Annotated in this window: 90 protein-coding genes, 3 tRNA genes, 1 other RNA gene and 1 pseudogene; 33 read left to right on the top strand and 62 right to left on the bottom strand. The window is 69.5% G+C overall.

What is annotated here, in order from left to right; translation table 11 throughout:
- The 5 genes from ABS64_RS08410 to ABS64_RS08390 all read right to left on the bottom strand — a co-directional run.
- Window positions 1-195: TCP-1/cpn60 chaperonin family protein (locus ABS64_RS08410; RefSeq protein ID WP_292682712.1), on the bottom strand; the 195-nt coding region annotated here is incomplete at its 3' end.
- Between the two features lie 133 nt (window positions 196-328).
- Window positions 329-532, bottom strand: coding sequence for a cold-shock protein (locus ABS64_RS08405; RefSeq protein ID WP_005051075.1), 204 nt, complete (start codon window positions 530-532; stop codon window positions 329-331).
- A gap of 149 nt (window positions 533-681) precedes the next feature.
- Window positions 682-1,254, bottom strand: coding sequence for a LytR C-terminal domain-containing protein (locus ABS64_RS08400; protein WP_121189368.1), 573 nt, complete (start codon window positions 1,252-1,254; stop codon window positions 682-684).
- Window positions 1,255-1,263: 9 nt separating this feature from the next.
- A complete protein-coding gene (locus tag ABS64_RS08395) occupies window positions 1,264-1,533 on the bottom strand; it encodes a DUF3263 domain-containing protein (RefSeq protein WP_292682703.1) in 270 nt (89 codons plus the stop codon).
- 9 nt (window positions 1,534-1,542) lie between these two features.
- Complete coding sequence (locus ABS64_RS08390; protein WP_292682700.1) at window positions 1,543-2,544, bottom strand: DUF2332 domain-containing protein; 1,002 nt, start codon at window positions 2,542-2,544, stop codon at window positions 1,543-1,545.
- Window positions 2,545-2,618: 74 nt separating this feature from the next.
- Between ABS64_RS08390 and msrB the strand changes: the two genes are divergently transcribed.
- Window positions 2,619-3,035, top strand: coding sequence for a peptide-methionine (R)-S-oxide reductase MsrB (gene msrB / locus ABS64_RS08385; RefSeq protein ID WP_005051085.1), 417 nt, complete (start codon window positions 2,619-2,621; stop codon window positions 3,033-3,035).
- Window positions 3,032-3,658, top strand: coding sequence for a nitroreductase family protein (locus ABS64_RS08380; RefSeq protein ID WP_292682697.1), 627 nt, complete (start codon window positions 3,032-3,034; stop codon window positions 3,656-3,658). The genes msrB and ABS64_RS08380 overlap by 4 nt, the downstream gene beginning before the upstream one ends.
- Before the next feature lie 16 nt (window positions 3,659-3,674).
- Here ABS64_RS08380 and ABS64_RS08375 read toward each other — a convergent pair whose 3' ends face one another.
- On the bottom strand, window positions 3,675-4,628 hold the full coding sequence (locus ABS64_RS08375) for a DMT family transporter (RefSeq protein WP_292682694.1): 954 nt from the start codon (window positions 4,626-4,628) through the stop codon (window positions 3,675-3,677).
- A 216-nt stretch (window positions 4,629-4,844) separates the two neighbouring features.
- Between ABS64_RS08375 and ABS64_RS08370 the strand changes: the two genes are divergently transcribed.
- Window positions 4,845-4,982: a hypothetical protein gene (locus tag ABS64_RS08370; RefSeq protein ID WP_198013032.1), complete on the top strand. Its 138-nt coding sequence runs from the start codon at window positions 4,845-4,847 to the stop codon at window positions 4,980-4,982.
- Window positions 4,983-5,018: 36 nt separating this feature from the next.
- On the opposite strand, the gene ABS64_RS08365 is transcribed toward ABS64_RS08370, so the two are convergent.
- Both ABS64_RS08365 and ABS64_RS08360 read right to left on the bottom strand, forming a co-directional pair.
- Window positions 5,019-5,091: transfer RNA gene (locus ABS64_RS08365), tRNA-Thr, on the bottom strand.
- Window positions 5,092-5,127: 36 nt separating this feature from the next.
- Window positions 5,128-6,072 carry a thioredoxin domain-containing protein gene (locus ABS64_RS08360; RefSeq protein ID WP_292682688.1) on the bottom strand — a complete coding sequence of 315 codons (945 nt, stop codon included), beginning with the start codon at window positions 6,070-6,072 and terminating at the stop codon, window positions 5,128-5,130.
- A gap of 269 nt (window positions 6,073-6,341) precedes the next feature.
- Between ABS64_RS08360 and ugpC the strand changes: the two genes are divergently transcribed.
- On the top strand, window positions 6,342-7,442 hold the full coding sequence (gene ugpC / locus ABS64_RS08355; RefSeq protein ID WP_005051102.1) for a sn-glycerol-3-phosphate ABC transporter ATP-binding protein UgpC: 1,101 nt from the start codon (window positions 6,342-6,344) through the stop codon (window positions 7,440-7,442).
- An 84-nt stretch (window positions 7,443-7,526) separates the two neighbouring features.
- Window positions 7,527-8,840 carry a DUF4032 domain-containing protein gene (locus tag ABS64_RS08350; RefSeq protein ID WP_292682682.1) on the top strand — a complete coding sequence of 438 codons (1,314 nt, stop codon included), beginning with the start codon at window positions 7,527-7,529 and terminating at the stop codon, window positions 8,838-8,840.
- An 18-nt stretch (window positions 8,841-8,858) separates the two neighbouring features.
- Here the strand turns inward: ABS64_RS08350 and ABS64_RS08345 are convergent, their stop codons facing one another.
- From ABS64_RS08345 to ABS64_RS08325, 5 genes are read right to left on the bottom strand one after another with little or no spacing between them, the layout of a single operon-like run.
- Entirely contained in the window at window positions 8,859-9,497 is a 639-nt protein-coding gene (locus tag ABS64_RS08345; RefSeq protein ID WP_292682679.1) for an NAD(P)H-binding protein, read from the bottom strand.
- A 42-nt stretch (window positions 9,498-9,539) separates the two neighbouring features.
- Window positions 9,540-10,532, bottom strand: a complete 993-nt coding sequence (rlmB, locus tag ABS64_RS08340; RefSeq protein WP_292682723.1) for a 23S rRNA (guanosine(2251)-2'-O)-methyltransferase RlmB — start codon at window positions 10,530-10,532, stop codon at window positions 9,540-9,542.
- Window positions 10,525-11,928 (bottom strand): cysteine--tRNA ligase, encoded by a 1,404-nt coding sequence (gene cysS, locus ABS64_RS08335; RefSeq protein WP_292682676.1) that lies wholly within the window; start codon window positions 11,926-11,928, stop codon window positions 10,525-10,527. Before cysS ends, rlmB begins: the two co-directional genes overlap by 8 nt.
- Window positions 11,929-11,981: 53 nt before the next feature.
- Window positions 11,982-13,169, bottom strand: coding sequence for a 2-C-methyl-D-erythritol 4-phosphate cytidylyltransferase (gene ispD / locus ABS64_RS08330; RefSeq protein ID WP_204947524.1), 1,188 nt, complete (start codon window positions 13,167-13,169; stop codon window positions 11,982-11,984).
- A gap of 49 nt (window positions 13,170-13,218) precedes the next feature.
- Window positions 13,219-13,701 carry a CarD family transcriptional regulator gene (locus tag ABS64_RS08325; RefSeq protein ID WP_005051117.1) on the bottom strand — a complete coding sequence of 161 codons (483 nt, stop codon included), beginning with the start codon at window positions 13,699-13,701 and terminating at the stop codon, window positions 13,219-13,221.
- A 144-nt stretch (window positions 13,702-13,845) separates the two neighbouring features.
- Between ABS64_RS08325 and ABS64_RS08320 the strand changes: the two genes are divergently transcribed.
- A complete protein-coding gene (locus tag ABS64_RS08320) occupies window positions 13,846-14,313 on the top strand; it encodes a DNA modification methylase (protein ID WP_204947525.1) in 468 nt (155 codons plus the stop codon).
- A gap of 75 nt (window positions 14,314-14,388) precedes the next feature.
- Here ABS64_RS08320 and ABS64_RS08315 read toward each other — a convergent pair whose 3' ends face one another.
- The gene (locus ABS64_RS08315; RefSeq protein ID WP_204947526.1) at window positions 14,389-15,072 is read right to left on the bottom strand and encodes a response regulator transcription factor; all 684 of its coding nucleotides are present in this window, start codon (window positions 15,070-15,072) and stop codon (window positions 14,389-14,391) included.
- On the bottom strand, window positions 15,069-16,265 hold the full coding sequence (locus ABS64_RS08310) for an ATP-binding protein (protein WP_233449537.1): 1,197 nt from the start codon (window positions 16,263-16,265) through the stop codon (window positions 15,069-15,071). The genes ABS64_RS08315 and ABS64_RS08310 overlap by 4 nt, the downstream gene beginning before the upstream one ends.
- A gap of 168 nt (window positions 16,266-16,433) precedes the next feature.
- On the opposite strand from ABS64_RS08310, the gene phoU reads away from it, so the two are divergent.
- A complete protein-coding gene (gene phoU / locus ABS64_RS08305) occupies window positions 16,434-17,135 on the top strand; it encodes a phosphate signaling complex protein PhoU (protein ID WP_292682670.1) in 702 nt (233 codons plus the stop codon).
- 88 nt (window positions 17,136-17,223) lie between these two features.
- Here the strand turns inward: phoU and ABS64_RS08300 are convergent, their stop codons facing one another.
- Entirely contained in the window at window positions 17,224-17,973 is a 750-nt protein-coding gene (locus ABS64_RS08300) for a phosphoglyceromutase (RefSeq protein ID WP_005051130.1), read from the bottom strand.
- A 41-nt stretch (window positions 17,974-18,014) separates the two neighbouring features.
- On the opposite strand from ABS64_RS08300, the gene ABS64_RS08295 reads away from it, so the two are divergent.
- Window positions 18,015-18,854, top strand: coding sequence for a class I SAM-dependent methyltransferase (locus ABS64_RS08295; RefSeq protein ID WP_288119403.1), 840 nt, complete (start codon window positions 18,015-18,017; stop codon window positions 18,852-18,854).
- 135 nt (window positions 18,855-18,989) lie between these two features.
- On the opposite strand, the gene ABS64_RS08290 is transcribed toward ABS64_RS08295, so the two are convergent.
- The 4 genes from ABS64_RS08290 to ABS64_RS08275 all read right to left on the bottom strand — a co-directional run bounded on the left by ABS64_RS08290 (window position 18,990) and on the right by ABS64_RS08275 (window position 22,265).
- On the bottom strand, window positions 18,990-20,123 hold the full coding sequence (locus ABS64_RS08290; protein ID WP_292682664.1) for an FUSC family protein: 1,134 nt from the start codon (window positions 20,121-20,123) through the stop codon (window positions 18,990-18,992).
- A gap of 5 nt (window positions 20,124-20,128) precedes the next feature.
- Window positions 20,129-21,235 (bottom strand): glycine cleavage T C-terminal barrel domain-containing protein, encoded by a 1,107-nt coding sequence (locus ABS64_RS08285; RefSeq protein WP_292682720.1) that lies wholly within the window; start codon window positions 21,233-21,235, stop codon window positions 20,129-20,131.
- A 2-nt stretch (window positions 21,236-21,237) separates the two neighbouring features.
- The gene (locus ABS64_RS08280) at window positions 21,238-21,843 is read right to left on the bottom strand and encodes an FABP family protein (RefSeq protein WP_292682661.1); all 606 of its coding nucleotides are present in this window, start codon (window positions 21,841-21,843) and stop codon (window positions 21,238-21,240) included.
- A gap of 134 nt (window positions 21,844-21,977) precedes the next feature.
- On the bottom strand, window positions 21,978-22,265 hold the full coding sequence (locus ABS64_RS08275) for a hypothetical protein (protein WP_005051143.1): 288 nt from the start codon (window positions 22,263-22,265) through the stop codon (window positions 21,978-21,980).
- Window positions 22,266-22,391: 126 nt separating this feature from the next.
- Between ABS64_RS08275 and ABS64_RS08270 the strand changes: the two genes are divergently transcribed.
- The 8 genes from ABS64_RS08270 to ABS64_RS08235 all read left to right on the top strand — a co-directional run bounded on the left by ABS64_RS08270 (window position 22,392) and on the right by ABS64_RS08235 (window position 31,607).
- Complete coding sequence (locus ABS64_RS08270; protein ID WP_292682658.1) at window positions 22,392-23,090, top strand: response regulator transcription factor; 699 nt, start codon at window positions 22,392-22,394, stop codon at window positions 23,088-23,090.
- Window positions 23,091-23,161: 71 nt separating this feature from the next.
- Window positions 23,162-25,330, top strand: coding sequence for an RNA degradosome polyphosphate kinase (locus ABS64_RS08265; RefSeq protein ID WP_292682656.1), 2,169 nt, complete (start codon window positions 23,162-23,164; stop codon window positions 25,328-25,330).
- Complete coding sequence (locus ABS64_RS08260; protein ID WP_292682653.1) at window positions 25,327-26,265, top strand: NUDIX domain-containing protein; 939 nt, start codon at window positions 25,327-25,329, stop codon at window positions 26,263-26,265. Before ABS64_RS08265 ends, ABS64_RS08260 begins: the two co-directional genes overlap by 4 nt.
- Window positions 26,266-26,403: 138 nt before the next feature.
- On the top strand, window positions 26,404-27,534 hold the full coding sequence (locus tag ABS64_RS08255) for a phosphate ABC transporter substrate-binding protein PstS (protein ID WP_292682651.1): 1,131 nt from the start codon (window positions 26,404-26,406) through the stop codon (window positions 27,532-27,534).
- 117 nt (window positions 27,535-27,651) lie between these two features.
- Window positions 27,652-28,656: a phosphate ABC transporter permease subunit PstC gene (pstC, locus tag ABS64_RS08250; RefSeq protein ID WP_292682649.1), complete on the top strand. Its 1,005-nt coding sequence runs from the start codon at window positions 27,652-27,654 to the stop codon at window positions 28,654-28,656.
- On the top strand, window positions 28,653-29,753 hold the full coding sequence (gene pstA, locus ABS64_RS08245) for a phosphate ABC transporter permease PstA (protein WP_005051162.1): 1,101 nt from the start codon (window positions 28,653-28,655) through the stop codon (window positions 29,751-29,753). The genes pstC and pstA overlap by 4 nt, the downstream gene beginning before the upstream one ends.
- 15 nt (window positions 29,754-29,768) lie before the next feature.
- The gene (gene pstB, locus ABS64_RS08240; RefSeq protein ID WP_005051164.1) at window positions 29,769-30,548 is read left to right on the top strand and encodes a phosphate ABC transporter ATP-binding protein PstB; all 780 of its coding nucleotides are present in this window, start codon (window positions 29,769-29,771) and stop codon (window positions 30,546-30,548) included.
- 567 nt (window positions 30,549-31,115) lie between these two features.
- Complete coding sequence (locus ABS64_RS08235; RefSeq protein WP_292682620.1) at window positions 31,116-31,607, top strand: DUF559 domain-containing protein; 492 nt, start codon at window positions 31,116-31,118, stop codon at window positions 31,605-31,607.
- Between the two features lie 183 nt (window positions 31,608-31,790).
- Here the strand turns inward: ABS64_RS08235 and ABS64_RS08230 are convergent, their stop codons facing one another.
- The 4 genes from ABS64_RS08230 to sigK form a co-directional block, all read right to left on the bottom strand.
- Window positions 31,791-32,675 (bottom strand): aminodeoxychorismate lyase, encoded by an 885-nt coding sequence (locus tag ABS64_RS08230; protein ID WP_292682618.1) that lies wholly within the window; start codon window positions 32,673-32,675, stop codon window positions 31,791-31,793.
- Between the two features lie 328 nt (window positions 32,676-33,003).
- Entirely contained in the window at window positions 33,004-33,642 is a 639-nt protein-coding gene (locus tag ABS64_RS08225; protein WP_292682616.1) for a DNA-directed RNA polymerase subunit beta, read from the bottom strand.
- Window positions 33,643-33,675: 33 nt separating this feature from the next.
- Complete coding sequence (locus ABS64_RS08220) at window positions 33,676-34,485, bottom strand: anti-sigma factor (RefSeq protein WP_005051172.1); 810 nt, start codon at window positions 34,483-34,485, stop codon at window positions 33,676-33,678.
- Entirely contained in the window at window positions 34,482-35,081 is a 600-nt protein-coding gene (gene sigK, locus ABS64_RS08215) for an ECF RNA polymerase sigma factor SigK (protein ID WP_292682613.1), read from the bottom strand. The genes ABS64_RS08220 and sigK overlap by 4 nt, the downstream gene beginning before the upstream one ends.
- A gap of 279 nt (window positions 35,082-35,360) precedes the next feature.
- On the opposite strand from sigK, the gene ABS64_RS08210 reads away from it, so the two are divergent.
- Window positions 35,361-36,023, top strand: coding sequence for a fasciclin domain-containing protein (locus ABS64_RS08210; RefSeq protein ID WP_005051175.1), 663 nt, complete (start codon window positions 35,361-35,363; stop codon window positions 36,021-36,023).
- Window positions 36,024-36,085: 62 nt separating this feature from the next.
- On the opposite strand, the gene ABS64_RS08205 is transcribed toward ABS64_RS08210, so the two are convergent.
- A complete protein-coding gene (locus tag ABS64_RS08205; RefSeq protein WP_292682611.1) occupies window positions 36,086-36,577 on the bottom strand; it encodes a hypothetical protein in 492 nt (163 codons plus the stop codon).
- A gap of 432 nt (window positions 36,578-37,009) precedes the next feature.
- On the opposite strand from ABS64_RS08205, the gene ABS64_RS08200 reads away from it, so the two are divergent.
- A complete protein-coding gene (locus ABS64_RS08200; RefSeq protein ID WP_288121334.1) occupies window positions 37,010-38,257 on the top strand; it encodes a serine/threonine-protein kinase in 1,248 nt (415 codons plus the stop codon).
- A gap of 30 nt (window positions 38,258-38,287) precedes the next feature.
- Here the strand turns inward: ABS64_RS08200 and ABS64_RS08195 are convergent, their stop codons facing one another.
- The 5 genes from ABS64_RS08195 to ABS64_RS08175 all read right to left on the bottom strand — a co-directional run bounded on the left by ABS64_RS08195 (window position 38,288) and on the right by ABS64_RS08175 (window position 42,529).
- Window positions 38,288-39,058, bottom strand: a complete 771-nt coding sequence (locus ABS64_RS08195; RefSeq protein WP_288121332.1) for a DUF2510 domain-containing protein — start codon at window positions 39,056-39,058, stop codon at window positions 38,288-38,290.
- On the bottom strand, window positions 39,055-39,639 hold the full coding sequence (locus tag ABS64_RS08190) for an isochorismatase family protein (protein WP_036286327.1): 585 nt from the start codon (window positions 39,637-39,639) through the stop codon (window positions 39,055-39,057). The genes ABS64_RS08195 and ABS64_RS08190 overlap by 4 nt, the downstream gene beginning before the upstream one ends.
- Window positions 39,640-39,686: 47 nt before the next feature.
- Window positions 39,687-41,969, bottom strand: a complete 2,283-nt coding sequence (locus ABS64_RS08185) for an MMPL family transporter (protein WP_292682608.1) — start codon at window positions 41,967-41,969, stop codon at window positions 39,687-39,689.
- A 62-nt stretch (window positions 41,970-42,031) separates the two neighbouring features.
- Window positions 42,032-42,427: a hypothetical protein gene (locus tag ABS64_RS08180; RefSeq protein WP_292682605.1), complete on the bottom strand. Its 396-nt coding sequence runs from the start codon at window positions 42,425-42,427 to the stop codon at window positions 42,032-42,034.
- A gap of 26 nt (window positions 42,428-42,453) precedes the next feature.
- A tRNA-Thr gene (locus ABS64_RS08175) sits at window positions 42,454-42,529 on the bottom strand.
- A 226-nt stretch (window positions 42,530-42,755) separates the two neighbouring features.
- Between ABS64_RS08175 and ABS64_RS08170 the strand changes: the two genes are divergently transcribed.
- The 3 genes from ABS64_RS08170 to ABS64_RS08160 all read left to right on the top strand — a co-directional run bounded on the left by ABS64_RS08170 (window position 42,756) and on the right by ABS64_RS08160 (window position 45,424).
- On the top strand, window positions 42,756-43,649 hold the full coding sequence (locus ABS64_RS08170) for a MetQ/NlpA family ABC transporter substrate-binding protein (protein WP_288121328.1): 894 nt from the start codon (window positions 42,756-42,758) through the stop codon (window positions 43,647-43,649).
- Window positions 43,650-43,731: 82 nt separating this feature from the next.
- Window positions 43,732-44,772: a methionine ABC transporter ATP-binding protein gene (locus ABS64_RS08165; RefSeq protein WP_292682602.1), complete on the top strand. Its 1,041-nt coding sequence runs from the start codon at window positions 43,732-43,734 to the stop codon at window positions 44,770-44,772.
- Window positions 44,765-45,424, top strand: a complete 660-nt coding sequence (locus ABS64_RS08160; RefSeq protein WP_016464466.1) for an ABC transporter permease subunit — start codon at window positions 44,765-44,767, stop codon at window positions 45,422-45,424. Before ABS64_RS08165 ends, ABS64_RS08160 begins: the two co-directional genes overlap by 8 nt.
- Before the next feature lie 3 nt (window positions 45,425-45,427).
- Here ABS64_RS08160 and ABS64_RS08155 read toward each other — a convergent pair whose 3' ends face one another.
- The 9 genes from ABS64_RS08155 to ABS64_RS08115 all read right to left on the bottom strand — a co-directional run bounded on the left by ABS64_RS08155 (window position 45,428) and on the right by ABS64_RS08115 (window position 54,667).
- On the bottom strand, window positions 45,428-47,008 hold the full coding sequence (locus ABS64_RS08155; RefSeq protein WP_292682598.1) for an alpha/beta hydrolase: 1,581 nt from the start codon (window positions 47,006-47,008) through the stop codon (window positions 45,428-45,430).
- Window positions 47,005-48,183 (bottom strand): DNA polymerase III subunit delta', encoded by a 1,179-nt coding sequence (locus ABS64_RS08150; RefSeq protein ID WP_292682595.1) that lies wholly within the window; start codon window positions 48,181-48,183, stop codon window positions 47,005-47,007. The genes ABS64_RS08155 and ABS64_RS08150 overlap by 4 nt, the downstream gene beginning before the upstream one ends.
- A 66-nt stretch (window positions 48,184-48,249) precedes the next feature.
- Window positions 48,250-48,873 (bottom strand): dTMP kinase, encoded by a 624-nt coding sequence (tmk, locus tag ABS64_RS08145; RefSeq protein WP_292682593.1) that lies wholly within the window; start codon window positions 48,871-48,873, stop codon window positions 48,250-48,252.
- Entirely contained in the window at window positions 48,870-51,569 is a 2,700-nt protein-coding gene (topA, locus tag ABS64_RS08140) for a type I DNA topoisomerase (protein WP_292682590.1), read from the bottom strand. The genes tmk and topA overlap by 4 nt, the downstream gene beginning before the upstream one ends.
- A gap of 67 nt (window positions 51,570-51,636) precedes the next feature.
- The gene (locus ABS64_RS08135; RefSeq protein ID WP_288121315.1) at window positions 51,637-51,963 is read right to left on the bottom strand and encodes a helicase; all 327 of its coding nucleotides are present in this window, start codon (window positions 51,961-51,963) and stop codon (window positions 51,637-51,639) included.
- Window positions 51,964-52,012: 49 nt separating this feature from the next.
- On the bottom strand, window positions 52,013-52,285 hold the full coding sequence (locus ABS64_RS08130; RefSeq protein ID WP_239498555.1) for a TadE family protein: 273 nt from the start codon (window positions 52,283-52,285) through the stop codon (window positions 52,013-52,015).
- Between the two features lie 59 nt (window positions 52,286-52,344).
- Window positions 52,345-52,581, bottom strand: a complete 237-nt coding sequence (locus tag ABS64_RS08125; protein ID WP_204947554.1) for a DUF4244 domain-containing protein — start codon at window positions 52,579-52,581, stop codon at window positions 52,345-52,347.
- Window positions 52,582-52,619: 38 nt separating this feature from the next.
- On the bottom strand, window positions 52,620-53,564 hold the full coding sequence (locus ABS64_RS08120) for a pilus assembly protein TadB (RefSeq protein ID WP_288121313.1): 945 nt from the start codon (window positions 53,562-53,564) through the stop codon (window positions 52,620-52,622).
- Window positions 53,561-54,667: a TadA family conjugal transfer-associated ATPase gene (locus ABS64_RS08115; RefSeq protein WP_292682583.1), complete on the bottom strand. Its 1,107-nt coding sequence runs from the start codon at window positions 54,665-54,667 to the stop codon at window positions 53,561-53,563. Before ABS64_RS08115 ends, ABS64_RS08120 begins: the two co-directional genes overlap by 4 nt.
- Before the next feature lie 398 nt (window positions 54,668-55,065).
- Between ABS64_RS08115 and acs the strand changes: the two genes are divergently transcribed.
- Entirely contained in the window at window positions 55,066-57,036 is a 1,971-nt protein-coding gene (gene acs / locus ABS64_RS08110) for an acetate--CoA ligase (protein WP_288121310.1), read from the top strand.
- Window positions 57,037-57,075: 39 nt separating this feature from the next.
- Here acs and ABS64_RS08105 read toward each other — a convergent pair whose 3' ends face one another.
- Genes ABS64_RS08105 through ABS64_RS08095 form a run of 3 tightly spaced genes read right to left on the bottom strand, consistent with a single transcriptional unit; the run spans window position 57,076 to window position 58,183 of the window.
- Window positions 57,076-57,447, bottom strand: coding sequence for a PLD nuclease N-terminal domain-containing protein (locus ABS64_RS08105; RefSeq protein WP_288121308.1), 372 nt, complete (start codon window positions 57,445-57,447; stop codon window positions 57,076-57,078).
- Between the two features lie 53 nt (window positions 57,448-57,500).
- A complete protein-coding gene (locus tag ABS64_RS08100; RefSeq protein ID WP_288121306.1) occupies window positions 57,501-57,968 on the bottom strand; it encodes a RidA family protein in 468 nt (155 codons plus the stop codon).
- A complete protein-coding gene (locus ABS64_RS08095) occupies window positions 57,965-58,183 on the bottom strand; it encodes a DUF4177 domain-containing protein (protein ID WP_036317087.1) in 219 nt (72 codons plus the stop codon). The genes ABS64_RS08100 and ABS64_RS08095 overlap by 4 nt, the downstream gene beginning before the upstream one ends.
- A gap of 86 nt (window positions 58,184-58,269) precedes the next feature.
- Here ABS64_RS08095 and ABS64_RS08090 point away from each other — a divergent pair, with 86 nt between their 5' ends.
- The 4 genes from ABS64_RS08090 to ABS64_RS08075 all read left to right on the top strand — a co-directional run bounded on the left by ABS64_RS08090 (window position 58,270) and on the right by ABS64_RS08075 (window position 62,799).
- Entirely contained in the window at window positions 58,270-60,849 is a 2,580-nt protein-coding gene (locus ABS64_RS08090; RefSeq protein WP_292682574.1) for a transglycosylase domain-containing protein, read from the top strand.
- A complete protein-coding gene (locus ABS64_RS08085) occupies window positions 60,846-61,841 on the top strand; it encodes a metallophosphoesterase (protein ID WP_292682571.1) in 996 nt (331 codons plus the stop codon). The genes ABS64_RS08090 and ABS64_RS08085 overlap by 4 nt, the downstream gene beginning before the upstream one ends.
- 47 nt (window positions 61,842-61,888) lie before the next feature.
- Window positions 61,889-61,962: transfer RNA gene (locus tag ABS64_RS08080), tRNA-Pro, on the top strand.
- 72 nt (window positions 61,963-62,034) lie between these two features.
- Window positions 62,035-62,799, top strand: a complete 765-nt coding sequence (locus ABS64_RS08075) for an HAD-IIB family hydrolase (protein ID WP_005051237.1) — start codon at window positions 62,035-62,037, stop codon at window positions 62,797-62,799.
- Window positions 62,800-62,801: 2 nt separating this feature from the next.
- Here ABS64_RS08075 and ABS64_RS08070 read toward each other — a convergent pair whose 3' ends face one another.
- A complete protein-coding gene (locus ABS64_RS08070) occupies window positions 62,802-63,539 on the bottom strand; it encodes a FadR/GntR family transcriptional regulator (RefSeq protein ID WP_292682567.1) in 738 nt (245 codons plus the stop codon).
- A 100-nt stretch (window positions 63,540-63,639) separates the two neighbouring features.
- On the opposite strand from ABS64_RS08070, the gene ABS64_RS08065 reads away from it, so the two are divergent.
- Complete coding sequence (locus tag ABS64_RS08065) at window positions 63,640-64,470, top strand: DUF1295 domain-containing protein (RefSeq protein WP_292682565.1); 831 nt, start codon at window positions 63,640-63,642, stop codon at window positions 64,468-64,470.
- Here the strand turns inward: ABS64_RS08065 and ABS64_RS08060 are convergent.
- The 11 genes and pseudogenes from ABS64_RS08060 to ABS64_RS08010 all read right to left on the bottom strand — a co-directional run bounded on the left by ABS64_RS08060 (window position 64,463) and on the right by ABS64_RS08010 (window position 77,040).
- A complete protein-coding gene (locus ABS64_RS08060; RefSeq protein ID WP_292682563.1) occupies window positions 64,463-65,065 on the bottom strand; it encodes a thymidine kinase in 603 nt (200 codons plus the stop codon). The genes ABS64_RS08065 and ABS64_RS08060 overlap by 8 nt on opposite strands.
- Before the next feature lie 22 nt (window positions 65,066-65,087).
- Window positions 65,088-66,563 carry a malate:quinone oxidoreductase gene (locus tag ABS64_RS08055; protein ID WP_292682560.1) on the bottom strand — a complete coding sequence of 492 codons (1,476 nt, stop codon included), beginning with the start codon at window positions 66,561-66,563 and terminating at the stop codon, window positions 65,088-65,090.
- 202 nt (window positions 66,564-66,765) lie between these two features.
- Window positions 66,766-67,839, bottom strand: a complete 1,074-nt coding sequence (locus ABS64_RS08050) for an aspartate-semialdehyde dehydrogenase (RefSeq protein WP_292682558.1) — start codon at window positions 67,837-67,839, stop codon at window positions 66,766-66,768.
- A 172-nt stretch (window positions 67,840-68,011) separates the two neighbouring features.
- The gene (locus ABS64_RS08045) at window positions 68,012-69,313 is read right to left on the bottom strand and encodes an aspartate kinase (RefSeq protein ID WP_288121293.1); all 1,302 of its coding nucleotides are present in this window, start codon (window positions 69,311-69,313) and stop codon (window positions 68,012-68,014) included.
- Between the two features lie 201 nt (window positions 69,314-69,514).
- Window positions 69,515-70,318 (bottom strand): annotated as a pseudogene (locus ABS64_RS08040) (lytic murein transglycosylase); the annotation flags it as partial.
- Window positions 70,319-70,335: 17 nt separating this feature from the next.
- Window positions 70,336-71,085: a phosphate ABC transporter ATP-binding protein gene (locus tag ABS64_RS08035; protein WP_363331274.1), complete on the bottom strand. Its 750-nt coding sequence runs from the start codon at window positions 71,083-71,085 to the stop codon at window positions 70,336-70,338.
- Window positions 71,086-71,342: 257 nt separating this feature from the next.
- Window positions 71,343-72,680 carry a sortase gene (locus ABS64_RS08030; RefSeq protein WP_292682555.1) on the bottom strand — a complete coding sequence of 446 codons (1,338 nt, stop codon included), beginning with the start codon at window positions 72,678-72,680 and terminating at the stop codon, window positions 71,343-71,345.
- On the bottom strand, window positions 72,677-73,177 hold the full coding sequence (locus ABS64_RS08025; RefSeq protein ID WP_292682552.1) for a hypothetical protein: 501 nt from the start codon (window positions 73,175-73,177) through the stop codon (window positions 72,677-72,679). The genes ABS64_RS08030 and ABS64_RS08025 overlap by 4 nt, the downstream gene beginning before the upstream one ends.
- Before the next feature lie 150 nt (window positions 73,178-73,327).
- Window positions 73,328-74,242 (bottom strand): DMT family transporter, encoded by a 915-nt coding sequence (locus tag ABS64_RS08020; RefSeq protein WP_036286254.1) that lies wholly within the window; start codon window positions 74,240-74,242, stop codon window positions 73,328-73,330.
- Window positions 74,242-74,835: a recombination mediator RecR gene (gene recR / locus ABS64_RS08015; RefSeq protein ID WP_036286253.1), complete on the bottom strand. Its 594-nt coding sequence runs from the start codon at window positions 74,833-74,835 to the stop codon at window positions 74,242-74,244. Before recR ends, ABS64_RS08020 begins: the two co-directional genes overlap by 1 nt.
- A 3-nt stretch (window positions 74,836-74,838) precedes the next feature.
- A complete protein-coding gene (locus tag ABS64_RS08010; protein ID WP_197017261.1) occupies window positions 74,839-77,040 on the bottom strand; it encodes a DNA polymerase III subunit gamma and tau in 2,202 nt (733 codons plus the stop codon).
- Window positions 77,041-77,111: 71 nt separating this feature from the next.
- Between ABS64_RS08010 and ABS64_RS08005 the strand changes: the two genes are divergently transcribed.
- Entirely contained in the window at window positions 77,112-78,263 is a 1,152-nt protein-coding gene (locus ABS64_RS08005) for an NAD(P)-binding domain-containing protein (RefSeq protein ID WP_036286251.1), read from the top strand.
- A gap of 6 nt (window positions 78,264-78,269) precedes the next feature.
- Here the strand turns inward: ABS64_RS08005 and ABS64_RS08000 are convergent, their stop codons facing one another.
- The 5 genes from ABS64_RS08000 to ffs form a co-directional block, all read right to left on the bottom strand.
- A complete protein-coding gene (locus ABS64_RS08000; protein ID WP_292682546.1) occupies window positions 78,270-80,813 on the bottom strand; it encodes a glycosyl hydrolase family 65 protein in 2,544 nt (847 codons plus the stop codon).
- 29 nt (window positions 80,814-80,842) lie between these two features.
- Window positions 80,843-81,583: an HAD-IA family hydrolase gene (locus tag ABS64_RS07995; RefSeq protein ID WP_292682544.1), complete on the bottom strand. Its 741-nt coding sequence runs from the start codon at window positions 81,581-81,583 to the stop codon at window positions 80,843-80,845.
- 34 nt (window positions 81,584-81,617) lie between these two features.
- The gene (locus tag ABS64_RS07990) at window positions 81,618-82,808 is read right to left on the bottom strand and encodes an acetate kinase (RefSeq protein WP_292682542.1); all 1,191 of its coding nucleotides are present in this window, start codon (window positions 82,806-82,808) and stop codon (window positions 81,618-81,620) included.
- Window positions 82,805-84,955 carry a phosphate acetyltransferase gene (gene pta, locus ABS64_RS07985; RefSeq protein ID WP_036286247.1) on the bottom strand — a complete coding sequence of 717 codons (2,151 nt, stop codon included), beginning with the start codon at window positions 84,953-84,955 and terminating at the stop codon, window positions 82,805-82,807. Before pta ends, ABS64_RS07990 begins: the two co-directional genes overlap by 4 nt.
- 129 nt (window positions 84,956-85,084) lie before the next feature.
- An RNA gene (gene ffs / locus ABS64_RS07980) (signal recognition particle sRNA small type) lies at window positions 85,085-85,181 on the bottom strand.
- A gap of 82 nt (window positions 85,182-85,263) precedes the next feature.
- Here ffs and ABS64_RS07975 point away from each other — a divergent pair.
- Genes ABS64_RS07975 through ABS64_RS07965 form a run of 3 tightly spaced genes read left to right on the top strand, consistent with a single transcriptional unit; the run spans window position 85,264 to window position 89,780 of the window.
- Window positions 85,264-86,244, top strand: coding sequence for a MoxR family ATPase (locus ABS64_RS07975; protein WP_292682537.1), 981 nt, complete (start codon window positions 85,264-85,266; stop codon window positions 86,242-86,244).
- Window positions 86,245-86,257: 13 nt separating this feature from the next.
- Complete coding sequence (locus ABS64_RS07970; RefSeq protein WP_292682534.1) at window positions 86,258-87,547, top strand: DUF58 domain-containing protein; 1,290 nt, start codon at window positions 86,258-86,260, stop codon at window positions 87,545-87,547.
- Entirely contained in the window at window positions 87,534-89,780 is a 2,247-nt protein-coding gene (locus ABS64_RS07965) for a DUF3488 and transglutaminase-like domain-containing protein (RefSeq protein WP_292682532.1), read from the top strand. The genes ABS64_RS07970 and ABS64_RS07965 overlap by 14 nt, the downstream gene beginning before the upstream one ends.
- A gap of 22 nt (window positions 89,781-89,802) precedes the next feature.
- Here the strand turns inward: ABS64_RS07965 and ABS64_RS07960 are convergent, their stop codons facing one another.
- The 3 genes from ABS64_RS07960 to ABS64_RS07950 form a co-directional block, all read right to left on the bottom strand.
- A complete protein-coding gene (locus ABS64_RS07960) occupies window positions 89,803-91,212 on the bottom strand; it encodes a dicarboxylate/amino acid:cation symporter (protein ID WP_292682530.1) in 1,410 nt (469 codons plus the stop codon).
- 211 nt (window positions 91,213-91,423) lie between these two features.
- Window positions 91,424-91,828: an arsenate reductase ArsC gene (locus ABS64_RS07955; protein WP_036286240.1), complete on the bottom strand. Its 405-nt coding sequence runs from the start codon at window positions 91,826-91,828 to the stop codon at window positions 91,424-91,426.
- A 19-nt stretch (window positions 91,829-91,847) separates the two neighbouring features.
- A complete protein-coding gene (locus ABS64_RS07950; protein WP_036286239.1) occupies window positions 91,848-93,170 on the bottom strand; it encodes an FAD-dependent oxidoreductase in 1,323 nt (440 codons plus the stop codon).
- Between the two features lie 88 nt (window positions 93,171-93,258).
- On the opposite strand from ABS64_RS07950, the gene ABS64_RS07945 reads away from it, so the two are divergent.
- Together ABS64_RS07945 and ABS64_RS07940 are read left to right on the top strand one after the other, a co-directional pair.
- Window positions 93,259-93,606 carry a metalloregulator ArsR/SmtB family transcription factor gene (locus ABS64_RS07945; protein WP_036286238.1) on the top strand — a complete coding sequence of 116 codons (348 nt, stop codon included), beginning with the start codon at window positions 93,259-93,261 and terminating at the stop codon, window positions 93,604-93,606.
- Window positions 93,603-93,950, top strand: a complete 348-nt coding sequence (locus tag ABS64_RS07940) for a hypothetical protein (protein ID WP_231477113.1) — start codon at window positions 93,603-93,605, stop codon at window positions 93,948-93,950. The genes ABS64_RS07945 and ABS64_RS07940 overlap by 4 nt, the downstream gene beginning before the upstream one ends.
- Window positions 93,951-94,030: the final 80 nt, after the last annotated feature.

Genomic DNA, 94,030 nt, shown 5'->3' with positions numbered 1-94,030 from the left:
GTACGGGTCGTCGAGCTCGATCTCCTTGGCGATCGAGACACCGTCGTTCGTGATCGTGGGGGCGCCCCACTTCTTCTCGAGCACGACGTTGCGACCGCGCGGGCCCAGGGTCACCTTGACGGCGTCGGCCAGGATGTTCAGGCCACGCTCGAGGCCACGGCGGGCCTCCTCGTCGAAAGCGATGATCTTTGCCATAAGTGTGTCGTCCCTCCCGGACGTGAGGATGAGTCTTTAGCACTCGCGATGATTGAGTGCTAACTCATTCTGGCACTCTGGCATGACGAGTGCAAGCCGCGCCGAGCGGGCGCGACGGGAGGGCCGAACGACGTCAGGCGACGACGCGGACCGACTCGGCCTGCGGGCCCTTCTGACCGGCGCCGACGGTGAACTCGACCGTCTGCCCCTCCTCCAGGACACGGAATCCCGACATGTCGATGTTGGAGTAGTGGACGAACACGTCCTGGCCGTCGGTCACGGTGATGAAGCCGAAACCCTTCTCGGCGTTGAACCACTTGACGGTACCTTGGGCCATGCGAATCTCCTGATGCTGCGGTGGGACGTCGCAATGCTAACCAGCGTGAGAGCGGCGAAATCGCCGTTCCGGCAAGTGTTGACACAGGCGCATCGAACTGTTCACACGCGCGAAACACGCTCCCCGCTGATACCCGCAGGGCGGGGTGGTCAGCCGGCCGGAGTGGCCCCGGCATCCGTGCGATCGGCACCGATCACGACCACGAGGAGCTTGGCGCCGTCGCCGCTCGCGAGGCCCTTGTACGCATCGCTGAGTGTCACGGCCGCCCCGCCGATCACCTGTGCGAGCCCCCGCGCCGCACCTTCTTCGGCGGGGTCGGAGTAGAAGACCGTCGTGGTCGGAAAGTCCTTGGAGCTGGCGTCGCCGGCCGTGACGCTGTCGGGCGACCAGCCGGCCCCGACGATGGTCTGCGCGAGGGAGCCGGCCAGACCAGACTGTGTCGTCGCGTTGAGAACGGTGACCGGGTACGACGTGTCGACGACCGGCTCGGCGGTCGAGATGGTCGTCGGCGTGGCGCTCGGGGTGGGAAAGAGGGTGACGCGCCCGGTGGCGATCAGCGTGCCGAAGATGCCCAGCGCGACCAGCACGACGATCGCGATGACCGACCACAGCACCACGATTCCTCCCCGCAGGCGCGGATTCTCGGCGCGATGCGCACCGATGCGTCCCCCCTCGAGGGCGAGATCATCGAAGCGGTCCTTCTGCGGGGGCGTACTCGGCACCCCAGAATGCTACCGGCCTGTTCCGGTGCGGATGGCGGGAACGGCCGCGCGTCCCGCACGCTCGCTCTCGCGCGCATCGCGGAGCCGACGGAGGCGGTGCACCAGCATGGCGTCGTGCGCCGCGGCATCCGGTTGGTCGATGATGCGAGCCAGCAGCTGGTAGTACCGGGCGGGCGCCAGGGCGAGCTCGGCACGGATGGCCTCCTCCTTGACGGCGTCGTGCACGGTCCACCGCGACTCGAAGTCGAGGAGGAGGCGATCACGCTCGGAGATGGGCACCTGCTCACGTTAACCCCGCGCAGCGCGCTCGCCGGGACGCCACTCCAGCCATCGCCCGAGTGGGTCGGCGTGGGCGAGGACGACGCCGTCGCGCGCGAGTGCGAAGCCCTCAGCGGGAGCGTTCGATGCGATCCGCCCGCCGCGCCATCCCTCGTGCAGCGAGGGCGCGTCGAGCGTGATCCACCGTCCCACGACGGATACCTGCTCGATCAGCTCGTGTCGCGCATGCCATCCGAGATGGGCCAGGACACCCGGCGTCTGAACGACGAGTGTCGTCTCCCGCGGCGCCGCCGTGACCGCGCGGGCGAGCTGGTCGACGCCGTCTCCCGCGAACATGAAGGGCGGGTCCGCCGCCGCGATGCGCAGGGCGGAACGCACCCGATCCGCGCGTCCGGTCTCGCCCGGCCAGACGAGAGCCGTCAGCCATGATTCGGTGGCCGGGTCGGTCGGATCCAGTGGCGCGAGATCGATGCCCGCCCGCCAGACGATCTCCGGATGCCGCAACGGGGGCACGTGCTGACCGCGCAGCTCGCTCTCGAGCACGACGGCCGACACCCCGTCGAGCGGATCGTGCGCGATCTCCCCCGCGACGCCGCGATAGCGGTAGGAGTATCGGTCGGGGTAGAGACACAGTCCCGCGCTCGCTCCGACCTCCAGCAGCGCGATCGGCCCGTCGATGCCGGCCAACGCGGGCAGCAGAGCGGCGCACCGCAGGGGTTCGTTCGTCTGCAGAGACCGCGCCGCGCACTCCGTGATCAGTCTGTCGCTGTGGGCGAGCACCCACTCCCGCCACTCGGGGTACCCACTCTCGCCGGATCCGAGCATCCGCGCGACGGCGAAGACGAGGGGCGGCTGACGATGCGAAGGCGAGATCCTTTCCAGCACCTCCTGCACCGCGGCATCCGCGGCGACTCCGACGGCCCACTCGCCGTACAGCGCGGAACGACCGGGAGCCTCGTCGCGGGCGAACCGGGCGTAACGCGCCGACACCGATTCTGGGAGCGAACTCATGGGTGACATTCTCGCGGGCTGAGCCGACCGCGGCCCGCGTCGGGTTGAATGGTGGGTGGAGTAAGGAGCCAGACATGACCTACCGCGTGACCAAGACCGACGACGAGTGGCGTTCGGAGCTCACCGCCGACCAGTACGCGGTGCTCCGCGAGGCGGGCACCGAGCGCGCCTGGACCGGCGAGCTGCTCGACGAGAGCCGCGCCGGCCTCTACACGTGCGCCGCCTGCGGCGCCGAACTGTTCCAGAGTGGAACGAAGTTCGACTCGCATTGCGGGTGGCCGAGCTTCTACGAGTCTGTGCGCCCCGAGGCCGTCGAGCTCATCGAAGATCGCAGCCACGGGATGGTCCGCACCGAGGTGCGGTGCGCGAACTGCGGCTCGCATCTCGGACACGTCTTCCCCGACGGGTTCGGCACCCCCACGGGCGACCGGTACTGCATGAACTCGCTGTCGCTGTCGTTCACCCCGGCCCCGGAGGCGGATGCGTCGTGATCGAGACGGTCACGGACTACCCGGCCCTGGCGGCGGTGCGAAACCGTCGCTCATGGTCGAAGGTGACGGATGCCGCGCCCACCCGCGCCGAGCTTCTCACCCTGATCGCGGCGGCGGGGCGGGTCGCCGACCACTCGTCCCTGCGACCGTGGCGCGTCATCGAGCTGCGTGGCGAGGACCGGGCGACGCTCGGGGCGGCGATCGCGAAGGCCGAGGGCGACGACAAGCCGTCGACGAAGCCGTTGCGCGCGCCACTGCTGCTCGCCGTGGTCGCCAGCTACCGCAAGAGCGAGAAGGTTCCCCGCTGGGAGCAGGAGGCGGTCGCCTCGGGTGTCGCCCACACGCTCAGCCTTCTGCTGGATGAGGCGGGATGGGGTGTCATCTGGCGCACCGGTCATTACACGCGGGCGAAGGCGGTGGCCAAGGCGCACGGACTCGCGAAGGACGAGGAGCTGCTCGGCTGGCTGTACATCGGCGGCAAGCCCACCGGTGCGCGACCCGGTCGCCGCAAGAGCGTCGATCCCCGTGCGCATCTCAGTCGAATGCCGGCCCCCGCCAAGGGCGCCGACAAGGACGGCGGGGCGACGAAGACCGGCGCGAAGAAAGACAAGAAGAAGAGCTGACACTCCCGTCGTCCGCTCAGGTTCGTCGTCGCCGCCAGGGGGCGAGGGCGACGATGACCGAGCTCGCCGCGACAGCGACCATCAACAGTTCGGTTCCCCAGCCGGGACCGGCATCCGCGGGCCAGAACGCATCCAGCGTGAACGCGGTGGCGAGCTGGCCGACCACGACGCCGAGGCCGAGCAGCAGCACCCCGGTGTGCGCGACGAGCGCCGCCGACAGGAAGATGTAGATCACGCCGACCACGCCGCCGAGGTAGAGCCACGCCTCGGTCGGCAGCGCCGGCGGCACACCGACGAACGCGACGTGGACGATGGCCGCGATGGCGAGGACCACCGTTCCCCCCAGAAAATTGACGAGGGTCGCGGTCAACGGCGTCCCGACGCGCTGGCGCAGCCGCCCGTTTGTCGCCTGCTGCCACGCGATGCCGACGCCCGCCAGAAAGGGCAGCACCAGCATCCACACCGGCACGCGCTCCACCACGCCGCCCTGCAACGAGATACCGACGGCGATGAGGGCCAGCGCGCCGCCCGCGACACGCGGCATGGTGACCGCGACGACGCCGGCCGGGCCGTACCCGATGCGGTCGAGCACCAGGCCGTTCAGTGTCTGCCCGGCCACAACCCCGACGGTGAACAGGGATACGCCGATCACAGCGACGGCGAGGCCCTGGGTCGCGACGGTGAGCGCTCCGGCCAGCCCGCCTCCCAGCATCCACCACGGGATCGTGCGTGCGCGGACGCCGCTGACCAGCGCGCCGAAGCCTCGGCGGCCCGCCGGCAGCAGCGCCGACAACACGGCCAGCACGAGCAGCCCCGACCCGAAGGAAATGACCGCCGCGACGAATCCGTCGCCGATGCGCAGACCGAGTTGCCCGTTGATGCGGGCTTGGAGCGCCGTCAGCACCCCCACCAGCACGGCACCGCCAAGAGCCACACCGGCGGGAAGCCGGGGCGTCGCCGGTGCGGTCACGACTCCTCAGCCTAGCCGTGCGCGTGGGAGAGGAGCCGATCGGTCAGTCGTAGCCCAGAATGCAGATCGCTTCGGTGACGGTGTCGGGTTCGGTACGCGGCTCGTGCTCGTCCACGGAACTCAATCTAGAGGTGCGGGCCGGCGGATGCCGAGCGCATCGCCGTGGATAACGCGCTGGAGACGCGATGGACACAGCGGACTCGCTACGATCACCGCATGGCCTTTCGCGACCTCCCCGCCCCCGAGCGCCGACTCGTCATCTGGCAGTTCGTCGGCGTCGGCACTCTGATGATCGGCGTGGGCGTTCTCGTCTGGGCAGCCGTCGCCTACTATCAGTCGGTCAGCCTCGGCTGAACGGAGGTCGCGACGGCGGGCATTGCATGAAAGCGGTGCCGGCTACAGGACTTGAACCTGCAACCCCCGTATTACAAGTACGGTGCGCTACCAATTGCGCCAAGCCGGCGAGGCGATTGCCAGTCTATCCGGGCCGGGGCCCGACTTACGGCGCGGCCGTCGGCTTCACGGTGGGCGTGGGCGTCGCGGTCTGCGACTTGTAGTACGCCCCGCTCGCGCTCGTGAGCACGAACTGCGAGAACTCCGCGGCATCCGTCATGTCGCCCACGTACTGCTGGCCGTTCACGACGACCATCGGCGTCCCCGTCAGGGTGAGCCCGTTCGTCCCGGGGATGCCGCTGATCGCGCGCTCGGTGGCACCCTTCACCCACGACGAGTACGACTCGGTCTCGATGCAGTCGCGAAGGCGCTTCGGATCGTCAGAGCCGTTCGCCTGGGCGATGTCGGCGAGTTCCTTGTCGGAGAAGCCGTCGGAGTCGACAGCCGGCTGACGGGTGAGGAGGTCGTTGTTGAAGCTGAAGAACTTCGACGGATCGAGAGTCGCGACACAAGCGGCTGCGCTCGCCGCGCGCAACGAGTACTTCGTTCCGTTCGACTTGGCGGTGAGCATCGAGACCGGGTGGTAGGTCAGGGTTGCCGCCCCGTCCGACACCCACGACGCCAGCTGCTTCGCGTTGGCGAGCTGCCACTGTCGCGCCGCCGGCGAGAGGTAATCGACGTAGACGTGGATGTCGACGACGGATGCCGAGGTGGACGGCGAGGGTGTCGCCTGCGGCTCGGCCGCAGCCGTGGGCGCCGAGCTCGCACCGTCGATCGGCGTTCCCGGCGAGACCGAAGACACCGACGTCACCCGGAAGCCGTCGGCGGTGGCGTCGGCCGGCTGCAGCTGCGGCCGGTCGCTGTTGGAGCGCACCGCCCACGACACCGCGACCGCGACCGCGACGACGGCGGCAGCGGCGACGACGGCGAGCGCCGAGCGGCGCAGCACGCGTGCCCGCGACTGCTTCGCGTGGACGAGCTGCGCCTTCTCGCGCACCGCATCGCGGCGGCCAGCAGGCGTGGGCTCGTTCGGGGCGGCGTCGTGGGACATGGGACCTTCTGTGGGAGGCAGCTCGAGGGCACATCGCGGTGCATCCCGGTCGTCACGATTCGGATCGGGTCCAGCGTCGCGGACGGAGCAGGGCGATGTGTCGATGCTAGCCAGCGAGCCTGTGAAATGCCCAGACGAGGCCTCTTCCTCGCGGAGGAGAACGTGCGATACTGAGAACGCGTCCATCGCGGGACGTGCGGGCCAAGCCCCCGCTCATTCCATCACTACGGATCGTCCGGCACGTACCTGCCGGTGAAGGAGAAGAAAACATGGCGTCCGTCACCTTTGACAACGCAACCCGTCTGTACCCGGGCGGCACCCGCCCGGCCGTCGACAAGCTCAACCTCGAGGTCGGTGACGGCGAGTTCCTCGTCCTCGTCGGCCCGTCCGGTTGTGGAAAGTCGACGTCGCTGCGCATGCTGGCCGGCCTCGAAGAGGTCAACTCCGGCCGCATCCTGATCGGCGATCGCGATGTCACCGACATCCCGCCGAAGGACCGCGACATCGCGATGGTGTTCCAGAACTACGCGCTGTACCCGCACATGACGGTCGCCGAGAACATGGGCTTCGCGCTGAAGATCGCTGGCGTCGGCAAGGAAGAGCGCGCCCAGCGCGTGCTCGAGGCGGCGAAGCTCCTCGACCTCGAGGACTACCTGACCCGCAAGCCGAAGGCCCTCTCGGGCGGTCAGCGTCAGCGTGTCGCGATGGGCCGCGCGATCGTGCGCAAGCCCCAGGTGTTCCTCATGGACGAGCCCCTGTCGAACCTCGACGCAAAGCTGCGCGTCCAGACGCGCACCCAGATCGCGTCGCTGCAGCGCAACCTCGGCGTCACCACCGTCTACGTGACCCACGACCAGACCGAGGCTCTGACCATGGGCGACCGCATCGCGGTGCTCAAGGACGGTCTGCTCCAGCAGGTCGGCACGCCGCGTGACCTGTACGAGAAGCCGAACAACGTCTTCGTCGCCGGGTTCATCGGCTCGCCCGCGATGAACCTGTTCCAGGTCGACCTTGCGAGCGCCGGCGGCATCCAGTTCGGCACCGCCGTCGTCGACGCCGACATCGACCGTCCCACCAGCGCGACGCAGGTCACCGCCGGCGTCCGCCCCGAGGACATCATCGTGAACCCGGCCGACGGCCAGGGCCTGTCGGTGACCGTCGACCTCGTCGAGGAGCTCGGCGCGGACGGCTACCTCTACGGCCACACCGAGATCGCCGGCAAGCGCACCGACATCGTCGCGCGCGTCGACGGCCGCAACCACCCGAACGCCGGCGAGACGGTCGTCCTCGCCCCCGTGCCGCACCACGTGCACGCGTTCGACATCGAGTCGGGCGAGCGCCTCACCAAGAAGGCGATCGCGTCGGCCTGATCCGACCAGACGCGGCGCGGGGGCCCGGTTCCACGGACCGGACCCCCGCGCCGCGGCGTATCCCCCACGAAAGCGAAGACCCGCGTGGCCCACTCCCTCACGATCACCGCGAGCAGTGTCGACGCCGGCTTGCTGGCGCTGCCCTGGTCCACCCCGCTGGACGAGTGGGGCAAGGACACGATCGTCTCGCTTCCGAAGGGCCTGTCACGCCACCTCGTCCGCTTCGCGGATCTGTCGGGCCGCGTGGTCGCCGTCAAAGAGACGACCGGCGAGATGGCCCGCCGCGAGTACGACATGCTGGGCTCCCTCGGCCGCCTCGACGTGCCGTGCGTGGAACGGGTCGCGGTGATCGACGGTCGTCGCACACCCAAGGGCGACCCGCTGCCGGCCGCGCTCGTGACGGCGCATCTGAAGTTCTCGCTCCCCTACCGCGCCCTGTTCACACAGGTGCTGCGACCCGACACCGCCGGCCGGCTCGTCGACGCCCTCGCCGCGCTGCTCGTGCGCCTGCATACCGTTGGCTTCTTCTGGGGTGACGTGTCGCTGTCGAACACGCTCTTCCGACGGGATGCGGGGGCCTTCGCCGCCTACCTGGTCGACGCCGAGACCGGCGAGCTGCACGAGAGCGGCCTGACGCGCGGACAGCGCGAGCACGACCTCGACGTCGCCCGCACGAACATCGCCGGCGAGATCATGGACCTCGAAGCCGGCGGCCGTCTCGAAGGAGGGGTGGATGCCGTCGCCATCGCCGACGGCATCATGTCGTCGTACCGCTCGCTCTGGGCGGCGCTGACCGACAAGGAGACCTTCGCCGCCGGTGAGGCCTGGCACATCACCGAGCGGGTCAAACGCCTGAACGATCTCGGCTTCGACATCGGCGAGATGTCGATCCGCACCACGCCGGACGGCACCACGGTGTCGATTCAGCCCAAGGTCGTCGACGCCGGCCACCACCAGCGGCGCCTTCTGCGTCTGACGGGACTGGACGTCGAGGAGAACCAGGCCCGGCGCCTGCTCAACGACATGGACGCGTTCCGTGCCCGCGTCTCACGACTCGGCTCCGACGAGGAGATGGTGGCGCACGAGTGGCTCACCCGCGTGTTCGAACCGGTCGTGAAGGCGATCCCCTGGGATCTGCGCGCCAAACTCGAACCCGCCGAGGTGTTCCACCAGGTCCTCGAACACCGCTGGTACATGTCGCAAGCGCGAGGACAGTCGGTGCCGATCGCCGAGGTCGTCTCGTCCTACATCGATGACGTGCTGCGTCACCGCCGGGACGAGGCCACGGTGATGGGTCCACCCACCGAGACGATGGCGATTCCGGTGATCACCTCGGCGATCTCGACGATCGACGACGACGACGAAGACGAGGACGTCGACTGGCGCGACCTGGTCTGACCCCGACGAGAGAGCGCGTCAGTACCCGACGGTGAAGCGCCGGCGCGAGTGCTGCGGGTTCTCGATCTCGTCGAGCACCGCCACCGCGAGATCGGCGCCGGAGATGTAGGAGTGCCCCTCGGCATCCGTGACGATGACATCGCCACCGACCCGGTAGGTGCCCGTCCGCTCGCCCGGGTTGAAGCTGCCGAAGCCGCTGGCGGGGTGGACGAAGAACCAGTCGCGACCGGTCTGTTCGGCCTGAAGGTCCTCCAGAACACCGATCATCTCCAGCGCCTCGGCCTTGAAGGCGTCGGGGAAGTCGACGTCGACGACGCGGGGGCCCTCGGGAGCGACGAGGCTCCCGCCGGCGCCGCCGATGACGCCCAGCCGCACGCTCTCGGGCAGCACGGTGTTCAGCGCCTCCAGGTTGGGCCGGACGAGGCCCTCCATCGCACCGCGCGGTGCGACGGCGCTGATGACCACGTCCGCACCCTCCAGCTGCGTCACCAGCCCGGGGATGTCCAGCAGCGTCCCCTCGACGTAGGTCGCACCGGGCACGCGGTCTGCGGCCACCGACCGCGACACCGACAGCACGGTGTGCCCGCGGTCCACAGCCTCGGAGACGATGTGGCGACCGGCGAAGCCGGTGCCTCCCAGAACGGCGATGATGGCCATCTCAGTGCTTCCTTTCGGATCGGCGTGCCGGTGGAGCGGGCGTCACTCGGACGCGGCGCGGATGGTGGAGACCTGGTAGAGCGCGACGGATGCCGCGATGCCGGCGTTGAGCGACTCTGCGGCGGAGGAGATCGGGATCGACACGACCTGGTCGCACGTCTCGGTGACCAGCCGTGACAGCCCCTTGCCCTCCGAGCCGACGACGATGACGACGGGCCGATCTGCCAGTTCGAGCTGGGGCAGCGCGACGTCGCCGCCGCCATCGAGACCGAGCACGAACACGCCCTGCTTCTTGAACTCTTTGAGCGTCGTGGTCAGATTCGGTGCCATCGCGACCGGAACCCGGGCCGCGGCGCCGGCGCTCGTCTTCCACGCGGCCGAGTTGACGCCGGCCGAACGGCGCTGGGGAATGATGAGTCCCTGACCGCCGAAGGCGGCGGTGGAGCGGATGATCGCGCCGAGGTTGCGCGGATCGGTGATGCCGTCCAACGCGACCATCAGCGGCGTCTGCCCTTTTCCGATGATCTCCTCCAGCAGGTCCTGGGGGTGCGCGTACTCGTACGGCGGCACCTTGAGCGCGACACCCTGGTGCACGCCGTCGAAGCCGGCCATACGGTCGAGCTCGGGGCGGGTGACCTCCATCACGGGGATACCGCGCTGGGTCACGATCGACAGCATCTCCTTGACGCGATCGTCCATCTCGACGCGCTGGGCGATGTAGAACGCCGTCGCCGGGATGCGTGCACGCAGAGCTTCGAGCACGGAGTTGCGCCCGGTCACGTTCTCGGTGTCGTCGCCGGCCTTGGCCTTCGGCGCGCGGGACGGCGCCGGCTTCTGACCGGGGCGCCCCTTGCCGCCGGCGGCGGCGTAGCGCTCCATGGCGGCCTTGCGCTTGCCGGCGACGTGCCAGCTGCGGTCCTCGGCCTTGGGAGTCGGCCCCTTGCCCTCGAGCGCCTTGCGTCCGTTGCCGCCCGTGCCCTTGAGTGGGCCCTTCTTCTTGCCCTTGCCCGCGGAGGGGTTGCCCGGCTTAGCCATCATTCAGACTCCAATGGGTCCCGTCGGGACCGTCCTCGAGGACGACGCCGGCCGTCGCGATCGCGTCGCGAAGACGGTCGGCGGCCGCCCAGTCCTTGTTCGCGCGCGCCTGCGCACGCTGGGTGATCATCGCTTGCAGCAGCGCGTCCAGGGCGCGCGCCTCGGCAGCACCTGCTTCGGGTCGCCATTTCGGGTCGGCCGGATTCATACCGAGAACGCCGGTCATGCGGCCCACTTCGACGAAAGCGCGGGCCGCGGCATCCCGATCGCCCGCATCCAACGCCGCGTTTCCGGCGCGCACGGTCTCGTGGACGACCGCGAGCGCCTGCGGAATGCCGAGGTCGTCGTCCATCGCGGCAGCGAACGCCTCGGGGATATCGGCGGCCACCAGCGGCACCGCAGTGCCGAGCACCCGCGCGGCCCGCTGCTGGAACGTTCGGATGCGCTCGAGGGCCGCCTCGGCCTCGTCGAAGGATGCCGCGGTGAGATCGAGCGTGGACCGGTAGTGCGCCGCGCCGAGGGCGTAGCGCACGACGAGCGGGTCGCGGTCGGCCAGCACGTCCAGCGCGAGCAGATGATTGCCGAGCGACTTCGACATCTTCTGGTCGCCGACCGTGACCAGGCCGTTGTGCACCCAGTAGCGGGCGAACGCGTCACCCGCCGCACGCGACTGCGCCAACTCGTTCTCGTGGTGCGGGAAGCGCAGGTCGATGCCGCCGCCGTGGATGTCGAAGGAGGCACCCAGGTAGCGGCGGCTCATGGCGGAGCACTCGATGTGCCAGCCGGGCCTGCCCGGCCCCCAGGGGCTCTCCCACACGGCATCCGCCGGCTCATCGCTCTTCGCGCTCTTCCAGAGGGCGAAATCCCGCGGGTCGCGCTTGCCGCGCGCGTCCGCGTCGGCCGCCGGCTCCATCGCGTCGATGCTCTGATGGGTCAACTCTCCGTAGGCGGACCACGAACGCACGTCGAAATAGACGTCACCGGCCGCGGCGTAGGCATGACCGCGTTCGATGAGGGTGGCGATCAGCTCCTGCATCTGCGGGATCGATCCGGTGGCGCGCGGCTCGTAGGTCGGCGCGAGAATGCCGATCGCGGCATACGCGTACGCGAACTCGCGCTCCACGCGATACGCCAGCGCCCACCACGGCTCATCAGCGGTGGCGTTCTGCAGGACTTTGTCGTCGATGTCGGTGACGTTGCGCACGAACGTCACGCGTCCGAAACGGCGGGTGAGCCAGCGACGCAGCAGGTCGAACGCGAGCGCCGCACGCAGATGATGGATGCCGGGACCCGACTGCACCGTCGGACCGCACACGTACATCGTGACGTTCGCCGGATCCTGCGGCGCGAAGTCGCGCAACGCCTGCACCTGGGTGTCGTAGAGCCGGACCGTCACCGCTCCAGCCTACCCGCGCGCGCGAGACGCGACAGCGGCGCGGGCGTGGGAGCTCACACGGAGTAGACGAGCGCGACGGCGAAGGCGGCGACGCCGTCGCCCGTTCCCGTATAGCCGAGCCCATCGGTCGTGGTCGCCGATACGGCGACGGGCGCACCGAGCGCCGCAGACAGGACATGTTCGGCTTCCGCGCGGCGCGCGGCAAAGCGCGGGCGGCGCGCCTGCACCTGCACCGAGACGTTGCCGATCGAGAAGCCGGCGGCCTCCACCAGCTCCCGCGTGCGGGCCAGGAACGCCTCGGCGTGGGCGCCGGCGTACTGCGGTTGATCGGTGCCGAAATGGGTGCCGATGTCGCCGAGTCCCGCGGCGGCGAGCACGGCGTCCACGATGGCGTGCGCGACGGCATCCCCGTCCGAATGACCGTGCAGCGAGGGTTCACCGGGCCAGTGCAGTCCGGCCAGCCAGAGATCGCCGCTACCGCCGACGGCATGCACGTCGGTGCCGACGCCGACGCGCGGCACCGGCGCGGTGCGCCTCACCGGCGCGACAGCCAGGAGGGCTCGCGCGCGGTCGAGATCGCCCGGAGTGGTGATCTTGAAGCTCCGCTCATCGCCGGGCACCGTCCACACCGGTGTTCCCATGCTCTGCACGAGTGCGGCGTCGTCGGTGTGCTCGGCGGATGCCGCGGCATACGCCGCGTCGAGAATCGTGCGGCGGAATCCCTGCGGGGTCTGCGCGGCCGCCAGTTCGGAACGATCGATCGGCTCGCGCACGCGATCGCCGGACACCCGTTTGACGGTGTCGACCACAGGAAGCACCGGAAGCACCGCATCTTTGCCGTCTGTGAGCGCGTCGATGACGCGCGCGAAGACCTCGGGCGGAGTCAGAGCCCGCGCGGCGTCATGGACCAGCACGCGCTCGACGTCGGGCCACACGGCCCGCAGTCCGGCAGCCACCGACTCTTGCCGGCTGAGCCCGCCGGCGACGACCGTGACCAGGTCGTGCCGTTCGCCGGCGACGGCGCGCGCCTCGGTCAGGGCATCACCGACGCGGTCTGAGGGAGCGACGATCACGACCTGCGCGGCCGGGGCGGCGAACACACCCTCCAGCGCGTGGCGCAGAACCGTGTGGGTGTCGAGACCCACGAACGCCTTCGGAACACCCGCGCCCAACCGCTGACCGGATCCAGCCGCGACGACGATTACGGCGGTGTGGGGCACGGGAACCAACGGGTCGCTCATGTACCCGACACTACCGACGTGGCGCGCCGTCTTCCGGCGGATGCCGGGATCAGCTCGCGAGAACCTCGTCGAGGACCCCCGAGGCGTGATCCTCATCGGCCTTCAGCGCCAGAGCGATCTCGGACACGAGGATCTGACGAGCTTTGGCCAGCATGCGCTTCTCGCCGGCGGACAGGCCGCGGTCCTGGTCACGACGCCACAGGTCACGGACGACCTCGCTCACCTTGATCACGTCGCCGGACGCGAGCTTCTCGAGGTTGGCCTTGTAGCGGCGCGACCAGTTGGTGGGCTCTTCGGTGAACGGTGCGCGCAGCACGTCGAACACCTTCTCGAGACCGTCCTTGCCGATCACGTCACGAACACCGACCAGGTCGACGTTGTCAGCAGGGACCTCGATGATGAGGTCTCCCTGCGTGACGTTCAGCTTCAGGTACTTCTTGGTCTCGCCCTTGATGATCCGGTCCTTGACCTCGATGATCGTCGCGGCCCCGTGGTGCGGATAGACGACCGTCTCGCCAACCTCAAAAAGCATGCAGTTATGTCCTTTCGGCAAAGTCCAGAATACCACAGGCGACATACGCTAGGGTTCGCCGGCTGAGCATCCGCGGCGGGGGCGCCGGGGTGGCGCCGCGTCGCGGCATAGAATGAGCACACACCGACTCGTCCAGGAGGATCCGTGAACACGCGCCGTCTCGCGTCCGTCGCCCTCGCCGCCGCTGTGGTCCTCTCCACCGCCGGCTGCAGCATGATCTCACCGCAGGCCACGACCATCAGCTACTCGGCCGCTGAGGGCGTCAACATCACGCACTCGGCACCCCTGAAGGTGCGCAACGCGCTCTTCGTCGCCAACGAGAAGGGCACCGAAGCCAACTTCCTCGCGGCGATCGTCAACGACACCGACACCGACGAGACGCTGCTGGTGGGCATCGAGGGCACGACGCAGCGGGTGCCGGTCGCCGCGCACTCGACCGTCAGCCTGGGCTTCGACGGCGCAGATCCGCTGCTGTTCACCGGCCTGTCGGCCAAGCCCGGCACCGACGTGCGCACCACGTTCCAGTCCGGCACCGGCGAGGCCGTGGAAGACCGCGTTCCGGTCTTGGACGGCACCCTGTCGTACCTGAAGGACTTCGTTCCCGCGAACTGATCCCGCTCACGGATATCGGCGGCGTCCCTCCTCACGAGGGGCGCCGCCGATCTTCGTGTCGCGGGGAAGGGCGCGTCAGGCTTCGAAGCGGTAGCCGAGCCCGCGCACGGTCAGGAGCATGACCGGCTCGCTCGGATTGCGTTCGATCCGTGACCGGATGCGCTTGATGTGCACGTCGAGCGTCTTGGTGTCGCCGAAGTAATCGCTCCCCCAGACCCGGTCGATCAACTGGCCGCGCGTCAGCACGCGCCCCGCGTTGCGCATGAGCACCTCGAGCAGCTCGAACTCCTTCAGCGGCATCGGGATGGTCTCACCGTCGACGGCGACGGTGTGCCGATCGATGTCCAGCACGACCCTTCCGCCGTCGACGACGCTGTCGTCGAGCCCCAGCTCGGGGCCTTCGCTGCGTCGCAGCACCGCCCGCATCCGCGCGAGCAGCTCGCGCGACGAGTAGGGCTTCGTCACGTAGTCGTCGGCGCCCAGCTCGAGACCGACGACGATATCGACCTCGGAGTCCTTCGCTGTCAGCATGATGATGGGCACTTTGGAGGTCGAGCGCACCACACGGCACACCTCGGTTCCCGGCATCCCCGGGAGCATGAGGTCGAGCAGGATGATGTCGGCGTCGCGCGAGGCGAACGCATCGAGGGCCGCGGGGCCGTCCTCGGCGATCTCGACCTCGAATCCCTCACGGCGCAGCAGATAGGCGAGCGGATCGGCCAGATCGGGCTCATCCTCGACGATCAGGACGCGGGTCATCGCTTCTTCTCTCCTTTCGCCCGCGCACCATCGCGGGCGGCCTTCTTCTTCTTGCGTTTCTTGGGAGCGGGAAGGTCGTCGGGCGCAGGGACGGCGGGCAGTCGCACGGTGAAGGTCGAGCCCCGCCCCGGACGCGACCAGACCTCGACCTCTCCCCCGTGCCGCTGCACCGCGTGCTTGACGATCGACAGCCCCAGCCCCGTGCCGCCGGTGCGGCGCGAGCGCGCCTGGTCGGCACGATAGAACCGCTCGAACACGCGTTCCTGCTCGTCCTCCGGAATGCCGATCCCCCGATCGGTGACCGCGATCTCGACGACCCCGCCGTCCCGTTTCACGCCGACGCCGACCTGTCCGCCCTGCGGCGAGTACGCGATCGCGTTGGCCACCAGGTTGGCGACGGCCTCGGTGAGCACCTGCACGTCACCGCGCACGTACGCGTGCCTCTCGCCCCCGCGGGCGACGGTGATGGCGGCCGAGTCTGCGGCGACCGACTGGGACTCGATGGCGGCGGCGACGACCTCGTCGACGGACACGTCGCGCAGTTCCGTCAGATCGTCGGCGGACTGCAGCCGCGACAGGTTCATGATGCGCGACGTGAGCTGGCTGAGCCGCGCCGCCTCGGCGCTGAGGCGACTGGCGAAATGACGCACCTGATCGGGATCGTCGGCGGCCGACTCGACCGCCTCCGCGAGCAGGCTCACCGCACCCACCGGCGTCTTCAGCTCATGGCTGGTGTTGGCGACGAAGTCGCGGCGCATCTCCTCGACGCGCTCCCGCTCCGTGATGTCACGGATGACGATGAGGATCAACCGCGGCGTGATCACGCTCGCCCGGGCCGAGACCAGCCGCGGCTCGACGCCGCGCTTGAGCCGCATCGTCTGCGTCTCCGGCGCCTCGGTACGACGGACGGTCCGGGCGAGGGCGCGCAGCTCATCGCCCGGCAGTGCGTAGTCCTCGTGCATGCCGAACAGCTCCGCGGGCGCCGAGACGGCGACGATCTGCAGCGACGTGTCGACGACCACCGCGACTTCGTCCATCCCCTGGAGCACCGCCGCCGTCCCGTCGGGCAGGGCCGTGGATGCCGCGACACGCGCGCGGTCACGCGCCCGCAGCGCGATGAGCACGAGCGTGGCCACTCCGCCGCCGAGGACGAGGCCGAGGATCAGCGCGATCGCCGGCTGCAGGGACTCCATGGCTCCCAGCGTAGGGTGGTTGGACACCGCAGATTCACGATACGGATCAACGCCGGAAACGGCGTCGGCAACGTTCATCGCTGCGGCACCGATCGTTAACCTTGGCCCGCGATGATCACCGGGTCAGGAGGCGGCACCGTGCCTGCCTGCCGGAAGAGAGGCCCTCTCATGCGCGAAGTGTTCCACCAGTCGCTCGAGGACGTGCAGTCGCGTCTCGTCGAGATCGCCGAGCTGGTCACGGAGGCGATCGACAAGGCCACCCGCGCCTTCGGTACCAGCGACGTCGCCCTTGCCGAAGAGGTCATCGAAGCCGACCAGACGATCGACGACAAGGCGGTCGCGCTCGACGAGCTGGCGATCCAGATCCTCGCTCGTCAGCAACCGGTCGCCCGCGATCTGCGCGTCGTCGTCGCGGCCCTGCGCGTCAGCGCCTCCTTGGAGCGCATGGGCGACATCGCCGAGCACATCGCTCAGCTCACCCGCATGCGCTTCCCCGAGCGCGCCATCCCGAAGGGCCTGAAGGGGACCTTCACCAAGATGGGTGAACTCGACGTCGAGGTCGCGAAGACCCTCACCGAGCTGCTGCGCACCGAAGACCTCAGCTACCTCGAAACGCTGCGCACACTCGACGACAAGGTCGATGACCACCACCTCGCCGTCTTCGAGAAGGTGCTGAGCGAGAACTGGCAGGGCGAGGCCGGAGCCACCGTCGATGCGACGCTGGCCAGCCGCTACCTCGAGCGCTTCGCCGACCACGCCGTCTCGGTGGCCAAGAAGGTGGCCTACCTCGCTACCGGCGACTGGACGCCCGACACCGACACCATCGCCGTCATCATCGCCGAGGGCGAATCGGTCGACGGCGTCGAGTGAGACGTCGCCTCCGCCGCGGCGGAGGCGGAAAACGATGAGGGGGATGCCGGTCGGCATCCCCCTCTCGCATTCGTACGGCCGCTGAGCCTCAGCCCTTGCCCTGGCTCGCGACAGCCGCGGCGCCGGCAGCGGCGGCCTCGGGGTCGAGGTACGCACCCGGCTCGAGCGGCATGAGGTCTTCACCGAGGCGGTAGACGAGCGGGATGCCGGTCGGGATGTTCAGCTCGGCGATGTCGGCGTCGCTGATGCCGTCGAGGTGCTTGACCAGGCCGCGCAGCGAGTTGCCGTGCGCGGTCACGAGAACGGTCTTGCCCGCCTTCAGGTCGGGGACGATCTCGTTCTCCCAGTACGGCAGGAGGCGGTCGATCACGATCTTCAGCGACTCGGTGCGCGGCACCTCGCCGTCGATGCCAGCGTAGCGAGGGTCGTTCACCTGGCTGTAGGGCGAGTCGTCGGGAAGGGCGGGAGGCGGCACATCGAACGAGCGGCGCCACAGCATGAACTGCTCCTCACCGAACTGCTCGAGCGTTTCTGCCTTGTCCTTGCCCTGGAGGTCGCCGTAGTGACGCTCGTTGAGGCGCCACGACCGCTTCACGGGGATCCACAGACGATCGGCCGCGTCCAGCGCGATGTTGGCCGTCTGGATCGCCCGACTGAGCAGCGACGTGTGCAGCACATCGGGCAGGATGCCGGAATCCTTCAGCAGTTCACCGCCGCGCGCGGCCTCGCCGCGACCCTGCTCGGTGAGGCGGACGTCCACCCATCCGGTGAACTGGTTGGTCTTGTTCCACTCGCTCTGCCCGTGGCGGAGGAGGATCAGCGTGTACGGCGCGGTCATGATCGTCATCCTACCGGCGCGCGCGCTGGCATCATGGGGGGATGCCGCCGGAGAAAGCCCCCGCTCGTGGGGTGGTCGGTCAGATCACGCGCGGCACGACGAACACCAACCGGCTGCGCCGCATCGACCGCTGGATCGCCCGGCATCCCGTGCTGAGGCGCGCCGACGATCCGTTCGTCATCGACCTCGGATACGGCGCGAGCGCCGTCACCGTGCTCGAGCTCGAGGAGCGGCTGCGGCGCGCCCGCCCCGGTGTCGATGTGCTCGGGCTGGAGATCGATCCGGCCCGGGTCGAGCGGGCCCGCACGCAGCTGGTCGACGTGCGCGCGGGGCGCACGGCGTTCTCGCCCGACGCTCACGTGTCCTTCGCCCGCGGCGGGTTCGAGGTGCCGACGCCGCAGGGGCGCCGACCTGCGGTGCTGCGGGCGTTCAACGTGCTGCGGCAGTACGACGAGCACGAGGTGAAGGAGGCGTGGGCGCGCATGACGCAGCGCCTGCATCCCGACGGCATCCTCGTGGAAGGCACCTGCGACGAGCTCGGCCGGATCTGCACGTGGGTCGAGATCGGCGCCGACGCCGCGCCACGAACGCTCACGCTGTCGTTGCGTCTGAGCGAGCTCGCCTCCCCGTCGATCGCCGCGGAGCGGCTGCCGAAGGCCCTCATCCACCGCAACGTGCCCGGTGAGCCGGTGCACGATTTCCTGCGCACCCTCGACGAGGAGTGGACACGCGCCGTCGGCACCGCGTCGTTCGGACCGGTGCAGCGCTGGCGCGCCGCGCTCGACGCGATGCACGCGGCGGGCTGGCCTGTGGGCGGTCGCGCGCGCTGGCGGCTGGGCGAGGTCACCGTGCCCTGGAGCCTGGTCGCTCCCGTCGTCTGACCGGCGCCCGTCGGCGAACGGCCGACCGAGCGCAGGCGATCTGCCCAGCACAGGCGGATTCTGCGCCGTTCTGCCTCTCCCCGGCAGATTGCCTGCCCTCGGCGGCGCGCCATCGGCGGTTCGGGGCGGCCTCGCTCACACGCGCGGGATCGCGGCGCGCGCCTCGTCGGCGGGCATCCCCGCCGCCGTCATGAGGTCGACGGCCAGCGGGCGCAGCGCACCGATGAGCGTCTGATCGACGGCCGAGCTGCGATCGGCGAGAACGGTGGGATCCAGACGGGCCGCCACGGCACGGACGGCTTCGCGGGCGGCCGGCTCGTAGGAGATGTCGCCGAGCGACTCCGCGATGAGGCGCGCACCGGCCGCAAGTTCGGCGAGCAGGTCGGCGGCGATCGGGCGCGGTTGCCGGTCATCGCAGAGGTAGACGACGCGGCGGGCGATCACGCGCAGATTGCGGGTGGCCAGGTCCAGGTGCAGGCGGATGCGCTCCTGCCGCTGGAACTCCGAGCGCTGGCGGCGCAGGAACGGCGAGATGCGGGCGATCTCCGAACCCGACTCGATTCCGGCGCGCCACTGGTCGACCAGCCCCTGAAGGGCGCGCGCCTTGGTGAGTCCGCGCTCTGCGCGCACCGCGTCACCGCGGCGCAGGGCCTGCACGAGGGTCGACACGGCGCCGTCGAACGCCGACAACAGCGCCGCTCCTTCCCGCGCGACCGTACGCTGTGGGCTGCGCGGCAGCAACGCCGTCACCAGCAGGGCCATGACACCCCCGACGAGACCGTCGATCATCCGGAGGAACGGCACGCTCACCGGGATGACCATCACGATCGCCGACTGCATCGCCGCGGCGATCGCGAACGCCGGCTGCGGCGAGAGGAAGCGTGCGACGATCAGCGAGGCCGTCAGCGTGATGCCCAACTGCCACCACCCGATGCCCGCGACGAACACGATCAGCTCCGCGACGAGGATTCCGACGACCATTCCGATCACCGTCTCCAGCACCCGGCGCGGTCGGGCGTCCCTGACGAGACCGAGGCTCGAGACCGTGACGGTGGCCGCCAGCAGGGGCGCCGCGTGACCGAGCACGTAATGGGCGAACGAGAACGCCGCGGTCGCTGCGATCACGATCTGCGCGATCGCAGGAGCCGACACGATGACGCGGTCGATGCCGACACGCGGATGCCAGCGGGAACGCCACCCGGTCGGGATGGCGGCGGTCTGCGCAGCCGTGTTCCCGGGGCGTTCCGAGGGCGGCGGCGCGGACGTCACCGTGCTCAGCGGCGCCGGGAGAGCCGCGGCATCCGCGGGATCGATGCGGTGCGCCCAGCGTCGGGCGGAACGATGACCTCCTGCGCCGCCGCGATGCGCCCCTCGTCCACCGCGACCGTCAGATCAGCCTCGACCGGAACCGTGCGCTTGACGTATGCGAGCGCGATCGGCCCCTCCTCGAAGTGGCGTGCGACGGAGGTCACCGCGCCGACCGCCTCGTCGCCGAGGAAGACCTCGGCTCCCCCCACCGGCAGGTCGGCGTCGCTGCCATCCAGCTGCAGGGCGACGAGCCGGCGCGGCGGATGACCGAGGTTGTGCACCTTCGCGACCGTCTCCTGACCGCGGTAGCAGCCCTTGTCCAGGTGCACCGCGGTGCGCAGCCAGTCGGCCTCGTGCGGCAGCGCCCGTCCGTCGGCCTCGGTCGCGGCGCGAGGACGCCAGGCGGCGACGCGGACGGCATCGACGGCCATCCATCCGGCGACGGGCTGATCACCGGATGCCGCGGCCTCGGCGAGGCGGGACGCCGCATCGACCGGCACGATCGCCTCCGCCCAGTCGTACGACTCCCCCGGGTGCGGGTCGGCGGGAGCGTATCCCCACCCGCCGGTGCCGACCGCAGGCCACGGGTCGTGCCAGATCGCGAGCGGGTCGAGCGCAGCAACCGCTTGCGCGGTGCCGCCGATGACGCGCACCTCCTCCGAAAGGTCCTGCGGCTCTACCCGCAACCGGAACCGCATGCGACTGAGCCACGTCACGAGCGCCGCGGAGCGGGACCGATCGACGATCAGCCACGTGCGCTCACCGTCGTCCACGACTCCCGCGGCGTGTTCGACGTGGCCCTGCGGGTCGAGCACGAGCAGCTCGGTGCTGGTGCCCGGTGCGAGCGCCGTGAGCGCCTGCGAGGTGATGGAATCCAGCCAGCTGAGGCGGTCGACACCGTCGACCGCGACCACGACCCGGTCTTCGAGGGGCGCAAGTGCCCGTCCGGCGATGAGATCGCGCTGTTCACGCGCGGGCGCGGCCACATGCACCAGCCCACGCTCGTCGATGACGGCACCGGGAACGACGGTGAACGCGCTGGCGACGGCGGCAGGACGAGGCGCCTCGGACATGCTCACTCGGCCCGCGCCAGTCGTGCCGACGCGTGCGAACCGAGCTCGCCGCCGAGCGCGGCGATGTCCCACGCCCAGAGCAGGTGGCCGTCGACGAGGCCGTACATCCGGGTCGCCGCGGTGTAGACCTTCGCGCTGGCGGGGCGCACTACGGCATCCGTCGCCAGGTCGATGCGCGGACCGCGCACCTGCCCCACGTAGAGCTCGCTGATGCCGTCGGAGTGGACGATGGCGACCTCGAGATCGAAGCCGCCCTCCGCATTGCGAAGAGCCTCGACGTCGTCGGCCGTGCGCGAGGCGTCGCGTACCGCCGACGGCGGCAGCAGTGCCGGGCCGGCGTCGGCCTGCTCGAGCGGGCGAGCGAGGCACCAGTACCCGGTCTCGGCCACGAGAGGGGTGCGGGACTCGTCATCGGCGACGAACCAGGCGTTCGCCGCGTAGTTGACGTAGTCGCCGCCGTCATGGCTGAAGCTCACCCGATGGGCGAACTCGCCGCGGAAGGCGACACCGTCGGCCTCATAGTCGATGACGCCGGTGCCTTCCCAGACGCCGAGCAGCCACGAGAGCGGAACGAGATCGGCCGGCAGGTCGGTCGGCAGGTCGATCATGCCGATCAGCGCTGGCCGCGGTAGAGGTTCTTGATCACGACACCCGACACGAAGACGATCGCGAGCGAGGCGAGCGCGAGCAACCCGACGAAGAAGAGTTCGAGCGCGAGCAGGTCCATGTCCTCACTCTACCGTCACGCGAACATGCTGGAGAGTCCGAGACCGAGCCCGATCAGGCCCATCACCACGAACGCACCGAGAGTGCTCAGCGCCACCCGACGCACGAAGCCCTGCGAGTGTCCCTGCACCAGTTGCACGACGAAGGCGAGGATGAGGCAGGCGGCCATGCCCACCGGCATCCATGCGGCGCGCCACTCGCCCGGAGCGACGACGCCGATCACGATCGCGATCACCGCGCCGGCGGCCCAGACTCCGACGATGCCGCCGTACTCGGCGCGGGGCGCCAATCCAGGAAGCGTCATCCTCCCATTGTCACCGACGCGCGCACTCCGCGCACGTCGGCCGAGCCACCCGCGCACGGCGCCCGTGCGAGCGGGTTCTAAGATGGGGGCACGGTTCGGGGGCATCCGAACCCGAAGGGACCCCCATTGGCTCAGCTTCTCGTCTTGAGTTCCGCCCCGGGCGGGGGCCCCGTCCTGCCTGCGCTCGAGCTGCTCAGCCATCGCGTCCGGCAGATTCTCGCCGAGCCGGCCCAGCTCGTGAACGCGCCGAGCTCGGATGTCATCTTCGTCGACGCCCGTGCCGACCTGGTCGGGGCGAAGTCGCTGTGCAAGATCCTCAACACGACGGGCCTGGACGCACCGCTGGTGCTCGTCGTGACCGAGGGGGGCCTCACGGCGGTGTCGACGGACTGGGGCATCGACGACGTGATCCTGGTCGGTGCCGGCCCCGCCGAGGTCGACGCGCGCATCCGGCTGGCGGTCGGACGCCAATCCGCATCACAGGTCTCCAGCCGCATCCAGACCTCTGGCATCACGATCGATGAGTCGTCCTACTCGGCCAAGGTGCACGGCAAGCCGCTGGATCTCACCTACAAGGAGTTCCAGCTGCTCCACTTCTTCGCGACGCATCCCTCGCGCGTGTTCACGCGCGAGCAGCTGCTGAGCGAGGTGTGGGGTTACGACTACTTCGGGGGCACGAGGACGGTCGACGTGCACGTACGACGCCTGCGCGCCAAACTCGGAGACCTCGAACAGCTCATCGGCACCGTGCGCAACGTGGGGTACCGGTTCAACGTGTACGAGGACGACCAGATCCCGACCTCCCGCGAGGCGAGCCAGGCGTGATGACGACTGTCGGGCCGGGCGGCGACGACGCGGTTAACGCGGCGGTCACCTGGCACTGACATGATGAGGGAATGATCGACACCGACGTTCTGGACACCGGGCTGGGCGACGAGGACGACGACGACTTCGACGAGATGGTCGAAGCCGGCGACGCCCAGCTTCCCGAGCACCGCTACATGGACCGCGAGCTCAGCTGGCTCGCGTTCAACCAGCGGGTGCTGGAGCTCGCGGAAGACCCGTCGTTGCCGGTCCTCGAGCGCGCCAACTTCCTCGCGATCTTCGCCAGCAACCTCGACGAGTTCTTCATGGTGCGCGTGGCCGGTCTGAAGCGCCGTATCGTCACCGGTCTCGCCGTGCCGACGAACGTCGGTCGCGCCCCGCAGGACGTCTTGGCCGACATTTCGGATGCCGCCCACGCACTGCAGTTGCGCCAGGCCGGAGTCTGGCTCGACGTGGTCCAGCCGGCCCTCGCCGCGGCCGGCATCGAGGTGGTCTCCTGGGACGACCTGTCGGACGAGGACCGCGAGGATCTCTACGACTACTTCCAGTCGCAGGTGTTCCCGGTGCTCATGCCCCTCGCCGTCGACCCGGCTCACCCCTTCCCCTACATCTCCGGTTTGTCGTTGAATCTCGCCATCCGCATCCGCAACGCGAAGACCGGGCGGCAGGAGTTCGCGCGCCTGAAGGTGCCGCCTATGCTCCCCCGGTTCGTCGCGCTGCCCGGCAAGCCCGGTCGGGCGCGCTACCTGCCGTTGGAGCAGCTGATCGCGAACCACCTCGGCGACCTGTTCCCGGGAATGGAGATCCTCGAGCATCACACGTTCCGCCTGACCCGCAACGAGGACGTGGTCATCGAGGAGGACGAGACCGAGAACCTGATCCAGGCGCTCGAGGCCGAGCTGCTGCGCAGGCGGTTCGGGCCGCCGATCCGGCTCGAAGTCGGCGACGACATGGACGAGGTGACCCTCGACCTGCTCATCAACGAGCTGTCGATCACCGAGCAGGAGGTCTACCGGCTTCCGGGGCTCCTCGACCTGCGCGGGCTGTTCGAGCTCAGCGCGGTCGACCGGCCCGAGCTGCGCTACGCCCCGCACGTGCCGACGACGGCCGTGGCATTCCAGCCGCTCGAGCAGAACGGCCGCGCCGACCTGTTCGCCGCGATCCGCAAGGCCGACGTTCTGGTCCACCACCCGTACGAGTCTTTCGCGACCAGCGTGCAGGCGTTCCTCGAGCAGGCCGCGCGCGACCCGCACGTGCTCGCGATCAAGCAGACGCTGTACCGCACCTCGGGTGACAGCCCGATCGTGCAGGCGCTCATCGATGCGGCCGAATCCGGCAAGCAGGTGCTCGCGCTCGTCGAGCTCAAGGCCCGCTTCGACGAGGCGGCCAATATCGTCTGGGCGCGCAAGCTCGAGAAGGCGGGCGTGCACGTCGTCTACGGGCTCGTCGGACTCAAGACCCATTGCAAGCTCGCGCTGATCATCCGCGAGGAAGACGGCGTGCTCCAGCACTACAGCCACATCGGAACGGGCAACTACAACCCGAAGACGAGCCGCATCTACGAGGACTTCGGACTCTTCACCACCGACGGACAGGTCGGAAAGGATCTGACGCGCCTGTTCAACGAACTCAGCGGCTACGCGATCGAGAAGAAGTTCAAGCGACTGCTCGTGGCCCCCCTGCATCTGCGGAAGGGGCTCCTGCGTCAGATCGACAAGGAGCGCCGCAACGCGCTGGCCGGCAGGCCCGCCGCCATCCGCATCAAGGTCAACTCCATGGTCGACGAGGAGATCATCGACTCCCTGTACCGGGCGAGCCAGGCCGGCGTGAAGGTGGACATCTGGGTGCGGGGCATCTGCTCGATCAAGCCGGGGATGCCGGGCGTGAGCGAGAACATCACCGTCCGCAGCATCCTCGGCCGATATCTCGAGCACTCCCGCATCTTCGCGTTCCACAACGACGGCGATGCCGAGATCTACATCGGCAGCGCCGACATGATGCACCGCAACCTCGACCGCCGCGTCGAAGCGCTCGTGCGCGTCGCCGCGCCCGCGCATCTGAAGGAGCTCACCGAACTGTTCGACCGCGCGATGAGCGACGACACCAGCTCGTGGTGGCTGGGTCGCGACGGCGAGTGGACGCGGCACAGCGTGGATGCCGACGGCACGCCGCTCCTGGATCTGCAGGACTACACGATGGCCAACGTTCCGCGCCGCCGGCGCGCACGGGCGGTCCGATGACCGACAACGCTGTCTACGCGGCGGGCGGAGTGATCTGGCGCGTCGTGGACGGCAGACTCATGGTGCTCGTCATCCACCGGACGGCGTACGCCGACGTCACCCTCCCCAAAGGGAAGGTCGACCCGGGCGAAACGCTCGCGGAGACGGCTGTGCGGGAGATCTTCGAAGAGACCGGCATCCGCGTGCATCTGGGCATCCCGGTGGGAGTGTCGAGATATCGGATGCCGAGCAAGCGGCAGAAGATCGTGCACTACTGGGCCGCGGAGGCGACCGACGAAGCCATCCGCGCCTCCGCCTTCGTGCCGAATCGCGAGATCGCCGCCCTCGAGTGGGTGACCCCGAAGCGGGCACGGGGCTACCTGAGCTACCCCGTCGACGTCGAGATCCTCGACAACTTCCTGCGCTTCGTCGACGACGGCATCCTCGAGACGTTCCCGCTCATCGTGCTGCGCCACGCGAAGGCGACTCCGCGCGACGGGTGGAAGGGCGCGGATGCCGCGCGAACCCTGACGGATCGCGGCGCCCGTCAGGCCGGGTCGATCGTGGGGCCGCTCGCCGCATTCGGGGTGCGCAAGATCGTCAGCAGTGACGCCGTGCGCTGTGTGGCCACCGTCACCCCGCTCGCCGCGGCGCTCGGCCGCAAGATCGTGCGGACGTCGCTGATCAGCCAGGACGCCTGGGAGGCCGGTGAAAGCGATACGCGCAGCGTCGTCGGGCGTCGAGTCCGGTCGCGCAAGCCCGCGGTGCTGTGCAGTCACGGCCCCCTCCTGCCCGACATGCTCACCGAGATCGCCCTCGCCACAGGCACCCTGCGGGGTTCGTATCTGGGCAGCGCATCGGCCCTGGAGCCGGGCTCCTTCTCGGTCGTGCATCTCTCCACGACCAACCCGGGCTCGGGCATCGTCGCGATCGAGACGCACGAACCGAAGCCCTGAGCGCATGCACCCGACAGGGGTGCTGCGCCCACGTTCACCTCCCGTTCACCTCCCGAGCCCACTCCCTTAAGAGTGCGTGTCTACCTTCGGAGCCAGCCCCGCACCGGGCTGCCAAACCCCGAATGTGAAGGATTCACAGTGAAGAAGACTCGATTCGCCCTCGTGGGCGCTGCGATCGCCATCGGCGCCGTCGCCCTCGCGGGATGTTCCTCCGGCACCGCCAGCTCCGGCGGCAGCACGCCCTCCTCGGCCGCGAGCCAGGCGGGTGTGACCTCCACCATCGACGCAAGCCTGACCGGCACCGTCACCGCCGGCGGCTCGAGCGCCCAGGCCAACGCCCAGTCGGCGTGGGTCAGCGCCTACAACGCCCAGGTCAAGGGCGTCACCATCAACTACGACAAGTCGCAGGGCTCCGGCGGCGGCGTCACCAACTTCCTCAGCGGCGCGTACGATTTCGCCGGGTCGGACTTCCCGATGACCGCCGACGACACCACCAAGTCCAAGGCCACCTGCGGCACGGGCGGGATCAACGTCCCCATCTACCTCGATGGCGTCTCGATCGTCTATAACATCCCCGGCGTGTCGAGCCTCACGCTCTCCGGCGACACCATCGCGAAGATCTTCAACCTGAAGATCACGGACTGGTCCGACCCGGCCATCACGAAGGACAACGGCGGCACCGCGCTGCCGGCCGGCGCCATCACCACGGTCGCGCGTTCGGACGGCTCGGGCACGACGTTCAACTTCCTCAGCTACCTCGCCGGCACCCAGGCCGCGTCGTGGACGTACCCGGCGGGCAAGAACTGGCCCGTGTCGGGCAACGTCTCGCTGCAGAAGGGGAACCCGGGGGTCGCCGGCGCCGTGCAAGGCGGCACCGGCACGATCGGCTACGTCGACCACGCCGCTATCGGGAAGCTCAACGAGGCTGCCGTGCTCGTGGGCACCACCCCGGTGAAATACTCGGCCGCAGGCGTCACCAACACGTTCGACAAGGCGGCCGTGGAGAGCTCCAACGGCGTGACGGGCGACCTGTCGAAGAAGTTCGACTACACCAAGCTGACCGCCGACACGTACCCGATCCCGCTGGTGTCGTACGCGATCCTGTGCACCACGTTCAAGGACGCCAAGCAGGCCGCGATCACCAAGTCGTACCTGAGCTTCATCGCCTCGTCGGTGGGCCAGCAGGTCGCGGCCAAGAACGCCGGATCGGCCCCGCTGCCGGTATCGGTGCTCGAGGCGACGCAGAAGAGCATCGCCGCGATCAAGTAGACGCAGCTTCTCGGTCGGCCCGTCCCAGCGGTACGCTCGGGCGGGCCGATTCGAGTGCGGCCCGACCTCCCTCCGAGAGCGAGGATGCTCGCACGTGCGAAAACCCGAAGGAACCTCATGGCTCAGACGCTGACCGGCCCGCCGGGTACACGAGGCACCAACCGGCGACGCGCCAGCGACACGGTCTTCCTCGGCCTGTCGGCGGCGTCGGCCACCTCGATCATGCTCATCCTCGCCGGTGTGGCGATCTTCCTCATCATCCAGGGTCTGCCCGCGATCACCGCGAACTGGAGCGCCAATCCCGACCTGAGCGCCATCCAGAACCCCGCGCAGGTGCCGTGGCGCAGCTTCTGGGACTACGTGGGACCGCTGCTCTGGGGCAGCATCTGGTCGTCTTTGATCGCGCTGGTGCTCGGCGCGCCGGTCGCGATCGGCATCGCGCTGTTCATCTCCCACTACGCGCCGCGCAGCATCGCCGGCGCGCTCGGGTACATCATCGATCTCCTGGCCGCCGTGCCCTCGATCGTGTTCGGCCTGTGGGGCATCATCGTGATCCGCCCGTTCCTGCTTCCCCTGTCGCAGTTCCTGAACGAGTACCTCGGCTGGATCCCGCTCTTCAGCGGCCCCGTCACCAACACGGGCTCGACGATGTTCGCCGGCGGCGTGGTGCTCGCGGTGATGATCCTCCCGATCATCACCTCCATCACGCGGGAGGTCTTCCTGCAGACGCCGCGCCTGGACGAAGAGGCTGCCTTGGCCCTGGGTGCGACCCGATGGGAGATGGTGCGGCTTGCGGTGCTGCCCTACGCGCGCAGCGGCATGGTCTCGGCGACGCTCCTCGGCCTCGGTCGTGCGCTCGGCGAGACGATGGCCATCGCACTGATCATCTCGCCGTCGCTGCTGTTCTCGGTGCAGGTCCTCACCGACGGGTACAACTCCCAGACGATCGCGGCGAACATCGCCCTGAACTTCCCGGTGGCCACCGACATCCAGCGCTCCGCGCTGATCGGCACCGGGCTGATGCTGTTCGTCGTCTCCCTCGCCGTGAACATGCTGGCCCGCTACATCATCGCGGCCACGGGGCCCGGCGCGAAGGGCCGCAAGAGAGGAAAGCGCTCGTGAGCGAGCTCACCACCCCCGTGGCCACGACGTCCACGCCGCCGCTGTCGCTCACCAGCGGTCAGCTGCCGCGGTTCATCGAGCCCATCGTGCTCGTCGTCTCGCTCGCGGTGATCGCCGCCCTCCAGCTCGTGCTCGGCGGCTTCAACGTCGCGACCTGGCTCATCCTCAGCGCGGTCGTCTACCTGATCGCCATCGGCGTCTTCTCGGCGATCGTCGAAGGCAGGCGCAAGTCGACCGACCGCGTCGTGCGCGGTCTGGTCACGGTGGCCTTCGTCCTGGCCGTGGCTCCGCTCATCTCGACGCTGTGGACCGTGTTCTCCAAAGGCATGGGCGTCATGTCGTGGGACTTCATCACCAAGGTGGGCGGGACCGCATTCGACCCCAATACCCTGGCCGTGGTCTCGACGCCCGGCGCACTGCAGGCCATCGTCGGAACGCTCATCATCACGGGGATCGCGGCGTTGATCTCGGTGCCGATCGGCATCCTCGCCGCCGTCTACCTCATCGAGTACGCGCAGCCGAAGAACCCGCTGCGCCGCACGATCACGTTCCTGGTCGATGTGATGACCGGCATTCCGTCGATCGTCGCCGGTCTGTTCGCCTTCTCGCTTTTCGCCCTCATCGTCGGTCCGAAGGCATTCAGCGGATTCTCGGCATCCATCGCCCTCTCGGTGCTCATGATCCCGATCGTGATCCGCTCCACCGAGGAGATGCTGCGCCTGGTGCCCGCCGACCTCCGCGAGGCGTCGTTCGCCCTCGGCGTGCCGCGATCGATCACGATCATCAAGGTGGTCCTGCGCACCGCCGCCAGCGGCATCATCACCGGCGTCGTGCTCGCCGTGGCCCGTGTCATCGGCGAGACGGCGCCGATCTTCATCGCCGCGAGCTTCACCGACAACTTCAACTCCGACCCGTTCAACGGTGCGATGCAGACCCTGCCGGTCATGGCCTACACGGCCTACAGTTTCCCGGGGCAGGACATCGACGCCTCTCAGGCCCAGGCCTGGGGCGCGGCGCTGCTGCTGGTCATCCTCGTCGTCATCTTCAACCTGATCGCCCGGATCGTCGCGATGGTCTTCGCGCCGAAGGCACGCTAAGCAAGGAAGGCCCCTGTGTCCAAGCGCATCGAAGTCGAAAACCTCAACGTCTACTACGGCGATTTCCTCGCCGTGGAGGGCGTCTCCATGGAGATCGAACCCCGCGCCGTCACGGCGTTCATCGGGCCGTCCGGCTGCGGCAAGTCCACGTTCCTGCGCACGCTCAACCGCATGCACGAGGTCATCCCCGGCGCCCGAGTCGAAGGCAAGGTCCTCGTCGACGGCGATGACCTGTACGGCAGCGGCGTGGACCCCGTGCTCGTGCGTCGTCACGTCGGCATGGTGTTCCAGCGGGCGAACCCGTTCCCGACCATGTCGATCAAGGAGAACGTGCTGGCCGGCGTGAAGCTCAACAACAAGCGCATCTCCAAGAGCGACGCCGACGCCCTCGTCGAACGCTCGCTGCAGGGCGCAAACCTCTGGAACGAGGTCAAGGACCGCCTCGACAAGCCCGGTGCGGGCCTGTCGGGCGGGCAGCAGCAGCGCTTGTGCATCGCGCGCGCGATCGCGGTCTCCCCCGACGTGCTGCTGATGGACGAGCCGTGCTCGGCCCTGGACCCGATCTCGACGTTCGCGATCGAGGAGCTCATCCAGGAGCTGAAGACGGAGTACACGATCGTCATCGTGACGCACAACATGCAGCAGGCATCGCGTGTGTCCGACAAGACGGCGTTCTTCAACATCGCCGGCACCGGCAAGCCCGGAAAGCTCATCGAGTACGACAACACCGACACCATCTTCACGGCCCCGTCCGTGCAGGCGACCGAGGACTACGTCTCCGGCCGCTTCGGCTGAATCGCCCGGCGGAGAACGACCACGGCAACCGAACTGCAAGGGTTTCGTAACGACACGCCGCGCGCGGCGGCATCCGCCCGGCGAGTCGCCTGACGGGCCTTGCAGTTCGGCACGCGGCGGCCGTCGGCAACACGTCCTGCACAGGCCGTGCGGTGTGCGGATTTGTCCACGGATGCCGAGAACCGAGCGGTCATGCCCGTACGTACTGTGCAGGGTGTCGCCATGTGCGATGCGTCCCAGGCCGTCTTCACCACCGGAGCTCTCCTGCGCAGCGGCTTGTCGCGAAGCCAGTTGCGACAACACATCAGCGCGGGTACGTTCCACCGATGCCGCCGAGGCGTCTACACGACCGTCGGCGCCTGCGACGCTGCACGAGACATAGGCACCCACGGCGGACGGTTCGCCTGCGTCACTGCGGCTCGGCACCTGGGACTCTGGGTTCTGACCGACGATGCGCGGACGCACGTGTGGCTCTGCGACGGACAGCGGACCTACCATCCCCGCGGATGCGGCTGTGTCGAACACTGGGATGACGGCCGCCTCGGACGTGCCGGGACGAGCGCGTCCGTGCCGCGCGTCCTGCTGCAGATCCAGCGGTGCCACGGCGTCGAAGAGTTCTTCGTCGTGCTCGAATCGGCGCTGCGACTCGGTCTCATCGATGACGATGGTCGGCGATGGCTGCACGAGCGGGTCGATGCCGCGGGGCGCGAAGCTCTCGCCCTCGCCCGCGACGATGCCGACAGCGGGCTGGAGTCGCTGCTGCGCTGGCGCCTTCGCCGCCTCGACCTGCGGGTGCAGACCCAGCGCACTGTCGTGGGCGTCGGGCGGGTCGACCTGCTGATCGGGGACCGACTTCTCATCGAAGCGGATGGCGTCGACAATCACGATGGTCCGTCGCACCGCCATAAGGACCTCGTGCGCGATGCCAACGCGGCCGCCTGGGGCCTGGTGACGTTGCGATTCGACTATGCCCTCATCGTGCACGACTGGGATCTCGTCGAAGCCGCGATCGTCGGCATGCTCGCGACGCTCGCGCAGGCGCCCCGGGTCACCATCTGACGCCCGCCTCCCCGCCGCCGCTCCTCTCCTCGCCTCCTCTGCTCGCGACGCAACTGCAAGGCGCAGGTCTCGACACACCGGTCACCGACGGCCACGGGCGGCGTGTCGCCGCCGACGCCTCGCAGTTCGGCATCCGTCATGCCGCGAGGACGCGGGCCGGCGTGCGCGTCAGTCGCGGGGGCGTCAGTCGCGCGGGCTCAGGAGGTACGCGTTCATGGATGCCGTGAGGGCGGCATCCCCCGCGAGTTCGCGCTCGTCGATCGCCGTGACCGGGGCGGCGAGGCGCACGCTCGACACGAGCCACGCGGCGTCGGCCGTCTGCAGTTCCGATACGGGGATCGTCTCGTAGCCGGTCTCGAATCCGCGCGCCTCGAGGTGCTCGAACAGGCTGAGCTGCGTGGTCCCATGCAGGATGCCGGCGTTCGGCGCGGGCGTGACGAAGCTGTTGCCGCGGCGAAGGATCAATGAGGCGGTCGGTGCCTCGAGCACGAAGCCGTCGCTCGTGACGAAGATCGCATCGTCCGCACCGCGACGGTGCGCTTCGCGCAGGGCCGCCATGTTCACGGCATACGACAGCGTCTTGGCCCCGAGCAGCAGCCACGGCGCGCGGGAGGGCACGTCGAGCGCGTACCCCCGGTCGAGCGTGACGACACGGATGCCGCGACCACGTGCGGCCGAGAAATCGGCGGCCGGTGCGGCGGTGACCCAGGCGGTCGGCGTCGGGCCGTGCTCGATGCCGCGGCTGAGGATGAGTTTGATGACCGCCTCGCCCGTACCGCAGGCCGACGCGGCGAGAGCCACAGCCTGGCGCCACTGCTCCGCGTGAGGCTGCGGCAGATCGCACAGCCGCGCCGAATGTCCCAGACGGGACAGGTGCGCCGCCACCTCCTGTGCGTGACCGTCGATGACCCCGATCGATTCGAAGATGCCGTCGCCGCGCTGCGTGCTGAGCTCCCCGACGGTCAGTGCGGGGGCGGCCGGATCGACCTCGGTGAACGTGCCCGCGAAGTCGGAGCGAGTATCGCCACTGTCGGCGGGGTCGATCATCAGCGCGAAGTGCCATGCCATGACCCGAGCCTAGACCGCGGGAATAGCTCGCAGAGGCGGTCCGTTACACTGGAACAGCCGGGCCGCAGTAACCCCGGGCTCCATCTTTCGCCGCTCCGAGCGGCCTCGCGCCGAGAGGCGTTCTGCGGCCCGGCACTTCTCTGCCCGGACGTCCGAATGCTCCGTTTCGACTCGTCACTGCGCTCCTCGCTCAACGACCGGGTGAGGCGCCTGCCCCCGGTCACTGCGCTCCTCGCTCAACGACCGAAGATGCGCGACAGGCTCCCGGTCGTTGAGCGAGCGCAGCGAGTCGAAACGCCCCGCGCCCAACGCGACGCCGCACGCCCGGTCAGGTCAGCGCGTCACGCCGCCACAGCCCGGCGCACGCCGTGAGATCGCCCGCGTAGGTGTCCAGGCGTAGCGCCCGGGTGGTGAAGGTACTCGCGCGGTCCGGTTCGGTGTCGTCGTAGTCGTCGGCGAGGTCCGCGGCGCCGGCGGCCTCGACGCGGCAGAACGAGGCGGCGCGTTCCAGGGCGACGGCGAAGTCGCCGGTGAACACGCCGCGCAGGATCTCATCGACCAGCGTGATCAGCTCTTCCGGCCCGGCCGGTGTCGGAGCTCCCGCGACGACGTCGTCGACCGAGTGCAGCACCGTGCGCCCCCGCTCGTACAGCAGGGCGGCGGTCGCGGCATCGTCGCGCACCATCAGCTGCAGCAGGTAGAGACGCCACAGCGTCCCGGGCAGAGACTTCGCTGGGGAGTGCGACCACAGCTCCGCGACGGTCTCGAGGCCGTGGGCGTCGGTGAACGTGATCAGCCGCTCGACGACGGCATCCGTGGGCTCGTCGCGCACGCGCGTGATCAGGGCGGATGCCGTGGCGTGCGCGATCCGCGACACGTCGGCCGGGTCGGTGGAGCCGAACCGACGGTCGAACGTGTCCGCCGGCCGATGGACGGGGCGGTGATAGTCCCGGGGCTCGTCGCTCATCGTTCCAGGCTACCGGCGGCCGCAGCGGTGGGCTCAGGCGCTGGTCGGGATGGCGATGATGGGCTTGGTGGTCGGATTGCCGTCGGGCGAGCCTCCGGCCTGTTCGATGGTCACCGCGATGGTGTCGCCGGGCTGCATCGTCCCGCTGAGCTCCGCCGTGGTCACCGAGCCGGACGCGTCGAAGGTGCCCGCCGCGATCGGCTGGGTTCCGCGCACGAACCACAGTTCGAAGGTGCGATCGTTCGGCAGCTCGGGCAACCCGTCGGCGACCAGCACCACCTTGCCGACGCTGGCCGACCAGTGCGCCGTGGCCTCGCCGCCCTGGAAGCTGACCTGCGCCGACGAGGCGTCGGGGGCCGACTGGATCTGCTCCAGCGCGGTCACCGCGGCCGGCGTACGCCACAGGTTGGTCACGGCTCCCGTGCCCCACCCGATTGCGACGAGCAGTGCGACCGAGGCGACGAGAGCGAAAAGTCCGCGCGTCCAGTTTCGACGCTGCACCGCCTGGACCACTTCTGTCGGCGGCGCGACCGGAGCGGTTTCGGCGCGCTCCTCCGCGACGGTGGATGCCGCGGCATCCGCTGCGGTCGGCGACTCGTCGGTGTCGATCGCCCGCATCAGTCGCGAGCGGAGGTCCAGCGGCGGAGCGACCGGCGGGATGCCGTCGGCCAGGACGTCGATGGCGGCGGCGTCGAGGCGGGCGACCTGTTCCCACTCGGGGTGCGCGGCCAGGGCAGCCTGATAGGCGCGCTCGTCGTCGAGCGACAGCGCGTTCAGCGCGTGCCCTGCCGAGAGCTCGGCAAACTCGTCGGCTCCGATGTCTCGGTACTCGCGGTCGTTCATGACGTCACCCCCATCTCCTGCCTCAGGCGCGACAAACCGTCGCGCATTCTTGTCTTGATCGTCCCCAGGGGCGATCCCACCAGTGCGGCGATCTCGCTCTGAGAATATCCCCCGACATACGACAGCAGCAGTGCTTCGCGCTGCGCATCGGGAAGTGCGTCCATCGCCCGGGCGACGCGCCTGCTTTCGATACGCAGGGCGACCTGGTCGTCGACGCTGTCCTGGCCGCTGTTCAGTTCGCGCAGTCCCGCCTTTTCGTCGCGCTCGGTGCTGGCACGTGTGGAACGTACCCGATCGACGGCGCGGCGGTGGGCGATGGTGAGGACCCAGGACCGTCCCTGCCCCTTGTTCGGAACGAAGCCCGAAGCGGATTGCCACACCTCGAGAAACACGTCCTGAAGCACTTCTTCGCTGAGCGCACGGTTGACCAGCACCCGCAGAATGAGTCCGAACGCGCGCGGCGCGAGCATGTCGTAGAGCTGTCCGAACGCGGCGCGGTCGCCCGCGGCGACGCGCACCAGAAGCTCCCCGGCGTGATCGCGTGCCGGCGAATCCTCGGGTACGTCCACACCGTCGATGACCATCTCTCTCAGCATGCCGTATCACCGTCCTCCTGTCGTGCAGCCCGCGCGCGGGTGGCGCGGAAGCGCCGCACGTGCTAATACCGCGCATCCCTGGGGTCGAGCGCCGGTCTGCCGGCGCATTCTCGGAGCCCGACCGTTGTTCGATGGCGGCGACCGATCGGATTGATCTCGGACCAGATCAGAATGATCCGAACTTTCTCCCATCCGATATCTCTCGGGCTCCGAAGGACCTATCGAGACCGCACCACGCGGCTCGGCAGGACTAACCATTCCGCTCACATGGAGGACATCATGCTCAGCAAGACGAAGAAGATCACTGCCGCTCTGACACTCACCCTCGCCGGCGCTTTCGCTCTGTCGGCATGTTCGATGGGTTCCTCGTCGACGTCGGCGACCACGCCGCCCGCGATGAGCGAAGAGACGCAGTCGATGGCTCCGTCTCCGTCGACCATGGACCCGGCCGCCAACCTCGTCGGCCCGGGCTGCGCCGCCTACGCCGAGGCTGTCCCGTCCGGCTCCGGCTCCGTCGAGGGGATGTCGCAGGCCCCCGTCGCCACGGCCGCCTCGAACAACCCGCTGCTGAAGACGCTCGTCGCCGCAGTCAGCGGCCAGCTGAACCCCGACGTGAACCTGGTCGACACGCTCAACGGCAGCCAGTTCACGGTCTTCGCGCCCGTCGATGACGCGTTCGCCAAGATCGACGCCGCCACGATCGACTCCCTGAAGACCGACAGCGCCACGCTGACCAAGATCCTCACGTACCACGTGGTTCCCGGACAGCTCGCCCCGTCGGAGATCGACGGCACCCACAAGACCGTCGAGGGCGGCGACGTCACCGTCACCGGCTCGGGCGACAACATCATGGTCAACGGCGCCAAGGTCATCTGCGGTGGCGTTCAGACCGCCAACGCCACGGTGTACCTGATCGACTCGGTGCTCATGCCCACCAACTGATCGTTTCGGTCATCCCCCCGGACGAGGCCGCCGGCGCACTGCGCGCCGGCGGCCTCGTCGCGTCAGCGTGCTCGTTCCGCACGCGAACGCCAGTTCTGTGGGGCCCTCTCGAGGGTGGCGATCGCGTGGCAGTTTCGGCACCTCACGTCGCACTTGTCGACTTCGTCCTGAATGATCCGGATGCTGAAGCCCTCTTTCACCAGTTGCATCACGTCTTTGCGTTTGGAGCTCTGGGGCCTGTGGTCGAAATCGAGAACACGGATGTCCCCTATCCCGCAGTCCACGCACGGATGAGAACGCAGGTAGGCGAGGAGGTGCTCTTTCGCCTCGACCCGACGCCTCGCGGTGCGCGCGACGACGACGCGAACATGTTGTTCGCGATGCTCCGCGTAGTAGCGCCGCGAAGACGCACGGTTGCATTCACGACACGTCTCCTGAAGCCCGTCGGGACGCCGTCGCTTGCGATTGAAATCTGTGAGCGGCTTCGTCTCGCGGCACGTGCCGCATTCCTTGCCAGCGCCCCCGCTGAGGACGTCATCGTTTCGCGGCGTCATGGGAGTGGTCTACAACCATCTTCGGACATCGCTGCGTGGTGCCCCCACAGGGACTCGAACCCTGGACCCACGGATTAACCTGCTGCACGAGGTTTCCCCCGCCACCGTTCTACCGGCTTGCAGTCTGGACTATATCTTCACCTTCGGCCTGACCGGTCAGGTGCGCCGCGTGTAGTCTCTGAGGTTCCCTTGCGGTTACCTGCTGATTACCCAATCCCTCGGATTTTCACTGCCAGATGACCAGCATCCGGCGAGTACCTCGGGCTCTCAGGGCGTTCCAGCATATAGCGGCGGTCATCCAGCGCATTTCTACGCTGGCGCTCCATTGTGTTCTGTTGAAGTCCGTTGCTCTAACCAACTGAGCTATAGGGGCGGCATCAGCCTAGCAAGCGCGCAGCACCACAGCATCCATCGCCCGACTACTCTCGGAACGTGGACGATCAGACTCCGGACGTCGATGCCGGGACCGTGCTCGATGAGCGCTACCGCATCGACGCGCTCATCGGCACCGGCGGCATGTCCCGCGTCTACGCGGCTCAGGATCTTCTGCTGGGTCGTACTGTCGCGATCAAGATCATCACGGCGACAGGGGACGACCTCGATGCCGGACAGCGGGTCCGCGTGGAGACGGCCGCACTCGCCGCCCTCACCCACCCCAACCTCGTCGTTCTGCACGATGCGCGCCTGACCGGCCCCGGCCCGCGCTACCTCGTCATGGAACGCGTCGACGGCCCGTCGCTGTCGTCGCGACTGGCGGACGGCCCCATGACCGATGCCGAGGTCGCCCGCATCGCCGGCGAGCTCGCCGAAGCGCTGAGCGCGGTGCACGCCGCTGGCGTCGTCCACCGAGACATCAAACCGTCGAACATCCTGCTCGCCCCCGGCGCGACGCCGAACCGTCCGCCGCGGGCGAAGCTCGCCGACTTCGGTATCGCGCACCTGCTCGGCTCGGACCGCATCACCCAGCCCGGCACCCTCATCGGCACCGCCGCCTACCTCTCCCCGGAGGTCGCGCTCGGGCACGCCCCCGCTCCCGCATCCGATGTCTACTCTCTCGGACTGGTCCTGCTCGAGGCCCTCACCGGGACACGCGCCTTCCCCTCCGCCCAGGGCGCGGCGCAGGTACTCGCAAGGCTCGCGCAGGATCCCACGGTTCCCGACCATCTGTCTCCGCTGTGGGCGGAGCTGCTTCCGGCGATGCTCAGCCGCGACCCGGCGGCGCGCCCGAGCGCGGCGGCCATCTCCGACACGCTTGCCGCTCCCCCGCGCCGCGCCGGCGATGACGAGACCCGCGTTCTCGCCGCACCGGCACCACCCGCCGAGCCCGCAGCCGCCGCGGCCGCGCGCTTCGCTCCGGCGACGCCGTCCGCACTGCCACGGTGGCGTCGAACCGGCGTGCTCGTCGGCGCCGGCGCGGCGGTGGCTGCGGTCGTCATCGCGCTGGCAGCGTGGTCGGGACTGTCCGGTGCGCACACCGTCCAGCCATCGCCGACGGGGGTCGTCGACACGACGCCGACGCCCGCCGCGACCGAGGCGAACACCGTCTCGAATCCCGAGGAAGCACCGGCCACACCGGTTGCCCCGAAGGACAAAGGCAAGGATAAAGCCGGCCCAGGAGGCAACAACGGAGGCAACAACGGCGGCGGCAAAGGCGGCGGACCAGGCAAGGGCGGCGGCTGAGCACCGCCTGCCCCGGTTCGGATGCCGCGATCAACTGCCCTGGACGGTGAAGGACACCGCCTGCACGATCTCTCCGATGACCCACACGACGAGGGATATCGACGCGATGAAGCCGATGACCGTGGCGGCGATCCACGTCCACAGCGGCGCCCAGCCACCGGCCACGGTGCGTCGACGCAGCACCACGGCGCGGCCGATCATATAGACCGCGGAGCCCAGGCCGAGCAGCACGAAGAACGACCACGCCCAGCCGAAGGGGGCGACGACGCCGCGGCGCTTCAGCTCACGCCAGTCGAGCCAGCTGAAGACGACGAATGCGGCGTAGAACAGCCATCCGATCAGCGAGATCCCGATCGCGCGGGCCTCCCACGACATCAGCTCCGTCGGCATGCCGGTCATGCCTGACGACGCCTCGCGCGACATCGCCACGACGGCCGCGATGTAGGCGTTCCAGTCGATCAGGAAGATGGAGAGCATCGGCAGGACGGATGCCGCGACAGCCAGCCACACCCACACCGTACTGGTCGGAACATCGACGACGGGTGGGGTGGCCCCCACACCGGCGTAGGCGGGTGCGGAAGGGTACGCCGCGTACCCGCCCGCCACCGGTGCGGTCTGCGCGACCGGCGAAGGGAGCGGGACGGGAACCGCAGGCGCGGCGGTCGTCGACCCGCCCGCCGTCGGGGCGTACTCGCCGAACCGGGGCGCCGGAGCGGTCTGCGCGGTCCACTGCGTCCCGTCCCACCAGCGGCGCGCCGCGGGGTCGGCGGGGTCCGGGTACCAGCCGGCGGGGGCGCTCACGCTGCCGCTCCGACCAGCTCGGCGCCCGCGTGGGCGAGCTCGGCGAGCGCAGCGTCGGAGGTCTCCGAGGCGACACCGGCGACGAGATCCGTGAGAACGCGCACGCGGAGTCCGTGCTCGATCGCGTCGAGCGCCGACGCGCGCACGCAGTAATCGGTCGCGAGCCCCGCGACGTCCGCGTCCGTGACGCCGTGCACGCTCAGCAGCGATGACACCTTCTCACCGGCATCCGTGGTTCCTTCGAACAGCGAGTAGGCGGGCATGCCCTGTCCCTTCTTCACATGGTGGGTCACGGCATCCGTGACGAGTTCGGCGTCGTAATCGGCCCCGGGCGTGTCGGCGACGCAGTGCACCGGCCAGGTGTCGACGAAGTCGGGGGCGGCATCGGTCGCGAAGTGACCGCCGTTGTCGGTGTGGCCTTCATGCCAGTCACGCGAGGCGATGATGAGGTCATAGTCGCCGGCGTGGGCGGACAGGTATGCCGTCAGGCCGCGCGCAACCGCGTCGCCACCGGCGACGGCGAGCGCTCCGCCCTCCGTGAAGTCGTTTTGGACATCGACGATGAACAGTGCTCTGGTCATACCACCGAGGCTAACCCTTCGACACCGCTGCGGTCAGCGCTGCCCGTTCACAACTCCCGCGCGTCGTTCCGGTTCTGCCGCCGCGACCGGCGTGTCGTGGCTTCCGCCGCCGGAATGGAGGAGGTCGGAACAGCATCGACGTCCGAGCGCGCGAGGCGCGAGGGCCACCAGATCCGCCGCCCGAGGTCGTAGGTCGCCGCCGGCACCAGCAGCGAGCGCACGACGAAGGTGTCCAGCAGCACTCCGAAGGCGACGATGAACGCGAGCTGGGCGAGGAACAGGATCGGGATCACCCCGAGCGCCGCGAAGGTCGCGGCCAGCACGAGCCCGGCAGAGGTGATGACGCCGCCCGTCGCGACGAGGCCGCGCAGGATGCCGGGCCGGGTGCCGTGCCGCTTCGACTCCTCCCGCACGCGCGACATCAGGAAGATGTTGTAGTCGACGCCGAGCGCCACGAGGAAGACGAAGCCGTACAGCGGCACCGCCGGATCGGCTCCCGGGAAGTGGAACAGGTTGTCGAAGACCAGCGCGCTCACTCCGAGCGCGGCACCGAACGAGAGGATCACGCTCAGGATCAGGATGACCGGGGCGACGACCGCCCGCAGCAGCAGCATCAGGATGACGAGGATGACCGCCAGGATCACCGGGATGATGAGAGTGCGGTCGCGGATCGACGTGTCGTTCGTGTCGAGATCGATCGCCGTCGGTCCGCCGACCAGCGCGACGTTCGCGCCGAGCTCGCTCGTGAAGGTTGTCCGCAGGTCGCGCACGGTCTGCTCCGCCGCGAGCGAGTCGGCCTCATCCGACAGCGTCGCCACCAGCAGCACGTCACCGTCGACCACCGTCGGCTCAGGCGGCGTGGCGCTCGGCGGACCGGCGAGCGTGTACACCGGGGTGCCGCCTTGCACCGAGACACCGACCTGACCCGAGGCGGTGTCTTTGGCGGTCGCCGCGACGGACTCGACGCCGGGCGCCTTCTCGAGCACGGTCACGGCATCCGCGACGCGATCCTGGGGCACGACGATGTACGCGGGGCTCCCCGACCCCGCGGCGAAGTGCTGCGCGAGGACGTCCTGCCCGTCTCGAGCCTGCGAGGCTCCCAGCACCAGGTCGCTCTGCGGCACGCCGTCGGCCTTGAGCTGCAGCACCCCGACGGATGCCGCGAGCAGCACGACCGTCGAGATGATCCACACCGGCCGCGCGTGGCGCGCGACCAGGCGCGCCTGGCGTCCCCAGAAGCCGCGGACAGGAGCGTTGGGGTCGGTGACGAGACGCTCGGCGTTGTCGCCCGGGTCGCCGTCGGCGCCCTTCGGGATGAACGGCCAGAACGCCGCGCGCCCGAAGATCGCGAGCAGCGCGGGCAGGAAGGTGAGGGCGGACAGCACCGCGAAGGCGATGCCGATCGAGGCGATCGGCCCGAGCGCGCGGTTGCTGGCGAGGTCGCTGAGCAGCAGGCAGAGCAGGCCCGCGATGACCGTGCCGCCCGAGGCGATGATCGGCTCGAAGGCGCCGCGCCAGGCCATGAGCGCGGCATCCCATCGCTTGGCCCCCGTGCCGATCGCTTCGCGGAAGCGTGCCGTGTAGAGCAGGGCGTAGTCGGTGGCGGCACCGATCACGAGGATGAAGAGGATGCCCTGGACCTGTCCGTTGAGCACGAAGATGCCGGCCTTGGCCAGCCACCAGACCGTCAGCAGTGCGACACACAGGGCGAACGTCGAGGTGAGCAGCACGAGGATGGGCAGCAGTGGCGATCGGTAGACGATCACCAGGATGATGAACACGGCGCCGAGCGCGACGGCGAGCAGAATCCCATCGATGCCGAGGAACCCGGCCACCAGATCGGCGGTGAAGCCGGCGGGCCCGGTGACCCAGGCTTCCAGACCCGTCGGCAGGTTCTTCTCGATGCTCTCGCGGAGCGCCGTGACCGTCTCACCGACGTCGCCGGCGGTCGAGATCGGCACGAAGAACTGCACCGCTTCGCCGTCCTCGGACGAAATGGCCGGCGTGACCTGCTCGACGCCGTCGACAGCGGAGATCGTGGTCGCCAGCTCGCTGACCTGGGTGAGCTGTGCGGCGCTCAGCGCTCCCTCACCGGTGACGACGACCACGGCCGGGATGCTGTCGCCGCCGGTGAACTGCGAGAGCCGCTCCTGCACCTGCGTCGACTCCGCCGACGACGGCAGGAACGAGGACTGATCGTTGGTGGCGACCTCGTCGACCTTGCCGAAGTACGGGCCACCGATGGAGCCGCCCACCAACCAGATGAGGACGAGCAGCACAGGAATGCCGATACGCAGCCAGCGGGTGGGGGTATCGGTGCGACCAGTCATGTCGCTAGCTTATCTAGTAATAATCCGAGCGCGCCACCCCGATCTGCGGGCGCACGCCGCCCTCAGCCGCGAGCGAAGTAGAGCGCCCATCCCGCGACGAGACTGACGACCCCCAACGCGAGCATGCCCGCTGCCGACCACGTCAGCGCGCGCAGTCCGGCGGGCCGCCGCTGCAGGCGCATGCGCCCCTGCCAGCCATGGCGATACCAGATGGATGCCGCGTCGGCGTCGCCGATGACCGCGGCGTCGGACGCAGACAACGGCGCACTGTTGGCGTCACCGTCTGCGTCGAACCAGCGGACGATCGGATCACCGCCGTCACGGTCGATGATGGCCTCCGCCGGCAGCCATGTCCCGTCTGCCGCCCAGGCGACCACGACGGCGATCGCGAGGACGAGGAAGGCACCGAAACCCACCCAGGTGAAGATCTCGATCAGCGCGTCGATCGCGTGATCCATGGGTCTCCCCGATGTCGGTGAAGAAGTGGAGCCGCCTAAGGGAATCGAACCCTTGACCTATTCATTACGAGTGAATCGCTCTGCCGTCTGAGCTAAGGCGGCGCAAGGAGCCGGAGCGCCATGCACGATGATCGATCTTACAGGGTCTCAAGCCTCGTCGCGAACCACGAAGACGACGGCCCCACCCGGGCGGTGTCGCCATGTTACGCAGCGATTCTGCAGCGCAGATGAACTCTGCCTACCGTCGATCAGGCACCGCAACGAGGCGAGCGCGGACAGCCGAGAGATCCCGCGCGATGCGGTGCCCCGATCCACAAGGAGCACCACCATGTCCCGAAAGTCCCTGGCCGCCGTCTTGGCCGTTCCCCTCGCCCTGCTGCTGAGCGCGTGCGCGTCCGGTGCCGCCGCTCCCGCCGACGGCACCGCCGGCGCGCAGGGTCCCGTCCGCATCGGTGTCGTCGGCGCGGGCGACCCGTACTGGCAGACGTACAAGGATGCCGCGGCTGCCGAAGGGATCACCGTCGACATCGTGAACTTCGACGCCTACGACCAGCCGAACCCGGCCCTGTCCGCGGGCGAACTCGACCTCAACCAGTTCCAGCACATCATCTACCTCGCGACCTACAACGTGAAGGCGGGCGACGATCTGGTTCCGGTCGGCGCGACCGCGATCTACCCGCTGGGCCTGTACTCGACGAAGTACAAGAGCGTCGCCGACATCCCCGACGGCGGCACCATCGCCATCCCCAACGACGAATCCAATCAGGCCCGCGCGCTTCTCGTGCTCCAGTCGGCCGGGCTGATCTCGCTCAAGGACGGCGGCTCGATCTTCTCCACCCCCGCCGACATCCAGCCCGGGTCCAAGGCGAAGGTCGAGGCCGTGGCCGCCGACTTCACGGCATCCTCCCTCCCCGATTTCGCCGGAGCCGTCGTCAACAACGACTTCGTCGCGAAGTCCGGACTGACCAAGGACCAGCTTCTCGCGCAGGACGACCCGTCCGATCCCGCGGCCTTCCCGTACATCAACATCTTCGCCGCCAAGGCGAAGGATGCCGACAACCCGACGTACCAGAAGCTCGTGAAGATCTACCAGGAGACGGCATCGGTGCAGCAGGGTGTGCTCGAGGCATCCGGCGGCAGCGCCGTGCTGCTGAAGACGCCGGTCGCCGACCTCGTCAGCGCGCTCAAGAAGACCGAGGACGACATCCGCGCGACGCAGTGACCATCGCGGTGTGCGGCCCCGCCTACGGGCAGGGCCGCATGCGCGCGTTCGTCGTCCGTCCATCGACACCGAGCGAGATCTCATGAGCCTCATCCGACTGGTCTCCGCGACCAAGACCTATCCGCCGCAGACGAAGGGCGCTCCACCGGTCGTCGCCCTCGACGACGTCTCACTTCAGATCGCGGCCGGCGAGGTGTGCGGCGTCATCGGCTACTCGGGGGCGGGCAAGTCCACCCTCCTGCGCCTGATCAATGCCCTCGAGATCCCCACGACAGGCGCGGTCGAGATCGACGGCACCGACATCACGCGGCTGCCCGAACGGCAGCTGCGCCGCCTCCGCTCCGATATCGGGATGATCTTCCAGCAGTTCAACCTCTTCGACTCGCGCACCGTCGCGGGCAACATCGCCTACCCGCTCGAGGTCGCCGGCAGGCCGCGGAGCGAGATCCGCCATCGCGTGACCGAGCTGCTCGACTTCGTCGGCCTCGCCGCCCGGGCGGACGCCTACCCGGAACAGCTCTCGGGCGGGCAGAAGCAGCGCGTCGGCATCGCCCGCGCTCTCGCGACGAGCCCTCGCATCCTCCTCGCCGACGAGGCCACGAGCGCCCTCGACCCCGACACCACACAGGAGGTTCTCGCTCTCCTGCGACGCGTGAATCGTGAACTCGGCGTGACGATCGTGCTCATCACGCACGAGATGGAGGTGATCCGGGTCATCGCCGACCGCGTCGTCGTCATGGAGGGCGGTCGTGTCATCGAGTCCGGCGGCGTGTTCGACGTACTCTCCGCCCCCCAGCACCGCGCCACCGCACGCTTCGTGGCGAGCGTCATCGACGAGGTCCCCCGCGGCGCCGACCTTGCTGCACTGCGCGCGCGGCACGACGGGCGCATCGTCACCATCGACGTCCGCGAGGGCGAGGGTTCCGCGCAGGCCCAGGTCTTCGCGACCCTTGCCGCGCACGGCGTGAGGTTCGAAGTCGTCCACGGCGGTATCAACGACATCCACGGTCGAGTGTTCGGCCACCTCACCCTCGCGCTCACCGGCGAGGCGGATGCCGTGGAGCGCGCACTGGCGGCGGCATCCATCGTCGCTCGTCTGACCGAGGAGGACGCTCGTGGATAGGCTCATCACTCTTCTGCCGCAGCTCTGGGACGCGACGGTCGAGACCCTCTACGTCGCCTCCGCCGGGCTGCTGCTCGGCGGCCTCGGCGGCCTGGTGCTCGGAATGGCGCTCTACGCCACGCGGGCCGGCAGCCTCTTTCCCCACCGCGTGGTGTTCGGGGTTCTCAACGTCATCGTGAACACTTTCCGTCCGATACCGTTCATCATTCTGCTCGCCGCCGTCCAACCGATCGCCCGCGGCATCGGACTTCCCGGCATCGGCGTGCCGTTCGCGATCTTCGCGATCACGATCGCGTCGCTGTTCGCGATCAGTCGCATCGTCGAACAGAACCTGCTGACGGTGCGCCCGGGCGTGGTGGAGGCGGCGCGCGCCGCGGGAGCGAGCCGCTCCAGGATCCTGTTCCGACTGATCCCGCGCGAGGCGCTCGGCCCGCTCCTGCTGGGTTACACCTTCGTCGTCGTCGCCCTCGTGGACATGACGGCGATGGCCGGCGCCATCGGCGCGGGCGGTCTCGGCGAGTTCGCCATCAACTACGGCTTCAAACAGTTCAACCCGTGGGTGACGTGGTCGGCGGTGCTCGTGATCATCGTCATCGTGCAGCTCGTGCAGTTCGTTGGCAACGCCCTCGCTCGACGCGTCCTGCGTCGTTAGCGATCAGCAGGTGAGGCCGTTGGTCGGCACGGTACCGTCGACGAGATAGGACTCCACGGCCTTGTCGACGCAGGCGTTGCCCTTGTTGTAGCCGGTGTGGCCCTCGCCTTGGCGGGTGATCAGCACGCCCGAAGACAGCTGCTGCGCGAGCGACACCGACCACGCGTACGGGGTGGCCGGGTCGTTCGTCGTGCCGACGACGACGATCGGAGCCGCCCCATCGGCGGTGATCTTCTCACGCACGCCGGTGGGCGGATACGGCCACACCTCGCAGACGTCGACGCCCTGCCAGTACGGGGCGATCGTCGGCGCCTTCTGCTTCACGAGTGCGTCCGCGGCATCCTTGTCGGCCTGCGCGGTGTCGAGCGGGTAGTCCATGCAGTTGTAGGCACGGAACGCCTCGGTGGAGTTGTCCTGGTAGGTGCCGTTGGAGCGCGCGTAATAGAAGTCCGCGAGCTGGAACGCCGTGTCGGGCTTGCCGGCGAGGGCATCCGACAGAGCGGTGGACAGATACGTCCAGCTGTCCTGCGAGTACAGAGCGGCGATGATCGCCGTCATCAGCGTGTCGGCGCCGAGCTTGCGGCCGTCCGAAGCGGTGAGCGGCACGCGGTCGACGCTGGCCAACAGGGTGCCGAGCGCCGCCATGCCCTCATCGACCGTGCCGGAGAACGGACAGCTACGACTCTGCAGGCAGTCCGCCATGTACGCCCGTAGCGCCGACTCGAATCCGATCGCCTGCGTCGTGCTGACGTCGAGCCCGGAGACCGACGGGTCGATCGCGCCGTCGAGCACGAGCCGCCCGACGCGCTCGGGGAACAGCTTCGCGTAGGTGGCGCCCAAGAACGTGCCGTAGGAGTATCCGAGGTAGTTGAGCTTGCTGTCTCCGAAGACCGCCCGCAGCAGGTCCATGTCGCGCGCCGCATTGTCGGTGGTGATGTACGGCAGGATGCCGCCGCTGTTGACCTCGCAGGCCGCGACGAAGTCGCGGTTTCGCGCCGTCAGCTCGTCGGTCCACCCCTGGCTGCCGCGCGGATCGGCGGGAATGTCGAAGAGGTAGGCGTCCATCGCTGACGGGTCGAAACACCGCACCGCGGTCGAGCGGCCGACGCCGCGGGGGTCGAAACCGATGACGTCGTAGGCGTTCGACAGCGCAGAGCCCACCGCGAACGACGAGGACTGGGCGATGAGGTCGTACCCGCTCGCGCCCGGACCTCCCGGGTTGGTCAGGAGTGAGCCGATCGGCGCCCCGTCCGTCGCGGCGCGTCGGATGACGGCGAGATCGATCGTCCCGACGGCAGGGTCGGACCAGTCCAGCGGGGCCGTCACCGTGGTGCAGTCGAAACGGCCGGCATCGCTCCCGGTGCACGCCTTCCAGCCCAGCGTCTGCCCGTAGAACTGCTCGAACCCGGCCGGAACGCCCTCGACGTCGGGCTGGCGGCTCGGCGCCGGCGTGGCCGCGCTCTCGGGCGGGATCGCCGCATAGAGGCATCCGGTGAGCATCGTGGATGCCGCGGCGACGGATGCGACCGCGATCAGCGCACGGCGGATGAGGGTTCGGCGGGGACGGCGGGGTGTCTCGGTCACAGGGTCCTCCCGCTCGCGACGGTCACGAGCATGCTCTCCAGGGCCAGGGCGGGGGCGGCGTTGCCCTCCAGGTTGGTGCGGGTGGCGGCGATCGCGTCGAGCACGACGAGCGTCCGCGGGGCGCTCCACGCGGCCGCGAGTGCTGCCAGCGCGTCGGCCAACTCGCGGTTGATGAGATCGTCGTCGCGGCCGAACTGCAGCATCAGAACGTCGCGGAACATCGACTCGAGATCGGTCAGGACGCGGTCGATGCCGTCACGCAGACTCCGGGTGGCCCGGCGCTTCTGATCGTCTTCTAGCGCGCTGAGCTGGCTGCGCACGGCAGGCGGCACCGCGGCTCCCGGGGTGATGCCCAGCGTCCGCAACAGCCCCTCCCGCTCGGCCTCGTCGCGCTCGGTGGTCAGCGCCTTCGCGTCGTCGGTGGCCAGCTGCACGATGCGCGCCGCTGTTTCGACCGCGGACCCGACACCGCGCACGGACAGCACGGCGCGCAGCGTCTCGTCGCGTCGCGCACGCGCATCGGCATCCGTCGCCAGACGAACGGCCATGCCGATGTGGCGCTGCGACAGTCGTGCCGCCTGCTCGGCCGTCCGCTCGTCGACGCCGGTGCGGGTGACGATGAGCCGCGCGACGTCGGCGATGTCGGGCTCACGCAGGCGAAGGGTGCGCACGCGCGAGCGGATCGTCGGCAGGAGGTCGGCCTCGCTGGGCGCGCAGAGGATCCACACCGTGCGCTCGGGAGGCTCTTCGAGTGCCTTCAGCAGCACGTTGCTGGTGCGTTCGATCATGCGATCGGCATCTTCCATCACCATGACGCGGTACCGACCCAGCGACGGCGAGAAGTAGGAGCGTTCCACGAGGGCCCGCGCATCCTTGATGGAGATGATGACGCCCTCGGTGCGCAGCGCCGTGAGGTCGGGGTGCGTTCCCGCGAGCACCTGCCGCATGGCCGCCTCGTCGCCCGGTTCGGCGATGAGCGCGGCGGCGAAGGCCGCCGCCAGCGTCGAGCGCCCCGATCCGGCCGGACCCGTGATCAGCCAGGCGTGGGCGAGCTGGCTGGGATCGGATGCCGCGGCCTGCAGCTGCTGCAACGCCTCGTCCTGTCCCCACACCTCGCCCCACGGCAACGCGGCGCGGGATCGATCTGCCGTGGCGATCGCCGAATCCGCACTCATGAGCCCAGCCTACGGGCAGGTGCCGACAGCCCACCGCCGATCGGGTCGTGCCGCGGAGGTGACACCTCAGGCCAGCAGAGGGCGGATGCGATCGCGGACAGCGGCGGCGAGCTCGTCCTCTGACCGTGCCGCGTCGAGCACGAGAAAGCGGCGTGGATCGGCCGCCGCGAGGGCGAGGAAGGCGTCGCGGACCCGCTCATGGAACGCGCTCTTCTCGGCCTCGAGACGGTCGAAGGGCTTGTCCGCCGCGTCGAGGCGCCGCCGCGCGACAGCCGGGTCGAGGTCGAGCAGCACCGTCAGATCCGGCAGCGCCCCCTCGGTGGCCCACATCGACAGATCCCGCACCTGCTCGGCATCCAGCACGCGTCCCGCGCCCTGGTAGGCCACGGAGGAATCGAGATAGCGGTCCTGAATCACCACGTCGCCGCGCGCCAGCGCCGGCCGCACGAGCGTGGCCACGTGCTGGGCGCGGTCCGCGGCGTACAACAGCGCCTCGGCCCGCGGCGCGACCTCGCCGCGATGGTGCAGCACGATCTCGCGGATGAGCACACCCACCTCAGTGCCGCCGGGTTCGCGCGTGCGCACGACGGTGCGCTGCTGCTCACGCAACCAGTTCTCCAGACGCGTGGCCTGCGTGGTCTTGCCGGTGCCGTCGCCGCCCTCGAAGGTGACCCAGATCCCGCGGGTCATTTCTTCTTGGCGGCCGGCTTGCGCGTGGTCGTCGCTCGCCGGGTGGTGCGCTTGGGCGCGGGACCTTTGGCGCGCTTGTCCGCCAGCATCTGCACGGCGACCTCGAACGTGATGTCATCGGCGGTCTGCCCACGCGGGATGGTGACATTCGTGGTGCCGTCGGTGACGTACGCGCCGAACCGGCCGTCCTTGATGCGGATGGGCTTGGCGGACACGGGGTCGGCTTCGAACTCCTTGAGGAAGCTCGCGGCGCGGTTCGCGTACTTCGGCTGCGCGTAGATCTCCAGAGCCTGCTCGAGCGTGATGTCGAAGATCTGATCCTCGCTCGTGAGCGACCGCGAGTCCGTCCCCTTCTTCAGGTACGGACCGTAGGGACCGTTCTGGGCCGTGATGGGCGCCTGCGTCTCGGGGTCGACGCCGACGGTGCGCGGCAGCGAGAAGAGCTTCAGAGCGGTCTCGAGGTCGATCGTCTCGGGCGACATGCTCTTGAACAGCGACGCGCGACGCGGTTTCGGCGCTTCGACCTTCTTCTTCGCGACGCGCTTCTTCGGAGCCCCCTCAGCCACCACCGGCTCGGTCTCGGGCTCGGGCTCGGCGGGCAGCACCTCTTCGAGGTAGGGGCCGAAGCGTCCGTCCTTCACGACGATGTCGCGCCCGTTGTCCGGGTTCTGCCCGAGCACGCGGTCGCCGGCGATCGGGGCGTCGATGAGCTCGCGCGCCTTCTCGGGGGTGAGCTCGTCGGGGGCCAGATCGCCGGGGACGTTGACGATGCGCGTCGTTCCGTCGTCGTTGGGCACGTCGAGGTACGGCCCGTAGCGTCCGAAGCGGAGGGTCGCGACGTCGCCGATCTTGGTGGCGTTGATCTCGCGCGCGTCGATCTCGCCGAGGTTGTCGAGGATGTGGCGCAGACCGACGTGGTTCTCGGAGCCGAAGTAGAACTCGTTCAGCCACGCGACCCGCTGCTGCTCGCCGCGGGCGATCGCGTCGAGATCGTCTTCGAGCGCCGCGGTGAAGTCGTAGTCCACGAGGTCGGCGAAGTGCTCCTCGAGCAGTCGGACGACGCTGAACGCGAGCCAGCTCGGAACCAGTGCCTGGCCCCGCTTGGTGACGTACTCGCGATTGATGATGACGTCGATGATGCTCGCGAAGGTGGATGGGCGGCCGATCCCCTTCTCCTCGAGCGCCTTGACCAGCGAAGCCTCGGTGTAGCGGGGCTTCGGGCTCGTCGCGTGGCCCTTGGGCTCGACGTCGCTCAGAGAGAGCACGTCGCCGACGGCGAGCGCCGGGAGGGACTGATCGTCGGACTTGTCCGCGTCGCCGCGCCTCTCGTCCCGTCCCTCTTCGTAGGCCTCGAGGAAGCCTTTGAAGGTGTAGACGGTGCCCGATGCGGTGAAGGCGGCCGTCCGACCTGCGGCTTCGGTCTCGAGCGTCACCGTGGTCGTTTCGTACTTCGCATCCGACATCTGCGAGGCGACGGTGCGCTTCCAGATGAGCTCGTACAGACGAAGCTCGTCGCGGTCGAGCGAGGACGCGACGGATGCCGGGGTGCGGAACGACTCCCCCGACGGCCGGATCGCTTCGTGAGCCTCCTGCGCGTTCTTGCTGTTGTTGCGGTAGCTGCGCGGGTTCGCCGGCACGGCCTTGTCGCCGTACAGGGCGACGGCCTGCGTGCGCGCCGCCGTGACCGCCTGCGTCGACAGGGCGGTCGAGTCGGTGCGCATGTAGGTGATGAAGCCCTTCTCGTAGAGCCGCTGCGCGACGCCCATGGCGTGCTTGGCGCTCATCGAGAGCTTGCGTCCGGCCTCCTGCTGCAGGGTGGAGGTGGTGAACGGGGGCTTCGGGCTGCGGGTGCCGGGCTTGGCTTCGACGGCGGTGACGGTGGCGTCGCCTCGCGTCTCGATCGCGGTGGCAAGTTCACGCGCCTGCGACTCCGTCAGCACGACGACGGCCTTCTTGAGCTGACCGGCGTCGTCGAAGTCGGTGCCGCGGGCCAGCGGCGCGCCGTCGAGGCGGGCGAGGCGCGTGGCGAAGGACTCCTGTCCGGAGGCGGCGAGTGCCTCCACATCCCAGTAGGAGGCCGAGACGAACGCCATCCGCTCACGCTCGCGATCGACGACCAGGCGGGTGGCCGCCGACTGCACGCGCCCGGCGGAGGTGCCCTGACCGACCTTGCGCCGGGTGACGTCGGACACGTCCCACCCGTACAGGCGGTCGAGGATGCGGCGTGTCTCCTGAGCGTCGACCAGCGCGAGATCGAGCTCGCGGGTGTTGTCGACGGCGGCGCGGATGGCGTCCTTGGTGATCTCGTGGAACACCATGCGCTTGACGGGGACCTTGGGCTTGAGTGCCTCCAGGAGGTGCCACGCGATGGCTTCGCCTTCGCGGTCTTCATCGGTTGCGAGCAGGAGCTCGTCGGCGTTCTTCAGGGCGCGCTTGAGTTCGGCGACGGTCTTCTTGCCGCGCTCGCTCTCCACGTACAGCGGAGTGAAGCCGTTCTCGATGTCGATCGAGTACTTCCCGACCGAGGTCTTCTTCAGTTCGGCGGGAATGTCCTTCTTGTCCGCAAGGTCACGAATGTGACCGACCGAGCTGAGCACCTCGTATCCGTCGCCCAGGTATCCCTGGATCGACTTCATCTTCGTCGGCGACTCGACGATGACGAGCTTCTTGCCCCCAGCACTCTTGACAGCTGCCACGTGGCGTCCTTTCTCCGATGCACACCATACACACCGCCCCATGGGGAAGACGCTGGGAGCGGGCCGGTCATTCCCTCCCCGACGGCGGTCCGGCGCGCGCGCGGGCTTCGGCGCCGAGCAGGCCGCCGCCGACGCGGACGCGAACGGTGGCGGTCATCTCGACGAGCGCGCACGCGACGAGTTCCGCCCCCACGGAGGCGGCCACCTCGGCCGCGCGATCGCACGGCACGCCGACCGCAGCTCCGGTCACGGCATCCGCGGCGGCGAGAGCCGCGGCGTCGGCCGCTCCCGCCGCGCGAGCGGAGTGGACCGAGGCGGCGCCGACCGCGCCGACTCCCACCGCTGCCGCCGCGGCGACGGCGAGAGCGCCGAGCGCGGCGGCGGACCCGGCCATCAGACGGACTCCCCACCGCGCGCGTCGAACGTATCCGCCGACACCATGCTCACCGCCCGCCGTCGAGAGCGCAGGAGCGCGCGCTCAGCTCGGGAAGGGGCAACGGCACGCGGACGCCGGCGGAGGCCGTCACGCAGACGAGGTCGCCGTCCGCTGCGATCGCATCGAGACGCGCATCGGCGATGGTCGCAACGAGCTCGGCGACCCGATCGGGCTCGCCGCGAGCGGCGAGTCGCGCGGCCTGTGCAACCGCCTGCTCCAGACGCACGAGGCGACCCACGGCACTCAGAGAGCCCGCGGTCAGGGCGATGAGAAGGACCACCGCGGGCACGATGACGGCGAATTCGGCAGTCGCGGATCCGCCGTCATCGCACCGGCGGATCATGCGACCGTCAGTGCGCGGCGGACGAGGTCGGTGAGGATGCCGCGGACCTCATCGCTGCGCATGATCATGACGAGCAGCCCGGCGAAGGCCACGGCGGCCATGGTGGCCACGGCGTACTCCGCAGTGGCCGCCCCCGACTCGTCGGAGTAGAGCTCGCGCGCACGTCGCAGCGTGAGCGGCGGCAGAGCGGTGGCCCCGCCGCTCGTGAGCGTGATGGGCGAAGGATGGAACATGCAGAGTCCTACTTTCTCTCGGTGTGGAAGGGGGCACGTCAGGCCGCCGGCGATCCCGCGGACGTGAGGAGAGGCGTCGACCCGCTGAGGACCGAGATCAGCAGGGGCGCGACGCCGAGCAGAAGGAAGGCGGGCAGGGTGCAGACACCCATCGGCAGGAGCAGCCGAGAGCTGAGGCGAGCGGCGCGCAGCCGGCCGTCCGTGCGCGCCCTGCGACGCTGCTCTGCCGCGTCCGCACGCAGCAACTCCACCGCGCGCGCACCGGCACGTCGTGAGAGCCGAAGCATCGCGTGGACGTCGGCTTCGATCTCGCCCGCGCCCGCAGCGGTGGTCACGGCGAGGGCGCGCTCGACCGACACGCCCCCGCTGAGAGCGATCGCCACGATCTCGCTCTGCAGTCCCGCCAGCCGCCTGTCGGGCTCCGCCCGAGCGACAAGGCGCGCCGTCCAGAGGCGCGCTGCGAGCATGAGCGCGGCGCCGGTGGCGATGCAGCCGATTCCGACCGGGTGCACCAGCACCGCGGCCACGTCGAATCCGAGGGCGATCCCGAGAAGGATCGCGACGGCAGGCAACCACGCGACGAGGCGCGCCGTGGCCCGAGGGTCGGCAAGGGCCACGGCGACGTCATCGCGCATCTCGGCAGCTGATCGCAGCGCGCCGGCGAACTGGCGAAGACTCGGCGCCAGCGGAGCTCCGACCGTCTGGGCGACGCGCCAGGCCACCGCGACGTCGGTCCACGCCCCTCCCAGCCGATCCATGTTCTCCGTCGGATCGAGCAGCGGGTGGTGCTGCGGAGGGGGAACGCCCTCCGCGTCCCCTCCGCCGTCGGGCGCAGCCTCGTCGAGGAGGCGTAGCGCCGTGGCATCGCCGTCCTCCGCCAACAGTGACCACGCCTGCGCCGGCGCGACACCGGCCTCCAGCAGGACGGCGAGCCTCTGCAACGTCTCGGCGGCCTCCGTGGCGTCAGCCGGGGCAGCCTTCATGGCACGGCCGCCATTTCCAACCGACCATGGCCGTCGAGCCCGGGCCGGGCGAAACCGACCACGCGACGAATGCCGTCCGGACCGCGCTCGACGTGCACCACGACACCGATCGCGCTGACGACGTGGCGCGCGAGCGCCCGATCGTCCATTCCGGCGAGAGCGCCCAGCGCTTCGAGCCGAGCGGGCAGATCGGCGATACGGCCGACGTGCACCGTGCCCGCGCCGCCCTCGTGACCCGTGTTCAGGGCGGTCAGCAGTTCGCGGACCTCCTCGCCACGACACTCTCCGACGACCAGCCGATCGGGCCGCATCCGCAGGGCTTCGCGGACGAGACGCGACAGCGGAACGGCGCCGGCGCCTTCGAGATTCGGTTGGCGCGCTTCGAGACGCACGTGGTGCGGATGGTCCACCCGCAACTCGGCGACGTCCTCGATCGTGACGATTCGCTCGTGCGGCGGTACCAGGCCCAACAACGCCGACAGCAGCGTAGTCTTGCCCGCACCCGTCGCGCCCGACACCAGGATGTTGCGACGCGCCGCCACGAGCTTCTCGAGCCGCCTGTGGGTCTCGGCATCGCAGAGGCCGCGACGGGCGAGCTCGTCGAGATCGGGGACGTCGACCTGCGGCAGACGGATCGATATGGCCGTGCCCGTGCACGCGACAGGGGGAAGCACGGCGTGCACGCGCGCGCCGTGCTCCCACCGCACGTCGACCACGGGCGAGGCGTCGTCGAGGTGGCGCCCGCCGATTCCGACGAGCGCGACGGCCAGCGCGCGCAGCTCATCGGCATCCGCCCGCCACTCGACGACCGGCACGGCCCCGGCGCCGCGGTCGACGAACAGGCCGTCCGTGCCGTTGATGAACACGTCCGTCACCTCGGGATCGCTCAGGAGGTGACGAAGGGGCTCGAGGGCCGGGTGATCGGGAAGGCGCCGGCGTCGCGCACGACGCAGCGGAACCGGCCCCGACGCCATCGCGGGCTCCGCCGCGTCGGCGCGGACACGCGCGACGGACTCGACGCCACGCTCATCGACGACGAACCGGCGTACCGCCTCCGGAACGCGACGTGTGCCGCGGCGGTGGGCGACGAAAGGCTCGGACATACCCCGACGCTACGTGCGCGGCGCGCGGCGACGGCCGGGCGCGACCTCACCCGTGAGGAACGCAGCGACCGCCCTCCCTGGGGAGGAGCCGACGGGCGGAAAGAGAGAAGGCGGCATCCCATAGGGGGAGATGGGATGCCGCCACGCGACATCCCGGAATCGGGGGTGGTCGGGAGTCGCGCTGCCTGAATCGAAGTTCGGCCGGATCGAGCATACGCAGACGTCCGGCCCCGCTCCACTCGAAAACGCGTGTCGACGCTGATATATCGGTGAAACCACGGACCCGCGCCGCAGGACTCGCCCCCTCCTTCCGGAGGTAGTGCCGTGTCGGTCGCGGTCGCTAGATTTCGTGAGTCGTCCGGGACCCGATCCCGCCACCGCCGCAAAGGAGCGCGCAGATGAGCAGCCAGATCGACCACCTGCTGAATGAAACCCGCCGGTTCGCCCCCTCCCCCGAGTTCGCCGCGGATGCCGTCGCCACCGCCGATCTGTACACGCAGGCGGATGCCGACCGCGACGGCTTCTGGGCGGAGCAGGCCCGGAGCCTGCACTGGCACACCCCGTTCACCCAGGTCCTCGATTGGACGAACCCGCCGTTCGCCCAGTGGTTCGCCGACGGCGAGCTGAACGTGGCGTACAACTGCCTCGACCGCCATGTCGCGGCCGGCAACGGCGACCGCGTCGCGCTGCTGTGGGAAGGCGAGCCGGGCGATGAGCGCCGCATCACCTACGCCGAGCTGACCGAGGAGGTCAAGCGGACGGCGAACGTGCTGGAGCAGCTCGGCATCGGAGCCGGCGACCGCGTCGCCATCTACCTGCCGATGATCCCCGAAGCGATCGCCGCGATGCTCGCGGTCGCCCGCATCGGCGCCATCCACTCCGTGATCTTCGGCGGGTTCTCGGCCGACAGCCTGCGCTCGCGCATCGACGACGCGGGAGCGAAACTCGTCATCACCGCGGACGGCGGATACCGCAAGGGACGCGTCTCGCCCCTCAAGCCGGCCGTGGACCTGGCCCTGAGCGACCGCGGCGAGGGGCTGCAAGAGAGCGTGGAGCATGTGCTGGTGGTGCGCCGCACCGACAACGAGATCTCCTGGACCGAGGGCCGCGACATCTGGTGGCACGAAGCGGTTCCCGCGGCATCCGCCGAGCACGAGGCGCAGCCGTTCCCGGCGGAGAACCCGCTGTTCATCCTCTACACCTCCGGCACGACCGGAAAGCCCAAAGGCATTCTGCACACCTCGGGCGGCTATCTGACGCAGGCGGCGTTCACCAACCGGGTCGTGCACGACCTGCACCCGGCCACGGACGTCTTCTGGTGCACGGCCGACATCGGCTGGATCACCGGGCACTCCTACGTCACGTACGGCCCGCTCGCCAACGGCGCCACCCAGGTGCTCTACGAGGGCACACCCGACGCGCCGCATCCGGGCCGGTGGTGGGAACTGGTTGAGAAGTACGGCGTCACCATCCTGTACACCGCGCCGACGGCGATCCGTTCGTTCATGAAGCTCGGCCGCGAGATCCCGCAGAAGTTCGATCTGTCCTCGCTGCGTCTCCTCGGCTCGGTGGGCGAGCCCATCAACCCCGAGGCATGGATGTGGTACCGATCGATCATCGGCGGTGATGCGGCCCCCATCGTCGACACGTGGTGGCAGACCGAGACGGGCGCGATCATGGTGTCGGCGTTGCCCGGAGTCACCGAGACCAAGCCGGGGTCGGCTCAGGTGCCGCTTCCCGGAATCGGCATCGACGTCGTCGACGACGAGGGCACGCACGTCGGCAACGGCAACGGGGGCCTGCTGGTCATCACGAAGCCGTGGCCCTCGATGCTGCGCGGCATCTGGGGCGACCCGGAACGGTTCGTCGAGACCTACTGGGAGAAGTTCCAGGACAAGGGCTTCTACTTCGCGGGCGACGGCGCGCGCCTGGACGATGACGGCGACGTCTGGTTCCTCGGCCGGGTCGACGACGTGATGAACGTGTCCGGGCACCGTCTGTCGACGACAGAGATCGAGTCGGCGCTCGTGGGCAACGAAGCGGTGGCCGAGGCCGCAGTGGTCGGTGCCGCCGACGAGACGACGGGCCAGGCGGTGGTCGCGTTCTGCGTGCTGAAGGAGTCGTTCCTCAAGGCGCACGACGTCGACGGCATCGTGGACGTCCTCCGCCGGTGGGTCGGCGAGCAGATCGGCCCCATCGCACGCCCGCGTGATGTGTACATCGTCACCGAGCTGCCGAAGACCCGCTCCGGAAAGATCATGCGTCGGCTCCTGCGCGACGTGGCCGAGGGGCGCGAGGTCGGCGACACCACGACGCTGGCCGACACCATGGTCATGTCGACGATCCAGTCGAAGGTCACGAAGAAGTAGGGCCACATCGGCCGCCGCGGCGGATCGGAGGGCGGCGCGTCAGTTCGTGCCGTCCTCCTGTGCCGACCGGCGCCGCCGGATCTCCGCCTCGAGGCGCGCAGCACGCTCCTCCCGCTCGAGATCGGCCAGCTGCTGCTCGGTCGTGCGTGTATCGCGCATCGGGGATGCCGCGGCCGGCGGCTCCGCCTCACGTGACCACCGTCGAGGGTCGCCGAAGCTCATCGGTTCGGACGCCCTGCCCCATTCGCGACCGAGCGTGAACCAGAGGACCGATCCCACGAGGGGCAGCAGGATGATGAAGATGATCCAGGCGAACTTCGGCAGGTGGCGCACCTGATCGTCGCGCCTCGTGATCGCATCGATCAGGGCCACGACCATGATGACGAAGACCAGCAGAGCGAGGAACGGCATACCTCCACCCTGGCGGCGTCATCGCCTCCGCGCAACGGGTGGGTGCACGAGGATCAGGCGATGGAGAAGACGACCTCGACCTCGACGGGGCTGTCCAGCGGCAGCACCGGCACGCCGACGGCGGAACGGGCATGGCGTCCGGCGTCGCCGAAGATGTCGCCGAGCACATCGCTGGCGCCGTTGATGACACCGGGCTGACCGGTGAACTCCGGCACGGACGCGACGAACCCGGTCACCTTGACGACGCCCACCAGCCGATCGATGTCGCCCACGACGGCTGCCGCCGCCGCGAGGGCGTTCAGCGCGCTCTGACGCGCCAGGTTCTTGGCGTCGGATGCCGCCACCAGCCCGTCTCCCTCGCCGACCTTGCCTGTGGCCGGCAGCGCGCCCGAGACCATCGGCAACTGGCCCGAGGTATAGACGAGATCGCCGTGAACGATGGCGGGGACGTACGACGCGACCGGAGGAACCACGGAGGGCAGTTCGATGCCGAGCTCATTCAGACGGGCGGCGATGCTCATGCGTCCTCCCCGAACTGCTGGGCGGCGACCGCCGCCGCGCCGAGGCCCGCGTTCGCGGTGCCCGCGCCGACGGGGCGCTTGAAGTACGCGACGAGTCCACCTTCGGGTCCGGGGACGACCTGAACCAGTTCCCACCCCTGCTTGCCCCAGTTGTTGAGGATCGCGGCGGTGTTGTGGATCAGCAGAGGGGTCGTGAGGTACTCCCACGTGGTCATGCGGACTCCCGGATTCGGTGTGGCCAGTGGTGGCGCGCCCGCGCGCACCGAGGGATCCCCCAGGGTTCTCCCTTACGATCAAGCCTATGCCCCAACTCAAACGGACGGCCACCGGTGTGCTCGGTGGCATTGCGGGACTCGTCGGTCTGAGCGCCATCGCCGGCATCCTCGTCACGGCCACCGTGACACCGGCGATCGCGGTCTCCGGCTACGCCGCTTCCAGCGCACTCGACACGTTCGAGAACATGCCGGGCTTCCTCCAGATCGATCCGCTCATGCTGCCGACCGAGATGTACCGCAAGGACGCGAACGGCAACGACGCACTGATGGCGGAGTTCTACGACCAGAACCGCATCCCGGTGACGTTCGACCAGGTCAACCCCGTCATGTACGACGCGATCACCTCCAGCGAGGACAAGAACTTCTACACGCACGGCGGCGTCGACCTCGTCGGCACCCTGAGCGCGCTCGTGGGCAACGCCTCCAACGGCTCCAACCGCGGCGGCTCGTCCATCACCCAGCAGTACGTCAAGAACGTGCTGCAGCAGAACTGTGAGAGCAAGGCGCAGAACTCCGACGAAGTCGCGGCGTGCTACGCCACGACCACGGCCAACCAGGGAGCTGAGGGCTACCAGCGCAAGCTGCAGGAGATGCGGTACGCGATCCAGCTCGAGAAGCAGTACTCCAAGGATGAGATCCTGCTGGGCTACCTCAACATCACCAACTTCGGCGGCCTCGTCTACGGCATCGGCGCGGCGGCCGAACACTACTTCGGCGTGTCGGCAGCAGACCTGACGATCGCGCAGGCGGCGACGATCGCCGGTATGGTGCAGGCTCCGAACGTCTACCGCATCGATATGCCGGAAGGGTCGACGACCGACAAGGCGGGTAACCCGGTCAACAGCCAGGCCGACGGGTACTCCCTGACCCTCGACCGACGCAACTACGTGCTGGGCCGCATGCTGGCCAACGGCAAGATCTCGCAGCAGGAGTACGACGACGCGATGGCCTCGCCCATCACACCCAACATCACGAACCGCAGCCAGGGCTGCCAGAACGCGACGGGTGCCGAGTTCTTCTGCGAGTACGTGCGCACCATCCTGCTCAACGACCCCGCCTTCGGCGCCGACGGAGACACGCGCGCGTCGAACCTGCGCCGCGGCGGCATGAAGATCTACACGACGCTCGACCCGACGCTGCAGGACGAGGGCCTGAAGGCCATCTCGATCGTGCCGGCACACGTGGACTACATGAACCTCGGAGCCTCTGCCGTGCAGGTGGAGGTCGGCACGGGGCGCATTCTCTCCATGGTGCAGAACCGCCCGTTCTCGACGGACGATGCCGCCGTCAACGGACCCACCACGCAGGTGAACTACAACGTGCGTCAGGAAAACGGCGGCGGCGGCGGTCACTCCGCGGGCTCGACCTACAAGATCTTCAGCCTGTTGAACTGGCTCGAGCAGGGCCACTCGGTCAACGAGACCCTGAACGGGCGCATCGGCCCGAAGAAGGTCGACCAGTGCGACGGGACGATCCAGAACGTGGTCGCCGGCAACAACGGCAACGGCCAGATCGGAAACTTCGAGAACAACTCGGGCTACGTGGGCACGGTCTACAACTTCACGAGAGACTCGCTCAACTCCGGGTTCCTCACGATGGCGGAGAAGATCTCGGTGTGCAGCACGAACCGGCTCGCGATGAAGATGGGCGTCATGACAGGCAGCGGCGGACCGCTGGACACGACCAACTACGCCTACAACGTGCTCGGCGACCAGGCGGTGGCACCCATCGACATGGCCCAGGTCTATGCCTCTGTCGCCGCGAAGGGAACGCTGTGCCCCTCGAAGGCGATCGACAAGGCGATCGACGCGCAGGGCAAAGACATCACCCCGCAGATCACCTGCCAGCCGGCGATGAGCGAAGCGGTCGCGGCTACTGCGGCGTACACCCTGCAGGGCGTCATGACCGGAACCGGCTCCGGCGCCCGGATCGGCGACGGTGTCCCGGTCTTCGGCAAGACCGGTATCCACGAGTACCTGCACACCTGGATGGACGGCTCATCGACCAAGGTCGCGACGGTCGTCTGGGTCGGAAACGTCGAAGGCACCGATCTGCTGAGCGACCACTCCGAGAACGGCTACGTCCTGTCGCGGATCCGCAACTCGATCTGGCCCGCGATGCAGGGAGCCGCAAACGCGAAGTACGGCGGCGACCGCTTCCCCGACCCGGATGCCGCGCTGACCAAGCGTCAGCTCACCGATCTGCCGTCGGTGATCGGCATGACCGTCAGCCAGGCGCAGCAGACGCTGAGCACGGCCGGATTCTCGGTGACGGTGGGCGACCCGGTCGACGGAACCGAGGCCGCGGGCACGATCATCCAGCAGGATCCCGGTGCGGGCAGGGTCGCCGGCGGAACGACCGTCACGATCCGCCCCAGCAACGGTCAGGGCATCGCCGTTCCGGCCGTGAGCGGCAAGCCCGCCGACGCGGTCGCCAACCTCAAGGCGCAGGGCTTCAGCAATGTGGGCCAGCAGTGCACCGCCTCGCCCACCGCTGATGACAACGGCACCGTGACGGGAACAGACCCTGCCGCGGGAACCGTGGTCAACCGCGGCACGCAGATCACCGTGCAGTACCAGGCCAAGAACTGCGGCGGACGTCCGTGACGTCGGCACGCACCGCCCTCGCCGCCATATCGGCGGCGGGGGCGGTGGCCGCTGGCGCCGCCGTCTGGGGCACGTGCATCGAACGTTTCCTCTTCACGGTCCGTCGCCACGAGCTCGACATCCTGCCTGCCGGGTCGGCCTCACTGACGGTGCTCCACCTCTCCGATGCCCATATGGCTCCGTGGCAGCATCGAAAGCAGCAGTGGATCGCTCTGCTCGCCGATGCGGTCCGACCGGATCTGGTCGTGAACACGGGAGACAACCTCGGCCATGCCGACGGGCTCCGCGGCATCCGTTCCGCGTTCGCGCCTCTGCGCGGCGTGCCGGGCGTCTTCGTCCACGGTTCGAACGACGTGAGCGGACCGTCGGCCCGGAATCCTCTCAACTACTTCCGCGGCCCTTCGGGCGGCCCGCACAACGTCGAGAAACTCGACACGGCGGCGATGGACGCCTACTTCACCGATGAGCTCGGCTGGACGAACCTGAACAACACCGCGGCCGTCGTCGAGGCCGGTGGTCTGCGGCTGGAGGCCTTCGGGGTCAGTGACGCGCATCGCGAGTGGGACGATCTGCCCGCGCTGCCCGCCGCGATCGAAGCCGCGCGACGCGGTCGCCCCTTCCACGCCGCGCGCGATGCGGATCTCGTGATCGGCGTGACGCACGCGCCGTATCAGCGCGTCCTGGACCGGTTCGTCGAGCTGGGTGCCCAGGCCATCTTCGCCGGGCACACGCACGGCGGTCAGGTGCGCATCCCCTTCTCCCCCTCCGCGCTGGTCGCCAACTGCGACATCCCCCTCGACCAGGCGCGCGGTCTCAGCACATGGACCGCCGCCGGACGCCGCGCGCCGCTGAACGTCTCGGCCGGGCTCGGACACTCGATCTATGCCCCGGTGCGGTTCGGATGCCGCCCGGAGGCGTCGGTGCTCACGCTGCGCGCACGGCGTGACGACAACGGCCTGCTCGATTCGTCACGAGGGGCATCGACGGGGTAGACTCGGAGGGTTGCCACGGGGTGTGGCGCAGACTCGGAGGGTTGCCACGGGGTGTGGCGCAGCTTGGTAGCGCGCTTCGTTCGGGACGAAGAGGCCGCAGGTTCAAATCCTGTCACCCCGACAGCAGAGAGGCTCCGCCTGGAGAGATCCGGGCGGAGCCTTTCGCGGATCACTCACCGGATGGGAGCACCCGATGACCACCCCCCGCCTGATCGCCTTCGATCTCGACGACACGCTCGCCCCCTCGAAGAGCGCCATCGACCCCCGCATCGGCGAGCTCCTGCTCGAGCTCGCGGCGCGCGTCGAGGTGGCGATCATCTCGGGCGGCCAGCTCCAGCAGTTCCAGTCGCAGGTCGTCGAGCGGCTGCCCGCAGCGGATGCCGAGACCCTCGACCGCTTCCACCTCATGCCCACCTGCGGCACGCAGTACTACCGGCTCGAGGACGGCGGCGTCCGCACGGTGTACGCGCACGCGCTCACCGATGACGAGAAGTCCCGCGCGCTGGCTGCCGTCGAAGAGGAGGCGCGCCGCCTCGGCCTCTGGGAGGCCGAGCCCTGGGGCGACATCCTCGAGGATCGCGGCTCGCAGATCACCTTCTCCGCTCTCGGCCAGACCGCTCCCCTGGAGGCGAAGATGGCCTGGGACCCGACGGGCGAGAAGAAGAACGCGCTCCGCGACGCGGTCGCCGCGCGCATCCCCGACCTCGAGGTCCGCTCGGGCGGCTCAACGTCGGTCGACATCACCCACCGCGGGATCGACAAGGCGTACGGCATGCGTAAGCTCGCCGAGGTCACCGACATCCCCCTCGACGACATGCTGTTCGTCGGCGACCGCCTCGACGAGCACGGCAATGACTACCCCGTCCTGGCAATGGGCGTGACCTGCCAGGCCGTGGACGGCTGGGAGCACACGGCCGCCTACCTCACCGAGCTCATCCCGACGCTCCCGCGTCGCTGACGTCAGCCGTCGACAGCCACGACGGCGGCCGACGGGGCAGGCATGCCGGCATCCGCGTAGTAGGCGGTGATGTGGGCGCGCACGAGCTCACGGGCGCGCTCCGCGTCGCCGGACTCGATCGCGCCGAGGATGTCGCCGTGCTCGCGGTGCAGTCGCTCCACGGTCGCGTCCCAATCGGAGATCCGACGCGCGCCGGCGCGGACGTAGCTCTCGATCGTCGTGCGAAGACCGGCCATGGTCGCGGCGACGACGAGGTTGCCCGCGGCATCCGTCAGACGCAGATGGAACTGCGCGTCGAGCGCGAGGAAATCGTCTGCCGTCAGCTGCTGGTCCTCCATGGCGGAGAGGGTGGCCCGGGCTTCGGCGAGATCGGGCTCGTCGAGATCGGCCAGGTGGGCGACCGCCCACTCCTCCAGCAGGAGCCGCGTCTCGTACACGTGGGGGATGGGAAAGCCGTGCGCCGCGACCTGCAGACGCAGCAACTGCGCGAGACCACCGTGCGGGGTGGCGGTGACGATCGCGCCCGCGGTGGGGCCTGAGCCCGTCGCGGTGCGGATGAGCCCCATCACCTCCAGCACGCGGAGGGCTTCGCGGACGCTGGAGCGGCCGACGCCGAGGGTGGCAGCCAGCTCGCGCTCCGGCGGCAGCCTGTCGCCCGGCCCGAGCGCACCGCTGAGCAGGTCGGCCTCGATCTTCTCGAGCACGACCCGCCAGGCGCGTGCCGGTGCGTTCTCGGTCATCCTGGTCTCCCGGTCGCTTAATGGTCAGGCCACAGTAGCGCACGCCGTTCGGACCGGCAAAAAGCCGCGCCGGTCGCACCGGCGGGCCTACGCTCAGACCATGGATCCGCTCTTCGTGGTCGTCGTCATCGCCGCCGCCGTTTCGGCGCTGTGCTGGATCGCCTCACTGGTCACCAAGGACACGTCGTGGGTGGACCGCGCGTGGTCCGTGGTCCCGGTGGTCTACGTGTGGGTCTTCGCGGCGAGCGCACTCGCCGACGGCGACGACGCCGGGCGCCTGGTTCTGATGGCGGCGCTCGTGACGGCGTGGGGTGCGCGGCTGACCTTCAATTTCGCGCGCAAGGGCGGCTATTCCGGCGTCGAGGACTACCGTTGGGCGATCCTGCGCGGGCGCATGTCGCCGGCGCTGTTCCAGGTGTTGAACCTGCTGTTCATCGTGCTCTACCAGATGACGCTTCTCGTACTCATCACGCTCCCTGCGGCGATGGCGCGGACTCATCCGGCTCCACTGACAGCGGCCGATGCGATCATCGCCGTGCTCTTCGTCGGCTTTCTCCTCGGCGAGAGCGTCGCCGATCAGCAGCAGTGGAACTTCCACCGGGCGAAGGCGCGCGGCGATGCCGACGGCTTCCTCACGACGGGCCTGTTCGCCTACAGTCGGCATCCGAACTTCTTCTTCGAGCAGGCGCAGTGGTGGGCCATCTACGCCTTCGGTGCCACCGCCGCCGTCGCCTCCGGAGCCGACGTGTGGGGCGGCGTGCTCAACCCGACGATCGTCGGGGCCATCCTGCTGACGCTCCTGTTCGTCGGGTCGACCGTGTTCACCGAGTCGATCTCGGCCGCGAAGTACCCCGCATACGCCCAGTACCGGAGGACGACCTCGATGCTGGTCCCGCTGCCGCGCCGCCGCGACGGGGCGCGCGTCAGCTGAGCCGGCCGCCCGACTCGCGCAGGTAGCACTCCGCGCACATCGACTCGTAGGTGACCTTCTCGTGCGACAGCTCGTCGATGGCGACCTGGTCGCCGTCGAAGACGAATCGTCCTCCGACCAGTCGCGCGTTGAACAGCGCCTTGCGCCCGCAGCGACAGATGGTCTTCAGCTCTTCGAGGCTGTGGGCGAGCTCCAGCAGCCGGGCCGAGCCGGGGAAGGCGCGCGTCTGGAAGTCGGTGCGGATGCCGTACGCGAGGGCGGGGATGCCGTCGTCGACGACGATCCGCAGCAGGTCGTCGATCTGGGCCGGGGTGAGGAACTGCGCCTCATCGATGAGAAGACACGCCACCCGTCCGTCGTAGCGGGCGGCGTGCTGGGCGACGAGGGCGCGCAGATCGGCATCCGCAGCGATGAGGAAGTCGACCTGACGCTCCACGCCGAGTCGGCTGGAGATCTGATCGGCACCCTTCGTGTCGATCTCGGGCTTGGCCAGCAGCACGTGCTGTCCGCGTTCCTCGTAGTTGAATGCCGCCTGCAGCAGGGCCGTCGACTTGCCGGAGTTCATCGCCCCGTAGCGGAAGTACAGCTTCGCCATGCGCGTGCAGCCCCGATCCGGCTCAGCGGTTGATGCCGAGCACGCCGGCCGTGGCGTCGAGCGACGCGTCCGCGGCGGCAGGGTCGCCGTTGAGATTCGATCCGTAGCTCGGGATGAGCGCCTTCAGTTCCGGCTCCCAGGCGGAGATGCGGTCGGGGAAGCATGTCTTCAGCAGGCCCAGCATGATGGATGCCGCCGTCGAGGCGCCCGGGGAGGCGCCCAGCAGGCCGGCGATCGATCCGTCGGCGGAGGTGACGACCTCGGTGCCGAACTGCAGCACGCCGCCCTTCTGCGGATCCTTCTTCATGACCTGGGCGCGCTGGCCGGCCTGCAGCAGCTCCCAGTCCTCGGCCTTCGCGGTCGGCATGAACTCGCGGAGCGCATCGACCTTGCGCTTGTGGCTCTTGAGCAGTTCGCTGACCAGGTACTTGATCAGGCCCGGATTGTCGATGGCGACTTTCAACATCGGACCGATGTTGCCGGGACGCACCTGCGCGACGATGTCGGTGATGCGGCCGTTCTTCAGGAACTTCGGGCTGAAGGTCGCGAAAGGCCCGAACAACAGCGAGGTCTCGCCGTCGACGACGCGGGTGTCCAGATGCGGCACCGACATGGGGGGCGCCCCCACGGAGGCCTGCGAATACACCTTGGCTTTGTGCTGCGCGACGAGCGAGGGGTTGGACGTCTTGAGCCACTGCCCCCCGATGGGGAAGACGCCGTAGCCGGAGATCTCCGGAATGCGCGAGGACTGCAGCAGCTTGATCGCCCAGCCACCCGCGCCTACGAACACGAACCGCGCCGACAGGCTCCCCGGCGTACGCCCGAGCGTGTGACGGTACGACACGTTCCACGTGCCGTCCGCGTTCTTGCGGAGCTTTCGCACCTCGCGATTGGTGACGACGTCGACGCCCTGATCGGCGAGATGGGAGAAGAGCTGACGGGTCAGTGAACCGAAGTCGACGTCGGTGCCGGCCGGAACGCGCGTGGCCGCGAAAGGCTCGTCGGCCTTCTTGCGCTTGTGCATGAGCAGCGGCGCCCACTGATTGATGACGCGGGAGTCCTCGGAGTATTCGATGCCCTCGAACAGCGGCTGCGTGCGCAGCGCCTCGTAACGCTTCTTGAGGTACGCGACATCCTTCTCGCCGCGCACGAAGGTCATGTGGGGGGTCGCGTTGATGAAGGTGGACGGCGCATCGAGGATGCCGCGCTCCACCAGGCTCGCCCACAGCTGCCGACTCTGCTGGAACTGCTCGTTGATCGAGATCGCCTTGGCAGGGTCGACCGATCCGTCCTTGGCCTCGGGCATGTAGTTGAGCTCGCAGAGCGCCGCGTGTCCCGTGCCGGCATTGTTCCAGGCGTTGGAGGACTCCTCGGCGACGTCGCTGAGGCGCTCGAGCACCACGATCTTCCAGTCCGGCTGCAATTGCTTCAGCAGGGTTCCGAGGGTGGCACTCATGATGCCACCGCCGATCAGGACGACGTCGACGGGTTCACTCACAATGATCCAGTCTAGGCGCCGTTTTCCACGGCCTCCGCGAGGCGCGGCATCCACCGCCGTCAACTCTCGCGGTTCTTTCGCACCGCTCAATTCCGCGAGATACGAGTTCCGCACCGAGACACGCGCCGTCCGGCGGTGTTTCGGTGCGCGGACCGTGTCCCGCAGTCAGGCGGCATCGCGGTGAGCGGTGCTCGGACGGCCGTCAGGCGGCGGGGGCGGTCAGGCGCGCGGCGACGATCTCGGCGATCTGCACGGCGTTGAGCGCGGCGCCCTTGCGGAGGTTGTCGTTGCTGATGAAGAGCACCAGACCCTTGCCCTCGGGCGCGGACTGGTCGGCACGGATGCGGCCGACGTAGCTCGGGTCGTTGCCGGCGGCCTGCAGCGGCGTCGGCACCTCCTCGAGCACGACGCCGGGAGCGGATGCCAGGATCTCGCGCGCCCGCTCGGGCGTGATGTCGTCGCGGAACTCCGCGTGGATCGAGAGCGAGTGGCCGGTGAAGACGGGAACGCGCACGCAGGTGCCGGCGACGCGAAGGTCGGGCAGCTCGAGGATCTTGCGGCTCTCGTTGCGGAGCTTCTTCTCCTCGTCGGTCTCGTTGTCGCCGTCGTCGACGAGGTTTCCTGCGAACGGGATCACGTCGAACGCGATGGGGGCGACGTACTTCTCCGGCTGCGGGAAGTCGACGGCCGACCCGTCGTGCACGAGGTCGAGCGTGTGCCCCTGGGCCAGCACGCCCTCGACCTGGCCGAGGAGCTCCTGCGCGCCGGCCAGACCCGAGCCCGAGACGGCCTGGTAGGTGCTGACGATCAGGCGCTCGAGGCCGGCCGCGGCATCCAGCGGCTTGAGCACGGGCATGGCCGCCATCGTCGTGCAGTTCGGGTTGGCGATGATGCCCTTCGGCGGGTTCACCGTCGCGTGGGGATTGACCTCGCTGACGACGAGCGGCACCTCGGGGTCCATGCGCCAGGCGCTCGAGTTGTCGATGACGACGGCGCCGGCCTCGGCGAAACGCGGGGCGTGCGCGCGGGAGCCGGTCGCACCGGCGCTGAACAGCGCGATGTCGATGCCGGTGGGATCGGCGGTGGCGACGTCCTCGATGATGATCGTCTCGCCGCCGAACTCGACGGCCGTGCCGGCCGAGCGCGCCGTGGCGAACAGGCGGAGCTCACGGATCGGGAAGGCCCGTTCGGCGAGAATCTCGCGCATGACCGTGCCGACCTGTCCGGTGGCGCCGACGACGGCGACAGAGAGTCCTGAGTCAGAGATGCGGGTCATGAGGGATCCTTGCAGATGAGAGGGGTTGAGTGATTCTATCGTCGGACGAAGACAGGCGAACTGCACACGGCAGGTAGCTCCCTGCCGGATCTACCTCGACGGGGCGGTTCGCCAGCGCACGCGCGACGACGGTAGTGGCGACGGCGGTCAGAGGTGGTGCGGCCGCTCGGCGTCAGCGGCCGGTGCCGGCGTAGACGGTCGCCTCGGTGTCGCTGTCGAGACCGAAGGCGGTGTGCACGACGCGGGCGGCCTGGGCGAGCTCGTCACCGCGGAGCACGACCGAGATGCGGATCTCCGAGGTCGAGATCATCTCGATGTTCACCCCCGCGGTCGACAACGCCTCGAACAGCGTCGCGGACACGCCGGAGTGGGTGCGCATGCCGGCGCCGACCACGGACAGCTTGCCGATCTGGTCGTCGTGCACGAGGCTCTCGAAGCCGATGCCCGCCTGCTCGGCGGCAAGCGCCCGCAGGGCGGTCGCGGCATCCGATTTGGGCAGCGTGAAGGAGATGTCGGTGCGACCGGTCGCTGCCGCCGACACGTTCTGGACGATCATGTCGACGTTGGCGCCCGACTTGGCGATGACGGTGAAGATCTCCGCCGCCTTGCCGGGAACGTCGGGCACGCCGATGACCGTGATCTTGGCCTGGCCGAGGTCGGTGGCGACACCGGCGACGATGGGCTCTTCCATGGAGGACTCCTCTGTGCTGTCGGGAGCGAGGCTATCGGGAACGCTCATGCCCGGGCCGAGCACGAACGTGCCTCGTCCGGAGCTGAACGTCGAGCGGGCGTTGATCATCACGCCGTGGCGACGCGCGTACTCGACGGCGCGGATGTACAGCACCTTGGCGCCGTTGGCGGCGAGCTCGAGCATCTCCTCCGCGGAGATGACATCGAGCTTGCGGGCCTTCGGCACGACGCGGGGGTCGGCGGTGAAGATGCCGTCGACGTCGCTGTAGATCTCGCAGACGTCGGCGTCGAGCGCCGCGGCGAGCGCGACGGCGGTCGTGTCGGAGCCGCCGCGGCCGAGCGTGGTGATGTCGCGGGTGTCGCGGTTGAAGCCCTGGAAGCCGGCGACGATGACGATGGCGCCCTCGTCGAGCGCCTCGCGCAGCCGCACCGGGGTGACGTCGACGATGCGGGCCGAGCCGTGATCGGCGGTGGTGATCATGCCCGCCTGGCTGCCGGTGAACGAGCGCGCCTCGAAGCCCATCGAGTGGATGGCCATCGCCAGCAACGCCATCGAGATGCGCTCGCCGGAGCTCAGCAGGATGTCCAGTTCGCGAGGCGCCGGGATCGGGGCGACCTGCGCGGCGAGGTCGATCAGCTCATCGGTCGTGTCGCCCATCGCGCTCACCGCCACGACCACGTCGTGCCCGGCGCGGCGCGCATCGACGATGCGCTTGGCGACCCGCTTGATGCTCTCGGCGTCGGCGACGGACGAGCCGCCATACTTCTGGACGATCAGCGCCACGTGTGGAACTCCTGAAGACATGTCGACGGGCACTCGGATGCCGCGCCCACCTCCCCATCCTAGGGATCGGCGCATACCGCCGACGCCATGTGACGGGCGACCGACGAGGCACCTCGCCAGGTCCGCAGAATGCGACGAAGTCCGCACCCGATCGGCATCCCGGGTGCGGAGTTCATGACATTCTGCGGAGTTCGTGCGGACCCAGCCCGCCGCGGCCGCCGCGGCGTAACGGTTCGCGGCGGCGGCGACGTGGTCGACGTAGACGTCGAGGTGGTTGTAGGCGAACACCGCGGCCCGCCACGCGGCGGCATCCGTCATCGTGCCCGCACCGCAGAGGTAGCGCGCCGTCGCGAGGGCCGCGTCGTCGATCTGGTTCGGGTCGGCGACACCGTCGCCGTTGCCGTCCGCGCCCCAACGGTCCGACGTGTCGGGAATGAACTGCATCGGCCCGACCGCACGGTCCCAGAGCGTGTCTCCGTCCCAGCGGCCTCCGTCGGTGTCGGCGATCACGGCGACGCCGTCACCGTCGAGGGACGGCCCGCGGATGGCGGGAGTGGGGTAGCCGTTCTCACCGAGCACCGCGCCGCCGTGCCGTCCGTGATCGGACTCGATCGCCCCGATCGCGGCGATCGTGTTCCACCCCAACCCGCACGAGGGCTGTTCGGCCGCGATCGTGAGCTGGGCGCCCGCGTACGCCCGGAGTGCACGGGCGGGGATGCCGGTGGCCGCGGAGACGCGGGCGAGCCAGACCGGGTCCACGCGAGGACCGGGCGTCACCGGGGCCGACGAGACGACGGCCGCATCACCCGCGGCCGGTGCGGTGGCGGCGGCATCCTGTCTCGCGGACGCTCCCACGAGCGTGTCGATCCGGGCTGCTGCGGGCGATGCGGCAAGGCCGGACGACGCCACGTCGACGTGGGCGATCACGCCGCCGAGGAACACGGCCAGCAGTGCGACGGCACCGAGCGCGAGTGCGACCTCGCGCCACGACCACCGCGCACCCATCCGTGTCCGTGTCCCGGTCAGCCGAACCGGCCGTTGACGTAGTCGTACGTACGCGGATCGATCGGCGACGAGAACATCGCGTCGGTGTCGCCGTGCTCGACGATGTGTCCGGGTTGGCCCTGCGAGGCGAGGAAGAACGCGCACTGCTGCGAGACGCGCTGAGCCTGCTGCATGTTGTGAGTGACGATGACGATCGTGACCTCGCGCGCGAGCTCCGTCATGGTCTCCTCGATGACGCGCGTGGAGGTCGGGTCCAGCGCCGAACACGGCTCGTCCATCAGGAGCACCCGCGGCCGCACTGCGAGGGAACGCGCGATGCACAGGCGTTGCTGCTGTCCACCGGAAAGCCCACCGCCGGGCGCGCGCAGGCGGTCCTTCAGCTCGCGCCAGAGCCCGGCCTTGGTGAGGCACGTCTCCACGAGCTCGGCCTTCTCGTTGCGGCTCGCACGGATGCCGGCGAGCTTCAGGCCCGCGACGACGTTGTCGTAGATGGACATCGCCGGGAAGGGATTCGGCTTCTGGAAGACCATGCCGATCTTCTTGCGGGCGTCGACGAGACGATGGCCGGCGTCGTAGATGTCGTCGTGGTCGAGCAGCACCTCGCCGGCGAGGGATGCCGAGGGCACCAGTTCGTGCATGCGGTTGAGGATGCGCAGGAACGTCGACTTTCCGCAGCCGGACGGTCCGATGAGGGCCGTCACCTGGCCCGCGGGCATCTGCAGCGACACGTCGTGCAGGACCTGGTGATCGCCGAACCACGCAGAGATGGAGCGCGCGTCGAGCTGCGACGGCGGCAGCGGGACCCCCGTCGAACCGACGGCATCCGCGTGCGTCGCTGGGGCACCGCCGAGAGCGACGGCTCCGCTCGTCGCGGGAGGGAGGGCCGATTCGCCACCGGCCATCACCAGCGCGGCGGGGACCGGCACGCGTCCGCTCGTGCGTCCGAGGAAGCGCGGGCGGTTCGACCGCTCGGCGCGGTGGGATGCGCGGGACGGTTCGATGTCGTCAGACATGGGGCTCCGAGTCAGAGAAGGTTGGGAAGCAGGCGTACGAGTTGATCGCAGACGAAGACGCTGGCCAGCAGCAGGATCGGCACGAAGACGATCCAGGTCTTCTGCGCGCCGACCCGGCGAAACGCCCAGACGGCGGCGATCTCGGCGGCGACGAGGAACTGGAGCGCGAAGACGAGCGCCCAGACGGTCGTCGTGTCCGTTGCAAGCGCCGCATTCGACGGCGGCAGCGTGATCGGGGTGGTCTGGCGGGCCCCCGCGGGCTGGCCTTTGTCGACGAGCCGGGCGTCGACGTACGCGATTCCGGTCGGCACGTAGGGCGCCCCGCGAGCCGTGAGCAGGATGAGACGGCTCTCTCCGCGGACGGGCGCGGGCGGCGTCGGGTCGCCCGCGTAGCGCACGCCGAGCACCTCGAAGGTGTTCAGTCCCTGTCCGGTACGTACCTCGAACCGCTCCCCCGGTTGCAGCGACTGCAAGCGCCCGAACGGACCGCCGAAAGCTGCGGCGCGGCCCATCACGACGCTGACACCGACCTGGCCCGGCAGCACCGTATCGCGGCGGTGGCCGGGGCCGCCGGCGAGGACCCCCGATGATGTTCCCTCCGCGATCACCTCGTGCACCCCGAGTCGCGGGATGTCGATGATGCCGACGGGCGCGCCGTCGGCGAGGAGGACGTCGTCGAAGTCCCCCTCGCTGACCGGCGCCGTGCCCGCAGCGAGCTGCGCGCGGTAGGTGTCGGAGAGCTGCTGCTGGGCATAGGGAACGCTGGCAACGACGCCCGCGTTCGACGCTTTGGATGCCGCACCGCTCAGCAGCGGGTCCGCGCCGCGCGTCGTGCGCCCCGGCACATCGGCCAGACCGAAGTCGAGGAGCCGGATGCCGCTCACCGTGCCGTCCGCGTCGGCGCTCGCGCTGGAGGTGAGCATGATGTTCGATGGCGTGATGTCGCGGTGGACGACGCCACCGGCGTGCGCGGCGCCGGTCGCGTCGAGGACGGCGGCGAAGACGGCCACGGCATCCACGATGGTCAATGGCCCGCGCTCTCGTACGTGATCGGCGAGAGTGACGCCCTCGACGAGCTCCATCGCAATCCATGCAACGGGTGGATCACCCGGCGCGAGACCCGCGTCGTAGACCTCCGCGATGTTCGGCTGCGCGATCGCCTGCGCAGCCCGCACTTCTTCGAAGAACGCCTCCCAGGCGACCGGTCCGACGGCCAGATGCGGGTGCAGCAGCTTCACGGCCACGCGGCGCCCGTGCCGTGTGTCATCGGCTTCGAAGACGGCGGCCGTGCCGCCGCTTCCCCGGAGCTTCCGCAGGTGGAACCGTTCGGCGATGAGGCCGTCGCTCATTGCAGGATCAGCGGGTCCACCGGTACCGGCCGGCCGAGCCCGAGGTCGGCGCCGCGCGACGCGGTGGCGGCCAGCTCCTGCATGAGGCGCACCGCGAGAGCCGCAGCGCTCTCGGCGGCCGAGCGCTTCTCGTAGCGACGAGCGCCCATCATCACGAGCGATCCGCGCGCGCTGACGAACCACCCGGTGCTGCGCAACCGGGGCGCCGGACTGGTGTGGATCTCGAACGTCGATGCCGCGCGCAACAGCTGCGCCAGATCGATGCGGGCCGCCCCCTTATCGGTGAACACACGGCATCCCCGTGCGATCTCGCGCCGGTTCTCGCTCACCAAACGCCATGCGACGGCGGGCTCGAGGACCGGCAACGGCTCCTGACCGCTCGCGAAGGGCCCGACGCCCGGATGCCCGGATGCGATCTCGGCGACGACGCGCATCCATTCGAGGGCGCTCCTGTGCGAAGCCGCGGGAAAATGCGCGTAGAGAAGACGCGCGGACATGATTCTCCCTTTCGCGACACCGGAGGTCGTGCACACGGCCGCGAGGGAAGAGTGGCGGTCCGAGGCGACAGCGACCGGACGAACCGGTGAACGCCGGGCGTCGATCCAGCGGACGAGGGGTAGCGCGTCGAGCCGGAAACGTGCGCGACCCTAGGGCGCGAACGGCGGCGCCTGACGTCGCAGACGCACCCGACCTCCCGTCGCGGCGAACCAGCAGCCGACGAGCACGAGCGGAAAGCCGAGCAGCAGCCCCGGCGACAACGGCTCGCCGAGCAGGAGCACGCCCAGCAGGATCGCGACGACCGGGTTGACGTACGTGAACAGCGGCGCACGCACGGGACCGACCTCGCCGATGAGCGCGAAGAAGCCCAGGAAGGCCAGCGCGGTGCACAGGATGCCGAGGGCGACGAGCGACAGTCCGCTGCGGACGGTGGGAAGCTCGTGCTGGGTCAGCAGCGCGAACGGCAGGTAGGCGAGGCCGACCGCGAGCAGGGACAGGGTGATGGTGCCGAGCGAGGGGACGTGAGCGAGCTTGGTGGCGATGATGAACGGCGCGATCGCGTAGAGCAGGGCGACGAGCAGGACCTGGGCGATGGCCCCCAGCGCCTGCGCCGGCTCGGCGACGGCGAGGCCGGGGCCGGCGACGATGACCACCAGGCCGGCGAAGCCGACGACGAGTCCGACGGCGCGGGCCGGACTCAGGGCGGACCGGTCGCCGCGCACGAGGGCGATCCCGGTGGCGAACAGCGGGACCGTCGCCACCAGCAGACCAGTGAGCCCGGACGGCAGCGTCTGCTCCGCGTGCCCCAGCAAGAGGAAAGGCCCGGCCATTTCGATGGCCCCGAAGGCCAGCACCCACGGCCAGAGCGCCAGCGCCGGCCGAAGGGCTCGGCGTCGCAGGGCGATGGGCAGCAGCACCGCCGCGCCGAGAAGGGTGCGGCCCGCGACGACGGCGGCCGGTGTCAGCGAGTCGACCGCCTCTTTGATGAACAGGTACGGGATGCCCCACAGCACCGCCATCAGCGCGTACAGCGCCCAGGCACGACCGGAGACGGCCGGCGCCATCAGACGGCCCGGCGCCCCTCGAAGGCGCGCCCGAGGGTGACCTCGTCGGCGTACTCGAGGTCGCCGCCCACCGGAAGACCGGACGCCAACCGGGTCACGCGGATCTCGAGGGTGTGCAGCAGCCGGCTGAGGTATGTCGCCGTGGCCTCTCCTTCGAGGTTCGGGTTCGTCGCGAGGATGACTTCCTGCACCGTGCCGTCGGCGAGGCGCTGCATCAACTGGGTGATGCGCAGGTCGTCGGGTCCGATGCCGGCGATCGGGCTGATGGCGCCGCCCAGCACGTGGTAGAGCCCTCGGAACTCGCGCGTGCGCTCGATGGCCGAAACGTCCTTCGCATCCTCGACCACGCAGATGAAGGTCTGATCACGACGAGGATCGCGGCAGATCGCACAGCGTTCCTGCTCACTCACGTTGCCGCAGATCTCGCAGAAGCGCACGCGTTCGCGAAGCTCACCGAGCAGGTGCGACAGACGCGCGACGTCGAACGTCGGAGTCTGAAGGATATGGAACGCGATCCGCTGCGCCGACTTCGGCCCGATGCCGGGAAGGCGGCCGAACTCGTCGATGAGGTCTTGGACGATGCCGTCGTACATGGCTTAGCTGAACCTCGTCGGCGGTGTGTACGGCTCTTCGCGCACGAACGTCGCCCCCAGCACTTGGCGGACGACCGCCTCACCGACGCGTTCGATGCCGCCGGAACGGGGTGCGCGGGGCGGCGCAGGGCGTTCGACGGCGACGGGCGCGCGCGGCGGCAGCGGAGCGTCGTCCAACGGCGGCGGGAACTCGTCCTCGTCGGGGGCGTCGTCGTCGGTGTGCGTGTACTCCGTCGTCGTTGGCAGCACGGTGCCGTCCCGCGGGATCGTCAATGTACGCACCGGCTCGGCGGTGGCGTCCTCGGGTTCTTCGTCGACTGCCAGCCCGACCGCGGCAGGAGCAGCGGTGGCGAGAGCGGACGCCGCCGTCGCACCCCCCGCGGGCTCGCTCGGCGCCGAAGCCTGTGGCGCGGGGTCGCTCGGAATCCGTGCCACTGCCCACTCCGTCACCGGCGCGGCAGCGGACGATGCGATGGTCGGCGTCGATCGAGGCCGCTCGCCGCCGTCGGAGCGGGTCGCTCCAGAGGAGCCGCCGTCGGCGCGAGGCCCGTCGGCCGGTGGAGTCGGAGAACCCGAGGCGGGCGGCTCGGCGGTCGCATCGGCGTCGAACCGCGCCACGTACTTCACGCGGATGCCGAGAACCTCGCGGATCGCACCGCGCAGGTCTTCGCTGGGGCCCTTGCCCGCCGCGAGCTTCTTGAACGCGGCGACATCCGCCTGGGTGCGGAAGCTCAGCGTCAGCACGTCGTCGGCGAACGCGACCGGGGTGGCGTCGACGGCGATCATCCACGACGATCGGCTCACGGGCTCGAGGCGCTGGAGGATCTCCGGCCACGCATCGCGCACCCCCGCGAGGGTGACCGGGCCGGACGGCGCGACCGGGGCGGGCGCGGGCGATGCGGGCGTGGGCTCGGGATCGGGATCGGCGACAACCGGCGCGGGGTCGGGGCGTTTCGACTCGCTCGCTGCGCTCGCTCGCTCAACGACCGGAACCACCGGCGCCTCGGGGGCGGGCGCGGCAGCGGCAGCCGGGGCAGGAGTGGCGACAGCCGGGGCGGGCGTCGCGGCAGGCACGGCGGCGGCATCGGCGGTGTGGGCCAGCACCCGGGCCACGAGCAGCTCGAGCTGCAGGCGCGGAGACGTCGCCCCGCTCATGTCATCGAGGGCACCGACGACGAGATCGGCGATGCGCGAGAGACGATCGGTGCCGAAGGCAGAGGCCTGACGGCCCATCCGCTCGAGCTCGTCGGCGGGGATGCCGCGCAGCACCGCCCCGGCGCCCTCTCCCGTGGCAGCCACGATGATGAGGTCGCGCAGCCGTTCGAGAAGATCGTCGACGAACCGGCGCGGATCCTGCCCGGTCTGCACGACCCGATCGATGGCAGCGAAGGCGGCGGCCGCGTCGTGCGCAGCGAATGCGGTGACGACCTCGTCGAGCAGCGCGCCGTGGGTGTACCCCAGCAGCGCGACGGCGCGCTCGTACCGCACCGTCGCCCCGTTCTCGCCGTCCACGGGGTCGGAGCCGGCGATGAGCTGATCGAGCAGCGACAGGGTGTCGCGTGGCGAGCCGCCGCCGGCCCGCACCACCAGCGGAAGCACGCCGGCTTCGGTCTGCACCCCTTCCTGGACGCAGAGCTGTTCGACGTACTCGAGCATCGCCGCGGGTGCGACCAGGCGGAAGGGATAGTGGTGGGTGCGCGAGCGGATCGTGCCGATGACCTTCTCGGGCTCGGTGGTGGCGAAGATGAACTTGACGTGCTCCGGCGGCTCCTCGACGAGCTTGAGCAGGGCGTTGAAGCCCTGCGCGGTCACCATGTGCGCCTCGTCGAGGATGAAGATCTTGAAGCGGTCGCGCGCGGGTGCGAAGATCGCGCGCTCGCGCAGATCGCGGGCGTCGTCGACACCGTTGTGTGATGCCGCGTCGATCTCGACCACATCGAGTGAACCTCCGCCGCCGCGGCTGAGCTCGACACAGCTGTCGCAGACACCACAGGGCGTGTCGGTCGGGCCGGCCGCGCAGTTCAAGCAGCGCGCGAGGATGCGGGCCGACGTCGTCTTGCCGCAGCCGCGCGGACCGCTGAAGAGGTAGGCGTGGCCGACGCGGTCGCTGCGCAGCGCCGTCATGAGCGGTTCGGTGACCTGCGCCTGCCCGATCATCTCGCCGAACGTCTCCGGTCGGTAGCGGCGGTACAGGGCGGTGGTCACCAGAACAGACTACGGTGTGCTCCCGACATCCAGGTCGGGAACATCCTTCGGCGTGACGCGTTGAAGGGGGCATGACCAACGACTCCCCCGACGAGACGGTGGACGTCCTCGTCATCGGTGCCGGCCAAGCCGGCTTGTCGGCCGCCTTTCACCTGCGCCGCCGCGGCTTCGTCCCCGCCCCGGGCGACGGCAGCGCCCGCACCTTCGCGGTGCTCGACGCCGACGCCGCCCCCGGCGGGGCGTGGCAGCATCGCTGGCGGTCACTGCGGATGGGAACGGTCAACGGCATCTACGAGCTTCCGGGCGCACCCGTGCCGCCCGCCGATCCGATGGCGCCGAGCGCGGGCGTGCTGCCCGCGTACTTCGCGGACTACGAGCGTCGCTTCGATCTGCGCGTGCACCGTCCGGTGATCGTGCGCGCGGTTCGCCGTGTCGACGACGACCCGAACGGTCTCCTGCGCATCGAGACCGACCACGGCGTGTGGTTCGCGCGGTACGTCATCAACGCGACCGGCACGTGGCGACGCCCCTTCTGGCCCCACTACCCCGGCCAGGAGGACTTCGCCGGCCGACAGCTGCATGTCCACGACTACGCCTCGGCGGACGAGTTCGTCGGGCAGCGCGTCGTCATCGTCGGCGCGGGGATCTCGGCCGTGCAGCTGCTGGAGGAGATCTCCCGCGTCACCGACACGTTCTGGGTGACGCGGAAGGACGTGACCTGGGATGCCGCGCAGTTCGACACCGCCGCCCGGGTGGCGGCGATCGCGGGTGTCGAGGAGCGCGTGCGTCGCGGCGACCCCCCAGGGAGCGTCATCTCGGTGACGGGGCAGCACTGGACGCCGTGGGCGCGAGCCGCCCACGAGCGGGGAGTGCTGGTGCGGCATCCGATGTTCGATCGCATCGAAGAGCACGGCGTCCGGATGCCGGACGGCACGTTCGAACCCGCCGATGTGATCCTCTGGGCGACGGGTTTTCGCGCCGACATCGCCCACCTCTCCCCGCTGGGACTGCGTACCGCAGCCGGCGGCGTACGCGTGGCGAACCGTCGCGCGATCGACGAGCCGCGCCTGTTCCTCATCGGCTACGGACCTTCGCAGTCCACGGTGGGCGCCAACCGCGCCGGGCGCGACGCGGCGCGCGCCATCGCCGCCGAGACGGATGCGCACCGCAGCCCTGGTGCGGGCCCATCGGTGTCGCGCACCGTCGCCTCCGCGACGGCGTGACGGGACTCAGGAGTCGATGCCGAGGTTCGCGTCGTCACCCGGCATCGCCCCGACGATCGGGATGCTGCCGGTGATCACCGGAATCGAGGTCGTCATCGTCGGCACGGAAGCCGATAGCAACGTGCCGTCCTCGCGCAGGGCGTCGCCGATGTCGCTGATCGTGGGACGACCCGACAGCTCGGGCCCCTGACCGCGCAGCGGCACCGTCAGCGTCGACTCCGCTCCGACGACGAACGTCTCGCCGCGCACCGAGAAGGAGACCGGCTCGCCGGCACCGGCATCCACGCGCAGCTGCTCCGCGGTGATCTCGATCTTCAGCGGCGTGCCCTGCCAGTGCAGGGTGAACGACAGTGACGGCCAGGCCTTGGGCAGGCGCGGATCGAAGCTCAGCTCGCCGTAGTGATCGCGCATGCCGCCGAAGCCGGCGACGAGCGCGGTCCAGACACCGCCGGCGGAGGCCACGTGCACCCCGTCGGACGCGTTGTGGTGCAGGTCGCCGAGGTCGACGAAGATCGACTGCGAGAAGTACTCCAGAGCCAGATCCTGGTACCCGACCTCTGCCGCAAGGATCGCCTGGACGACCGCCGACAGCGTCGAATCTCCCGTCGTCAGCGGGTCGTAGTACTCGAAATCGGCCAGCTTCTCCTCGTCGGTGAAGTGATTGCCCTGCAGGTACAGCGCCAGCACGACATCGGCCTGCTTGAGCACCTGGTACCGGTAGATCACCAGCGGGTGGAAGTGCAGCAGGAGCGGGCGCTGCTCCTGCGGCGTGTTCTCCAGATCCCACACCTCACGCTCGAGGAACACCTCGTCCTGAGGATGGATGCCGAGGCCCTCGCTGTACGGGATGTGCATCGCTTCCGCGGCGGCATCCCACGCGTCGGCCTCCGCCGGGTCGAACGAGAGCCGCTCCACCATCTGCGCGTAGTGCTCCGGCGCATCCTGCGCCATCTCACGCACGATACGCGCCGCGAAACGCAGGTTGAAGCGCGCCATCACGTTCGTGAACAGGTTGTCGTTGACGACCGTCGTGTACTCGTCGGGACCGGTGACGCCGTGGATGTGGAACACCTCGGGCTGGCCGTCCTCGGTGAAGCGCCAGAACCCGAGCGTGGCCCAGAGCCGCGCCGTCTCGACGGCGATGTCCACGCCCTCGCGGTACAGGAACTCGTCGTCGCCCGTGGCACGCACATACTTGGCGAGCGCGAAGCTGACGTCGGCGTTGATGTGGTACTGCGCGGTACCGGCGGCGTAGTAGGCCGACGCCTCTTCACCGCTGATCGTGCGCCACGGGAAGAGGGCCCCCGCCTCGTTGAGCTGAGCGGCCCGACGACGCGCGGCCGGCAGCATGAGGTAGCGCATCCGCAGCGCGTTGCGAGCCCAGAGCGGGGTCGTGTACATGAGGAACGGGAGCACGTAGATCTCGGTGTCCCAGAAGTAGTGACCGCTGTACCCCGAGCCCGACACGCCCTTGGCGGGAACGCCTTGGCCGTCGGCGCGGGCCGCTGCCTGCGCGAGCTGGAACAGGCACCAGCGTGTCGCCTGCTGCAGGTCGTCGTGACCGCCGATGGCGACGTCGGAACGGTCCCAGAACGCGTCCATCCAGGCCCGCTGGCGCTCGAACTGCCGAGAGACGCCCTCGGCACCCACGCGATCGAGCGCGCGGCGACCCCGATCGACGAGCTCGCGCGCGGGGACGCCGCGCGACGTGTGGTAGCTGACGAGCTTCGTGACCGTCACCGGCACGCCCGCCTTCGCCTGCACGCGATACACGTTCTTCGCGATGTCGGGTTCGATGAGCGTGCGGGACGAGTACTCGTTCTCGGTGTCGACGACGTGGTCGGCGACGACCGCCATCGTCATCCCCGACGCGTTCACCCGGTACGACAGCGCGACGCGGTCGCCGTCCTGCCAGTACTCCTCGGGGTGCAGGACGCGATCTTCGATCTTCTCCGCCTTGCGCGGGTCGAAGCCCTTCTTCGCAGCGCCCCCGGGCGCCGAGCCGCCGTAGACGTCTTGCCCGTCCTGACGGTTGACGATCTGGCAGCTCACCGTCACCGGGGCGTCGCTGTTGAGCACCGTCACGGTGACGCGCATGACCGCGAGATGACGCTCCTCGAAGGAGACCATCCGCTCGAAGTCGATCACGACGTCCTTGCCGCTCGGCGTCATCCACCGGATGTGACGCGTGAGCGTGCCCGCGCGCATGTCCAACGCGCGCTCGTACTCGCGGACGTCGGCGACGTCGAACGACAGGGGCTCATCGTCGACGTAGACGCGCATGACCTTGGCGTCCGGAGCGTTGATGATCGTCTGCCCGACCTCGGCGAAGCCGTAGGCCTGCTCCGCGTGACGGATCGGGAAGATCTCGTGGAAGCCGTTGATGAACGTGCCGTGCTCGTGCGCGTGCTGTCCCTCGGGCTGATTGCCGCGCAGGCCCAGATAGCCATTGCCGAGCGCGAACAGCGTCTCGGTGACCCCCACGTCCTCGAGGGAGAAGCGCGTCTCCACGAGGCGCCACGGGTCGATCGGAAAACGGTCGCGATCCATCCTGTCCATCCTTTCGTCGGAAGGGCCGGTCATCGGGTGACGAAAGCCGAGAGATCGTCGACGACGAGCGTCGCGCCGAGATCGAGCAGAGCCTGCGCCCCGGCGCCGCGGTCGACGCCCACGACGAGGCCGAAGCCGGCGGCCGCCGCCGACGCGACGCCGGAGTGGGCGTCTTCGACCGCCGCGCTGCGGGCGGGATCGACGCCGAGCATGCGGGCACCGGCCGCGAACATGTCGGGGGCGGGCTTGGAGCGCAGCCCCTCGCGCGCCGAGACCACCCCGTCGACGACGACCGGGAAGAAGTCGCGGATCCCTGCGATCGTCAGCACCTCTTCGGCGTTCTTCGAGCTCGACACCACACCGATCGGGGTGCCGGCGGCGTGGAGCTGCTCGATCAGCGCGAGAGAGCCCGGATACGGGGCGATGCCGTCGGTGCGCAGCACGCGGGCGAACACCTCGTTCTTGCGGTTGCCGATGCCGCAGACCGTGTCGGCGGTGATCGGATCGGAGGGGTCGCCCCACGGCACCTCGACGTCACGGGAGCGCAGGAGGCTCGCGACGCCGTCGTAGCGCTGCTTTCCGTCGAGGTAGCGGAAGTAGTCGTCCTCCGTGTACGGCGGCTCGATCCCCCACGAGCTGAACAGCTCGGTGAACATCGACTGCCACGCGTGCATGTGCACGTCGGCCGTCGGCGTCAGCACGCCGTCCAGGTCGAAGAGCACGCCGTTCAGTGCGCGCAGGTCGGGAAGCTCGGGAAGCTCGGCTGTCACGGGTTCAGCGTAGTGGCCCGGTGTGGCCCGCGCGTCACGAAGCGACGACAGCGAGGGTCTGCCGCGCGATCTCCAACTCCTCGTTGGTGGGAACGACGAGCACGGTGACGGCGGAGTCGTCGGCGGAGATGGTGCGGATGCCGCGCTCGCGCGCCTCGTTGCGCTCCGGATCGAGACGGATGCCGAGGAAGCCCAGGGTCGCCATCGCCTCCGCACGCACGAGCGGCGAGTTCTCCCCCACCCCGGCGGTGAACGAGATGACATCCACGCCGCCGAGCTGGGCGATGTAGGCGCCGATGTAGGCTCGCAGCCGGTGGATGTAGACGTCGAAGGCGAGCATCGCCGCCCCCGCGCCCTCGGCACGGCGGTCCTCGATGTCGCGCATGTCGGACACGCCGGCGAGGCCCACCATGCCGCTGCGCTTGTTGAGGAACTCGTCCAGTTCGCCCGGGCTCATCTCCTCGCGGCGCGCCAGCACGAGCAGCACCGACGGATCGAGGTCGCCGGAGCGGGTCCCCATGACGAGGCCCTCCAGCGGCGTGAGTCCCATGGAGGTGTCGACGGAGTGCCCACCGTCGATCGCCGTGATCGAGGCGCCGTTGCCCAGGTGCAGCACGAGCTGCTTGAGCTCTCGCAGAGGCCGCTCCACATACGCCGCGGCGGCCTCGCTGACGAACTTGTGACTGGTGCCGTGGAAGCCGTAGCGGCGGATGCGGTGCTTGCGCGCGATCGTCTGGTCGATCGCATAGGTGTACGCCGCCGGCGGGAGGGTCTGGTGGAAGGCCGTGTCGAACACGGCGACGTGCGGCAGGGCAGGGAACGCGGCGCGCGCGGCGCGGACGCCCTGCAGCGCCCCGGGGTTGTGCAGCGGCGCCAGTACCGACAGCTCGTCGATGTTGATCTCGACGAGATCGTCGATGAGCGTCGGGCGGAAGAACCGGGCGCCGCCCTGGACGACGCGATGGCCCACCGCCGACGGCGGGGTCTCGACGAGCGACGGGCCGTACTCCTCGAAGGCGTCGAGCATCACGCGGAAGCCGGCGGTGTGGTCCGGGATCGGAAGTTCGCGCGAGTGGTCGGCATCCCCCACCTTGTGACGAGCCGAGCCGCTCTCCTGGCCGATCCGCTCGACGAGCCCCGACGCGAGCGCCGTCTGGGACTCGACGTCGACGAGCTGATATTTGAACGACGAGGAGCCGCTGTTGATGACGAGGACGACGGTCATGCGTTGTTTCCCTGCTGCTGGTTCTGCGCCTGGATCGCGGTGATGGCGATCGTGTTGACGATGTCTTCGACCAGCGCGCCGCGCGACAGGTCGTTGATGGGCTTGTTGAGTCCCTGGAGCACCGGTCCCATGGCGATCGCTCCGGCAGAGCGCTGCACCGCCTTGTACGTGTTGTTGCCGGTGTTGAGGTCGGGGAAGACGAACACCGTCGCCCGGCCCGCGACCGCGGAGTCGGGCATCTTCGCCTTGGCGACGGCGGCGTCGGCCGCCGCGTCGTACTGGATCGGTCCTTCGACGAGCAGCTCGGGCGCGCGCTCGCGAACGAAGGCCGTGGCCTCGCGCACCTTGTCGACGTCCTCGCCCGATCCGGACTCGCCGGTGGAGTACGAGAGCATCGCGATGCGGGGCTCGATGCCGAACTGACGCGCCGTGGCGGCCGACGAGATCGCGATGTCGGAGAGCTGTGCGGCGGTGGGGTCCGGGATCACGGCGCAGTCGCCGTACACGAGCACGCGGTCGGCGAGCGCCATGAGGAACACGCTGGAGACGACTGAGACGCCCGGACGGGTCTTGATGATCTCGAACGCGGGCCGGATGGTGTGCGCCGTGGTGTGGGCGGCGCCGGAGACCATGCCGTCGGCGAGACCCAGGTGCACCATCATGGTGCCGAAGTACGACACGTCGGTGATGGTGTCGGCCGCCTTCTCGTACGTGATGCCCTTGTGCTTGCGCAGCTCCGCGTACTCCTCGGCGAAACGGTGCACGATCTGCGGGTCGAACGGGCTCAGCACCTGCGCGGCGCTCAGGTCGAGACCGAGCTCGACGGCGCGACCGCGCACCTCGGCCTCGTCGCCGAGGATCGTCAGGTCGGCGATGCCGCGGGCGAGCACGGTCGCCGCCGCCCGCAGCACGCGGTCGTCGCCGCCCTCGGGCAGCACGATGCGCTTACGGCCCGCACGGGCACGCTCCAGGAGCTGGTACTCGAACATCAGCGGCGTCACCACCGTGGAATGGGCCAATCCCAGAGCACGCGTGAACTCGTCGGTGTCGACGTGCTGCTCGAACAGGGCCAGCGCCGTGTCGTAGCGGCGCTGCGAGCCGGCGGCGAGGCGGCCGCGGGTGCTCATGACCCGGACGGCGGTGTCGTACGTGTCCAGGTCGGTCTGGATGATCGGAAGCGGCGAGTCGAGCCCCACCATGAGGTCCTGCACGGCCGGTGGCAGCGGGAACGGACCGTTGAGGATGATGCCCGCGATCGAGGGGAAGGTGCCCGACGAGTTCGCCAGCAGCAGTCCGAGCAGCACCTCGGTGCGATCGGCCGGCACGATGACGATGGCACCCTCGGTGAGGCGCGGGAGGATGTTGTTGAGCGACATACCCGCGACGACCACGTCCAGCACTTCGCGCACGAGCAGCGCCTCGTCACCACGAAGAAGCGTGCCGCCGAGGGCGAGCATGATGTCGCGGACGGCCGGGGCGACGAGGAACACGTCTTCGGGGATGGACCACACCGCGACCTCGGCCTCACGATTGCCGTCGACCGCGGGCACGCCGCGCACGACGTCGCCGATCGCCGCGTTGATCTCGTCGAGGTGCGCGGGGTCGGCGCGGTTGGTGATGACCGCGAACAGCTCGGCGCGCTGGTGCGTGATGTCGGTGAGGGCGAGTTCGGTGAGCTGCGCCAGCTGCTGCGGCGTGCGCGGAACGCTCACCCCGAGGCGGTCGCCCTGGTCTGCCCGACCGTTGAGCACGACCAGCACGGGAGCGCCGAGGTTCGCCGCGATGCGGGCGTTGTAGCCGAGCTCGCTGGTCGAGCCGACGTCCGTGAAGTCGCTGCCGACCACGACGACCGCGTCGCACTTCGCCTCGACGGCCTTGAACCGCTCGACGATGCGCGAGAGCGCGGCATCCGGGTCTCGTCGCACGTCGTCGTAGGTGACGCCCACGGCCTCCTCGTAGTCGAGGTCGACTCCGATGTGATCGAGGAGCATCTCGAGCACGTAGTCGCGTTCGTCGATCGAACGGGCGATGGCCCGGAACACGCCCACTCGGGGAGTGGAACGGGTCAGTGCGTCGAGCACTCCGAGGACGATGGTCGATTTGCCGGACAGCCCCTCGGTGGAGGTGATGTAGATGCTCTGCGCCACGGGTTCCAGCCTAGGTGGGGGGCGCTGCGGCCCGGCAGGGATCTGCCGGAGAAAACCTTCCGCCGGGACGCAAGCAGCGATCCGGACGGGTAGCGCACGCCGACGCACGCGCGGAAAGTCCCCGGGCAAAAGAAAGACTCTCCGCGAACCCGGCAGAGCCTGGTTACCCTTGCTACGTTTCCGTCCTGGGGGAGTTGGCCTGGGTGCCGCCTCGCGGAGAGCTGTATGCGAGTTTACCCGACGACGGGCTCCCCCCTCGCCAGCCGGGTTAGCATCGAGCAAGCACCGCCGCTGAGACAGGGAGACGCATGCCCGACCACCCGCTCACCGCCGAATCGTTCGCTCGCGCGGCCGAGGCCATCGAATCCTCGATCACGCGCGTCATCGACGGCAAACCGGATGCCGTGCGCGCCGCGCTCGTCTGCCTCCTCGCCGAAGGACACCTCCTCATCGAGGATGTGCCCGGGGTCGGTAAAACGATGCTGGCGCGGGCGCTCGCGGCATCCGTCGACGCGAGCGTGCGTCGCATCCAGTTCACGCCCGACCTCCTCCCGGGCGATGTGACGGGCGTGAGTGTCTACAACCCCGTCGATCGCGAGTTCGAGTTCAAGCCAGGTGCCGTCTTCGCGCAGATCGTCATCGCCGACGAGATCAACCGGGCCTCACCGAAGACGCAGTCGGCTCTTCTGGAGGCGATGGAGGAGCATCAGGTCACCGTCGACGGCACCAGCCACCCGCTCGCCGACCCGTTCCTCGTCGTCGCGACGCAGAACCCGCTCGAGATGGAGGGCACGTATGCCCTGCCCGAGGCGCAGCGCGACCGCTTCATGATGCGCATCTCCATGGGCTACCCCGATGCCGAGAGCGAAGTCCTGATGCTGCGTCAGCGCGAGCGCATCAACCCTCTCGACGCGCTCACTCCCGTGCTCGGCGCCGGCGACATCAGGGACCTCATCGCCTGGGTGCGCGGTGTGCACGTCTCCCCCGCCGTCGAAGAGTACGCCGTCGGGCTGTCGCGGGCGACACGCGAGCACCCCGACCTGCGCCTCGGGGCGAGCCCCCGTGCGACCTTGCAGCTCGTGCGCGCCGCCAAGGTGCGCGCGGCGCTGGACGGACGCGAGTTCGTCATTCCGGATGACGTGGCGGCGCTCGTCGAGCCGGTGTTCGCTCATCGACTGATCGCGTCGCGTGGCACCGCGTCGGCTCGAGGCCGCTCCAGCACGGAGACGATCGGCGCCGTGCTGCGCGCGATCGTCGGCGCGGTGCGCGTGCCGCTCGCGACCCGCTGATCGAGAGCGCCCGATGCCCCGCTGGCCCCTGCTGTCTCGCCTGCCGCTGACCCTGCGCGGCCTGGGCGCACTGGTGCTCGCCGCGGCGTGCGGCATGCTGGCCCAGCGCTTCGGCATCGCGGAGCTCGCCTACGTGGGCGCGCTGTTGGCGGCAGCCGTGGTCGTCAGCGCCGCCACCCTGTACCTGCTCCCGAGCTCCGCGCGGGTGACCCGCGCCTTCTCCCCCGACGTCGCCGCCGCCGGCAGCGAGGTGCGGGTGCGCCTCACCGTCGAGATCCGTTCCTCTCTGCCCACCAGCGAGGCGCGGTGGCGTGACGCCGTGCCCGACGGCGTGGTCGCGGCATCCACGGCCGGCGCCGCGCCGGACGGCGTGCTGCCGCCGACCGGGTCGGCGATCGCCGGCCCGTCGCAGGTCGAGGTCGACTACGCCGTGCGCGCCGAGCGCCGTGGACTTCGCCGCGTGGGGCCCTTGGCACTCGTGACGACCGATCCGTTCGGCTTCACACGGCGGCGCCGGACGGTCGGCGACACCTCGCCGCTGGTGATCGTGCCCGAGATCGTCGATCTCGACGAGCTGCACGACCTCCCCGGCGACGCCGGGGGCAGCACCCGCAGCGTGACCGATCGGATGGGCCAGGGCGCCGACAACCTCATCCCGCGCACGTACGCGCCCGGCGACTCGATGCGACGCATCCACTGGCGCGCCAGCGCCCACCGCGACGAGCTGATGGTGCGTCAGGAGGAGCAGGAGACGACCCCGGAAGCCGTGGTCGTGCTCGATCGCGGCGCGGCGCGCTGGTCGCCCGCCGCCGGGCGCGCCGCGGGCGCGGACCCCGCCTTCGAGACGGCGGTCTCCGCCTGCGTCTCGGCGACGGCGCGACTGGTCCGCGAAGGCTACCTCGTCACCGTCATCGACGCCGACGGCGCCGTACTGTGCGACCCGATCGAGGGCGGCGACACGGCGGGCGTCGAGCGTCTCGCCGTCGCCCTCGCCACGATCACCGCACGGCGCGATCTCCTCCTCGAGGCGCTCGCCCGATTGTTCACGGGAATCGCGGCCGGTCCCGTGATCGTCGTGACCGGTGGCCTGGCGGCCGCGGATGTCGTCGCGCTCGCACCCGTGCCGCACCACAGCACCATGCCGATCCTCCTCCTCGTGTCGGAGGCACAGGAGGTGCTGGCGGCCGCCGCCGACACCGGCTGGCGCGTCGGCGCGCTGACCGCGGGCGGCGACGTCGCGGCCGCCTGGAGCGACGCCCTGGCGTCGCGCGAGACCCGGAGCGTGCACCGTGCCGCCTCGTGAGCGGCGCCGCCACGGAGAGCTGCGCCTCGCACTGGCGCTGTGGCTCGGCATCCTGAGCACACTCGTTCCGCTCACCCGCGTCGTGCAGAGCGGCTCGTGGCTGTGGGGCGCGATCGCCCTGCCGTTCGCGCTGCTGGCGCTCGGCTACGGACTGCGCCGGCTGCGACTGCCGGTCATCGTCGTCACGATCATCGAGCTCGCCGCGTGGACCGGCGCGGTCACCGCCGTCTTCTTCCCGGCGAACGCCCTTCTGGGTGTGATCCCGACCGGCGGCATCGTGGAGGCGCTGCCCCGGATGATCACCACGGCATCCGCTCTCATCACGGACGGTGTCGCTCCCCTGACGCCGACGCAGCCGCTCGTGTTCCTCATCGTCGCATCGCTCGGGCTTCTGACCGTCGCCCTCGATCACGTCGTCATCACGGCGCGGATGCCGCTTCTGGCCAGCATCGCCCTGGTCGCCGTCTGGCTCATCCCCACCATCGCCGTGCCGGCCGGGGTCGACATCGTGGCGTTCGTGGTGCTCGCGGCATCCGTGCTGCTGCTCATCCGCGCCGAGACCCGCACCCGCGAGGCACCGAGCGCCGCCGCGTCCCCACGCGCCGTCACCGCGCGCGCCGGCGGCGTCGCGGCCGTCGCCACCTCGATCGGCGCCGTCGCGATCATCGCGGCGCTCGCGGTCGGACCCACGCTGCAAGCGTCGGTTCCCGCGGCGGGGTTCGGCACCTCCACGATGATCGATCCGTCGCTGGATCTCGGCAAAAACCTGCGTCGCCAGGACGGCGCGACGGTGCTCACCCTGCGCACCGACGGCACCAGCGTGCCCTACCTGCGCGTGGCGACGCTGTCGCTGTTCGATGGCACGGTGTGGCAGCCCGATCGCACGAGCACGGTCGATCTGAGCGCAGCGCCGCTCGAGCCCGTCGAGCTCTCGGCGGACATCGCCGTCGTACAGACCCGCACGACCGTCGCGATCAAGAACCTCGCGTCCGCCTACGCGCCCGTCCCGTACCCGGCCACCGAGGTCGACGGATTGGCCGGTGCGTGGCAGTTCGCCCCGTACAACCGCACCGTCGCCGGCGCGGCCGGGGCGACGCAGGGCCAGGAGTACACCGTCGTCTCCGACATCGCCCAGCCGACGCTCGAGCAGATCCGCGCGTCGTCGGCGGGAGGCGCGGGTGTGAGCATCGACGTGGACTCCCTCCCCGCCGGCAGCCCGCCGATCATCGCGCAGCTGGCCCGTCAGGTCACCGCGCAGGCCGACACCGACTACGACAAACTCATCGCGCTGCAGGACTGGTTCCGCGGTCCGGAGTTCACGTACTCGCTCGACGCGCCCGTGCAGGAGGGCTTCGACGGGCAGGGCGTCGACGCCGTGGCCGCCTTCCTCCAGGCCAAGACAGGATATTGCGTGCACTTCGCGGGCGCCTTCGCCCTCATGGCTCGCAGCCTCGGCATGCCGACCCGGATCGTCGTCGGGTTCCTTCCCGGCTCGTTCACGGGCCAGGTCATCGACGGTCAGCGCGTCATCGATGTGACGGGTCGCCAACTGCACGCGTGGCCGGAGGTCTCTTTCCGCGGCATCGGATGGGTCCCGTTCGAGCCGACGAAGGGCCTCGGCACCGAGACGCGGTTCGACAGCGCCGCCTCGACCGCGACCACGGCGCCGACGACGTCGCCCCGTCCGGAGGCGACGACCGCTCCGACGACCGCTCCGACGGCCGACGTGAACGATCCGCAGCAGGGCGCGCAGACGGATGCCGCAGGCTCGGGCCCGACGCTGATCGATCCGCGTCCGCTGCTGAGCATCCTCGGCGCCGTCGTCGTGGTCGCCGCGCTGCCGGGGGTGGCGGGGGCGCTCCGGCGGCTCATGCTGCGCCGGCGCGGAACGGTGGCCGCCGCGTGGCGCCTCGTGCAGGACACCGCGATCGACGCGGGTTTGCCGGTGCCGTCGTCGCGCTCGCCACGCGCCTTCGGCGCCTTCCTCGTCAGCGCCGGGGGCGCCCCCGCGACGCCGATGTCTCAGCTCGTGGCCGCCGTCGAGCGGGCGAACTACGCGGCGGACGCGGCCGGCGCCGGCCCGGACGCCGCAGCGATGAGCGCCGCTGTCGGCATCCGATCGGCCATGCTGGCGGCACTGCCCACAGCGCGGCGCGCGCGCGTCGTGGCGCTGCCGTGGTCGCTCATCGTGCGGCCGGGCTCCGGCCTGGCCGATCGCGACGCGCCGGCCTGAACCGGCGCGTCGCGATCAGTCATCAGTTGCGCGCGAGCGCCGGGGCCTGCTCGTCGGTGTCGTCGGCCGAGTCGTCGGCGAACGGCTCGCCGTCGCGCGGCGCGTCGTACAACTCGCGGTTCAGGATGCCCTCGCGCTTCGCGACGATCGTGGGCACCAGGGCCTGGCCTGCGACGTTGACCGCGGTGCGGCCCATGTCGAGGATCGGGTCGATCGCGAGGAGCAGACCGACACCCTCCAGGGGCAGGCCGAGGGTGGAGAGGGTCAGCGTGAGCATGACCGTCGCGCCGGTGGTGCCGGCGGTGGCCGCCGAGCCCACGACCGAGACGAGCGCGATCAGCAGGTACGACACGATGTTCAGCTCGATGCCGAAGAACTGGGCGACGAAGATCGCGGCGATCGCCGGGTAGATCGCGGCGCAACCGTCCATCTTGGTCGTCGCGCCCAGCGGCACCGCGAACGAGGCGTACTCGCGCGGCACGCCGAGGTTGCGCTCGGTCACGCGCTGGGTCAGCGGGAGTGTGCCGATCGAGGAGCGCGAGACGAACCCGAGCTGCACGGCCGGCCAGACGCCGGAGAAGTACTGCTTGATCGACAGGCCGTGGCTCTTGACGAGGATCGGGTAGACGACGAAGAGCACCAGCACGAGGCCTGCGTACACTGCCACGACGAACCAGACGAGCGTGAGCAGCTTGTCGGTGCCGTACTGCACGACCGCCGAGGCGATGAGGCCGAGCGTGCCGAGGGGCGCGATGCGGATGATCCACCAGAGCACTCGCTGCACGATCTTCAGCGACGACTGCGTGAACGCGACGAACGGCTCGGCGCGCTTGCCGACCTTGAGCGCGGCGATGCCGACGGCGACCGAGACCACGATGACCTGGAGCACGTTGAATCCGACCGTCGAGGTGATCGCACCGGAGTCGCTTGCGGAGCTCGAGACGGTCAGACCCAGGACGTTCTGCGGAATGAGGCCCTTGAGGAAGTTCCACCACGTGCCGACCGTGTAGGGGGCGCCGGTCGTGAGCTGGTCGTGGGCGACGCGGTTACCGGGCTGGATCGTGATGCCCAGGACGATGCCGATGGTCACGGCGATGAGCGCCGTGATCCCGAACCACAGCAGGGTCTGACCCGCCAGCCGCGCGGCGTTGGTCACGTTGCGCAGCTGCGTGATGCTGGCCACGACCGCGAGGAAGATGAGCGGGACGACGGCAGCCTTCAGCAGCGTCACGTAGGACGAGCCGATGGTCGACAGGGTCGCGGACAGGCCGTTGGGGTTGCCCGCGGCATCCGGACCGAGGTTCAGGGCGAGGATGCCGAGCAGGATGCCGGCGATCAGCGCGACCGTGATCTGGAAGCCGAACGAGCGGTAGAACGGCTTCTTCGGCTTGGGCGGACGCGCGGCGGGCGCGGTGGTGCTGGTGGAACTCATGAGGGGGGATATCTCCTGTTTCGGCGGATGCCGGGTGGAACTTCGCAGGGTGTCGACGTTACGTCGCGTCCGGCGCACTCGCGAGTCACGATGACGCACGATGACGCGGGTGACACGCGAGCGCGGACCGCCCGTCACTCCAACGGCGGCGATAACCGGTGCATTCCCGGCGGTCGGGATTCGGTTCCCGCTCCCCTCGAGCCGCAGCCGGTCAGCTCAGGCTGGCGATGAGTTCCTGCACCCGCCCCTTGATGTCGTCACGCACCCCGCGGACGACCTCGACGGGCTGGCCCGCCGGGTCGGTCAGCTGCCAATCCTCGTAGCGCTTTCCAGGGAAGATGGGGCATGCATCCCCGCATCCCATCGTGATGACGACGTCGGCCTGGCGCACGGCGTCCGTCGTCAGAATCTGCGGGGTGGCCGAGGACAGGTCGATGCCTTCTTCGGCCATCACGGCCACGGCTGCCGGGTTTACCGCGTTGCCCGGCTCGCTGCCGGCCGAGAACACATCGATGCGGTCGCCGGCGAGCGCACGGAGGTATCCGGCGGCCATCTGAGAGCGGCCGGCGTTGTGCACGCAGACGAAGAGGACGGCGGGCTTGGTGGAGTCGATCATGGCATTCCTCGTTCGGGTGTCAGGAGAGGGCGGGCGCGGTCGGGATGATCGAGACGGTCTGAGGCGGCGGTGCGCAGCAGGCGCCGCCACGTGAAGCGCCCGAGGCGTCGAAGAGCCCGGCACCGCCGCACACGCCAGTATCGGGCAAGACCAGCTCGACACGCCGTGCGGCCTCGTGATCGCCCGCCACGTCGGCCACGACGCTGCGCACCTGCTCGTACCCGGTGAGCGCGAGAAAGGTCGGCGCGCGGCCGTACGACTTCGCGCCGACGATGAAGAAACCCGGTTCGGGGTGGGCGAGGTCGGCGGCGCCGGTGGCGGCGACCGAGCCGCACGAGTGCACGTTCGGATCCACCTCGGCGGCGATGCGAACGGGAGCCTGCAAGGTGGAGTCGAGCTCCAGACGCAGCTCCGACAGGAACGACAGGTCGGGGCGGAACCCGGTGAGCACGACGGCCCTGTCGGCAGCGAGGTGACGACCGTCCTCCGCCACGAGGACCACGCCATCACCGGCATCCGTGACTCGTTCCACGCGGAACCCCGTCACGAGCGAGACGAGACCGGCATCCACGAACTCCTTCGCCCGGATGCCGAGGGCTCCGCGCGCGGGCAGCTCGTCTGCTTCACCCCCGCCGAACGCCTTCCGCGCGCTCGCACGACGCAGCGCCCAGGTCACCGTCGTGGACGGGTCGCGGCGCGCCATCCGTGCCAGGGCCAAGACCGCGGTGAGGGCGGAATGCCCGGAACCGACGACGACGGTGTGTCTGCCCTCGAATCCGGAGCGATCTCGGAAATCGGGGATGCGGTAGCTGAGCCGGTCGGCCGCCGCGCGCTCGCCGAGAGCCGGCAGACCGTCCGCACCCGCGGGGTTGGGGGTCTCCCACGTACCGGAGGCGTCGATGACGGCGCGTGCCGCGAGGCGGTAGTCGTCGCCTCCGGTCGGTCGGACGTGCACCGTGAAGGGCTGATCGCCGCGACCGGCATCGACGAGGCGGTCGCGTCCCGACCGCGAGACGCCGACGACGCGCGCGCCGTAACGAACACGATCGCCGAGTGCGTCGGCCAGCGGTGCGAGATAGCGACCGATCCACTGCACGCCGGTGGGGTAGCCGCTCGGCGGCGGTGTCCAGCCCGTCGCGTCAAGGACGCGAGCGCTGGCGGCATCGACGAGCTCGGACCAGTCGGAGAACAGCCGCACATGGCCCCACTCCGCCACGGCGGCGGCGGGCGTCGCACCGGCCTCCAGCACGACGACCGGCATCCCGCGTTCGATGAGATGGGCGGCGGCGGCGAGGCCCTGGGGTCCGGCGCCGATCACGACGACGGGCAGTGCGTCATCCACCGGACTCCTCCTTCGTATCGACATCTGTCGATGGGTAAAGATTCCGGCATGCATCGACAGATGTCAATACGAGGTGCACAATCGAAAGATGCCGACGCTGCTGCCCCTCCTGACGAACACCGCCGACGGGTGCAGCTCGACCGCGCCCGTGAACGCACTGACGGCGGATGAGGTAGAAATGCTCGCCCGCACCTTCAAGGCGCTCGGCGACCCCACGCGGGTGCGCCTGCTATCGCTGATCGCCGCATCGCCGGGCGGTGAAGCCTGCATCTGCGATCTCACCGCACCGGTCGGCCTCTCCCAGCCGACCGTGTCCCACCACATGAAGCTTCTCGTGGATGCCGGGCTCGCCACGCGTGAGCAGCGCGGGCGCTGGGCGTACTTCCGGGTCGTCACCGATGCCCTCGACCAGGCCGCGAACGCTCTCCGCCCGTGAAGGCGGTCTCGATCCGCGCGATGCGGCCCGAAGATTGGCCGGAGGTGGAGGGGATCTATCACGAAGGCCTCGCCACGGGAAACGCCAGCTTCGAGGCTGAGCCGCCCACCTGGGAGGCCTTCGACACCGGCCAGCTCGGCGTCAGCCGGTTGGTCGCCGTCGACGCCGACGGCGGCGTCACGGGATGGGTCGCGGCATCCGCCGTCTCGACCCGCGCGGTGTACCGCGGCGTCGTCGCGGGTCAGTGGCGCGACACCGATCCTGGTCGAACGTCGCCGCCCCGACGGAGCGCCGTCACGCGAGAACCCCGCCCAGGCTTTCGCGTGGACGGGGTTCTCGGCTGAGCGGAAGTGACAGGATTTGAACCTGCGAGGCGAGTTACCCCGCCTACATGGATTCCAGCCATGCTCCTTAGGCCGCTCGG

This window comes from Microbacterium sp. SCN 69-37, assembly GCF_001724435.1.
GTDB lineage: Bacteria > Actinomycetota > Actinomycetes > Actinomycetales > Microbacteriaceae > Microbacterium > Microbacterium laevaniformans.
The sequence above is the reverse complement of the archived record's forward strand: the minus strand, read 5'-3'. Positions and strand labels throughout refer to the sequence as shown.

Bases quoted from the DNA above. Each gene is read 5' to 3' on its own strand.
- msrB (WP_005051085.1), top strand. From the start codon at position 2,619: ATGACCTACCGCGTGACCAAGACCGACGACGAGTGGCGTTCGGAGCTC.
- ABS64_RS08220 (WP_005051172.1), bottom strand. From the start codon at position 34,485: ATGAACGACCGCGAGTACCGAGACATCGGAGCCGACGAGTTTGCCGAG.
- ABS64_RS08120 (WP_288121313.1), bottom strand. From the start codon at position 53,564: ATGAAGGCTGCCCCGGCTGACGCCACGGAGGCCGCCGAGACGTTGCAG.
- ABS64_RS08150 (WP_292682595.1), bottom strand. From the start codon at position 48,183: ATGAGTGCGGATTCGGCGATCGCCACGGCAGATCGATCCCGCGCCGCG.
- acs (WP_288121310.1), top strand. From the start codon at position 55,066: ATGAGCAGCCAGATCGACCACCTGCTGAATGAAACCCGCCGGTTCGCC.
- ABS64_RS08315 (WP_204947526.1), bottom strand. From the start codon at position 15,072: ATGACCCGCGTCCTGATCGTCGAGGATGAGCCCGATCTGGCCGATCCG.
- ispD (WP_204947524.1), bottom strand. From the start codon at position 13,169: ATGAGCGACCCGTTGGTTCCCGTGCCCCACACCGCCGTAATCGTCGTC.
- ABS64_RS07960 (WP_292682530.1), bottom strand. From the start codon at position 91,212: ATGAGTTCCACCAGCACCACCGCGCCCGCCGCGCGTCCGCCCAAGCCG.
- ABS64_RS08265 (WP_292682656.1), top strand. From the start codon at position 23,162: ATGATCGACACCGACGTTCTGGACACCGGGCTGGGCGACGAGGACGAC.
- ABS64_RS08070 (WP_292682567.1), bottom strand. From the start codon at position 63,539: ATGACCGAGAACGCACCGGCACGCGCCTGGCGGGTCGTGCTCGAGAAG.
- ABS64_RS08075 (WP_005051237.1), top strand. From the start codon at position 62,035: ATGACCACCCCCCGCCTGATCGCCTTCGATCTCGACGACACGCTCGCC.
- ABS64_RS07955 (WP_036286240.1), bottom strand. From the start codon at position 91,828: ATGATCGACTCCACCAAGCCCGCCGTCCTCTTCGTCTGCGTGCACAAC.
- rlmB (WP_292682723.1), bottom strand. From the start codon at position 10,532: ATGGCTAAGCCGGGCAACCCCTCCGCGGGCAAGGGCAAGAAGAAGGGC.
- recR (WP_036286253.1), bottom strand. From the start codon at position 74,835: ATGTACGACGGCATCGTCCAAGACCTCATCGACGAGTTCGGCCGCCTT.
- ABS64_RS08090 (WP_292682574.1), top strand. From the start codon at position 58,270: ATGCCCCAACTCAAACGGACGGCCACCGGTGTGCTCGGTGGCATTGCG.
- ABS64_RS08345 (WP_292682679.1), bottom strand. From the start codon at position 9,497: ATGGCCATCATCGCCGTTCTGGGAGGCACCGGCTTCGCCGGTCGCCAC.
- ABS64_RS08185 (WP_292682608.1), bottom strand. From the start codon at position 41,969: ATGACTGGTCGCACCGATACCCCCACCCGCTGGCTGCGTATCGGCATT.
- ugpC (WP_005051102.1), top strand. From the start codon at position 6,342: ATGGCGTCCGTCACCTTTGACAACGCAACCCGTCTGTACCCGGGCGGC.
- ABS64_RS08390 (WP_292682700.1), bottom strand. From the start codon at position 2,544: ATGAGTTCGCTCCCAGAATCGGTGTCGGCGCGTTACGCCCGGTTCGCC.
- ABS64_RS08005 (WP_036286251.1), top strand. From the start codon at position 77,112: ATGACCAACGACTCCCCCGACGAGACGGTGGACGTCCTCGTCATCGGT.
- ABS64_RS08105 (WP_288121308.1), bottom strand. From the start codon at position 57,447: ATGCCGTTCCTCGCTCTGCTGGTCTTCGTCATCATGGTCGTGGCCCTG.
- ABS64_RS08165 (WP_292682602.1), top strand. From the start codon at position 43,732: ATGAGCCTCATCCGACTGGTCTCCGCGACCAAGACCTATCCGCCGCAG.
- tmk (WP_292682593.1), bottom strand. From the start codon at position 48,873: ATGACCCGCGGGATCTGGGTCACCTTCGAGGGCGGCGACGGCACCGGC.
- ABS64_RS08260 (WP_292682653.1), top strand. From the start codon at position 25,327: ATGACCGACAACGCTGTCTACGCGGCGGGCGGAGTGATCTGGCGCGTC.
- ABS64_RS07975 (WP_292682537.1), top strand. From the start codon at position 85,264: ATGCCCGACCACCCGCTCACCGCCGAATCGTTCGCTCGCGCGGCCGAG.
- ABS64_RS08325 (WP_005051117.1), bottom strand. From the start codon at position 13,701: ATGCTTTTTGAGGTTGGCGAGACGGTCGTCTATCCGCACCACGGGGCC.
- ABS64_RS08360 (WP_292682688.1), bottom strand. From the start codon at position 6,072: ATGTCCCACGACGCCGCCCCGAACGAGCCCACGCCTGCTGGCCGCCGC.
- ABS64_RS08060 (WP_292682563.1), bottom strand. From the start codon at position 65,065: ATGGCGAAGCTGTACTTCCGCTACGGGGCGATGAACTCCGGCAAGTCG.
- ABS64_RS08025 (WP_292682552.1), bottom strand. From the start codon at position 73,177: ATGTCCGCGCGTCTTCTCTACGCGCATTTTCCCGCGGCTTCGCACAGG.
- sigK (WP_292682613.1), bottom strand. From the start codon at position 35,081: ATGCTGAGAGAGATGGTCATCGACGGTGTGGACGTACCCGAGGATTCG.
- ABS64_RS08065 (WP_292682565.1), top strand. From the start codon at position 63,640: ATGGATCCGCTCTTCGTGGTCGTCGTCATCGCCGCCGCCGTTTCGGCG.
- ABS64_RS08190 (WP_036286327.1), bottom strand. From the start codon at position 39,639: ATGACCAGAGCACTGTTCATCGTCGATGTCCAAAACGACTTCACGGAG.
- ABS64_RS08095 (WP_036317087.1), bottom strand. From the start codon at position 58,183: ATGACCACGTGGGAGTACCTCACGACCCCTCTGCTGATCCACAACACC.
- ABS64_RS08205 (WP_292682611.1), bottom strand. From the start codon at position 36,577: ATGACGCCGCGAAACGATGACGTCCTCAGCGGGGGCGCTGGCAAGGAA.
- ABS64_RS08310 (WP_233449537.1), bottom strand. From the start codon at position 16,265: ATGGAGTCCCTGCAGCCGGCGATCGCGCTGATCCTCGGCCTCGTCCTC.
- ABS64_RS08370 (WP_198013032.1), top strand. From the start codon at position 4,845: ATGGCCTTTCGCGACCTCCCCGCCCCCGAGCGCCGACTCGTCATCTGG.
- ABS64_RS08100 (WP_288121306.1), bottom strand. From the start codon at position 57,968: ATGAGCATCGCCGCCCGTCTGAATGAGCTCGGCATCGAACTGCCCTCC.
- phoU (WP_292682670.1), top strand. From the start codon at position 16,434: ATGCGCGAAGTGTTCCACCAGTCGCTCGAGGACGTGCAGTCGCGTCTC.
- ABS64_RS08280 (WP_292682661.1), bottom strand. From the start codon at position 21,843: ATGATCGACCTGCCGACCGACCTGCCGGCCGATCTCGTTCCGCTCTCG.
- ABS64_RS08285 (WP_292682720.1), bottom strand. From the start codon at position 21,235: ATGTCCGAGGCGCCTCGTCCTGCCGCCGTCGCCAGCGCGTTCACCGTC.
- ABS64_RS08300 (WP_005051130.1), bottom strand. From the start codon at position 17,973: ATGACCGCGCCGTACACGCTGATCCTCCTCCGCCACGGGCAGAGCGAG.
- ABS64_RS08225 (WP_292682616.1), bottom strand. From the start codon at position 33,642: ATGAGCGACGAGCCCCGGGACTATCACCGCCCCGTCCATCGGCCGGCG.
- ABS64_RS08030 (WP_292682555.1), bottom strand. From the start codon at position 72,680: ATGAGCGACGGCCTCATCGCCGAACGGTTCCACCTGCGGAAGCTCCGG.
- ABS64_RS08000 (WP_292682546.1), bottom strand. From the start codon at position 80,813: ATGGATCGCGACCGTTTTCCGATCGACCCGTGGCGCCTCGTGGAGACG.
- ABS64_RS08020 (WP_036286254.1), bottom strand. From the start codon at position 74,242: ATGGCGCCGGCCGTCTCCGGTCGTGCCTGGGCGCTGTACGCGCTGATG.
- ABS64_RS08050 (WP_292682558.1), bottom strand. From the start codon at position 67,839: ATGACCCGCATCTCTGACTCAGGACTCTCTGTCGCCGTCGTCGGCGCC.
- ABS64_RS07990 (WP_292682542.1), bottom strand. From the start codon at position 82,808: ATGACCGTCGTCCTCGTCATCAACAGCGGCTCCTCGTCGTTCAAATAT.
- ABS64_RS08275 (WP_005051143.1), bottom strand. From the start codon at position 22,265: ATGACGCTTCCTGGATTGGCGCCCCGCGCCGAGTACGGCGGCATCGTC.
- ABS64_RS07970 (WP_292682534.1), top strand. From the start codon at position 86,258: ATGCCCCGCTGGCCCCTGCTGTCTCGCCTGCCGCTGACCCTGCGCGGC.
- ABS64_RS08125 (WP_204947554.1), bottom strand. From the start codon at position 52,581: ATGTTCCATCCTTCGCCCATCACGCTCACGAGCGGCGGGGCCACCGCT.
- pstC (WP_292682649.1), top strand. From the start codon at position 27,652: ATGGCTCAGACGCTGACCGGCCCGCCGGGTACACGAGGCACCAACCGG.
- ABS64_RS07945 (WP_036286238.1), top strand. From the start codon at position 93,259: ATGCCGACGCTGCTGCCCCTCCTGACGAACACCGCCGACGGGTGCAGC.
- ABS64_RS08210 (WP_005051175.1), top strand. From the start codon at position 35,361: ATGCTCAGCAAGACGAAGAAGATCACTGCCGCTCTGACACTCACCCTC.
- ABS64_RS08135 (WP_288121315.1), bottom strand. From the start codon at position 51,963: ATGGCCGGGTCCGCCGCCGCGCTCGGCGCTCTCGCCGTCGCCGCGGCG.
- ABS64_RS08405 (WP_005051075.1), bottom strand. From the start codon at position 532: ATGGCCCAAGGTACCGTCAAGTGGTTCAACGCCGAGAAGGGTTTCGGC.
- ABS64_RS08170 (WP_288121328.1), top strand. From the start codon at position 42,756: ATGTCCCGAAAGTCCCTGGCCGCCGTCTTGGCCGTTCCCCTCGCCCTG.
- ABS64_RS08180 (WP_292682605.1), bottom strand. From the start codon at position 42,427: ATGGATCACGCGATCGACGCGCTGATCGAGATCTTCACCTGGGTGGGT.
- ABS64_RS08230 (WP_292682618.1), bottom strand. From the start codon at position 32,675: ATGGCATGGCACTTCGCGCTGATGATCGACCCCGCCGACAGTGGCGAT.
- ABS64_RS08115 (WP_292682583.1), bottom strand. From the start codon at position 54,667: ATGTCCGAGCCTTTCGTCGCCCACCGCCGCGGCACACGTCGCGTTCCG.
- ABS64_RS08295 (WP_288119403.1), top strand. From the start codon at position 18,015: ATGCCGCCGGAGAAAGCCCCCGCTCGTGGGGTGGTCGGTCAGATCACG.